This window comes from Amycolatopsis marina, from assembly GCF_900111885.1.
GTDB classification, from domain to species: Bacteria; Actinomycetota; Actinomycetes; order Mycobacteriales; family Pseudonocardiaceae; genus Amycolatopsis; species Amycolatopsis marina.
Genome location: NZ_FOKG01000015.1, coordinates 56,874 through 158,799, shown reverse-complemented (window position 1 = coordinate 158,799; position 101,926 = coordinate 56,874). Strand labels below are relative to the sequence as shown.

Sequence of the window (101,926 nt, the reverse complement as noted above, 5' to 3'; positions counted from 1 at the left end):
CAAAACCGGCACCCTCTACGACGAGACGACCGCCTGGTCGCATCACGCCGAGAACGTTGCGGCTTGACATTTCAGCTCCTGGGATGTCTTTCACGGATGGGCGTCACCGCGGCGGGGAACCCAGTATCGGTAACGGTGGTGTTCGGTGAACCCCAGCCTCGCGTACAGGGCGAGTGCCGCGTGGTTGCGTACCGAGACCTGCAGGACACATGCGGTGAGGTCGCGCTCGCGCGCCCAGTCGCCCCCGGCGCCGAGCAGCGCGCCGGCGAACCCGCGCCTGCGGTGCTCCGGGCGGACCTCGAGCCTGCCGACGTGCAGCAGGCCGCGCGCCGGTGCGAGCCGTACGGCGCCAACCGTGGTGCCGTCGGCCTCCGCGACACCGAAGCCGGTCCCCGGTGCGGCGAGCACATGCCGCTGCGCCCGAGTCGGCTCGGTGCTCCCCGCGACCAGCGACCACCAGGCATCGGTGGGCTCGTCCAGCACGGAAAGGGCCGGTGCCGCCGCCGGAGCCGGGGGGAGCGGCCCGAGTAGCACCGACACGTCATGACCTGCCGCGTAGTGCACGTGCGGTACCCACCCCTCGTCGGCGAGGGCGGTCTCCTGTGCGCTGCCGTGGACCGCCTGCACCATGGGTTCCACGGCGTGGGAGTGGGCGAACTCACAGACGACTTCCAGCGCTCTGGCGATGGGCAACCCGGGGTCACCCATGGCTAGCGCACTGTTAGCCCGGCCGGTGAAAGACTCGGCCGCACGCAGCCACCACTGGCCCAGCGGCTCGCGGACGAGGGGTGGCCAGGCCTCGGCACACGCGAATTCGAGCGTTGTCGTGTCCGGCACGACTAGATTGTGCGGTAACGACCGAGGCCGACCAGCAGGAGGACCGGATGAGCGTTGCGCGCAGGGACGACCGGCACAACGACGACCTGGTCAGGGAGATCTCTGACAGTTTCAACCGGGCGGTGGCGAAACGTCCTGATCCGACCGGGACAGCGGCGGTGTCCTCGGAGGCCTCCGAGGACACCGCCGCCGAATCAGCCACGCCCGCGCCGCGGTTCGTGGTGACGGGAGACAAGCGCGACGCGGCGCGGGGGAAACGTCGCGGAGGATAGTCCGCATACTCACGGTATGGTCTGGCGTCGCGGTGCAGTCATCGCCCACCCGACCAGGAGTGCGGCGCCCTGATAAGGGTTGCCTCACCATCGGCCGGGTGAGTGTCACCGCGTAATGTCCGGAAACGGGCCAGACCAAGACGAACCAGCAGGAGAGCCCAGTGACTTACGTGATCGCCGAGCCCTGCGTCGACGTGCTCGACAAGGCGTGCATCGACGAATGCCCGGTCGACTGCATCTACGAGGGTGACCGGATGCTCTACATCCACCCCGACGAGTGTGTCGACTGTGGGGCGTGCGAGCCGGTTTGTCCGGTCGAGGCCATCTACTACGAGGACGACACCCCGGACGAGTGGAACAAGGAGCCGACCAACTACACCAAGGCCAACGTCGACTTCTTCGACGAACTCGGTTCACCCGGCGGTGCGTCCAAGGTCGGCAAGACCAGTCACGACCCGCAGTGGATCAAGGACCTGCCCCCGCAGGGCGAATGAAGCGGGTAGCGCTACCCGACTTTCCCTGGGACTCGCTGACCGAGCACAAGCAACGGGCAGGGGCGCACCCGGACGGGATCGTCGACCTGTCCGTCGGTACGCCGGTCGACCCGGTTCCCGCGAGTATCCGTGCGGCGCTGGCCTCGGTGTCGGAGCTCTCCGGGTATCCCGCGACCCATGGCACTCCCGCATTGCGGGAGGCCGCGGTCGACGCACTCCGGCGCAGGCACGGGATCAGCGGGCTGAGTCCGGACGCCGTCCTGCCGACGATCGGGTCCAAGGAACTGGTCGCGTGGCTGCCGACACTGCTCGGAGTCGGCGCGGGTGACGTCGTCGCGATCCCGGAGCTGGCCTACCCGACGTACGAGGTGGGTGGGCTGCTCGCCGGCGCCGAGGTGCGCAGGGTCGAGGGGCTGACCGCCCTCGGTCCCGAACGGCCCGCCTTGATCTGGCTGAACTCCCCGTCCAACCCGACCGGCCGGGTGCTCGGCGTCGAGCACCTGCGCAAGGTGGTCGAGTGGGCAAGGGAGCGGGGCACGGTGGTCGTGTCCGACGAGTGCTATCTCGCGCTCGGCTGGGAACGCGAGCCGGTGTCGATCCTGCATCCCGATGTGCACGGCGGAAGCGTCGACGGTCTGCTTGCCGTGCACTCGTTGTCCAAGTCGGCGAACCTGGCCGGCTACCGCGCGGGCTTCGTCACCGGCGACCCGGAGCTGGTCTCCGGTCTGCTGGAGGTACGCAAGCACGCCGGGATGATCGTGCCGAGGCCGGTGCAGGAGGCGATGGTCGCCGCACTGACCGACGACGAGGCGCTCACCACGCAGCGCGAGCGCTACCGCGCCCGGCGGGCGGTGCTGCGTCCGGCGTTGGAGCGGGCCGGGTTCCGGATCGAGCACTCGGAGGCCGGGCTGTACCTCTGGGCCACCCGGGACGAGGACGCGTGGACGACCGTGGACCGGCTGGCCCGCCTGGGCATTCTGGCCGCCCCCGGCAGTTTCTACGGTCCCGCGGGTGCCGGGCACGTCCGTGTGGCGCTGACGGCCGCCGACGACCGCATCGCCACGGCCGCCGCCCGCCTCGGCGACGGGTGCTCAGACGGGCGCTGACACAAAGCCGGGGCCACCCGCGTTGCGTTGACGCGGAATGGCCCCGGCTGTGTTCCCCCGCAGCGCGCGCCTACTCGGCGAGCGCGAGCTCCGGCTCCGGCTCCGGCTCGGCGACCGGCTCTTCCGCGCGCCCACGTGTGCGGAGTCCGGACAGCGCGATGAGCAGCCCCAGCACCGCGATGATCGTGACCACGGTCAGCGCGGGGGTGAACCCGGCGAGCAGCGACCCGGCCGAGGTCTCGGCGCCGCCGTTCGCGGTGAGTACCGCGGACACGATCGCGAGGCCGATCGCGCCACCGACCTGCAGCGACGTGTTCAGCAGCCCGCCCGCGAGACCCTGCTCGTCGTCCGGGACACCCGCGGTGGCCTGGATGTTCAGCGAGGAGAAGGCCAGGGTGAAGCCGACGCCCAGCAGGATCATGCTGGGCAGCACGCCCGCGGCGTAGCTGGAGTCCTGGTCGACACCGAGGAACAGCAGGTAACCGACGACGTGTGCGATCACGCCTGCCGCGATCGTGCGGGACGTGCCGACGCGGTCGATCAGCCGTTCCATCCTCGGTGAGCCGAATGCCACGATCAGCGCGGCGGGCAGGAAGCCGAGCGCCGTCTCCAATGCCGACCATCCGAGCACGGACTGCAGGTAGAGCATCACCACGAACTGGAAGCCGATGTAGGCGCCGAAGAACGTCGCAGCGCCGAGGTTCGCCCTGGCGAGTGGCGCCGAGCGCAGGATGCCGAGCCGGACCAGTGGGTGCTTGGTGCGCTTCTCGATCATGATGAACGCGGTGATGAGGCCCGCCGCGACGGCGAACTGGATCAGGGTGCGCGGGTTTGCCCAGCCGATCTCGGGCGCGTCCACCACGGTGTAGACGAGCAGCAGCGTCGCGGCCGCTCCGGTGATCGCTCCCGGCAGGTCGTAGCCCGCACCGGTGCGCTCGGGCCTGCCCTCGTTCGGCAGCACCCTGATCGCCACGATCAGCACGGCGATGGCGACCGGCACCGGGAGCAGGAAGGTCCACCGCCAGCCGACCTCGGTCAGCAGGCCGGAGAAGACCAGGCCGGCCGAGTAGCCGCTCGCGCCGAACACGGCGAAGATGCCGAGTGCCTTGTTGCGGGCAGGGCCCTCGGCGAAGGTCGTGGTGACGATGGACAGCGCGGCCGGTGCGGTGAAGGCCGCGGCGATGCCCTTGATGAGCCGGGAGGCGATCAGCAGCGCGCCGTCGTCGACGAGCCCGCCCAGGAGCGACGCGACCGCGAACACCGCCACGGCGATGAGAAAGACACGACGCCGGCCGAGTAGGTCGGCGGTGCGACCGCCGAGCAGCAGCAGGCCGCCGTAGCCGAGCACGTAACCGCTGACGACCCATTGCAGCGCGCTGGTCGAGAGCCCGAGGTCGGCCTGGATGGAGGGAAGCGCGACGCCGACCATCGACACGTCGAGCGCGTCGAGGCCGATGACGACGGAGACGGTGAGGAGCACGGCCCACAAGCGCGCGTCCCACCGTGTCGAAGTGGTGGATAGATGAGCCGAAGAGGTCATACGGGAGAACTTACATGCATGCGCATCTAATGCCAATACATTTAATGTGTCTGCATAGTATTCGTCCGCATGTTATTCTCCGTTCGTGAGCAACGTCGGCGAGCGGGCACTGGTGCACGAGTGGCAGCACCTGTCAGCGCGCCATGCCACCGTGAGCGGCGCGCTGGAAGGCGAACTGCATCGCCTGCACGGCATCGGCGTCAACGAGTTCGAGGCACTGGAACGGCTCGCGTGCGAGGGCGAGGGCAAGTGCAGGGGCGCGGAACTCAGTGACGCCGTGCACCTCAGCCAGAGCGCCGTGTCCCGGCTGGTCGCCCGGCTCGAGCGCGAAGGACTCGTCATGCGCGCGATGTGCGAGGCAGACCGGCGCGGCATTTTCGTGAAGCTCACCGAGGAAGGCCGCGAGCTGTATCTCGCCGCCAAGCCCACGCACCGCAGGGTGCTTGCGGAAACCTTGGGGGACAACGAGTTCTGCGGGTGCGACTGAACGTCCCTAAGGGAGCAACTCGGCGAACGCCTCCCTGACCCGCCAGGCCGCCGGGGGCCAGGCCTCTCGCATCGCGGCCCGCTTCCCGGCCTGCTGCTCGATGATCCGGCCTGCGGCCAGCGTCATGCCGGTGTCCGCGCTCTCGGCCACGACGGCCCGGATCCGCTCCGCGGCGACCACCGCGTCCTGGTGCTCGCCGAGAATGTCCTGCAGTTGCCCGCAGGCTCGCCTCGCAGCGGTCACCCGCTTCTTGCGAACCGCGGGGCGCAGCAGTTCGGCGGCATAGCGCAAGCGCTTGCAGTGGATGCGCAGCGTGTGCAGCCGCTCGTCGTCCGGGTCCGCGGGCAACGTGTCCATCGCCTTGGCCAGTGCGCGATAGGGCTTGCGGAGCACCTGGCCCGGTTCCGGCGGTGTCGGCGATTCCGCGGCAGGCGGCTGCTGGTCCAGGTCGGCCCGGTCGGCGAACGCGGAGATCTGCTGCCGCAACGCGCGGAACCGCGGTGCGTCCAGCGCCGCGATCAGCTCCTGCCGGGCGTCCTGCCGCTGGGTGAGGAACACGTCGACGAGCCGAAGTCCCGCGGAGCGGTCGGGCTCCTGGAGCAGTGACACGGCGGGGCGCAGCTCTCCGATCAGGACGTCGAGATCCCGGACCCCGCCGAGCACGCCGCCCAGCCACTTCAGCTCCGACCTGAGCTGTCCGACGGCAGGATCGGGTGGCTCCACCGCGACCTTCAGGACGCTGCGCATGCGGCGTACGGCCACCCGCATCTGATGCACGGACTCTGGATCGTCACCCGCGCGTGCCCCCGGCTCGTGCCCGGTCAACTCGCGTAGCTGGGCGCGCAGCCGCTCACTGGCCTGGTTCGTCGCGACACTCACCCGACGAATCTAGCCGCTCCGTCCTTTGGTCCGGCAGGAGCGACCAGGTGATCGAGTCGGTGTTTCATGAGCGCGCGGTCGCGAGGCCGTCGGCCACAGGCGCGCCACACATCACCTCATACAGAGGCCTTCTGAAACAGCTCCTAGTCGTTCGCGTGCAGCGCGGCGTTCAGTTCGATGCCGGTGCCGCCGCGCGGCACGACCTCGACCACGCCGGTGGCCGAGTTGCGCCGGAACACTGCGCCGGAGATCCCGGACAGTTCGCGTGCCCTGACGGTCTTGCCGTCCACGACGACCTTGGTGCCTGCCGTGATGTAGAGCCCCGCCTCGATGACGGAGTCGTCGCCGAGGGAGATGCCCGCGCCGCCGTTCGCGCCGATGAGGCACCGCTCGCCGATGGAGATCACGTCGCGGCCGCCGCCGGACAGCGTGCCCATGATGGAGGCGCCACCACCGACATCGCTGCCGTCACCGACCACGACGCCGGCGGAAATCCGGCCCTCGACCATCGATGCGCCGAGCGTGCCCGCGTTGAAGTTGACGAAGCCCTCGTGCATCACCGTCGTGCCGCTGGCCAGATGCGCACCGAGCCGCGCCCGGTCGGCGTCGGCGATCCGCACGCCGCCAGGCGTCACGTAGTCCACCATCCGCGGGAACTTGTCGATGCCGTACACCGTCACGTTCCCCTTGGCGCGCAGTCGCAACCTGGTCGCCTCGAAGCCCTCCACAGGGCACGGGCCGTGGTTGGTCCACACGACGTTGGACAGCAGGCCGAAGACGCCATCCATGTTCTGCCCGTGCGGCCGGACCAGCCGGTGCGAGAGCAGGTGCAGTCGCAGGTAGACGTCGTGGGCGTCGGCGGGGGCGGTCGCCAGCGTGGCGATGGTGGTGCGCACCGCGACGACCTCGACACCCCTGGCGTCGTCCTGACCGAGCAGCGGCGCCACCGACTGGCCGAGCGCCTCCACCGCGGCCTGCTCGGTGAGCCGCTCGGTGCCGCCTTCACCCTGCACGTCGGTCAGCTTCGGGTGCGGATACCAGGTGTCCAGCACCGCGCCATCGGCGGTGACGGTGGCCAGCCCGACGCCGTACGCGCCGGTCGTATCGGGGTTCGGGTTCTGCTCACTCACGGGCGTCACCGTACCGTGGTCGCGCTCGCTCAGCCCCGGGTCGTCCCGGTCGTGGTTGTGTCGGCGGTGCCCGCGGCGTCGACCACGGCGGCGAGGGCGGTCTCGATCCCGCTCAGTGCCTCGGCGATGTCGACCAGCGCATCCGAGCAGGTCACGGCGCCGGTACCCGCTTCGGTGTTGCAGGAGTCGGCCCGGTAAGCGGTGATGGCGGCTTCCAGTTCGTCGCCGTGCCCCTTGAGTTCCGGGTGGGCGGTGCCCGCGAACTGGCGTGCCTTGCCGGGAACGCTGCCCAGCTGGGTGACGTACTTCTCACAACCCGGCGGGTTCTGCTCGGCGGGCTCGGTGAAGCACGCGTCGGCGGTCAGCGCCTCGAGCTTGACCTGCAGCGCTCCGGGACCAGGGTCCTGCGGGGCCCGCTTCGGCGTGGGACCTGCCTCACCCGAACAGGCGGTCAGCAGGAGGATGGCGGCGGCGCTGACAGCGCTGACGATGGCGGGAACAACTCGCATGCGCACGCCCTCACGGTACGCAGTCCCGGTAGCGTCGGGCTCGTGAGCACCCTGGACCTGCGCGCAGACCCCGTCGAGATCACCGCGGCGCTGGTGGACATCGCCAGCGTCTCCGGCGCCGAGGCGGAGATCGCCGCGGCCGTGGAGGCCGCACTGCGGGTCCACGCCCCGCATCTCGAGATCGTCCGCAATGGCGACGCCGTACTCGCCCGCACCCACTTCGGCCTGCCGGAACGGGTGGTGCTCGCCGGCCACCTGGACACCGTGCCGGTGAACGACAACCTGCCGCTGGAACGTACCGGCAGTGGCGCGGGCGAGGTGTTGCACGGGCTCGGCACCGTGGACATGAAGGGCGGCGACGCGGTGTTCCTCCACCTGGCCGCCACCGTGACCACTCCGCGCCGGGATCTCACCTTCGTCTTCTACGACTGCGAGGAGGTCGACGCCGCACGCAACGGCCTCGGCCGGATCGAACGGGAGCTGCCGGAGTGGCTGAACGGCGAACTCGCGATCGTGGGCGAGCCGTCGAACGCGGTGATCGAGGCGGGCTGCCAGGGCACGATGCGGGTGGAGCTGCGCTGTAGCGGCGCGAGGGCGCACACCGCCAGGGCGTGGATGGGCAGCAACGCGATCCACGCACTGGCCGAGCCACTCAACCGGCTCGCCGCGTACGAGGCGCGCGTGGTGGACATCGACGGGTTGACCTACCGCGAGGGGCTGCAGGCCGTCCGGGTCCAGGGCGGGGTGTCGGGCAACGTCGTGCCGGACGAGGCCGTGCTGGCCGTCAACCACCGGTTCGCGCCCGACCGCAGCCCGGAGGACGCGGAGAAGCACCTGCGCGAGGTGTTCGACGGCTACTCGCTGTCCGTTGTGGACTCCTCGCCCGCGGCGCTGCCCAGGCTCGGCGCACCCGCCGCGGCGGAGCTGGTGGCGGCGGCCGGTGGTCGCGCGGCGGCGAAGCTGGGCTGGACCGACGTGGCCCGCTTCGCCGGACTGGGTATGCCCGCGGTGAACTTCGGTCCAGGGGACCCGACCCTCGCGCACACCCGTCAGGAGCACGTCGCCGCCACGGAGATCAGGCGAGTGGCCGAGGTGCTGCGAGTCTTCCTAGGGTATGAGGGGTGAGCGATCAGGTGAGCAACGAGTTCCAGAACGATCCCGAGCACCCGCCGGAGCACTACCGGGGGCCGGTGGTGTTGCGCAGGGAGAAGCGGGTCGGCGACAGCACCACCGACCAGCGGCTGCTCGACTCCCGTGGGCCGAGCGACTGGGTACACACCGATCCATGGCGGGTGCTGCGGATCCAGTCCGAGTTCGTCGAGGGCTTCGGCGCGCTCGCCGAGGTGCCGAAGGCCGTCACGGTGTTCGGTTCGGCCCGCACCGGGCGGGACCACCCCGAGTACGAGCTCGGCCGCCGGATCGGGACCGCGCTGGCCGAGGCCGGTTTCGCCGCGATCACCGGCGGCGGGCCAGGATCGATGGAAGCCGTCAACCGTGGTGCGTCCGAGGCGGGCGGGCTGTCGATCGGGCTCGGCATCGAGCTGCCTTTCGAGCAGGGCCTGAACCCGTGGGTGGACCTCGGGGTGAACTTTCGCTACTTCTTCACCCGCAAGACCATGTTCGTCAAGTACGCGCAGGCCTTCATCTGCCTGCCCGGCGGGTTCGGCACGCTGGACGAGCTGTTCGAGGCGCTGACCCTCGTGCAGACCAAGAAGGTCACCAAGTTCCCCGTCGTCCTGTTCGGCAGCGACTACTGGGGCGGCCTGCACGACTGGGTGCGCAACACGGTGCTGCGCGAGGGCAAGATCGGCGAGAAGGACGCGGCGCTGCTGCACGTCACCGACGACATCGACGACGCGGTGCAGATCGTGCAGGACGCCTACAAGGCCTGGGAGGACACGCACTAGATGAAACGGATCTGCGTGTTCTGTGGCTCCTCGGACGGCAACGGCACCCGGTACGTCGAGAACGCCGCGGCTCTGGGCGGTCTGCTCGCCCGGCGCGGCATCGGCCTGGTGTACGGCGGTGCGAGTGTCGGCACGATGGGTGTCATCGCCGACGCGGCGATGGCCGAGGGCGGCGAGGTGTACGGGGTGATCCCCGAGCACCTGCAGCGCGCCGAGGTTTCCCACCACGGGCTCACCGAGTTGTACGTGGTGGCGGACATGCACCAGCGCAAGGCGAAGATGGCCGAACTCAGCGACGGTTTTCTGGCGCTGCCCGGCGGTGCGGGCACCCTGGAGGAGCTGTTCGAGGTGTGGACCTGGGCGCAACTGGGGCTGCACGACAAGCCGATCGGACTGGTGGACACCGACGGGTACTACCAGCAGCTGGTGTCGTTCATCGACCACATGACGAGCGAGGGCTTCCTCCAGCCGGCCACCCGCGACCTGCTCGCGATCGACCCCGACCCGGCCGTGCTGCTGGACAAGTTCACCGCCTGACCCGCACTTTCCCGGGAAAGTGCGGAACATGCGTGCGCAACCACCGCACTTTCCCGGGAAAGGGTCGTACTTGCACGCGCGGGGCATCGCACTTTCCCGGGAAAGTGCGGGCGGGTTTGGCCCTATGCCGCGTCCGGGCGGGCGTGGTAGGCGTCCACGTACTCCTGCTCCGACAGTTCCATGATCGCGTACATGATCTCGTCGGTCACCGCGCGGCGGATGGCCGGCGAGGCGCCGAGTCCCTCGTAGCGACTGAAGTCGAGCGGTGTGCCGAACCGGACGCGGACGCGGGCGATGCGCGGGACACGTTTGCCGACCGGCTGCACCTTCTCCGTTCCGCTGAGCGCGACCGGTACCACCACTGCTCCCGTGGCCAGCGCCAGCGCCGCGACACCCGTGTGCCCCCGGTGCAGCCTGCCGTCCAGCGAGCGGGTGCCCTCCGGGTAGATGCCGAACACCCCGTCCTCGTCGAGCACCGACCTGGCCGCCGCCAGCGCCGCCAGGCCTGCCTTGGCGTTGCCCCGCTGTACCGGGACATAGCCGAGCGCGGTCAGGAAACTCGCGAACAGCCGTCCCTTGGGTCCCTTGCCCGCGAAGTACTCGGCCTTGCCGAGAAACTTCACCGGCCGCGGCGAGACGATCCCGAGCACGGCGGTGTCCACCGCGGCGCGGTGGTTGGCGGCCAGCAGCACCGGTCCCCTGCCGGGGATGTTCTCCGCGCCGCGCACGACCGGCCGGTAGAGCAGGCGGGCCAATGGCGCGAGCAGCGAACGGATGAGCAGGTGCAGCACAGGTCCTCCAGCGACGACGGTGACCCAAGCATGGCACGATCGGCGGTATGACCCCCGAGACAAGCGAATGGTTCGCGCGGCGGACGTGGCAGTCGCCACAGTGGTCGCTCGACGAGCTCGTCCGGGCGAAGGCCGGGCGCACGGTGTCCGTCGTGCTGCCCGCGTTGAACGAGGAAGCGACCGTCGGCGACGTCGTGCGCTCGGTGCGCCCGCTGCTGGGGTCGCTTGTGGACGAACTCGTGGTGGTCGACTCCGGTTCGACCGACGACACGATCGCCGAGGCGGGCAGGGCGGGTGCCAGGGTCGTCCGGCGTGCCGACGTGCTCCCCGAGTGGGAACCGGTGCCGGGCAAGGGTGAGGTGCTCTGGCGTTCGCTCGCCGCGACGAGTGGGGACCTCGTCGTCTTCCTCGACTCGGACCTGGTGGATCCGGACCCGGCGTTCGTGCCGACCCTGCTCGGCCCACTGCTGGTGGAGCAGGGCGTGCACCTGGTGAAGGGCTTCTACCGCAGGCCCCTGCGGCTGGAGAGCGACGAACTGGGCACCGGCGGGGGCAGGGTCACCGAACTGGTGGCGCGACCCGCGCTGGCCGCCCTGCGTCCCGCGCTTGCCGGGCTGGTGCAGCCACTCGGCGGCGAGTACGCCGCGACCAGGGAGCTGCTGGAGTCCGTGCCGTTCGCGTCCGGCTACGGCGTCGAGATCGGCCTGCTGCTCGACACGGAGGCCACCGTGGGACTGGACGCGCTCGCACAGGTCAACCTCGGTGTGCGCAAGCACCGCAACCGTTCGCTGCTGCAGCTCGGGGTGATGGCCAGCCAGATTCTGGGCACGGCGCTCACCCGCTGCGGTGCGGAGTCCGCGGGCGCGGGCGAGCTGACCCAGTTCGTGCAGGTCGCGGGGGAGTGGTTGCCCGACACCACGCCGGTCACCGTCGCCGACCGGCCACCGATGCGCGACGTGCTCGCGGCCCGTGGCGACGGCGGGGGCCGGCTGCCGAGGTGAGCGGCGCGCGCGAGGACATCGGCAGGGCGGGTATGCCACGATCGTCGGGTGACCACCGCGCTGATCTACCTCATCGTGATGCTGCTCGTGGCGGCTGTGGTGTTCCTGATCGCCGCCGTCGTCTTCGGCCGCGGCGAGGAACTCGCCCCGCTCGCGCCGGGCAGCTCGCCGACCCGGCTGCCCGCCGAGGAAATCACCGGCGCGGACGTGCGCGAGGTCAAGTTCCAGCTCGTGCTGCGGGGTTACAAGATGGCCGAGGTCGACTGGGTGGTGGCCAGGCTGGGATCGGAGATCGACGGACTGCGTGCCCGGATCGCCGAACTGGAGAACGAGGCGGGCGAACGGCGCACGTGGCGGGAGACGGCGCGGTGACGACCGATGTGATGTTGTCGGTCGATGTCGCGGCGCCCGCGGGCACGACCTGGCTCGCGCTGACCGACTGGGAGCGGCAGGGCGAGTGGATGCTCGGCACCGAGGTCCGGGTGACCGAGGGCAACGGGCGCAGTGTGGGTTCGCGGATCGCCGCGGTCACCGGCATCGGTCCGGTCGGCCTCACCGACACCATGGAGATCACCGGCTGGGAACCGCCCTCGCGCTGCACCGTGCGTCACCTCGGCCGGCTGGTGCGGGGAACCGGCGCGTTCCACGTGCAGGACAGAGGGCCGGACCGGTCGGTGTTCATCTGGTCGGAGCGGCTGATCCTGCCGTTCGGCCCGCTGGGGACGCTGGGCTGGCCGCTGGCCAAGCCCGTGTTCACCGCGGGACTGCGCTACTCGCTGCAGCGTTTCGCCCGGTTCGCCGAGGCATACGTGGTGGGCCAGTGAGGCAGAGAACATGAGCGAGCTGCTTGGCTCCGACGGCATCTCGCGGTGCAGCTGGGGCAACACCGCCCCGGACTACTCCGAGTACCACGACACGGAGTGGGGTTACCCGCTGCGCGGTGAGGTCGCGTTGTTCGAGCGGCTGTCGCTGGAGGCGTTCCAGTCCGGGCTCTCCTGGATCGTGATCCTCCGCAAGCGGGAAGGCTTCCGGCGCGCCTTCGAGGGTTTCCTGCCGGATCGGGTGGCCACCTTCACCGAGGACGACGTCGCCCGCCTCCTCGGCGACGCCGGCATCGTGCGCAACCGCGCCAAGATCGCGGCGACGATCACCAATGCCCGCGCCATCGCCGAGCTGGACGGCCCGCTGGACGAGCTGCTCTGGTCCTTCGCGCCGGATCCGGAGGGGCGGAAACGTCCGAGCACGATGGGCGACGTTCCCGCGATCACCCCGGAGTCGAAGGCGATGGCACGCGAGCTGAAGAAGCGCGGCTTCACCTTCGTCGGCCCGACCACCTGCTACGCGATGATGCAGGCCACCGGCATGGTCGACGACCACGTCGAAGGGTGCTGGCGGGCCGCCTGAGCACGGCGGGCGGGGTTCCCCAATGTGGCATTGGGGAACCCCAACGTCCCCAATGCCACATTGGGGACATCCCGTCCCACTCCTCATGCGCCGGTGAAGTTCGGCTTGCGCTTGGCGACGAACGCCTCCACCGCCTCGGTGTGGTCGGCGGTCCTGCCGAGCGCGCCCTGTGCCTCCTCCTCGGCGGCGAGCGCCTCGTCCAGCGTGCTCTCCGCGGCCAGCGTCAGCACCCCCTTGATCTTCGAGTAGGCCATGGTCGGGCCCGCGGCGAGCCGCGCGGCCACCGCCTGGGCCCGCTCCGCCAGCTCCGCGTCGGCGACGACCTCGCCGACCAGCCCGATCCGCAGTGCCTCCTCGGCGTCGACCGTCCGGGCCAGCAGCATCAGCTCGGCCGCCCTGCCGTACCCGATCAGTCGCTGCAACGTCCAGGCCGCGCCCGAATCCGGACCGAGCCCCACGTTGGCGAAGGCCATCAGGAAGTTCGACGACTCGGCCGCGATCCGCAGGTCACTGGCGTACGCGAAGGCGGCGCCCGCCCCCGCTGCCGGGCCGTTGACCGCGGAGATCACCGGCTTTGGCATGTCCACGATCGTCTTCACGATCGGGTTGTAGTGATCGGCGACGGTGCGCAGCGGCGCCGGATCGCCCGCCTGCAGCAGGCCGACATGCTCCTTGAGGTCCTGGCCTGCGCAGAAGGCCTTGCCCGCGCCGGTCAGCACGACTGCTCGCACCGCGTCGTCGGCCGCGGCTTCCCGCAGGGCGGCCAGCAGACGCTCCTTCAGCTCGACGGTGAGCGAGTTGTAGGCCTTCGGCCGGTTGAGCGTCAGCGTGCGCACACCGTCTGCGTCGGCGGTCAGCAACACGTCGTCGGTGGTCACTAAAATCCTCCTGGAATCGGGGCTGTTGGGCGAGTCTCGCAGCCTCACGGGCCGCATACCAGCACCTATGCAACACCAAAAGATCGGTCCGCGTACGCGGCCACTTGTTGATGGGGGAGAATGGTCACAACCCGGTTGCTTTGGCGGGCGCGACCCGGGCGCGCCGGTTGAGACGGAGGGAGCACGCTATGGCGGCCATGAAGCCCCGGACCGGAGATGGTCCCCTCGAAGTAACTAAGGAGGGACGGGGCCTCGTGATGCGCGTACCGCTCGAGGGTGGTGGGCGACTCGTCGTCGAGCTTTCGGCTGAAGAGGCCAAGGATCTCGGTGCTGCCCTGCAGGAGGTCACCGGCTGAACCGCTACTGACCACCCCGCCAGTGTCGACATCGTCGGCCTGGCCTGTCCGGCGCGCCCGCAGACAGGGTGCGTCGTCGTGCTACCCGGAGGTCGCTGATGGCGCGCTCGCCGCTGCCCACCGTTCCCACCCCGTTGATCGACGTCGAGGTGACACACAGCTCACGGCGCGGTGTCCCGGTCGCCGCGGTGATCACCAGGCCGGTCGGTGACGGTGCGCGCGAGACGCGCGACTCGGCGGGGGCCTTCGGTGAGCTGGTCACGCACCTACACGCGACGGGCGAGGCAGGCGAGGTGCACACCGTCGCGGCCGGCACACCCGCTCGCTGGCTCGTCGGTGCGGGCTCGGGCGACGCCGCAGCGTACCGCTCGGCGGGGGCCGCCTTCGTCAGGGCCGCTGACGCCGACGCGTCCGCCGCGGCGAAGGCAGGGGCGCGTCCGGCGCGGACCGTGCAGGTGCGATTGCCTGACGGTGCGGGGCCTCGGGAGTACGCCGAGTTCGCGGTCGGTGCGCTGCTCGGGGGTTACCGGTTCAGGGTGACCGGCGAGGACCCGGAGCCACGAGTGCGCGCCGTGCGCCTGCTGACCGACGGACGGGCGGACGCGGCGTGCGCCGACGCCGTGGAGCGGGCCACCCGGTTGGCCGCCGCTTCGGCGCTGGCCCGCGACCTGGCCAACACGCCGTCGAACGTGAAGAACCCCGAGTGGCTCGCGGGCGTGGCCCGGCGCGCCGCGAAGGACGTGCCGAACCTCTCGGTCGAGGTGCGGGATGAGCAGTGGCTCGAGAACAAGGGGTTCGGCGGTGTTCTCGCGGTGGGCGGCGGCTCGGCGAGCCCGCCGCGACTGATCGAACTCAGCTACCGGCCGCGCGGCGCTCGGACACATCTGCTGCTGGTAGGCAAGGGCATCACCTTCGACACCGGCGGAATCTCGATCAAGCCGGCCGAGGGCATGCACCTGATGCGCACGGACATGGCGGGCGGCGGTGCGGTGATCGCAGCGATCCGGGCGATCGCGGCACTGGGGCTCAACGTGCGGGTGACCGCGCTGGTGCCCAGCGCGGAGAACCACGTCTCGGGATCGGCGTACCGGCCCGGCGACGTGGTGCGGCACTACGGCGGCAGGACCACCGAGGTCGGCAACACCGACGCCGAGGGGCGGATGGTGCTGGCCGACGCGTTGGCGTACGGGATCAAGCAGTACTCGCCGGACACGATTGTCGACATGGCGACACTGACCGGTGCGATGAAGCTGTCACTCGGGCTGCGCACCGGAGGCCTCTTCGCCACCGAGGACGAGCTGGCCGACCGGGTGCGGACCGCGGGTGAGAGCGCGGGCGAGGCGTGGTGGCGGATGCCGCTGCTGGAGGATCTCGCCGAGGCGGTGCGCGGTGGACTGGCCGACGTCAAGCAGACACCCCAGGGGCCCGGCGGTATCACCGCCGCCCTGTTCCTCCGCGAGTTCACCGAGGGCCTGCCCTGGGCGCACCTCGACATCGCGGGTCCCGCCCGCTCGGAGACGAACTACAACGAGGTCGTGCCGGGCGGCACCGGTTTCGGCGCGCGCACCCTGGTGGAACTCGCCGCATCCTACGAGTGACGGGCTGGCTCACGACCTCGCTGTGACGTAGTCCCGGAAAGCCCGTACCGCCGGTGTCAACGTGTGCCGCGTCGGCCAGGCGAGGCCGATCGAGCGGGTGACGCGCGGACTCAGCGGGAGTTCCACCACCCCGGCAGGTGGCGCGGAGCCGAATCGGGGGAGCAGCGCCACCCCGAGCCCGGCGGCGACCAGTCCGCGCACCGTGTCCGACTCCTGGCCCTCGAACGCGACCTTGGGCGAGAATCCGGCCTCGGCGCACAGTTCGTCGGTGATCTGACGCAGGCCGTACCCGGACTCCAGCAACACGAACTCGTCATCGGCGAACTCGGCGATTCCCACCCGGTCCCGGCCCGCGAGCTGGTGTTCCACCGGGACGGCGAGGAACAGTTCCTGCTCGGCGAGCACGAAACCGGTCAGGCCCGACTCGCTCTGCGGCAGCGGAGCGACGAGTGCGAGGTCGACAGCGCCACGGGTGAGCTGGTCCAGGATGTCCTTCCGAGACCCCTGGATCAGGCTGAACCGGACATGGGGATGGCGCTGCCGGAATCCGCGCAGCAGTTCGGGAACCAGCGCACGACCGAGCAGGTGCAGAAACCCCAGCTTGACGTGCCCGAGTTCGGGATCGATCTCCTCACGGACCTGGCGAAGGCCGTGTTCCAGCGTCCCCAGCGTGCGGGTGGCGGTCGTGGCGAACAACTCACCTGCGCGGGTGAGGCGGACTCCGCGACCCTCGGTCACGGTGAGCGGGGCGCCGACCGCCGTGCCGAGGGCTGCCAGCCTGCGGCTGACGGTGGGCTGTGGAACCCCGAGGAGTTCGGCAGCCTTGGTGACGTTCCCGGTCTGGGCGAGCGCATGCAGCACCGCCAGGTTCGGTGCCAGTCGCGCGGCGAGGCCGGTGTCCGCTGATTCATTCATCACAGAATCAATCATGACGTTTATCCGTATTGGACGTATTTGTTAGCGCGGCTTAACTTCTCAGTGGTGACGACACTGCAGGAGCAGCAGAGCGCGGCCGGAGACAGGCGGCAGGCGCGGCGAGTCACCCTCGCCGTGGCGGCGGCCGGGATCTGTTCGTTCGCCCTGCTGTACGCGCCCCAGCCGCTGTTGCCGCAGCTGGCCGCCGAGTTCGGCCTCGATCCTGGTCGCGCGTCCCTGTCGATCGGGTTCGCGACCGGGGCGCTGGCGCTCGCGGTGCTGCCGATCGCGGCGCTGTCCGAGGTGATCGGCAGGCGGCCGGTGATCGTGACGTCGGTGCTCGCGTCGGTCGCGTTGGGTGTGCTGCTCTCGTTCGCGCCGAACTATCCGGTGTTTCTCGTTCTCCGGGTGCTGCAGGGCGTCGCGATCGCGGGCTTCCCCGGCGTCGCGGCCGCTTACCTCACGGAACAACTCGGCCCGCCCGTCTCCCACCACCACCCAGACGGAGGCGCTACGCGCCGCCGATCTCACCCGCCCGTCTCCCACCGCCACCCAGACGGAGGCGCTACGCGCCGCCGATCTCATGCGATCGGAGTCGCGGCCGCTGTCGGCGCGATGATCGCGGGCAACACCGTCGGCGGGATGACCGGCAGGCTGGCGGCCGGGTTCACCACGGACCTGTTCGGCTGGCGCGGAGCGCTCGGCGCCGTCACCGGGGTCGCGCTGCTGTGCGCGCTGCTCACGGTGCTCCTGCTGCCGCGCTCGACCCGGCAGCGGGCGGACAACGGCGCGACGTCCGCGCGCGGCCTGGTCGCCGGGATGGGAGCCTCGTTGCGAGCGCCGGTGCTGCTGGTGCAGTACTCGGTCGCGCTGCTCGCGATGGGCTCGTTCGTCGCGCTGTACAACGCGGCCGGATTCCGGCTCACCGGTGCGCCGCTCGAACTCAGCCCGGCGATCGCGGCGCTGGTGTACCTCGCCTATGCCATGGGGGCCGTCTCCTCCGGCACCGCGGGCAGGCTGGTCGGCCGCTTCGGCCGGGTTCGCTCGCTGGTGGCCGCGCTGCTGATCACCGTGGCCGGGGCCGCGCTCACCCTGCCCGACTCGTTGCCCATGGTGGTGGCGGGTTTCGTCGTGCTCACCGGAGGTTTCTTCGCCGCGCACGCGGTGGCCAACGGCTGGGCCGCCGCGGAGGCACCGGCTCAGGCGAGGGGGCAGGTGTCCGGGATGTACACGCTGGCCTACTACCTGGGCAGCAGCATCGGCGGCACGGTCGGCACCGCTGTTTACGGTCACGCGGGGTGGGGACCGCTGGTCGCCGTGACCGCGTGCTGGCTCGGCCTCGCCGGGCTCGGAGTGCTGCTGTTCGCACGCCGGTGAGTCCCAGGTACGACAGGGACCAAACCCGCGTGTTTGCCTTCCATGTACACGTGTGTGCCCACTGTGCGCACGTGTGTGCCCTCGGCGCACGCGCGTTTACTTGGTCAGTGCCCGGCCGCCGCTGCCACCAGCAGGCCGCCCCCGACGGGCAGCAGCGCGGGGACCAGTCGTTCGTCCTCGCGGACGGCGCGGGCCACCTCGCGCAGCGCCATGGCCTCGGGGTCACGGCGGCTCTGGTCGCCGAGTCGCCCTTCGGCGAGCGCGTTGTGGAACACGATGACCCCGCCCGGCCGGAGCAACTGCACGCCCTTTTCGTAGTACAGCGGGTACTCGACGCGCGCGGCGTCCACGAACACCAGGTCGTACCCGCCCGTCGTCAGCCTGGGCAGCACGTCCAGCGCACGGCCCATGATCAGCCGCGTGCGTCCAGGAGCGAATCCGGCGCCCGAGAACGTCGTCCTGGCGGCCCGGTGGTACTCGGGCTCGATGTCGATGGAGGTGAGGATTCCGTCCGGTGTCATGCCCCTGAGCAGATGCAGGCCACTCACCCCGCCTCCGGTGCCGATTTCCACCACGGCCCTGGCCTGCAACGCCGCCGCGAGAAAGCACAGCGCCGCCCCGCTCGCCGCGTCCACCGAAGGACATCCGAGTTCCTGAGCACGCAGGCGCGCCGCAGTGAGCGGATCGTCCTCGGGCAGGAAACCCTCGATCAGGTCACCCAGTCCGGCCGAACCAGTGGTGTGGGTCTCGGAGGTCACGGGCAAGAGACTAGCGCGACCGGCACCGTTCGTTGGTGACCGTGCAATGAGCGCTGTGAGCCTGGCCGGCGTGTGAGGCCGTGGGTGCTGTGCGACCGGCACCGTTCGTTGGTGACCGGACTTGCCAGGAAGTGAGCACTCACTTACCTTGGGAGTGAGTATGTACCCACTAACTCGGATTGAAGGGCTTTCATGTCGACGCCAAGTTCCACCGTCGTATCCCGCGGCGGACTGCGCCGTGTCCTGCTCTGGACGCTCACGCCCGTACTGGCCGTCCTTGCGGTGCTGGCCCCGCTGGCCTATCTGACGTTCCTTCGCGACGCTGAGTTGACCCCGGCGGAGTTCCTCGATGCCGGCGGCAGCAGCGGCGGCGGGCCGGTCGTCGTGGTGGCCGGGGCCAGTTCCGTGCACGGGATCGGCTCTGCCGACTTTGTTTCCGTGCTGCGTCAGCGAATGGGCGGACATCAGTTCGTCAACGCGGGTGTCAATGGCCACACCAGTGCCGATCTGCTCGCCCGGACGGACGAGATCATCGCGGTCAAGCCGGATGCGGTGGCGATCCTGGTTGGCACCAACAACGTCCTTGACGCCGGGGACGTCGAATCCGACCTCATTGGTTACCGGGAAGACCTGGACGCCATGGCGCGGCGGCTGAACGACGAGACCGACGCCAAGGTGGCGTTCTATTCGCTGCAGCCGATCGGTGAGGATCTCGACGACGAGCCGAATCTGCGGCTCGCGCGGTTCAACGAGGTCATCGCGGAGGTCGCCGCCACGCATGGCGCCACCTATCTGCCGCTCAACGAGACACTGCGCACGACGATCCGCGCGGAGGGCGGCTCAACACCGTCCGAGTTCTCGCTCGCGTCGGCGGCCGTAGCCGGCGCCCGGCACTACTACCTGGGCCAGAGTTGGGATGAGATCGGCCGCGGCAACGGCTACACCGTGCTGGTCGACGGCGTGCACCTCAACGACAGGGGCGCGGCGATGGCGGCCGACCTCGCCGAGCACTGGCTACGCACCCCGTAGGTTAGTGTGCACCCGCTCGCCGCTTGGTCGATACGCTCGTGAAGGGAGAAGTCGTGTCCACGCGAGACAAAATCCTTGACGCGGCCGCCGAGTTGATCGGCGACCGGGGCCTGGCGCGGGCCACGACCAAAGAGATCGCCAAGGCCGCCGGATACTCCGAGGGCACGCTGTACAAACATTTCGACAGCAAGACGGACTTGTTCGTCGCGGTGCTGGCCGAGCGGGCGCAGGGGGATCTCGGCGCAGCACTGCGCAGGCTGCACGACCGCGGCGACCAGGACGATCTGGCCACCGCGCTGCGAGACGTCGCGGTGGCCGCCGTCCGCTTCTACCGGCAGGGTTTTCCGATGGCCGCGTCGCTGTTCGCCGAGCCCGACCTGCTCGCGGCTCATCGCGCCGACCTCGCCGCACGGGAAGTGGGGCCTCATCTGGTCGTGCGGGCGCTGTCCGGCTATCTGGCCGACTGTCGTGAGCGAGGCGAGGTGGCCGAGAAGACCGATGTCGACGCGGCCGCGGCCATGCTGCTCGGCGCGTGCTTCCAGCGGGCGTTCCTCGCGCATTTCACCGGCCCGGATGACGATCCCGACAGCGCCAAGGCCTTCGCCGCCTCGCTGGTGAACACGATGATCGAGGGAATCGGCCCGTCGCGATGATCCGCCGTGGCGGCGACCATGCGAGCCGCCTGGCCTGCGTGTGAAGTCGGCGTTTGCCGCCGCACACTCTCAGGCTCCTCTCAGCGCTGTCTCACTAGAACCATAAGGAGACGGACGAGACTGAGTCTCGTCAGTGGGAACACACGACCTCGGACCCGCGTTGGGTGGAGTAGTTGGGAGAAAGCCCGATGGAGGTGCCTTCACCGCAGATGCAGAAGACCCCGATGCCCGCGCAACCGCAGGCCGAGCCCGCCCTTGTCGGCGTAACGAGCACCATGAGCACCGCTGGTGACCATGGGGAGGTGGCGTGGACGCCACCGTCCTGGGACGAGGTCGTGCGTGAGCACGCGGACCGCGTCTACCGGCTCGCTTACCGCCTGTCCGGAAACACCCACGACGCCGAGGACCTCACGCAGGAGACCTTCATCCGGGTCTTCCGGTCACTGGCCTCCTACAAGCCGGGGACCTTCGAGGGCTGGCTGCACCGGATCACCACGAATCTCTTCCTCGACATGGCTCGCCGTCGTTCGCGGGTGCGGATGGAGGGGCTGCCGGAGGACACCGATCGCATCATCGGTGACGATCCGAGCCCGGAACAGGTCTACTCTGAGACGCATCTCGACCCGGACCTGCAGGCAGCGCTCGACGAGTTGCCGCCGGAGTTCCGTGCCGCCGTGGTCCTCTGCGATGTGGAGGGCCTGTCCTACGAGGAGATCGGCGCCACTCTCGGTGTCAAACTGGGCACCGTCCGGAGCAGGATCCACCGTGGTCGTCAGGCGTTGCGCGCCTCCCTGGAGCGCCGCAGGGCGCTCAAACAGGAGTCGGAGGTGCGGGTATGAGCGAACTCCGTGGCTGGGGTCTTCCCGAGTCGCATCTTCTGCCGGACGCCGTGGTCGCCTTCGTCGACCAGGAGCTGTCCATCGCGGCGCACGAGCGTGCCGCGTCCCACATCGCCCGCTGCCCGGGCTGCGCTGCCGACGTTGCCGCGCAACGGCAGGCGCGGTCCGCGGTCCAGACCGCCCATGCTCCGTCGATGTCGGCAGGCTTCCTCGCCAGCCTGCGGTCCATCCCGCAGGACACCGAACTCTCCACCTCGCCGGACAACCTGGCGATGACCGAGGACGGGCAGTTGGTGACGATCCAGCGCCCTGATCGGGTCGCCGGGCTTCGGGGTGCCGTTTCCCCTTCGATGCTGGGTGGCACGGCTCCGCTCGGCCAGGTGGCACCGTTGGGAAACTCACCGAACGTGCTCGGCGGCGGAAGCAGGCTCAACACCGGCGGGACGCGGCGCAGGGCCGCGCAGGGCGCAGGCGTGGTCGTGTCCGGTCTCGTGCTGAGCGCGCTCGCGCTCGTCGCGACTTCGGGCGCGAACAGCGCTGAGGTGCCCCGTGAGCCGAGTGGTCAGCTGCCCCCTGCCGGTGTGCGCGCACAGCTCGGTGGTGCTGCTTCGGTGCCCACGAGTGCCCCCGCCACCACGACGACCACACCGGCTCCTGCCGACGACCTGCTCGTCGGCAGACCCTGACCGCTGCGGTCGCGCACAACGCCTACTTCACCGGGGTGAGGGCAGACTCGGTTTTCGGACAGGGCGTCTGGGAACCGCGGCGTGGAGCCCGGCGTATCGTCATGCCGGGAAACCGATCGGACGCCGGGCGCTCGGCGTGAGAGGCACTACTCAGCTCGGGGAATGATGAACCAGCCGAACTCGGACCAGGAGCACCCCGGCGTGCGGGAAAACCGACTCGGCCCCCGGCCCGTGCAGCGCCCCGCGGTCGATCCCGCCCAGGCCGCCACCTTCGGCAGGCCACAGGGTGTGACGGGGGCGTTCGACAAGCTCTACGCCCCGGACTCCGGGCCGCGACGCGACGGTTCGACGGGCAACGGCGTGACCCTGGCGCCGCCACCACCCGAGTCTCTCGCCGAGGCCTTCCGTCGTCCTCCCGGCGCGGACGGGGTCGTGCTCCAGCGTCCGAACGACGGCAACGGCACCACTGCGGAGGACCCCGAGGATCCCCTCTGGGCGGAACCCGCGGATCCGTGGCGGGATCCTGGCGCCGGTGCCGTGCTCGGCCGCCCGGCTGTGCAGGCCGAGGAGGCGTCGGCCGGTGCGGAGAAGCGTCCGTCCGGCGCGCTGCTCAGCCTGCCCGAGGTGCTCTTCGGCAGGCGGGTCAAGCCGCGTGCGCTGGCCCTGCTCGGTGTCGTGGCGCTGCTGGTCGGCGCCGCAGGCGGTCTCGTCGGCTGGGGGCTGGCCAGTGCGGGGAACTCGCTGACCGGCGAACTCAACATCGCCGAGGCGCAGGCGGGCAAGGAGCGTCCTGCCGGTTCGATCGCCGAGATCACCCGCAGGGTCGCGCCCGCCGTCGTCTCGATCGAGGTGAAGGCCGGGCAGTCCGGTGGCGTCGGTTCCGGCGTCGTCATCGACCCCGAGGGCTATGTCCTCACCAACAACCACGTCGTCGCGCTGGCCGCGGAGGACGAGGAGGCGGAGATCACGGCGGTGTTCACCGACGGGACCAGGGGCAGCGCACAGATCGTCGGTCTCGATCCGAAGACGGATCTCGCGGTGATCAAGGTCGCCGTGTCGAACCCGATCGTCATCGAGATCGGCTCGTCGAGTGAGCTCGCCGCCGGGGACACCGTGATCGCCGTCGGTTCGCCGTTCGGGTTGGAGAACACGGTGACCGAGGGCATCGTCAGTGCGCTGAACCGGCCGGTCACCGCTCCTGGGGAGAACGGGGACCCGCCGGTGACCTACGACGCGATCCAGACCGACGCCGCGATCAACCCGGGCAACTCCGGCGGTGCGCTGGTGGACGCGACCGGTGCGCTGGTCGGGATCAACTCGCTGATCAGGACGGTCGGCGGCGCCGAGGGCGAGGGCGGCAGCATCGGGCTCGGCTTCGCCATCCCGGTGGACCAGGCGATCAAGATCGCCGAGTCGCTGATCCGCGACGGGCAGGTCAAGCACCCGGACATCGGTGTCAATGCCGCCTCGGTCGCGGCGAACACCTCCGAGGGCGCGCAGATCCAGAACGTGGCAGAGGGTGGTCCGGCGGACAGGGCCGGGATCGCCGAGGGCGACGTGGTGACCAAGGTCGGGGACCGGACGGTCCGCAACGCCGCCGAACTCACCGTCGCGATCCGCCAGCACGAGATCGGCGATGTGGTCCCGGTCCGGATCGTCCGCCAGGGACGGCCGCTCACCGTCGACGTGACCCTGGGCAGCGACTAGCCGCACCCCGGACTCGGAAGTTCCCAATGTGGCATTGGGGACATCACGGAGTGCGGGTACGCTTGCCATGCACGCGCCCGGTGATGCGGAGGTCCGCAAGGTGTTCGAGAGTGTTGGCTGGGGAGAGATCCTCGTCCTCATCGTCGCCGGCCTGTTCATCCTGGGCCCGGAACGGCTGCCGGAGGCCGCCGCGTGGCTCGGTAAGAGCATGCGGAAGGTACGCGACTTCGCGACCGGAGCCCGGCAGCAGTTGCGGGACGAGATGGGCCCGGAGTTCGACGACTTCCGCAAGCCGCTCGAGGATCTGCGCGGTCTGCGGGACTTCGACCCGCGCCGCGCGGTGACCAAGCACCTGTTCGACGGGGATCCTGATCCGCTCGGCGTGAACGAGTTCAACGGCAACGGTGGAACGAAGCCGAACGGCTATCCCGCCACCGCGGCCCCGCAGTCCGCGCCCGAGCCGCTGAAGCCGGGCGAGAAGCCCCCGGTCGACCCGGACGCAACGTAGCCGTCCGCCGGATCTGCCAACTAGGGCCTCGGAACTGCCAAGTCGGGCCCGGGGGCTAGCGGCCTGCGGGGGAGACGTTGAGCATCATGCCGGCCAGGCCGCGGGCGCGGACGGACAGCTTGCTCGCGGACTCGCGGAGCACCTTCGATGCCGGGGCGTCCGGCTCGGCCAGGACCAGCGGGGTGCCCGCGTCGCCCTGTTCGCGCAGGCGCGGGTCGAGCGGCACCTGACCGAGCAGCGGCACCTCGGCGCCGGTCGACTTGGTCAGCGAGTCCGCCACGATCTGCCCGCCGCCGGAACCGAAGATCTCCATCCGGCCGCCGTCTGGCGTCTCCAGCCAGGACATGTTCTCGATCACACCGGCGATCCGCTGCCGGGTCTGCAGCGCGATCGCGCCCGCCCGCTCGGCCACCTCGGCGGCGGCCTGCTGCGGGGTGGTCACCACGAGGATCTCGGCGTTCGGGATGAGCTGCGCCACCGAGATGGCGATGTCACCGGTGCCCGGCGGCAGGTCCAGCAGCAGGATGTCCAGGTCGCCCCAGAAGACGTCGGCGAGGAACTGCTGCAACGCTCGGTGCAACATCGGCCCGCGCCACACCACGGGCGTGTTGCCCGGGGTGAACATGCCGATGGAGATCACCTTCACGCCGTGCGCCTGCGGCGGCATGATCATCTTCTCGACCTTGGTCGGCTTCTCGTTGGTGCCCAGCATGCGGGGCACCGAGTGGCCGTAGATGTCGGCGTCGACCACGCCGACGGACAGGCCCTTCTCGGCCATCGCCACCGCGAGGTTGACCGTCACGCTGGACTTGCCGACGCCGCCCTTGCCGGACGCGACGCAGTACACCCTCGTCATCGAACCGGGCTGGGCGAACGGGATCACCGGCTCCTCGGAGTCACCGCGCAGCGACCTGCGCAGCTCCGTGCGCTGCTCGTCGCTCATCACGTCCAGCTCGACCCGCACCTTGGTGACGCCGTCGAGCTTCTCCACCGCCGCGGTCGTTTCCTTGGTGATGGTGTCCTTCAACGGACAGCCCGCGATCGTCAGATAGATGGCGACGTCCACGACACCGTCGGCGCCGACCGTGACGTCCTTGACCATGCCGAGATCGGTGATCGGCTTCTTGATCTCCGGGTCGTACACGTCCTTCAGCGCGGTACGAACGTCCTCGACGCTGGGAAGCTGCTGTGTGCTGGTCACTGCTGGAGCACCGACCTTCTCTGGGGAACCGAACGAGTGTGCTCCCACCATGCTACGGATCGGTAATACGCGACGAACCGTCCCGCCCCGACTTGGCCCTTCGGGGCCCCGCGTCGAGGTCCTCGCGCAGCTTGTCCAGCTCGCCGCGCAGATAGTCCCTGGTGGCCACTTCGCCCACCGCGAGCCGCAGCGCGGCCAGCTCCCTCGCGAGGTATTCGGTGTCCGCCTTGGTCTGCGCGGCCCTGGCCCTGTCCTCGTCGAGGGACACCCGGTCCCGGTCGTCCTGGCGGTTCTGCGCCAGCAGGATCAGCGGCGCCGCATAGGCCGCCTGGGTGGAGAAGGCCAGGTTGAGCAGGATGAACGGGTACGGGTCCCACCGCAGCGTCAGCGCGGTGAGGTTGAGCACGATCCAGATGATCACCAGCAGCGTCTGCCAGAACAGGTACTTTCCGGTGCCGAGGAAGCGCGCGAGCCGTTCGGACAACCTGCCGAACGTGTCCGGGTCGATGTTCAGCGCGAACCGGCTCGGCGTGCGCGGCTGGTCCAGCCGCCGCCGGTTGAGCAGCTCAGGCATGCTCGACCTCCTCGTCCACGTGAGCGTGCTGCTCGGGTTCGCCCGTGCGATCGTGCAACCCCGTTTCGCGCCAGTCCTCGGGCAGCAGGTGGTCCAGGACGTCGTCCACGGTCACCGCACCGAGCAGGTGCTCCTGGTCGTCGACCACGGGGCCGCAGGCCAGGTTGTACGCGGCGAAGTACCGGGTGACCTCGGACAGTGGCGCGTCGGGCCGCAGCGCCGGCAGGTCACTGTCGACGGCGGTGGCGACCAGCTCGGCCGGCGGTTCGCGCAGCAGCCGCTGGAAGTGCACACAACCCACGTACCGGCCGGTGGGAGTCTCGGTCGGCGGGCGGCAGACGAAGACCATGCTGGCGAGTGCGGCGGGCAGCTCGGCGTTGCGGATGTGTGCGAGCGCCTCGGCGACCGTCGCGTCCGGCGGCAGCACCACCGGTTCCGGGGTCATCAGCCCGCCCGCGGTGTCCGATGAGTACGCCAGCAGGCGTTTGACCGGCGCGGACTCCTCGGGGTGCATCAGCTCCAGCAACCGGTTCTGGTCGGCCGGGTTGAGCTCGCCGAGCAGGTCGGCGGCGTCGTCCGGGTTCATCGCCTCGAGGATGTCGGCCGCCCGTTCCTCGGGCAGGTAGGACAGCAGTTCCTTCTGGTCGTCCTCGGGCAGTTCCTCGATGACGTCGGCCAGGCGCTCGTCGTCCATCGCGTCGGCCACCTCGTGCCGCCGTTTCAGTGGCAGGTCGCGCAGGGTCGCGGCGACGTCGACCGCGCGCATGGTGTCGAACAGCATCAGCAGCCTGCCCGCGCCCTGCGGTTGCCCGGACAGGTCGGTGAGCCCGAGACCGGACACCTCCGACCACGGCAGAACCTGCAACGAGGAGCGGCGCCTGCCGAGGCCGACCCTGCGCTCCCGGATCGCGAGCCTGGCCAGGACCCAGTCGCGGGTACGGGTGGGTTCCATCGCGGCGTCCACCACGGTCACCCTGGTGTCGGTGCCCGCGAGGCGGGCGTGTGCGTCAGTGAGCTGACCGAGGACCAGCACCTCGTTCGGACGCTGGTGGAACCGGCGCATGTTGACCGACCCGGTGGCCAGGGTCACCGCGCTGGGTTCGATCACCGTGACGCGGAGCATCGGGACGAAGACCCGCCTGCGGTTGGAGAGCTCGACGACCAGCCCGAGTACGCGCGGCGGCTGCTGGTCCAGGCGCAGGCCCGCGACCAGGTCGCGCACCTTGCCGATCGACTCACCATCCGGCCCGAAGACCGGCAGGCCGGCCAGCTGTGCAGCGAAAACCCTGTTCACGGCGGCCATGGCCCAAAGATTAGGGCAACCGGCGTTGCCGCGCGGGGTGGTGGGCGCGCCGCACCGAGGTCTCGCACTTTCCCGGGAAAGTGCGAGGGGCAAAGCCTGTGAGCTGGGGCTGGAGTTCTCCGGACTCGCACTTTCCCGGGAAAGTGCGGTGTATGCGCGCGCAACTACCGCACTTTCCCGGGAAAGTGCGGCGGCCCGGGCCAGCCGTCCTCCTCGGCAACCTGCTCGGCGGACGACGGCGGAATCAGCATGTGACCAGCTTGCCTGGGGTGGCGGCGTAGCATCTGTTGTGAGGGGGCACACACCCTGGAGTCGCCATGCTGGTGGAAGTCCTGGCCGCACTGGCCATCGCCGTAACCCTCGGGATCAGCGCCAGTGCCCGGGTCGTCAAGCAGTACGAGCGCGGGCTGGTCTTCCGGCTGGGCCGGGTACATCGCCAGCCGCGCGAGCCCGGACTCACCATGATCATTCCGGGCATCGATCACCTGCGTAAGGTCAACATGCAGATCGTGACCCTGCCGGTGCCCGCACAGGACGGGATCACCAGGGACAACGTCACGGTCCGGGTGGACGCCGTTGTGTACTTCAAGGTGCTCGACCCCGTGCAGGCCATCGTCGGCGTGGAGGACTACCGCTTCGCGATGGGACAGGTCGCGCAGACCTCGCTGCGTTCCATCATCGGCAAGAGCGATCTCGACGACCTGCTCTCCAACCGGGAACGCCTGAACGAGGGCCTCGAGCTGATGATCGACAGCCCCGCGCTGAGCTGGGGCATCCACATCGACCGGGTCGAGATCAAGGACGTCGCGCTGCCCGAGGCGATGAAGCGGGCCATGTCCAGGCAGGCCGAGGCGGAACGGGAACGCCGGGGCCGGGTCATCGCGGCCGACGGTGAGCTGCAGGCCTCGGAGAAGTTGTCGCAGGCCGCGGCCAGGATGGCGGACACTCCTGCGGCGCTGCAGCTGCGGCTGCTGGAGACCGTGGTGGAGGTGGCGGCGGAGAAGAACTCGACGCTCGTGCTGCCCTTCCCGGTCGAACTGCTGCGTTTCCTGGACAACGCCACCAGGAACGGGGCGGTCGAGGTGCCAGAGCAGTCGCGGGAGACCGACCGTGGCGCTGCCCACCCTGTACCGGCGGACGAGGGTCTTTCAGGTCATACTCATCGGTAACCGCCGTACCGCAGCGCCGCGAGAAGACGACCAGGAGCACGCATGGCCCGCCTTGCCCAGACCGCCGGTTTGACCGAAGTGCAGACCGAGATCCTCGCCACGGTCCGTTCGTTCGTGGACAAGGAGGTCATCCCGCACGCCCAGGAACTCGAGCACGCCGACGAGTACCCGGCCGACATCGTCGCCGGCATGAAGGAGATGGGCCTGTTCGGGATCACCATTCCCGAGGAGTACGGCGGGCTGGGTGAGTCGCTGCTGACCTACGCGCTGGTGGTGGAGGAGATCGCCCGCGGCTGGATGAGCGTGTCCGGCGTGATCAACACCCACTTCATCGTGGCGCACATGATCTCCCGGCACGGCACGGAGGAGCAGAAGAAGCACTTCCTGCCCCGGATGGCCACCGGCGAGGTGCGCGGCTCGTTCTCCATGTCCGAGCCCGATCTGGGCTCCGACGTCGCGGCGATCAAGACCAAGGCGAAGCGGGACGGCGACGAATACGTCGTCGACGGCTCGAAGATGTGGCTGACCAACGGCGGCAGCTCGAACCTGATCGCCCTGCTGGTCCGGACGGACGAGGGTGCGCAAAAGGCGCACCAGAACCTCACCACGTTCCTGGTCGAGAAGCCGGAGGGCTTCGGCGAGGTGGTTCCCGGGCTCACCATCCCCGGCAAGATCGACAAGATGGGCTACAAGGGCGTCGACACCACCGAGGCCGTGTTCGACGGCTTTCGCGTCGGCGCGGACATGGTGCTCGGCGAGCAGCCGGGCAGGGGCTTCTCGTACATGATGGACGGTATCGAGGTCGGTCGCGTGAACGTCGCGGCGCGGGCCTGCGGGATCGCCATTCGCGCCTTCGAGCTGGCTGTGGAGTACGCGCAGCAGCGCCAGACGTTCGGCAAGCCGATCGCCGAGCACCAGGCGATCGCGTTCAAGCTCGCCGAGATGGCCACCAAGGTCGAGGCCGCGCACCTGATGATGGTCAACGCCGCCCGGTTGAAGGACACCGGCGCCCGCAACGACGTCGAGGCGGGAATGGCGAAGCTGATCGCCAGCGAGTACTGCGCCGAGGTCACCCAGGAGGCGTTCCGCATCCACGGCGGCTACGGCTACTCCAAGGAGTACGAGATCGAGCGCCTCATGCGCGAGGCGCCGTTCCTGCTCATCGGTGAGGGCACGAGCGAGATCCAGAAGACGATCATCAGCCGGGGTCTGCTGCGTGACTACAAGTCGCGGGGCTGAGCGAGAAGGTCCGAAAAGGACAACGGCGCGTTTTCACCCTGTGGCGCGAGATTATCGCTCCGTCGAGGGGTAACGCGCCGTGCGTGATCGACCCGTGGTGAGAGCGAAGCCGGTTCGGAGCCATGCTTTCAGGCAAGGTCTGCGGTAGGTCCGCGTCCTGCTGCTACCGCGGGTCTCGGCGCGCGCGTCGTCGTCCGACCGCCCGTGTTCTCCAAGTGTCGAAGCCGTCCGCGCGGGGTTACGGTCCGCGTGAGGGGAGTGCGACAGCGATGCAGGAGGAGGACCGATGGTGCGACGGACAGCAGTGCGGGGAATCATGATCGCCGCGTTCGTGCTCGCCGCGGCGACTGGCTGCGGCGACGACGGCGGGGGGCAGGTCCCCGGTGCGGAGAACGGCGCACCCATGACCGCTGCCAGTGCGATGACGGAGGACCCGGCGAGCAGCCCGGCGTCCGGCGAGACCGGCACCGAGGACGGCGGTGCGCAGGGCGGTCTGCAGGCGAAGCTGGACGAGATCCTGCAGGCCACGCCGATCACGTTCCAGCCGCAGAGCGCGGAGCTGACCGACGAGGCCAAGCAGGCGCTGGGGCAGGTGGCCGAGGCCGCGTCCGCCGAGCAGGACGCCAAGCTCCAGGTCGTGGGGACCGCGGGATACGAGGACGCCGACAAGGCCACGAAACTCGGTCAGGAGCGGGCCGACGCGGTCCGCGACGAGCTGGTCGCCGCCGGTGTCGCGGAGGACCGCGTCGAGGCGACCTCGAAGGGTAACGAGGGAGTGCTCGGCGACGCGCAGAAGGCCGTGACCGTGGACATCTCGGTCGTGGAGTAGGACGACTGCGCCTCAGGAGCTGGCCACGGACAGCGGTACGTCCCGCTTCAGTGCCACTCCCGCGCCGAACGCGCCGACTGTCGTGATGAGACAGATCGCGGCGAACAGGATCGCGATCACCGAGGCCGAGCCGTCCAGCGCGGTCGACATCGCGAGCGCGGCCGAGGGCACGAAGCCGCCGATCATGCCCGCGACGTTGTACGTCACAGCCACGGCGCTGTATCGGGTCTCGTCGGGGAACAGTTGGGCCAGCAGGGTGCCCATCGGACCGTAGGGGATCCCGAGCAGGCCGATGCCAACCGCGACACCGATGACGACGAGCACCGGGTCCCCGGTACCGACCAGCATGGCGAGCGGGAAGGCCGCGAGCACGCAGAGGGCTCCGCCGAACGCCATGATTCGCCACGGCGCGTACCTGTCGGCCATGCGACCGCTGACCACGATCAACACACCCTCGATTCCCGCGCCGATCAGCGTGGCGGTCAGCATCGTGTTCGCGGAGAGGCCGAGCGTGCTGGTGCCGAAGTTCACCGCGTACGTCGTCATCAGGAAGAAGGCGCCGGAGGCGAACATGGTCGCCGCCACGGCCAGGAGCATCCGTCCCCAATGGGTGCGCAGCACCGCGAAGAGCGGGATCCGGACCTCGCGGTGCTCCAGGCGGACCCGGGTGAACAGCGGTGACTCCTCGACCCTGAGCCGGAGATAGATCGCGATCGCGAGGAACGGGAAGGCCACCAGGAAGGGGACTCGCCAGCCCCAGGTCAGCAGTTGTTCCTCGGGTAGGAGGGTGACCAGCCCGACGGCGGCCGACGAGGCGAGCGTGCCGATCGGGGAGCCCAGTTGCGGCATCGCCCCGTAGAAGGCGCGTTTGTTCTCCGGCGCGTGTTCGACCGCCATGAGGATGGCGCCGCTCCACTCGCCACCGAGTGAAAGCCCTTGGACGAACCGCAGGATCGCCAGCAGGACCGGCGCCCAGATGCCGATCGCGTCGTAGGTCGGCAGGAGACCGATGGTCCCGGTCGCACCGCCGATGACCACGATTGTCGTGATCAAGGTCGTCCTGCGGCCGATCCGGTCCCCGAGGTGGCCGAACAGCACCGCGCCGATCGGTCGCGCGACGAAACCCACTGCGAACGTCAGAAACGCCGCGATGGTGCCGATGGCCGGGTCGAGGTCGGGGAAGAAGAGCCGGTTGAACACCAGGGCGGCGAAGATCCCGTAGAGGAAGTACTCGTACCACTCCATCGAGGTCCCGAGCAGCGAGGATACGGCGACCCGGCGGACCTCCTTCGTGGGATCGACAGCCGTGGTGTCCGCGTGCGCGCCCGAGACCATGTGCCAGAGACTTGCCCGAGATGGTTGGATTGTCAACAATCTTCCTGGGCGTGAACGGCTGCCACCGCTCTTCTGCTTACCGTGTGTGTCCCCAGCTGGCTCGCGTGGTTATATCGACGTTGGCAGGATGGAAACGTCCCTGAACGACAGCAAGGCATGGGTGATGACGGTGACTGGTCCCTTCTCGTCCGCTGGACGTTCCCAAGGCGGCCAGCCGCGGCTGCCGACTCCGCCGACCGGCTGGCCGATCGGCTCGTACGAGACGTACGAGGAAGCGCAGCGCGCGGTCGACTATCTCGCCGACAACGACTTCGCTGTGCAGGACGTGACGATCGTCGGCGTCGATCTGATGCTCGTCGAGCGGGTCATCGGGCGGCTCTCCTGGGGCAAGGTGCTCGGCACCGGTGCTGTGTCCGGCGCCTGGTTCGGTCTCTTCGTCGGTTTGCTGCTCGGCATGTTCGGCAGCGAAGGCGTCGGCTACGCGCCGATTCTGGTCGGCCTGCTCTCCGGTGTGCTGTTCGGACTCGTCTTCGCCGCGATCAGCTACGCCTCCACGCGCGGGCGCAGGGACTTCTCGTCCGCCAGCCAACTGGTGGCCGGACGGTACGACGTGCTCTGTCAGCCCCGAAACGCCGAACAGGGCCGGGACCTGCTCGCCAAACTCGCGATGCGGTCGCCAGGATCCGTCAGCTGACACATTCGGGATCGGTAAAATTACCGATGTTCCTTAAGTCCAACTGAATCGTTACTGCTCCAGCTTGCTTCGGTCCATCCGCAGGAATAAGTTGCACCGCACCGAACGGTCGGCGCAGTCGTGCCGTCCGGCTCGTCTGCACGACGGGGTGCGGCACGGTCCTTCCCTCTGTGCCGGGGCGTTTCCACCGGGCGCCCGCGCTGCCGCGTGCGCACTGGGAAGGAGACGCGATGGGGAAAACCGATATCGTTGCCTCGCTCGCCGGTCGACGGCGGCCGCGTGGCTGGGCTATCCGGGGAGGACGTTCGCCGGGGCGGACGACCGCCGCGATCGGCGCCATGGTCATGTCGGCCGGAATGCTCACCGCGTGCGGGTCCGAGGACGGCCTGAAGATCAACCTCTACTACGCGCCCGAAGACGGCTTCGAGCAAGTGGTGGACAAGTGCAACACTCAGGCAGCCGGCCGGTACGAAATCGTCTACAACAAGCTGCCTCGTGGCGCCGACGGTCAGCGGGAGCAGATGATGCGCCGGCTCGCCGCTGGCGACGAGACGCTGGACCTGCTCGGCCTCGACGTCACCTGGACGGCCGAGTTCGCCGAAGCGGGCTGGACCGAGGAGTGGACCGGCGCCGACAAGGCGGAAGCCGAGCGGGACGTGCTGGAGGGACCGCTGGAGACGGCGACCTGGGACGGCAAGCTCTACGCGGCGCCGAAGAACACCAACGTCCAGTTGCTCTGGTACGACGAGCGCATCACGCCCGAGCCGCCGGAGACGTGGGAAGAAATGATCGCGATGTCCCGCGATCTCAAGGCGCAGGGCAAGCCGCACCAGATCCTCTTCACCGGCGCGCAGTACGAAGGTCTGGTCGTGGTCTACAACTCGTTGGTCGAATCGGCTGGCGGGCACATGCTCTCCGAGAACGGCGATTCGGTCGTGATGGATGAGGGTGCGGTGCGCGGCCTGGAGATCCTCAGTGAGGTCAGTTCCTCCGGACTCACCGATCCTTCCTTGAGCAACATGAAGGAAGACGAGGTGCGCCTGGCGTTCCAGTCCGACAACGGGGCGTTCGAGCTCAACTGGCCGTACGTCTACGCCTCCTACGCCGAGGAGAAGCCGGACGACCTCCAGTACTTCAAGTGGACGCGCCTGCCGAAGGTCGGTGCCGGAGGCGAGAGCAGGTCCACCATCGGTGGCTACAACCTCGCGGTCAGCACCTACTCACAGCACAAGCCGGAGGCGTTCGAGGCGGCGCTGTGCCTGCGCAGTCCGGAGAACCAGAAGTTCTCCGCGCTGGTCAGTGGTGTGCCTCCGACGGTCGAGTCGGTCTACGACGACCCGGCGCCGCTGGACCCGTCGAAGCCCGCGGACCCGGCGGACAACCCCAGCATGGTCACCGAGTACCCGATGAAGGACGCCATCCGGGAGGCGCTGGCTGAGGCGGCGGTGCGGCCGAAGACCCCGGCATACCAGACCCTGTCCACGATCATCGCGCACGTGCTCTCCCCGCCCTCGGAGATCGATCCCGAGGCCACCGCCGAGCGGCTGCGGGAGGAGATGGGCGATGCGCTCGAGTCGAAGGGGATCATTCCGTGACCCAGGCGGCAAGCGAAATCCCCGCTAGCGCGGTGGGCGCCAAGAAGCGGCCCAAGCCCTCGCTCAGTGAGGGCAAGAAGGCGGAACGGCGTCTCGGGCTCCTGCTGTGTGCCCCGGCCGCCCTGGTGATGCTCGCGGTCACCGGCTGGCCGATCATCTACTCGATCTGGCTGTCCCTGCAACGCTACGACTTGCGGTTCCCCACGGAGCGGGCGTTCGTCGGGCTGGACAACTACATCGTGGTGCTCAGCAACTCCTACTGGTGGTCGGCGTTCGGCACCACGGTGTTCCTCACGGTGGTGTCGGTGGCGATCGAGCTGGTGCTCGGCATGGCGCTGGCACTGATCATGCACCGCACGATCGTGGCCCGTGGCATGGTGCGCACGGTGTCACTCATCCCGTACGGGATCGTCACGGTGGTGGCGGCGTTCTCCTGGTACTACGCCTGGACACCGGGCACGGGCTATCTGGCCAACCTCCTCGCCGAGGATGCCGCGCCACTCACCGAGCAGTGGCCGTCGCTGTTCATCATCATCCTGGCCGAGGTGTGGAAGACCACGCCGTTCATGGCCTTGTTGCTGATGGCCGGGCTCGCGCTGGTGCCGGAAGACCTGCTCAAGGCGGCGTCGATGGACGGCGCGAACGCATGGCAGCGGTTCACCAAGGTGATGGTGCCGGTGATGAAACCGGCGATCCTGGTCGCGTTGCTGTTCCGCACGCTGGACGCGTTCCGGATCTTCGACAACATCTTCGTGCTGACCGGCGGCTCCAACGACACGTCCTCGGTATCGATGATCACCTACAACAACCTGATCAAAGGCGCGAACCTCGGTATCGGCTCGACGATGTCCGTGCTGATCTTCATCGCGGTGGCGATCATCGCGGTCATCTTCATCAAGGGGTTCGGCACAGCCGCGCCGGGCAGTGACCAAGGGGGGAGGCGCTGATGGCCATTCCGGCTCTCGCAAGCAGGGGCGGCCGCACCGGTAGGTGGGCCCTGATCGACATCGTCGTCGTGGTGTACGCGCTGGTCCCGGTGCTGTGGATCGCGTCGCTGTCGTTCAAGACGAAGGACACGCTCGCGGACGGGAACTTCATTCCCAGCGAGTGGACGCTGCAGAACTACGCCGACATCTTCGCCACCGACGAGTTCATCCGGCCGCTGATCAACTCGATCGGTATCGCGATCATCGCGACGGTGATCGCGGTGGTGCTCGGCGCGATGGCGGCCTACGCCGTCGCCCGGCTGGACTTCCCGGGAAAGCGGGCGCTGGTCGGCGTTTCGCTGCTGATCGCGATGTTCCCGCAGATCTCGCTGGTGACGCCGCTGTTCAACATCGAGCGGCAACTGGGTCTTTTCGACACCTGGCCCGGCCTGATCCTGCCCTACATCACCTTCGCGCTGCCGCTGGCGATCTACACGCTGTCGGCCTTCTTCCGGGAGATCCCGTGGGAGCTGGAGAAGGCGGCGAAGATGGACGGGGCCACGCCCGGTCAGGCGTTCTGGAAGGTGATCACTCCGCTGGCCGCTCCCGGTGTGTTCACCACGGCGATCCTGGTGTTCATCTTCGCGTGGAACGACTTCCTGTTCGCCATCACGCTGACGTCGACGGAGGCGTCCCGGACGGTGCCGGTGGCACTGAGCTTCTTCACCGGTGACTCTCAGTTCGAGGACCCGACCGGCACCACCTCCGCCGCTGCGGTGGTCATCACCATTCCGATCATTCTGTTCGTGTTGTTCTTTCAGCGCCGCATTGTTGCGGGGCTGACGTCAGGCGCGGTGAAGGGGTAACTATGGCTGAGATCGTTCTGGACAATGTGAGCAAGCGGTACCCCGACGGCGCGGTTGCGGTATCGGACGTGAGCATCGACATCGCCGACGGCGAGTTCATCATCCTGGTCGGGCCTTCCGGGTGCGGGAAGTCCACCACGCTGAACATGGTGGCCGGGCTGGAGGACATCTCCGACGGCGAGCTGCGGATCGATGGGCAACGGATGAACGAGCGGGCGCCGAAGGATCGGGACATCGCGATGGTGTTCCAGTCCTACGCCCTCTACCCGCATATGAGCGTGCGGGAGAACATGGCGTTCCCGCTGCGGCTGGCCAAAGTGGACGATTCGACCGTCACGGCGAAGGTCGATGAGGCCGCGCGGGTGCTGGACCTGGTGCCGCACCTGGATCGCAAACCGGCGAACCTCTCCGGTGGGCAGCGGCAGCGAGTGGCGATGGGCCGGGCGATCGTCCGTAGCCCCAAGGCGTTCCTCATGGACGAGCCACTGTCCAACCTGGACGCGAAGCTGCGTGGCCAGATGCGGACGTCGGTGTCGAAGTTGCAGAAGCAGCTCGGCACGACGACCCTGTACGTCACCCACGACCAGACCGAGGCGATGACCCTCGGCGACCGCGTCGTGGTGCTGCGGGCGGGGCACGTGCAGCAGATCGGGTCGCCGCAGTTCCTCTACGAGCAACCCGCGAACCTGTTCGTGGCCGGGTTCATCGGCTCGCCGTCGATGAACTTCGTCCCGGCCACCTTGGAACAGGGACAGCTGAACAGCGCGTTCGGCCAGGTGGCGCTGCCGGACCGGGTCCGGCGACTCGCCGAGGCGGCGAACGCGCCGCGCGAGGTCATCGCCGGCGTCCGTCCCGAGCATTTCGAGGACGCCTCGCTGGTCGATGAGCACGTGCGCGGGCGGGGAGCGGTGTTCGCCGCTCAGGTCGACGTGCTGGAGTCGATGGGCTCGGAGAAGTACGCCCACTTCACCATCGAGGGCGAACTCGCCAGTTCCACGGAGCTGGCCGAACTCGCCGCCGACGCGGGCGCGGCGGACGTACCGTCCAGCGGTTCGCAGATCGTCACCCGCCTTTCGGCCGAGTCCGGTGCGCGGGAGGGCGAGAACCTGGACATCTGGTTCGACACAGAGAAGCTCCAGCTGTTCGACCCCTCCACGGGCAAGAACCTCACCTTCTCCGGCTGAGGCAGCTGACTGAGTCATGCATGCATGCGTGAGTGCCGGCATGCATGCATGACTCAGAAGGCGGGGCGGGCGCCCGAGGAGCTCGCGGACCGGGTGAAGCGACTGCCGCACAGCACGGGCGCAGCGCCCCCGCGAGCGACTGGCTCGTGTCGGGCCGCTTCGCCGCGTTCGACAGGGACCTGCGGCCGGTGGCCGCGGGGGAGAGGTTCGACGTCATTCCCTGAGGTCGGTGAGGAACGCGTGCCAGGTCGCCGGCGGGAGAACCAGGGCAGGGCCAGGATCCTTGGAGTCCCGGACCGAGGCGACCTCCTGGGCGATCGCGACCTCGACACAGTTCGTGTTCTCGCCGCCGCTGTAGCTGCTCTTGTGCCAGTTGGGCTGGTCCAGGTTCACGGTGCACCTCAACTGCTCAGCTCGTCGGCCAATCGGTTCACGAGCTCCCTCGATGCCTGCTCGTCCAGAGCGATCTTAGCGATGGCGTTGAACTGCCAGGAAAGCTCTGTGACCTGGTTCGGGCGCACTAGTTGGAGGTGACCAGCGGCGTGATCGACGTAGCCGAGGTCGGCAATGGTGTCTTCGGGAAAGGTCAACACGCTGAAGGCACCCCGGAGCCCTGGATACATTCCGGCTTGTTCCCTGACGACCTGAAAGGTGACGTTGGGGAGATTCGATATCTCAACGAGGTGGCGCAGCTGTGCGGCCAGAACTGTGCGGCTGGAGAGCGCCCGGGTCAGAACCGACTCATCCACGATGCCGTGAAACCTGAGTGGTCGGTCGCCGAACAACAGTCGGCCTCGGCTCATCCTGATTCGCAGGTTTCGGGCTCGGTCACGACTGGTGCCGACGGTGAACAGCGCGCGGGCGTAGTCCTCGGTCTGCAGTAGTCCCGGTACGAAGGCCAACTCGTAGTTGCGGACCGCCACCGCCTCGGCCTCCAGTGCCGGGTAGCTGTCGACGGAGATGCCCTCGATCAGATTGTGATTCCGCTTCACCGCCTCGCGGGCGATGTCGATCAGGCGTTCCCGCTCGTCATCGGGCACGTAGTACAGCTCGGCCATCGCGCGGGCGTGCAGTGGATGCAGCGAGCACTGCCCCTTCTCGATCCGCCCGAGCGCGCTCTTCGACATGTCCAGATCCCCTGCCGCCTGGCCGAGGGTCAGTCCGGCGCGGTGGCGCCAGTCCCGCAGCTCCCTGCCGAGCTGGAGCCGCCGGATGGCCGGAACGGTGTACTGCGCCACGCGAAGGCCTCCCCTTGTTCTCGCCCACGGCCGCGTGTCGAGTGTGCAGCGGTGCGCACGCTCCCGGGATCCCACCGGCATCACCGCGTCGGGTGAACACCACGCCTCGCACCGGCGTCGGCGCCCCGAGTGGGAGTTCCCCAATGTGGCGTTGGAGACATCACACCCCCGCGTCAACCCCCGTTATCAGTGGGTTCTCAGGGAACTACGGGGATGATCAAGGCGTTGGACTTCACAGGAGCCTCACAGCCAGGGGGACCGATGGGTGGCGATCGGACGCAGGCGCGCCGCGCGCGCTGGCTCGGTCTGTTCTCCCTCATGGCCTGCCTGCTGGCGCTCATGTCCCTGGTCGGTCTCGTCCGCTCGCTGGTGGCCATGACCTACCTCAACGTGCGGTTCGTGCACGAGGTGAACCCGGTGTCACGGGCAGTGAGCTACTACGTCTTCACCGAGCACGGCGCCGAGGTGTTCGCCGCGACGCTGGTGGTGCTGGCCGTGGCCACCCTGACGATCCTGATCGGGCTGGTGCAGCTTCGCGTGCGGATCGGTCCCGCCGCCACCACACTGTTCGGTGTGTGGTGCCTCGGACTCGTACTGTGTGCGGTCTTCCCGACCGACAACGCGCCACGGATCGAGAGCGTGCACGGCCTGATCCACCAGTTCGCGGGCGCCTCACTGTTCGCGAGTCTCCCGCTGGCCGGGCTGGCACTCGCCCGCAGCTTGCGTAGCCAGCCCGACTGGGCGGGCACCGGGAGGACCGTGCGCAGGCTCGCCCTGGGTGCCGCCGCGCTCGCCGTGGCCTATCTCGTGGCGCGGCTCCCTGACTTGCTGCCCTGGTTCACCTTCCCCGCCTTCGCGGACTTCCGTGCGTACTCCGGGCTGATCCAACGGCTGCTGTTCGTGCTCGAACTGGCGATGCTGCTGGTGCTGGCGACCCGCCTGCTCACAGTGTCCTGGACCCGGTTGCGCAACCGGCCCGACCGGGTAGCCGTACCAACAGACCTGTTGCGCGCTCAGGACGAGGTGATTCGCTCGTGATGTCGTTCGCGGTCGCCTGTGCGGTGCTCGCCGCGCTGTGCAGCGCCGTCGGCGCACAACTGCAGCACAGCGGGGTACGCGCCGAAACCCAGGATCGCGGCCTGCGCCTGCGGACCCTCGCCAAACTGGTCCGCAACCGGGACTGGATTCGTGGCTTCGCGGTGCTCTTCGCCTGTGCGGTACTGCAGATCCTCGCGCTGACCTTTGCCCCGGTGTCACTGGTGGCGCCGATCGTGGTGCTCGCACTGCCCATGGTCGCGTTGCTCAACGCGCACAGCGGGGCCGTCCCGATCGACAGGGCGGGCTGGATCGCCGTCGGTGCGACCTCACTCGCCGTCGGTGTCTTCGTCACGGTGTCGGCGGGAGCGGTGGCGGAGGTGCGGATCCCGCCGGGCGCGGTCCTGACCTCGGGAATCGTGATCGGCGCGGCCGTGCTGCTGCTCGGCATCGCGGCGCTGGTGAGCCGGGGCAACGCGCGCTGCGTCGCGTTGGCGATGGCGGCGGGGGCGGCCTACGGTCTGGTGTCGGTGTTGCTGCGCGACGTCACCTACAGCACGCGCATCGAGGGACTCAGCGGACTGCCCCCACTGTCGGCGCTGGGCGTGGTGGTCGCGTTTCTCGCCGGTTCGTGGCTGATCCAGCTCGGCTACGACAGCGGGCCCGCGGACGTGGTGGTGGGTTCGCAGACCGTGGTCAACCCGCTGGTCGCGACGGTGATCGGGATGACCCTTCTCGACGAGACCACCAGTCTGGACGGCGGCGCGTCGGCGGTCCTGGTCGCCTGCGGCGTCGTGGCGATGGCCGGCGTCCTCGTGCTCGCCAGGCATCATCCGGACGCCTCCGCGCGGGAGCAGCAGCGGGCCCCCGCGCTGGGCTGACCGGACCTACTGCATGCGCTGTGAACGCACGGCCTCGATGACGTCGTCGTCCCAGCGGTGCGTCCGGATGAGCCGGTAGCGCTCGCCCGCCACCCACATGTACGCCTCGGCCTCGGTGCGGTCGCCGACCAGATCGGCCTGGTGCAGCATCTGCACCACCGGCTGGTACTCGTCGGCGAACCACCTGGCCGCGACGGTGGCCCGGTCGTGGAACACGCCGTCGTCCTGCATCAGCCGGAAGCCCCATGCCTCCACATGTTCGCCGAGTTCGGCGTAGTCCCAGGGATCGGTGAGGATGACGGCGGCGCGCGCCTGCCCGGTCAGCGGTACCCGCTCCAGGAAGAGCCTGCGGTAGTCCTTGACGATCAGGTCGCCCCGATACCGGATACCACTGGGGTTCAGTTTCGTCCTGACCTCGGTCACGAATGCGTCTATTGTGGACAATCGCATGGAGTGGGCGACGGAGACCCTGTGGTGTCCGTCGATGATGAAGTGCAGGTCGCCGACGCGGTAGACCTCGATCGGCGGGATGCTCTCGCCGCGCCGGGCGGCGAGCGCCAGCCGTTCCCAGCGTTCGCGTACCCGCCCCGAGGTCGGCCGGAACCGCCGGTCGAAATCACGGCCGCGATCCACACTGCCGACGATGGAGTCCAGCCGGATCACCCGCAGGCCGATCCTTCGCTCGCCCTCCCAGCCCAGTGCGTCGACGACCTCGTGGAAGGGCAGCATGATGTTGACGTCGTCGGGCTCCCTGCGCAGCCAGTTCGCCAGCCGGGACAGCACCTGCCTCCGGCGGGCACGGAGGAAGTCGTGTTCGGCGTCCGCGCGGGGAAACCCGGTGTCTCTGCTGTTCATGTCTCCTGCCGGTCGCTCACGTCGCCTCCGCTGGTGTCTCCTGCCGCAGCTCCATCACGTGGTACCCCACGACGTTGCGCACGCGAGTGCCGCCGAGCCGGTGTTCGGGCAGGCTCTCCCCGTATGGGTGGATGTGCCCGTGCAGCAACCACGCCGGGCTGATCCGCTGCACTGTCCTGTGCAGACAGTCGAAGCCGTGGTGCGGTGGGTCCTCCCGGTCACCGACGCCCCGCGGCGGTGAGTGTGTCAACAGGACGTCCACATCCCGGCCGTCCCGCCGTCGCCGTCGTGCAGCCGCCCATTCCAGGCGCCGTGCCCTGCGGGACTGCTGCCCCTGGGTCCACTGGTTCGGCCCCTCGTTGTACCGGACCGAACCACCGAGGCCCGCGATCCGCACACCCGCGACGTCCACCACCCTGCCGTCGGCGTTGATCCCGCCTTCGGGACCGGGCCACCGCTCGGGAAAGCCGCTGCGCATCGAAAGGCCGCCGTAGCGGGTGAAGCCGGTGAGGTCCGGGTCGTGGTTGCCGGGGACGAACACCAGCGGCCGATCCAGCGCGGCCGCCAGGTACTCCAGGTAGTCGAACGGCAGGTCACCGGCGCCGAGGACGAGGTCGACGGAGAGGGACCGGACCGCGTCGGTCCACAACCGCTCCTCGACCTCGTCGGCAACCACTAGGGCCGTGGGCATGTCCCCAGGCTACTGCGAGCTCGTGAGGGTTATGCACAACTCGGTTGACGGGGCCGCCCGGAGGGTGGCTCGCGGCGACCGAGTGCAGGTGACATACGCACGGTAGCCGCACCTGCCTGTGTGCATAACACTCATTTGCATAAGACACCGTCACTGCGGGACGTGGGCGAACTCGGGGTTGATGGTGATGACCGCGGTCACGACCGCGATCCAGATGATGGCGACCGTCAGGGCCCAGAACTTCAGGTTGGTGAACATGCGTGGCATGGCGTACTCCGAACAGGTCAGAAGGAAGCAACGACGCGGGGAGGGCGATGTGCCCTAGAGCCATCGGTTCTTTCGGAATATTCGGTAGAGCAGCAGGCAGATGCCGAGGATCACGGCCACCGTCATCGGGTAGCCGTAGCGCAGGTTCAGTTCGGGCATGTAGTCGAAGTTCATCCCGTAGATCCCGGCCAGCGCGGTCGGAACCGCGATGATCGCGGCCCAGGCGGTGATCTTGCGCATGTCGCTGTTGAGCTGCAGCGTGATCTTGGCCAGGGTCGCGTCGACGAGCGTGGTGAGCAGCTCGTCGAAGCCGGCGACGCGCTCGGACACGTTGGTCAGGTGGTCGTGCACGTTGCGGAAGTACGACCGGACATCGTCGGGAACGAGGCGGGTGTAGCCCTCGGAGAGCCTGCGCAACGGCATGGCCAGCGGCATCACCGCCCTGCGCAGTTCCAGCACCTCGCGCTTCATCAGGTAGATCTGCTCGGAGGTCACTGGCGAGCGCGGTGCGAAGACCTGCGTCTCCATCTCGTCGATGTCGTCCTCGATGCTCTCTGTCACATCGAGGAAGTGGTCGACGACGTGGTCGGCGACCGCGTGCAGCACGGACGCGGGGCCGTGCGCCAACTGTTCCGGGTCGGACTCCAGTTCCTGGCGCAACCGGGCCAGGCCGGAGTGGTTCCCGTGCCGCACCGTGATGATGAAGTCGGTGCCGAGAAAGGCCATCAGCTCGCCCGACTCGACGATCTCGTTCGCGGTGGTCGGTGACGCGTGCTCCACGTACCGCACGGTGCGGAAGACCATGAACAGCGTGTCGTCGTAGCGCTCCAGCTTCGGGCGCTGGTGCGCGTGCACCGCGTCCTCCACCGCGAGCTCGTGCAGGCCGAAGGTGTCGGCGATGCCCTGGATCTGGCTCTCGTCCGGCTCGTGCAGCCCGATCCACACGAAGCCCTCACGCCGCCGCCGGACCTCCTCGATGGCGGCGGAGTGCGTCCAGTCGCCCGCCAGCCGCTCGCCGTCGACGTACACCGCGCAGTCGACGACGTAGGCAGCGGGCGGCACCGGGATCGGTGACCGCACCTTGTTGCCCCGGTTCGCCGCGCGTCCTCGCAAATTGCCGAGGGAGGGGATTGCTGGCATGGTGAGACTCCTGGCTGTGACGTCGTGCACGAAACGACGCGCCAAGCGGATCGGTCCGCTCGGCGTGGCCAGCGCTCCCAGCTGGTGACCTGCCCGGGCTACCCGTACGTGACGGTGCCGGCGGAAACAGCGGGAACGCTGGTGGTACTAGGAAGCGGACTATCGCCACTACTCATCTGCGTTCCTCACCTCCTCCGGCCGGGGTCATCTTCAGGCTCGTGCCCTCGTAGCGTGTCGCTGCTCGCGTTGACGTAGCCGACACCGGTAAACGAGGGTACTCCTCAGCGTCAGATGATGTCGGCGCAGGGCGATGTCGCGTTACTCGAGGAGGACGAAACGTGCAGTTCGGTCGGTACTTCGAAGAGTTCGAGGTCGGCGCGGTCTACAAGCACTGGCCGGGAAAGACGGTCACGGAGTACGACGACCACCTCTTCTGCCTGCTCACCATGAACCACCACCCGCTGCACATGGACGCGCATTACGCGGGGGAGACGACGGACTTCGGCAAGAACGTCGTGGTCGGCAACTACATCTACTCGTTGCTGCTGGGCATGTCGGTGCCGGACGTCTCGGGAAAGGCGATCGCGAATCTGGAGGTCGAGTCGCTGCGGCACGTGAAGCCCACGTTCCACGGCGACACCATCTACGGTGAGACCGAGGTGCTGGACAAGACGCCGTCGAAGTCCAAGGACGACCGTGGTGTGGTGTACGTCGAGACCCGCGGCTACAAGCAGGACGGCCTGATCGTCTGCACCTTCCGCCGCAAGGTGATGGTGCCGAAGCGTTCGTACGGCGAGTCGCGGGGCGGCGAGCAACCGGGACGGCCGGTGCCCCATGAGTAAGCCGTCGGTTGGGAGCCTTGCACGCGGAGCGAGGGACGAGGGACGCCGATGGACACAGCGAGCAACCGGGACGGCCGGTGCCCCATGAGTAAGCCGTCGGTTGGGAGCCTTGCCCCATGAGTGATCTGCTCGAGGAGATCAAGCACCGGCTGCGCCGGTTCGCCGAGACCGATGCGGCGGGCAACTCCCCGCTGTACGAGCACCTTGCCCTCAAGGCCGCCGAGGACGACGCGGTCGCCAGCCTGCTCGCGGCCGCGGCACCCGCCGATGCCCGTCCGACGCTGCTGCTGGCCGTGGCGCACCGGCTGATCCAGGCCGATCCGATCCATCCGCTCTCGCGGTACTACCCGTCGCTGGGCGGCTTCGACGGCGTGGACTCGGAGACCTGGCCGCTGTTCCGGTCGTTCCTGCTGGAGCGGGCGGAGCAGGTCCGCGAACTGGTGGCGCATCGTTTCACCCAGACCAATGAGGTCCGGCGTGCGGCGCTGCTCTACCCCGGTGTGTCGCTGGCCGCGAAACAGGCGGGCGGCAAGGTCGCCCTGCTGGAGATCGGTTGCAGTGCGGGCCTGCTGCTGGGCCTGGACAAGTTCGGTTACCGCTATCAGTGCGACGGTGGGGAGCAGCTGACCGCCGGGCCCGCGAAGGCCGCTGTCGGGCTGCACTGCGCCATGGAACTGGCGCCGGGGGCGACGCTGCCGAAGTTGCCCAAGAAACTCGCCGTCGGCGCCAAGCTCGGGCTGGACAGGGCGCCGGTGAACGCGGGTGACGAGGACGAGCTCGCCTGGCTGGAGGCCTGTGTGTGGGCGGACCAGCCGGACCGGATCCGCCTTCTGCGCACGGCTGCCGCGGCCCAGCGCAAGGACCCGCCCGAGCTGATGACCGGCGACGCCGTCGACGACCTCGCGGCCGCCGCGGCACGACTGCCCGCCGAGCTGCCGCTGCTGGTGATCACCAGTCACGTGCTGCCGTACCTGCCGCAGCGGCGGCAGCAGGAGTTCGTGGACGCACTGCGTGGGCTGGCCATACAGCGTCCACTGTGGTGGATCAGCGAGGAGGCCTACAAGGCAGGCCTCGGCTACGTACTGCCCGGCAGGGACGACCTCGCCGCTCCGGAGGAGTTCGTGCTCGGGCTGGCGACGTGGGTGGAGGGCACGGTCCGCGCCCAGCCGCTGGCGAAGACGCAGGGGCACGGGCAGCGGATGACCTGGCTGGCGGGGTAAGCCCGGCGGGTGTCTCCACCTAGAGATTGTCGGGTCCCATCCGGCGCTCCACTATTGAGCGATGGGAGCTACCGCTGACGAGGACGTCTCGTTCACCCCGTTGACCCCGCTGACGTTCCTGGAACGGTCGGGCGAGGTCTTCGCCGACCGGACGGCCATCGTCTACGGGGACCGGCGGATCACCTATCGCGAGTTCGCCGGGGAGACGACCAGGGTGGCACGGGCGCTGCGCGCCGGTGGAATCGAGCAGGGGGACCGGGTCGCGTACCTGTTGCCGAACATCCCGGAAATGCTGGTCGCGCACTTCGCCGTGCCGCTGGCCGGCGCGGTGCTGGTGGCGATCAACACCCGGCTCGCCCCTGCCGAAATCCAGCACATCGTGCGGCACTGCGGGGCGAAGCTGCTGGTCGTGGACTCGGCCCTGCATCCGTCGATCGCGCCCGTTGCCGATGACCTTGGTGTGCGCGAGATCGTCACCGTGACCGACCCAGCATCGGGAGCCGCCGCCGACCCGGCTGTCGGCGGCATCTCCTACGCCGACCTCGTCGCGAAGGGCGACGACGAGCCGCTGCCGTGGACGGTGGCGGACGAGCGCGCCACGATCTCGATCAACTACACCTCGGGAACCACCGGCAAGCCGAAGGGCGTGATGTACCACCACCGGGGTGCGTACCTGAACGCGCTCGCCGAGGTGATCCACTCCCGGCACACCCCCGAGTCCCGCTACCTGTGGACGCTGCCGATGTTCCACTGCAACGGGTGGTGCACCACCTGGGCCGTCACCGCGGTTGGCGGCACCCATGTCTGCCTGCGCGCGGTGGACGGCGGGGAGATCTGGCGGCTGCTCGACACGGAGGGCATCACCCACCTCAACGGCGCGCCCACCGTCCTGGTCACCATCGCCAACCACGAGGACGCGCATCCACTCGACCGCGAGGTCGTCGTCACCACAGCGGGGGCACCGCCGAGTCCCACGGTGATCTCCCGAATGGCCGAGCTGGGTACCCGTCTGGTGCACGTCTACGGGCTGACCGAGACCTACGGGCCGTACACGGTGTGCGAATACCAGGACGGATGGGCTGTGCTCGATGTCGAGGCCCGCAGCAGGCTGCTCGCCCGGCAGGGCGTCGGAATGGTGGTCACCGACGGGGTCAGGGTGGTCGACGGCGACCTGCGCGACGTGCCGAGGGACGGCGTCACCATGGGCGAGGTGGTGATGCGCGGGAACAACGTCATGTCGGGCTACTTCGCCGACCCCGACGCCACGGCGACCGCCTTCCACGGTGGCTGGTTTCACTCGGGGGATCTCGGGGTCTGGCACTCCGACGGCTACATCGAGCTGCGGGACAGGGCCAAGGACATCATCATCTCCGGTGGCGAGAACATCTCCACGATCGAGGTCGAGGCCGCCATCGATTCCCACCCGGCCGTGCTGGAGGTGGCCGTGGTCGGGGTGCCCGACGAGAAGTGGGGTGAGCGACCAAAGGCCTACGTCGTGCTGCGGGCGGGGCACGAGGCGGCCGCCCCGGAGCTGCGCGAGCACGTGCGGGCCCGGATCGCCGGGTACAAGGTGCCCGACAGGGTGGAGTTCGTCGCCGAGCTGCCGAAAACCTCGACCGGCAAGATCCAGAAGTTCGTGCTGCGTGAGGGCTGAGCTGCCTGGAAACGGCCTCAGCGCCGGGGCAGCGCGTCCCAGCCGCGGAGGGCCTCGGCGAGGCCGTCGGCGAGCGCCCCGGCGGCCTCGAACTCGGTGAACGCCGCCGCGTCGACCCAGCGGACGGCCTCGGCGTCGTCGCCCGCTCGCAACGTGCCGCCCGTCGCTCGGCAGACGTAGTCGTAGATCTCGTACGGTCCGCGCACCACCTGACCGGCCAGCGCGCCCGCCACGCCGTCCAGCCCGGTCTCCTCGCGCAGTTCCCTGACCACCGCTACGGCGTCGGACTCGCCCTGTTCGACTTTCCCGCCAGGCAGGGACCAGAGCCCGCGAGAGGGTTCGTTCCCGCGCCGGATCAGCAGCAGCCTGCCCTGCTGGTCGTGAACGATGGCACCGACGCAACGGACGGCGGTCATCGTTGATCACCGTTCGCATCCGGCCGTGAGTGACGGAAACCACACCTCCGTGGGCGACGAAACGGGACAAATCGCTGGTCCAGGGGAGGAATCTCCGTGCAGGTCGGCACGACACCGACCCCTCGGCGACGACTACTGCCGGTGGCACGCTGAGTAGAGTGCCTGACTGTTGTCCACATCACCGGAAAATGATCACTCTCCGTGGTAATCGGGTGACTTCTGGGGTCGTTACTGCCCCAAGCGCGGGACTTACCTCCCGTAACGCACCGCAGTGCGGTACAAACTTAGTGGTTACCTGACGATGCAGGTCTGACACAGAAACGGGATGGAGCGTCGTGGACGTCAAGAAGCTCCTCACATTCGCGGGGATCGCGCTGGTGCTCTACTTCGTGATCGCCCAGCCTGCTGGCGCGGCCGGGCTCGTATCGAACATCATCGGATTCCTCCGCGACGCGGCAGAGTCGGTGATCAGTTTTGTCAGCAGCGTGTTCGCCTAGTCGCCGTTAGTCTTCGGGTATGTTCGCGCCACGAGACCCCGATGAGTACCTGCTCGACACCGAGCGCAGGGTCATCCGGGTCCGCAGGCACTGGGCGTCTCTGGCCTGGGACGCGTTCGAGGCCATCGCGCTGATCGCTATCTTCGTGATGGTCTCCTACCTGCTGCCCCCTTCGATGTGGGTCGTGCAGAACGTGCTCTGGTACGCGGCCCTTCTCGTGGTGCTGCGATTCACCTACATCGTGATGGAGTGGTGGGTCGAACGGCTGGTCGTGACCGACAAACGATTCATCATGACCACCGGGGTCTGGACCACCAAGGTGCTGATGATGCCGATCAGCAAGGTCACCGACCTGACCTATCAGCGATCCTTCTGGGGCCGGATGCTCGGCTACGGCACGATGGTCGTGGAGTCCGCGGGGCAGATCCAGGCGCTGAACAACATCTCCTACCTGCCGAAGCCGGAGGAGTTCTACGACACGATCTCCGAACTCGTCTTCGGCGACAAGCAGAAGCAGGCCGAGCGGTTCTCGATGATCAAGGCCCAACGTGCGGCCAGGGGCAAGCGGATGGTCGGCTGAGGGGACCATCCCGGCAGTGCGCCGAAGGGGCTCACAACGCAGCCGGGTGACCCCTCGTTCAGAATGGGCGGGTGCGCATCGACCTGCATACCCATTCCACGGTGTCGGACGGAACCGACAGTCCCGCCGAACTGGTCGCTGCCGCGGCGAAAGCCGGCCTCGACGTCATCGCCCTGACCGACCACGACACCACGGCGGGCTGGGAGCCTGCCATCGAGGCGCTGCCGCCCGGGCTGCGGCTGATTCCCGGGGCCGAGTTGTCCTGCGTGTCCGTCGACACCGCCGGTAGGTACGTCAGCGTGCACCTACTGGCGTACCTGTTCGATCCGACCTCGCCCGCGATCGTTTCCGAGCAACTGCGGCTGCGTGGCGAGCGCAGGGCCCGGCTGCGGTCGATGGCCGTGCGGATGGCCGAGGACGGGCTGCCGATCGACCCGGACGAGGTCATGGGCCTGCTGCACCCCGACGCTCCCGCAGGCCGTCCGCACCTGGCCCAGGCGCTGATGCGCGCCGGTGTGGTCGCCAGCGTGGACGAGGCGTTCGCCGGTTATCTCGGCAACGGGCGGGGCTACTACCTGCCGCGACAGGACACGCCGGTCGAAGCGGCCATCGACATGATCGCCGACGCGGGTGGGGTGACCGTTCTGGCGCACCCGTTCGCCAGTTCCCGCGGTCCGACCGTGACCCCGAGGGTGATCGAGGACCTCGCGGCACGCGGACTCGCGGGGCTCGAGGTCGACCACCCCAACCACGACGAGGACACCCGAGCCGAGCTCCGGGAGCTCGCGGACGGTCTCGGCCTGCTGCAAACCGGCTCCAGTGACTATCACGGCACGAACAAGACGATCGCGCTCGGCCAGGAGACGACGGACCCGGCGATGCTCGAGGCGCTGATCGCGAGGTCCAGTGGCGCCACCGTCGCCGTCGGCGGAGCAGCCTGATGGCGCTGCAGGACTTCTTCGACGCCAAGCTCTTCATGGAGGCGTCGATCACCCTTGTCGTGATCATGGATCCGCCCGGGACCGTGCCGGTGTTCCTCAGCCTCACCGGGCGCAAGCCGGTCGCCGCCCGCGCCCGCGCGGCTCGGCAGGCCGTGCTGGTCTCGCTGCTGGTGATCACGTTGTTCGCGGTTGCCGGTCAGGCGATCCTGGCCTACCTCGGCATCGGCATTCCCGCGCTGCAGGGCGCCGGTGGGCTGTTGCTGCTGCTCATCGCGCTGGACCTGCTGACCGGGAAGAACAGCGCGCAGCCGGAAGCCACCGAGGACGTCAACGTCGCACTTGTCCCGCTGGGTACCCCGCTGCTGGCCGGGCCGGGCGCCATCGCGGCCACGATCGTGTTCGTCCGCCAGGCCGACGGCCAGCTCGGCGCCTACATCGCGCTGGCACTGGCGATCGTCACCGTGCACCTGGTGCTCTTCCTGTGCATGCGCTACTCGGGCGTGGTCATCCGGGTGATCAAGGAGAGCGGGATCACCCTGCTGGCCAAGATCGCCGGTCTGCTGCTCGCCGCGATCGCGGTGGAACTTGTGGCCGACGCGGTCCGTGGTTTCGTCGCGGGAGTCTGAGAGTTGTCCTACCCCCTGAGTAGGGTGGACGGCCGGGGGTGAGCGGATGTCCCAGCTCGGGTTCGACTTCGGCGTGCAACAGCGCAAGCTGTCCAGGGTCACGCCCGCGCGCCTGTCCACGTTCGTGGATTGCCCGCGCCGCTACCGCATGACGTACCTCGATCGGCCTGCGCCACGACGCACGGGCGCGTGGGCCAACAGCACGCTCGGCGCCGTGGTGCACAACGCCCTGCGCGCGCTGTTCCTCCTGCCGGCCGCGAAACGGACTCCGGCCAGAGCTGCGGCACTGGTGAGCGAGCACTGGAAGGACGCCGGGTTCCTCGACGCACAGCAGGCCGCGCACTACCGCGAGCGGGCGAAGGGCTGGGTCGCGGAGTACGTCGAGCACCAGGACGTTTCGATCGAACCGGTCGGTCTCGAGCGCTGGGTTTCGGCGCGGGCGGGTTCCGACGGTTCCGCGTCGGCCACGATGATCGTCGAGGGTCGTGTGGACCGCATCGACGAGCGCGGTGGCGAGCTGGTGATCGTCGACTACAAGACGGGTGGCGCGGAGCGTCTCGGTTTGGGTGGTGGTGGGAGACGGGTGGGCAAGACGGGTCGACGAATGCCGGACGAACGCGACGCGGGTGCCGCCCGCGCGCTCGCCCTGTACGCCGTCGCGGCCGAGCAGGAGCTGCGGGCGCCGTGTCGCCGAGTGGAGTTGCACCACCTGCCCAGCAACACCGTCGCCGGGTTCGAGCACACGCGCGCCAGTCTCGACCGGCACCTGGTGGAGGCCGAAGAGACCGCCGACGCCGTGCGGGTTGCGACGGATACCCTGACGGACGGCGGGAGCGCCGACGAGCTGTTTCCCGCGAGGACGGGCGGGCACTGCGCCGCGTGCGACTTCCGGCCGAGCTGTGCCCCAGGGCAGGCGGCCGCGCCCGCGGCCCGATCGTGGGATCTGCTGGCGCCCTGAGCGAGCGTCTGGGAACGGTGGCCCGGCGACTCGATTGCGGCCCGAGTTCTCGCCACAGGCACTGAGCGACAGCAACGACGGGGCAGGAAATTGGCAGAGAGGTCACGGAGCCGAATGCACGCACCCGAGGTGACGAGCGAGCTCGAACCGGTCGCCAGGGTGGATGCCGGGCAGTCGAGCAACCGCCGCACCAGGCGCGGCCGGTGGTGGCGTGGGCTGACCGGTTCCCTCGTGGCCGGGCTCGTGGTGCTGGCGGTGATCGTCCTCGGCGCGCAGATCGCCGGTTTGGTGAGCGCGTCCGAAGGGCCCGGCCCGTTCATGGTGGTCGGGCACGTCGTCGGGGCCGCGCTCGCCGTGGTGGCGCAGCGGATCGCCGACCGTGCCCACGGCGGACCGGCCGCGCTGGCCGCGGCCGCCGTCCTGCTCCTCGCCTTCACCACCCTCTGGCTCTTCTGGTGGGCCTGACCGGCGCCCCGCCCCAATCCAGCCCGCTCGCCTCCAGGGATGGTGCGTCTGCAAGTACGCCCAAGTAAGATCGAGATCGCAGTTTTCTACCGCCAAGTGGGAGCTGTGCCCGCTGGATAGGCGATAGAAAAAGCACAAGTTGATCTTGCATGGTGGTACTTGCAGACGCACCAAGGGTGACCGATGTCAGGACGTGGGGGAGAGCCAGGATCGCCACGTGGCGACGAGGATGTTCAGGAGCGCCGCGGGGTTCTCGGTGTTGGGGGAGTGCGCGGCGTTCTCGACCAAGGCGAACCCGGCGCCGAGTCGGCCAGCCATCTCTCGCTGCTCCGGGACGCTCCACGCGTCGTCGTGCTCGCCTGCCACCACCAGACCGGGAGTACCGGATCCGCGCAGCGCCCGGGCCAGCGCATCGACCAGGTCGGGTTCCGTGCGCAGCGCCTGGGCCATTCCGAGCAGACCCGAGGCGCTGGAGGCGACGAACCGCGTGCGCAGAAACTCCTTGAGCGCAGCCGGAGTCGCCTGCCACGCCGGGAACCGTGCGTTCACCCGCTCCCGCACGGCGTAGGCGGCCTCCGGCCCTTCGGTCCGCAACAGTGGTTCACCCGTGTCGAGGGCGTCGCGCCGCATGCCCTCGGCCAACCTGCCGGGTCCGCTGCCGAGCAGCGTCAGGCCCGCGATCCGCGCGCCGGCCAGCACCGCACCCCGGACCACGAGGCCGCCGAAGGAGTGACCGAGCAGCAGGACCGGACCGCCGTTCGCGCCGAGGTGTGCGACGAGATCGGCCACCACCTGGCCGAGGGCGGCGGGCTGGTAGGCGCTCTCGTCGTCCGGGCCCGGCGACTCGTACTGCCCTGGCAGGTCCACCGTCACCGCGAGAAACCCGGCCGCCGAACACCCGTCGAGCAGAGGGGCGAAGTCCTCCTTGGAACCGGTGTATCCGGGTACGAGCAACACGGTCCCCTTCGCCGTGCCCGCGGGCTCGGCGCCGCGCAGCGCGGCGATCGGCCCGTACGGTCCGGGCAGGTCGATCCGTGCGCCGTTGTGGGTGGTGAGCTGGGCCGCGGTGGAAACTCGTCCCGTCTCCGTCATCGCAGGGCCACCACGGTGTCCCCGCGTTGTTCGAGCAGGACCGGGCCGGTCGAGGACAGCGCCACCGGGCCGGAGTGCTCACGCCGGTCGACGCCGATGGTCCGCACGGTCCCGCCGTCAGCCTCGTCGATCACCACGAGGCCGCCTTCGATGGGCACGACGAACTGGCCGGCGAACAGCGTGCCCGCGCCCAGGGTGTTGTTGACCGTCCACCTCGGGGTCAGGTCGTCCTTGGCCAGGGCCATGGTGCGCGAACCGGTGAACCAGTAGATGTTCGCCTCGCCCTGTGCCGTTGGAACCACACCGCCGCTGGGGTCTTCCGACAGGTCGCCCGCGGGCAGGTCGAGCGGGTACGCGGCCCGCTCGCGGCCCTCCACGTCGTAGATGACCAGCCGGCTCTGCTCAGGCAGCGCGACAGCGGCGGCCTTCTCCGTCAGCGCCACCAGTTGTGCCGAGCCGCCGGCCAGCACCGTGCTGTACTCGACTTCGGGCTTGTCACTCTTGTCCGGAGCCGCCTTGAACACGGTCAGCCGGTCCGCCGGGTCCTCGGGGCAGCGTTCGACCACGCCGACCTTCCCGGAGGTCGCGGCGACGGAGGCGAACGCGCAGCCGGTGCGCGGCTGCTTCTCGGGGTTCACCAGCGCGGGGACCTGGCCGTACTCGTTGCTCTTGACCAGGTCATCGCGCCAGGTGTTGAGCAGTCGGCTGCCGGTGGTGGTGACGTGTCGCTCGCCGACCACCAGGCGGGTGCCCAGCTCGGCGTCGCCGTTGCGCTGAGCAGTCCGCCCACCGGTGCCGGGGTCGAGCTGGGTGACCTCACTGCACCCGGTGGCGCCCGCCGCGCCGGTCTTGCTGTACACGGCGAGCACCCGATTCCAGGCCGGGGCCACGGTGCAGAGTGGCAGGTCCCGCCCGTACCGCCAGCGGACCTGCCCGGTCAGTGCGTCCCGGCCCGCCACCTCGCCACCGTCGCCGGTGACCACGGTGGCCCCTTCGGCAACCGGCACGGGTGTGGCCGAACTGGGCGCCCGCCACATCTCGGTGAGTGTGCCCGGTACCGAAGCCGGTGCGGCGGGTAGCGGCGGCGGTGGCTCCGCGTTCTGCTGCACGGTCCCCCGCTGGTCGCTGAACGCCCAGACGGTCCCCGCGAGCAACACGCATCCGAGCACGACCAGCGCTACCGCCACCCGGTCCCGCCCTGTGCTCCAGGGGGAACGGCGGGCCGGCCTTCCGGCCGGTGGCCGGAAGGCCGGGAGCTCGTCGGTGTCCTGCGTGTCGTCCTGCGGATACCCCGGAGACGATTCCGGCGAGGCGGGCCTGCGGTGGCGGCCACCGGCGTTCCCGAAAGTGCTGTCGGTGCCTGTCGGAGAACTCGGATCCGCGATCGAGTCGCCATGGCTCTGACTTCCGGGGACTGTCCCGTGCTGCTGGTCGACGCCCTGACGCCTCGATGGCGGGAGTGCGTCGGCCGAGTTGCGCGGATCGCCATGATCAGGCGATCCGCTGTTCCCGGACGTGCTGTCACTCACGGTCACTCATGCCTTCTGCTCCCGATCGGACAGTGTCGGCCGAAGATCGCCTTCAGTCTGCCGAAGCGGGCGTGTTGGCGCCGTTTGGTGAGCCGGAACGGCGACGGCGGCGACGGCGGGCGGGACGCTCGCCGTTCTCCCCGGTTCCGGACTCGGCCTTGTCGCCAGCCGCGGTCTGCTCGGTGGCGGGCTTGCTGCCGCTGCCCGCACCGCGAGTCCTGCGGCGCGGCCTGCGGGCCTCACCGCGTGCCTCCCTGCCGGGCTCGTCCTGCTCGCCGGAACCGGCCGCGTCGGCAGCCTCGATGGCGGCAGCCGCGTCGGCTCCGCCCCTGGTGCGCCTGCGCGGCTTCGTGGTGCGGGCCGGGCGACTCGCCTCCCGCCCTGTCTTGCTCCTGCGCTTGCCGCCGAGGTCCTCCTCGCGCTCGGCCGAGAGGCCGGCGCGGGTCCGCTTGGCCAGTGGCAGCCTGCCGGTCGCGTCCGAGGGGATGCCAAGGTCGCTGAACAGGTGCGCCGAGGTGGAGTACGTCTCCACCGGCTCCGGCTTCTCCAGCTTCAGTGCGTCGGAGATGAGCTTCCAGCGCGGCATGTCGTCCCAGTCGACCAGGGTGATCGCGACGCCGGTCTTGCCCGCACGCCCTGTCCGGCCGATGCGGTGCACGTAGGTCTTCTCGTCGTCCGGGGACTGGTAGTTGATCACGTGCGTGACGTCCTCGACGTCGATACCGCGAGCGGCGACGTCGGTGGCGACCAGCACGTCCACCTTGCCGCTGCGGAACGCGCGCAGGGCCTGCTCACGGGCGCCCTGACCGAGGTCTCCGTGCACCGCCGCGGCCGCGAAGCCCCGCTCGGCGAGCTCGTCGGCCACCTTCTGCGCGGTCCGCTTGGTCCGCGTGAAGATCATCGAAAGGCCGCGGCCCTCGGCCTGCAGGGCGCGGGCGATCAGCTCGGGCTTGTCCATCGAGTGGGCCCGGTAGACGAACTGGGTGGTCCGCTCGTGGATGGCACCGGCGTCGTTCTCCTCGGCCCTGATGTGGGTGGGCTGGGTCAGGAACGTGCGCGCCAGCGTGATGATCGGGCCGGGCATGGTGGCCGAGAACAGCATGGTCTGCCGCTGCTCCGGAACCATGCGCAGGATGCGTTCGATGTCCGGCAGGAAGCCGAGGTCGAGCATCTCGTCGGCCTCGTCGAGCACGAGGCCCTTGACCTTCCCGAGCACCAGGTGCTGCTGCTCAGCGAGGTCGAGCAGCCTGCCAGGGGTGCCGATGACCAGGTCGACACCCTTGCGCAGGGCCTCGATCTGCGGTTCGTACGGGCGGCCGCCGTAGATGGCGAGCGTGCGCACACCGAGGTGCTTGCCCGCGTCGGTCAGGTCGTGGCTGACCTGAAGGCAGAGCTCCCGGGTCGGCACGACGACCAGGGCCTGCGGTGTGCCGTCGCCGGGCACGGTGATCCGCTGCAGGAGCGGGATGCCGAAGCCGAGTGTCTTGCCCATGCCGGTACGGGCCTGGCCGATCAGGTCGTCCCCGGCCAGCGCGAGCGGCAGGGTGAGCGCCTGGATGGCGAAGGTGCGTTCGATACCGGCCTCGTTGAGGGCACGGACGATCTCCGGCCGGACGTTGAACTCGGCGAAGGTTGGGGACTCCGGCTCCACATCGGGGCGGGCCTGGAGGGGGTGTGACGGGTCGGCTTCACCGGCGCCGCTCTCGCTGTGCTCCAGCGCGACCGGGTCAGTGCCGGTGGTAGTGGTGTCGTCGTTCTCGGACGGATTCGCGGTCAGAGTGATCGCCTCTCTCATACCAGCGCGCACAGCCAGGTATTTCGCGACACTCGACCGCTGGGGTTGGACTCCGGCTCCGTATTCCCGGGCCGAACCGCACCGGCGGGAATGCCGTTCGAGGCGTGCACGCACATTGTTGTCGCTGAATCGCAGCGGAAAGTCCGAGCCGATCGTAGCCAGGGCCTGGGTTTCGGCTGGTGGACGCTGGTTGCGTCTGGACCGGCCCTGCCTCCGTCGTCTCGGGCCGCCGCAAGCGGCGGTTCCCGCGTGATTCAGTTGTTGTCGCTGAATCGCAGCGGAACGTCCGCATGCGAGATCCAGATTTTCTGTTCGCGACCTGCGGCGATGTGCCCGCTTCAGGTCGCTCCCGCCGCGCTCCGGCGATGGCCTGCACCACTCCAGTGGGAGCCGTCTCCCAGACGGACGCCCGGCAGGAGCGCGGAAGATTATGTCGTTATCACCCCACAGTGTAGCCGGGCCACCCGGCCCAGCGTGAGGATGGTCGCATCCGCCCGCGTGTCCTTCGTCATCGTTGCCCTATGTATGAGCGTTATGCACACACGCAGGTTCGGCTACCGTGCGGATTCACCGTTGCTCTACGGTGGCAGTCGTGACTGAGGCTGCGAACGAGCGTGGCGCCGAGGCGGAAACGACGATCAGTGACGGAGTCGTGGACCTGATCGGCGTGCTCGCTTACGGCGAACTGTCCGCTTTCGACCGGATGTCCGAGGATTCCCGTACCGCCCCGACCCTCTCCGGGCGGGCCGCGCTGGCCTCGATGGCCGCCGCCGAGATCGGTCATTACGCCCGGCTGGAGCGTTTTCTCGCCGAGCACGGCATCGCCGTCGAGGACGCGATGAAGCCGTTCGTCGCGCACTTCGACGCGTTCCACGCGTCCACGGCTCCCCGTTCCTGGCTGGAATCACTGGTCAAGGCGTATGTCGGCGACGGTCTCGCCGCCGATCTCTACCGCGAGATGGCCAACTGGCTCGACCAGGAGACCCGCGAACTCGTACTCGAGGTACTGGCCGATACCGGCCACTCCGCCTTCGCCGAACGCGAGGTGGCGGCGGGAATCGCGGCGGACGCCAGGCAGCGCGACCGCCTGGCCCTGTGGGGGCGCAGGCTGCTGGGCGAGGCCCTCACCCAGGCGCAGTATGTGGTCGCCGAGCGGGACGGCCTTTCGGAATTGATTGTCACCGGCTCCGGCGACCTGTCGGGAATAGCCGGTCTCTTCCGGCGGTTGCAGCAGGGTCACACCAAACGGATGCAGGTGCTCGGGCTCGGATAGCCTGGTTTGCAAGAGCACGGCACGACATCAGGCGGAGGTTTGCACGTGGAGGTCAAGATCGGAATCAAGGACACGCCGCGGGAGCTGGTGGTGTCCAGTGGCCAGACGACCGACGAGGTCGAGAAGCTGGTTTCCGAGGCCTTGAACGCCGACGACGGCTTGTTCCGCATCTCCGACGAGAAGGGCCGCAGGTTCATCGTCCCGGCAGACCGGATCGCCTATGTCGAGATCGCGGCCTCGGATGTTCGCAAGGTCGGCTTCGCGGTCGGTAGCTGATCGTTCGACAAAGCGGGCACCGCAGCTTCTGCGGTGCCCGCTTTCGTTGTGCCGTCAGGACGCGGTGGCTTCGACCTCGTCGAGCGAAACGGGCACGGTGAACGGGGGCGTGCTCGTGCCCATGATCCGGTACCGGTCCCACGGATCCGGATCGGACAACTCGCCCGTGGCCGATCCCTGCGGCGTGCGGATCTCGGCCTTCTTCTTCCGGCCCGCGGCGAGTGCCGAAAGTTGCTCGTTGGCCTTCACTCGGCCGTACCACCGGTAGTAACCGTCGATCGGCTGGAAGTGGCCGCGCAACTCCACCTCGATCGCGATCTCGGTGTCGGAGACCAGCAGGGTCGCCGGGCCGCTGTAGCCGTCCTCGTCGTGGTCGTGCTCGCTCACGAAATTCTCCCTTGAACTTCAGCTGATCTGGGACTGCTGGTCGGACTCGTTCTGCCTGGCCAGGCGGATGACCTTGTTCTCTTCCAGCGGCTTGTTCGGGTCGATCACGATGCCCTGCTGCCGCGCCAGGCCGTCGATGGCGGCCCAGATGATCTGGGTGAGGTACTCGACCAAGCTGTCCCGGCTCATCGAGCGGCGCTCCAGCCACCACTCACCGGTGTTCTGCACCATGCCGACGATTCCGTATGCCCAGGGCTCGGCCGCTCCCGAGTCCATGTTGAACATCCGCATGTAGTCCCCGAGCAGGGCGGTCAGGGCGGTCGCGATGATCTCTTTGTCCTCGGCCACCACGTCCGCGTCGACGGGCTTCTCCGCGAAGGATCCCCTGGCGAGCAGCCGGTAGAGGTTCGGATGCTCCTCGATGACGGTGAAGAACGCGTCGAGGGCCATCCGGATCCGCGGCACCGGGGCGAGTTCGGCGTTGATCGCCGGAATCAACCGCTGCAGCAGGATCTCGGTCCCGCGCTGGCCGAGGGCGAGGAACAGGTCGGCCTTGTCGTCGAAATGCCGGTACAGCACCGGTTTGGTGACACCCGCCGCCGCCGCGACGTCGTCCATGCCCAGGTCGGGTCCGTGCTCGTGCAGGGCCGTCAGTGCCGCCTCGACGAACTCCGCTCGCCGGGCCACCCGGTGTTTACGCCAGCGGTCCCTGCGGGCGTCGCCGGTGGGTGCGGCGTCGTCACGCGAGTGCTTGCTGGATCGCTTGCTGTTGCGCTTGACACGGTCGACCATGGCCAGCATGCTACCAGAGGTAACTGTTACCAGTGGTTACACACATATGCGAGGAAGGCGGTGTCGGCAGTGACGCGGACGCTCAAGGATCCGACCAGGGAGAAGACCGCGGACCGGTTGCTGAAGTCCTCGGCGAACAAGTTCTACGACCCGGACGTCGACATCGACTGGGGCGCGCCGCTGGTCGAGGGCAAGCGATTCATCCCCGAGCACCGCTCCTCCCTGTACGGCACGCCCCTCTGGGACCGGCTGTCCGACGAGCAGCGCATCGAACTCGGCAAGCACGAGGTCGCCAGCATCGCGACCACCGGTCTGTGGTTCGAGATCCTGCTGATGCAGATGCTGCTCAAGGAGGTCTACGAGCAGGACCCCACGAGCAACCACGCGCAGTACGCCCTCACCGAGATCGCGGACGAGTGCAGGCACTCGACGATGTTCGCCAGGATGGCCGACCGCATCGGTTGCCCCGCCTACGGCCCGGTGCCGTGGCTCCGGCAGTTGGCCAAGCTCATGCCGACGATCAGTTACGGTCCCGCCCGCTACGGCGCCATCCTGGTCGCCGAGGAGGTGCTGGACCGGCTGCAGCGCGAGCAGATGAACGATCCCGAGATCCAGCCGCTGGTGCGGATGGTGAACCGGATCCACGTGCTGGAGGAGGCGCGGCACGTCACCTTCGCCCGCGAGGAGGTCACCCGCGGGATGGCGAAGCTCTCCAAGGCCGAACTGCCGTATCAGCGGTTCATCATCGCGCTGGTCTCGTACTTCGTCACCAGGGCCTTCATCAACCCCGGCATCTACAAGGCCGTCGGCATCTCCCCGAGGGAGGGCGTGCGCGCGGCGCTGAACAATCCGCACTGGCAGGAGACAGTCCGGTTCGGCGGCGAGAAGATCATGCCGTTCCTGCAGGAGAACGGCCTCGTCGGCGCCCCGGGCATGCACCTGTGGCGCAAGTCGTTCCTGCTGCCGGCCAGGTGAGTGCGGTGCGGTTGCCGATGGCTCTGACCTCTCCGCTGGCCAGGATCGCCCCGCTGCGGTCCCGTCCCGAGCCTTTCGGGCAGGACCGGGTCGGGAGCAGGCCGGATTCCACGCACTGCTTCGTCACCGGCGACGGCACGGCGCTGCACGTGGAGACCGCCGGCCCCGACGGCGGCGGAGACACGCCGCTGACCCTCGTCCTCGTGCACGGGTGGACGCAGGACCGCCGCACCTGGGACGCAGTACTTGACTCCGTGCCCGACACCGTCCGGGTGTTGCGTTACGACCTGCGGGGTCACGGCGAGTCGGACCCGGCTCTGCCGGGCACGGCGACGATCGAGCAACTCGCCGACGACCTCGCGGACCTGCTGGCCGACCGGGTGCCGAGCGGGCCGGTGGTGCTCGCGGGGCACTCGATGGGCGGGATGACGATCATGCGGCTCGCCGAGCGGCACCCGGAACTCGTCACACGGCGGGTGGCCGGAGTGGCCTTCGTGGCCACCTCCTGCGGTCAGATGGACCGAATCACCCTCGGCCTGCCCGGCGTCGCGGGCAACGGTGCCGCGAGGTTCGAGCGCAGACTCGCCGCGCTGCTGACCCGCCTCCGCCGGGAACGGTTGCCGCTGCGGCCCTCGGTGGTGCGCCCGGGAGCCCGCTGGCTGGTGTTCGGCAGGCGTCCACGCCGCGTCGACGTCGCCTCGGTCGCCGAACAGCTGCTCACCGCCCACCCGGCCAGTCTCGGCGGGTTCCAGGACGCGATCTCCCGGCACGACTGCAAGGCCGCGCTGGCCACGTTGCGTGACCTCCCAGCGGTGGTGCTGGCAGGCGACCGGGACCGCCTCTGCCCGCTGGAGCACGCCAGGACGATCGCCGAGGAACTGCCCTCGGCCGAGTTCGTGCGCTACCCCGGGGCCGGGCACATGCTCCCGCAGGAACGCGCGGACGAAGTGGGCGCGCGGATCGCGGGTCTTGTCCGGACGGTGGCCGCAGGGGTGCCGGCTCATGCGTAGGCCCCTGCTGACGCTCGCCGCCTGCGCGCTCGCGCTCACCGCGTGCGGCGGGTCCCCTGGAGAGGTCACGGATGCCGGGCCGAGCGCGCCTGAGCGTCCGGCGTCCGTGACCGAGTCGGCCGACGCGGGGGAGACCTCGCAGGCAGCGGCTCCACCGGTCGCCTTCGCGGTGACCGACGGGGCGCGGACCGAGGGACCGGACACGGTCGAGGTCTCCGCTGGGGACACCGTGTCGTTCGAGGTGACCTCGGACGTGGCCGACGAACTGCACATCCACGGCTATGACAAGACGCTGGACCTCGCGCCGGGCGAGCCAGGACGGCTGGAGTTCACCGCCGACATTCCCGGTTCCTTCGAGGTCGAGTTGCACGAGCAGGGGTTGCTGCTGACCCAGCTCAGGGTGGGCGGATGATCCTGGCCCACGGGCTGGGCGGACGGTCGGACCTGCCGGTGCCGCTGTGGCTGGCGCTCTACGGCGGTGCGATCGCCGTTCTCGTGTCGTTCTTCGCGCTCACCGTGTTCTGGAAGACGCCGAAGCTGGGCGGCGACCGTTCGGGTCGTGCGCTGCCAGGACCGCTCCGGCGGGTGATCGACAGTGCGGGACTTCGCGCCCTGCTGCGTGCCTGCGGCGTGCTCGCGTTCGCGGCCTTGCTGGTCACCGCCTGGGCCGGGACCGGCAGTTCGGCGACGAACCCGGCCTCGACCTGGTTCTACGTCTGGTTCTGGGTCGGACTGGTGCCGCTGTCGCTCCTGTTCGGGCCGGTCTGGCGGCTGATCAACCCGCTGCGCACGCTTGCCGGTCTGCTCGGCGGGCGATGGTCTCGAAGGCCCCGCAGCGCCCTGCCCGACCGGGGCTATTGGCCCGCCGTCGTCGGTCTGGCCGCGTTCCTGTGGCTCGAACTCGTGTACGACCGATCGGACGCTCCGCGCGCGATCGCCGTCTTCGTGACCGGGTACGCCGTCCTGCAGATCGCCGCCGGTGTCCGGTACGGGCCACGGTGGTTCGACCGGGGTGACGGTTTCGAGGTGTACGCCGGGTTGATCGCCAGGCTCGCCCCCTTCGGCCGCCGCGCCGACGGCGTACTCGTGCTGCGCAATCCGCTGAACGGGCTCGCTGCCGGTTCGGGTGCCGGTGTCACGCCGGTGGTGCTGCTGTTGCTCGGCTCGACCGCCTTCGACGGCCTCACTCGCCTGCCGGTCTGGACCGACCTGACCAGGGAGACCGGACGAGTGCCCGGGATGCTCCTCGGGACGGCAGGCCTGGCGGCGTCGGTCGCGGCGATCGCGCTGACCTACGTCGGTGGAATCTGGCTGACCCGGCCCTACCTGCGCAGGAGGGCCGGTGGAGAGCCGGTCGAGCCGTACGGCGCCTTCGCACACTCACTGATCCCGATCATGGTCGGCTACACCGTCGCGCACTACTTCTCGTTCGCCGTGTTCCAGGGGCAGGCCGGGTACCTGCTCGCCACCGATCCGCTCGGGCTCGGGTACGACTGGCTCGGAGTTGCGGGCAGCCGGATCGACTATACGGTCGTTTCCGTGACCGCAATCGCGTTCGTGCAGATCATCGCCATCGTGGGCGGGCACGTCGCGGGGGTGACCTCGGCGCATGACAGGGCCATCTCGGTGCTGCGCAAGGACCACGTGACGGTCGGCCAGTTCCCGATGCTCGCGGTGATGGTCGGCTACACGGCGGCGGGCATCGCACTGGTGTCGGGGGCCTGACGCGCCGTGCTGCTGGCGAATCGGGTGGTGCTGATGCACCAGGGCGGCTGGGACGAGATCGCGATCGTCGGCGGCCCGCTGTTGATCATCGGCGTCCTCATCGCGGTCGCCCGCAAGCAACGCCCCCTCGACCAGGACCAGGACGAAGACCAGGACGAAGACCAGGACGAAGACGAGCCCCCCGAGCCCCCCGAGCCCGACCACCCCGGCTCCGCCCCCGGGGATCGCTGACCCCGCCTGCCCTCGCGCACCCAGCAAGGTGTGCCTGCAAGTACCACCAAGCAAGATCGTTTTCGCGCTAACCGCTGCCAAGCTGGTGCCCGCTTGGTAGCGGTTAGTGGAGGTGTTGATCTTGCTTGGTGGTACTTGCAGGCGCCTCAACCCCCGTGCGGAGGTGAGGTGCGGCGGTCAGGGGTGTTGTTGCAGGGGGAAGCCTGCGCCGATGCCGCGCCAGGCGAGGGTCGAGGTCAGGGCGACCGCTTCTTCCCTGCTCATGGAGCTGTGGTGGGCGAGCCAGAAGCGGGCGCTGACCTGACTGAGCCCCACGAGGCCGACGGCGAGCAGCCGCGCGCGGTCCTCGTCGAGCCCGGCGTCCGCGGTGATCGTCTCGGTGATGGCGTCGACGCTGGCCGAGGTGGCCCTGTCCACGGCCTGCTGCACCGACGGCTCGCCGCGCAGGTCCGACTCGAACACCATCCGGAACGCACCCGCGTCGCCGTTGACGAACTCGAAGAACGCGCCGACCGCGTTGTGTACCCGCTGCTTGTTGTCCGTGGTGGAGGACAACGCCTCCTGCACGCGACCCACCAGATTGTCGACGTGACTCTCCAGCAGCGCGATGTAGAGGTCCAGCTTGCCGGGGAAGTGCTGGTAGAGCACGGGTTTGCTGACCCCGGCCTGCTCGGCGATATCGTCCATCGCGGCGGCGTGATAGCCGTTCGCGGCGAAGACCTGCTGCGCCGCGGCCAGCAGTTGCGCCCGCCGCTCGGTCCTCGGCAGCCGCACACCACGGCCGAGTTGTCCCGGACCTGAGCTGTCGCCGTTGCCGTACGCGTGCACTCGCGCCGTCTCCGTCATTCCGCCTGCCTCTCCGTCGACCCGCACCCGGATACTGTTCGTGACTCCAAGTGCTGCCTCGCGGGCGGGGTCACCACAGCACGAGGCGCCCTTGAGATTACTCGTCGGTACAGCACAAAAGCCAAGGGTCGCGCAATTCGGTGTGAGCACGCATCCTGGAACGGTGTCCGAGTCCGTGATCGATTCCGCCCAAACGCCCCAGGGGACTGCTCGCACCCGTCCCGCGCTGACGCACGTGCCGATGTCCACGGCACCACTGCCAGCACTGGATCACCAAACCGAGCCGTGGACCGGCGGCTACGAGCAGGTGGGCCAGGCGTCGCTGCACGTGCGGCGCACCCCGGGCGAGGGCAGCGAGACGGCGGTCTACGTGCACGGGCTCGGCGGCTCCTCGACGAACTGGACCGACCTCGCCGCTCAACTCGCGCCCACGGCCGCGGGTGTCGCGGTGGACCTGCCCGGCTTCGGGTTCTCCGAGCCCGCCAAGGGCTTCGACTTCAGCCTCGCCGCACACGCCGAGACGCTCGGTGACTTCGTGCAGGGTCTCGACGCGGGACCGGTGCACCTGGTCGGCAACTCGATGGGCGGTGCGGTCGCCCTGCTGCTGGCCGCGCGCAGGCCGGAACTGGTCCGGACGATGACGCTGATCTCACCCGCGATGCCGGATCTCCGGCCCGACCCGCGCAGGCTCTCCGACCCGCGGATGGCACTGGCGTACCTGCCCCTGCTCGGCAAGCGGGTGCGCAGGCAGTTGGCCCGGCTGACCCCGAGGGAACGCGCCGAGCAGGTGATCAAACTCTGCTTCGCCGACCCGTCGGCGTTCCCCCAGCGGCGGCTCGACGAGCTGGCCGAGGAGCACAGCGCACGAGCCGAGCTCGCCTGGGCGACGCCCGCACTGGCCCACAGCACCCTGGGCATCTTCCGGGCGTGGTTCGCGCGCGGGAAGGCCTCGCTGTGGTCGGTCGCGCCGACGGTCGACGTCCCCGCGCTGGTGGTCTGGGGCACCGAGGACAAGGTGATCTCGGTCCGCCGCGCGGTGCGGACCGCGAGGTCGTTGCCAAGAGGCAGACTGCTGGTGCTGCCGAGGACCGGGCACGTGGCCCAGATGGAACGGCCGGTGTCCGTGGCGCGGGCCGTGCTCGGCATGTGGGAGAGCGTCGACGCGAACCGATGGTGAGAGTGCGGTGCGGGAACAATGCTCCGATCGGGTGACACGCGATCTGTTATCGAGCCGCCAGTCGCGCTGAGCGCCACCGAGGCGTATGGCACTCTGGAGCCGTGGACCGGGTGACTCACGGAGTGCGAGGCGACGGCCAGCGGGCACAGCACGCGCCGTTGCCCCGCCGTACTCCCCGTGCCAAGTCAGCCGAGCGGGAGCGGTCCGAGTCGAGCGGGACGAACCTCTTCGAGGACCGCTACCAGCCGGGCGCGCGCCGCACCACAGCCGAACCACTGCGAGCCTCCTGGCGGCCCGCCCCGGTCGGCCAGCAGCCACCGGCAGGCAAGGGCGGCGGTGGCGCCGGTCAGGACAAGAGCCCGGATCCGCCGAAGAAGAAGCGTTCGAAGCTGTCGGCCTATGGCTGGCGTGCGTACGCGCTGCCGGTGTTGCTGGTGTTGACCGCACTCGTGGTGTTCGACACGGCGAACGATCCGCCCCAGGCCGCCGACGGCGCGGAGACCACGGCGAGTGTGGGCGCCACGGACTCCGACACCGGTGCGTCGAGGGAACCACTGGCCACGGAGAACCCGCCGAAGCCCGTCGACCTGAAGATCCCGACGGCCGAGTTGCCCGAGGGCGGGAAGTACACCCAGTCCGGCAAAGGCACCTGGCACGTGGTCCCGGGCAAGGGCGAGAAGGTCGGCAAGGGGGGCGAACTGCTCACCTACACCGTCGAGGTGGAGGACGGACTCGACCCGGCGACCTTCGCCGGTGAGGACGCGTTCGCGAACTCCGTGGAGCAGATCCTGTCCAACCCGCGCGGCTGGACCGGCAGTGGCGACGTCTTCCTGCGGCGCGTCGACTCCAGCGCTCCGGAACCCGATTTCAGGGTGAGCCTGACCTCCCCCGACACCACGCACCGGCCGGACATGTGTGGCTTCTCGATCCAGTACGAGTCCTCGTGCAACCTCTCGGCGAAGAAGCGCGTCGTGATCAACCTGGCGCGGTGGGTGCGGGGCGCCAAGGCGTTCGAGGGCGACATGGTCGGGTACCGCCAGTACGCCATCAACCACGAGGTCGGGCACGCTCTCGGCAACGGTCACGAGGGCTGCGCCAAGACCGGCGAGCTGGCACCGGTGATGATGCAGCAGACCTTCGGCGTCTCGAACGACTACGTGGCCAAGCTCAACGACTACGACCCGAACCAGGGCGTTCCCGCCGACGGCAAGGTCTGCAAGCCCAATCCGTGGCCCAACCCGTAACGCGCCCCGGGTGTCCACATCGTGGACCGGGGGAAGACGGGATCGGCCGGGTGCGTTAGGGATACTGAACGCGATAACGCAGTCCGCGCCCGCGCGCGAGATGGAGGACCCGATGTCAGGCACCCTGCCGCCGCTGGTCGAGCCGGCCGCCGAGCTCACCAAGGACGAGGTGGCCCGCTACAGCCGTCACCTCATCATTCCGGATGTCGGGATGGATGGGCAGAAGCGGCTGAAAAACGCGAAGGTGCTGGTGATCGGCGCCGGTGGCCTCGGCAGCCCGGCGCTGCTGTACCTGGCCGCGGCCGGGGTCGGCACGCTCGGCATCGTCGACTTCGACTCCGTCGACGAGTCCAACCTGCAGCGCCAGGTCATCCACGGTCAGTCCGACATCGGCAAGTTGAAGGCGGCTTCCGCGCAGGAGTCGATCGCCGAGATCAACCCGCTGGTCAACGTGCATCTGCACACCGAACAGCTCAGCAGCGACAACGCGCTGGACATCCTCGACGGCTACGACCTGATCCTCGACGGCACGGACAACTTCGCCACGCGCTACCTGGTGAACGACGCCGCCGTGCTGCTGGGCAAGCCCTACGTCTGGGGCTCGATCTTCCGCTTCGAGGGCCAGGTCAGCGTGTTCTGGGAAGACGCTCCCGACGGCCGCGGCCTGAACTACCGCGACCTCTACCCCGAGCCGCCGCCTCCCGGCATGGTCCCCTCCTGCGCCGAGGGTGGCGTGCTGGGCGTGCTGTGCGCGTCCATCGGCTCGATCATGGTGAACGAGGCGATCAAGCTGCTGACCGGGATCGGCGAGCCACTGCTGGGCAGGCTGATCAGCTACGACGCGCTGGAGATGCGCTACCGCGAGGTCAAGATCCGCAAGGACCCGGAGACCCCGAAGATCACCGAGCTCATCGACTACGACGCCTTCTGCGGCGTCGTGTCGGAGGACGCGGCGGCAGCGGCCTCCCAGCACACCATCACCCCGGCCGAGCTGAAGGCCAAGTTCGACAGTGGCGAGAACTTCGAGCTGATCGACGTCCGTGAGCCGCACGAGTTCGAGATCGTCAACATCAAGGGCGCGAAGCTGATCCCGAAGGACCGCATCCTGTCCGGGGAGGCGCTGGCCGAAATGCCGCAGGACAAGCCGATCGTCCTGCACTGCAAGTCGGGTGCGCGCTCGGCGGAGGCGCTTGCCGCGCTGCACGCGGCTGGGTTCAAGGACGCGTCTCACCTCGGTGGCGGCGTGCTGGCCTGGGCCAAGCAGGTGGACACGAGCCTGCCGACGTACTGAGTTCAGCTGTCGAGCGGTGGGGCACGGTAACGTCGGTCACCGTGTCCCCTCCGCGACAGCCCCCGCCCGCGCACGTCTGCGCGGCGTTCGGGGCAGACGTCACCGAGGCCGAGCCGCTGCCGGGCAGTGACTCGTGGCGCTGCGGCCCGGTTGTGCTCAAGCCGGTCACCGATCGCGCGCACGCCGTATGGCTGGCGCGCACACTGGAGCACCTTGAGGTGCCGGACCTGCGCATCGCGCGCCCGATCCGGTCCACCGACGGCCGCCATCTACTCGCGGGCTGGCGGGCCTACCGCTATCTCAGCGGGACGGCGGAGCACCGGTACGACGATGTCGTGCTGACCGCGGTCAAGCTGCACCAGGCGACCGCCGAGCTGCCCCGGCCGCCGTTTCTGTCCGCGCGGGACGATGTGGCGGCCGTCGCGGACCGGGTCGCCTGGGAGGAACAGCACCTCGAACTCGACGAGACCAAGGGCGGCCGCTGGTTCGAGGTCCTGTCGGGTGCCCGGCGGCCGGTAGGTGGGAAAGACCAGGTCGTGCACGGTGAGCTGTTCGGCACCGTGCTGTTCGACGGCGACGCCGCCCCGGGCATCGTCGACTTCGTCCCCTACTTCCGGCCCGCCGAATGGGGTGCCGCCGTGGCCGTCGTGGACGCTCTCGCGTGGGGCGGCGCCGAGGCGGACCTGCTGCAGCGCTGGGCGCATCTGCCCGACTGGCCCCAACTGTTGTTGCGCGCGACGCTGTTCCGGCTGGCGCTGCACGCGTTGCATCCGCGTTCGACCAGGGCCGCGCTCGACGGCCTGCTGGACGCGGCGCACGAGGTGAGCGAGACGCTGTGACCGCTCGGCGAGGTGTGGTGCGGATCCAGACCGAACTCGCCGTACCGGTCGAACCACTGTGGGCACACGTCACGAGCTTTACGGGAATCAACGACGAACTGCGCCCGCTGTTGCGGATGACGAAGCCATCCCGGCTCGATACCGGTGGTTTGCTCGATCTGACTCCGCCCGCGGAACTCGGGAAGAGCGTTCTCCTGGCGTTCGGCGTCCTCCCCGTCGACTACGACGACATCGGAATCGTGGAGTTCGAGCCATCGCACAGGTTCCTGGAGCGGTCCCGCATGCTCAGCGCCGTGCACTGGGAGCACGAACGCGTCCTGACTCCGACCGAGCGGGGTTGCCTGCTGGCCGACCGGGTGGAGTTCGAGCCACGGTTCGCCGTCACCGGGGCGGTACTGCGAACGGTGGTGCCGCGGCTGTTCCGGCACCGGCATGCGCGCCTCGCCCGCCGCTTCGGCCGTTGTAGCCCGCCGCAGAAGCCGCTGTGAGGGTTGTGCACAACTCGGTTGACGGGGGCCGCCCCGGAGAGGGCCCCGCTGAGGCTGCTGTTTCTGCCGCAACAGGGGCGGCTCGCGGCGGCCGAGTGCAGGTGACCTACGAGCCGTAGTCGCACCTGCGCGTGTGCTTAACACTCATTCGCAGAAGCCGCTGTGAGGGAACCACTGGTGCGCCGGATCTCACTGGAAGGGCCGGTCGGCGGCAGCGCAATGTCGCATGCCTGAAACATTGGAACGTCTCCGGGTAACACGTCCTGCCTAGCGTCGGTACCGCCGCCGACGAGCAGGAGGTATCCGTGACGCTGACGGCAGAGGGCACACGGGCGAACGACGCGACGAGCCCGGCCCCGACCGACACTCATTGCCCGTACTGCGCGCTGCAGTGCGGGATGACCGTCACCGCCAAGGCCGAGGTGGCGCCGAGGAACTTTCCGACGAACGCGGGCGGTCTCTGTCAGAAGGGCTGGACCTCCGGGGCGCTGCTCGGGTCGCCGCGGCGGCTGACCACGCCGCTGATCCGGCGGGACGGTGAGCTGCGGCCCGCGAGCTGGGACGCGGCGCTGGACCTCGTCGCGGGCCGGCTCTGCTCGATTCGTGCCGCACGCGGTGCGGACGCGGTCGCCGTGTTCGGTGGTGGTGGGCTGACGAACGAGAAGTCGTACCTGCTGGGCAAGTTCGCCCGCATCGCGCTGGGCACCTCACAGATCGACTACAACGGCCGGTTCTGTATGTCCTCGGCGGCGGCCGCGGGGCTCAGGGCGTTCGGGGTCGATCGCGGGATGCCGTTTCCGGTCACCGATCTCGCCGGGGCCGACGCGGTCCTGCTCGCGGGCAGCAACCCGGCGGAGACGATGCCGCCGTTCACCCAGCACCTGCACAAGGCGCGGGCTGCTGGCGGCCTCGTCGTCGTGGACCCGCGCCGCACCCCGACCGCCGAGCAGGCGAGCCTGCACCTCGCTCCCGCGCCGGGCACGGATCTGGCTCTGGCACTGGGAATTCTGCATGCCGTCGTGGCGGACGGTCACCTGAACCAGGCCTATGTGGACAGCAGGACCACCGGTTTCGCCGAAATCTGGCGCTCGGTGGCCGCGTGGTGGCCGGAACGGGCTGAACGCGTCACCGGGGTCGCTGCAGCCGATCAGCGCAAGGCGGCCCGGATCCTCGCGACCGCCGCGAACACCTATGTGCTCACGGGCCGGGGCAGCGAGCAGCACGCCAACGGCGCGAACATGGTGAGCGCCTGGATCAACCTGGCCCTCGCACTCGGTCTCCCCGGCACACCGGGCTCCGGTTACGGCTGCCTTACCGGGCAGGGCAACGGCCAGGGAGGCAGGGAGCACGGGCAGAAGGCCGACCAGTTGCCCGGTTACCGCCGGATCGACGACCCGGCCGCCCGCGAGCATGTCGCGGGTGTCTGGGGTGTAGACCCCGCGGCTCTCCCCGGGCCGGGCCGGTCGGCCTACGAACTGCTCGACGCGTTGGGGACCGAATCCGGTCCGAGTGCGCTGCTCGTGTTCGGCAGCAACGTCGTCGTCTCCGCGCCCTCCGCTGGTCACGTCACCGACCGCCTCGCGGACCTCGATCTACTCGTGGTCGCCGATCTCGTCCTCTCCGAAACCGCTGCCATGGCCGATGTCGTGTTCCCGGTCACCCAGTGGGCCGAGGAGGACGGGACGATGACCAACCTCGAGGGCAGGGTGCTGCTGCGCAGGCGCGCGTTCGCTCCGCCCACGGGAGTACGGACAGATCTGGAGCTGCTTTCCGGGCTGGCAAGCAGGCTCGGCCTGCCCCCGCACGCCTTCCCCGCGGCCGCCGAGACCGTCTTCACCGAGCTGCGCGCCGCGTCGAAGGGCGGGCCCGCCGACTACTCCGGCATCAGCTACGAGCGCCTGCGGGCAGGGGAGGCAGTGCACTGGCCGGTGCCCGCCGACGACCACCCGGGTACTCCCAGGATGTTCCTCGACACTTTCGCGCACCCCGACGGCCGCGCGCGCTTCTTCCCGGTCGAGCACACCGGCCCCGCGGAGCCACAGGACGCCGGGTTTCCCTTGCAGGCCACCACCGGACGGGTACTGCAGCACTACCAGTCCGGCGCGCAGACCCGGCTCGTCGACGAGCTGAACGATCTGGTGCCGAGGTCCTTTGTGGAGCTGCATCCGGACACGGCGGCGCGGTACGGCCTGTCCGAGGGGGAGCTGGCACGCGTCACCTCCCGCCGGGGTGAGACGACGGCCACCGTCCGGTGCCTGCCGTCGATGCGGCTGGACCTGGTGTTCCTGCCCTTCCACTTCGCGGGTGACGAGCGGGCGAACCTGCTCACGAACCCCGTACTGGACCCGACCAGCAGGATGCCGGAGTTCAAGGTCTGCGCGGTACGCCTGTCCAAAGTGAACACCGCGTCCGAGGAGGGCTGATGACGTCGCGGAAGGTTGTCGTTCTCGGATACGGCATGGCGGGGTCGCGGCTCGCCGAGGAGATCCGCAGGCGAGACCCCGGGGCGCGCACGGTGGAGCTGACCGTGATCGGAGCGGAACGGGAGGCCGCGTACAACCGGGTGCTGCTGTCCTCGGTACTGGCGGGCACGATGAAGCCGGAGTCGGTGCGGCTGCACGACGAGGACTGGGCGGGCAGGCACGAGGTCGACCTTCGGACCGGAGTCACTGCGGTGCGGATCGACCGGTCACGCCGCGTCGTGCAGCTCTCCGACGGGGCCACCGTGGAGTACGACGCGCTGGTGCTCGCGGCCGGGGCCGACCCGTGGATTCCGCCGACGGAGGGGTTGCGCTTCGACGACGGGAGTCTTGCCCCGGGTGTCGTCACATTCCGCACGCTCGAGGACTGCGACCGCATTCTGTCCGCCGCACGGGTCGGGGCACCGGTCGCCGTGCTGGGCGGTGGACTGCTCGGGCTCGAGGCTGCCCGGGGTCTCGCGGGACGCGGCAACCTGGTGACCGTGGTGCATCCGCCCGACCACCTGATGGAGCGGCAACTCGACGCCGAGGGCGGCAGGGTGCTGGCGCGGACGCTGGGCGAGCTGGGGATCGACTTCCGGCTCGGCACCACCGCGGCGCGGTATCTGCCCGGCGACGGGCTGAAGCTCGCCGACGACTCCCATGTGCAGGCCGACCTCGTTGTCGTCTCCGCCGGCGTGCGGGCCAGCACCGCGCTGGCGGTCCACGCCGGACTCGCCGTGGATCGCGGCGTGCTCGTGGATGACGCACTGCGCACGAGCGACGGGCGGGTGCACGCGATCGGGGACTGCGCCCAGCACCCGGGCACGGTGTCCGGCCTGGTGCAGCCCGCGTGGGAACAGGCCGAGGTGCTCGCCGACCTGCTGACCGGAACGGACACGTCCGTCCGTTACCGCGGCACGACGGTGCTGACCAGGCTGAAGGCGCGAGGCGTGGACCTCGCCGCATTCGGCGACGCGCAGGCGTGCCAGGACGAGGCGGGCACAGAGGTCGTCAGCGTGAGCGATGCGGGCAGGGGCCGCTACGGCCGGATCGTGGTGCGGGAGAACAAGATCGCGGGCGCCATCCTGCTCGGCGCACCTGAGGTCGCCGCCACGGTGACCCAGCTTTACGACAGGTCGACCCCGCTGCCCGACGACCGGCTCGGCCTGCTCATGGGCAGGGGCGCACCGGGAGGTTCGGCGCCGGTCGCGGCGAGCCCGGCCGACCTGCCCGCGAGCGCCGTCGTGTGCCGGTGCAACACCGTGAGCAAGGGAAAGCTAGTCGAGGCGTGGCGGTCCGGGGCGACGACCGTGCCCGGACTGGCGCGGGCGACGCGGGCGACCACCGGGTGCGGGTCCTGCACCGACGCCGTCTGCGGCATCGCCGACTGGCTCACCACCACCGCCTGACGCCGACGTCCCGATCCCGCGCGCGGCGCGCGCAGACGTCATCACGAAGCACGAGGAGCAGACCAGATGAGAGTGATCACTGACGAGCCGGCAGTGCGAAAAGGACGCTGGATCGAGAAGTGGGAACCTGAGGACCCCGATTTCTGGGCGCGCACCGGAAAGCGGACGGCCTGGCGGAACCTGGGTTTTTCCATCCTCGCCGAGCATCTCGGGTTCAACGTGTGGATCCTGATGAGCATCGTCGTGGTGAGCCTCGGCGACGTCGGCTTCGCGATCGGTGTGGGGCAGACGTTCTGGTTGCTCATCCTGCCGAACCTGATCGGCGCCGCGCTGCGCGTGCCGTACACCTTCGCGGTGCCGAAGTTCGGTGGCAGGGCGTGGACGACCATCAGCGCCGGACTGCTCACGATCCCGTGCACGATGCTGCTTATCGCCGTGACCACGGACGCCCCGTACTGGTTCTTCCTGCTCACCGCGGGTGCGATGGGCTTCGGCGGCGGGAACTTCTCGTCGTCGATGGCGAACATCTCGTTCTTCTTCCCTGAGGGCAAGAAGGGCCTCGCGCTCGGGCTGAACGCCGCGGGCGGCAACCTCGGGGTGGCCGTGACCCAGTTGTTCGTGCCGATCGTGATCAGCCTCGGCACGGGGATCCAGCTGGCGTACGCCGCGCTGATGTGGATGCCGGTGATCCTGATCGCGGCGTTGTGTTCCTGGTTCTTCATGGACAGCCTCACCCAGGCCCGCCCGGACGGCACCTCCTACAAGCGCGCCATGTCCAGCAAGCACACCTGGATCATGTCGCTGCTCTACATCGGCACGTTCGGTTCGTTCATCGGGTTCTCCTTCGCCTTCCCGTCGCTGATCAAAATCAGTTTCGTCGAGTTCAAGGGCTTCGTGGCACTGGCCTTCCTCGGCGCACTCATCGGTTCGATCACCCGGCCGTTCGGCGGCTGGCTGGCCGACCGCATCGGAGGTGCGCGGATCACCCTGCTCAACTTCGTCGGGATGGCGATCGGCACCGTCGGAGTCATGATCAGCGTGGGCCAGCAGAATTTCGCGCTGTTCTTCGGCTCGTTCATCCTGCTGTTCGTACTCACCGGAATCGGGAACGGCTCGACCTACCGGATGATCCCGACGATCTTCTCGGCGAACGCCCGGTCCAGGGCTTCGGAGACCGGCGAGGACATCGGTGAGCTGATGACCTCGGCCAAGCGCCAGGCGGCCGCGGTGGTCGGGGTGGCAGGCGCGATCGGCGCCTTCGGCGGCGTGCTGGTGAACCTGGTGTTCAAGTTCTCCCTCGAAGGTGAGAACAAGAGCCTGACCCCGGCCCTGATCGCGATCCTGGCCTTCTACGGCGTCTGTGTGGCGACCACCTGGTGGTTCTACCTACGCAAGAGTTTCGCCGTCGCGCGCGTACCCAGCCTCGCCTACGCGGGCGTCTGATCGGCGCACCCTTCGCTGACCTGCGAGGGGAGTTTCTCTTAACACCGGTGCAACGTCGAGGCAGCAGGTCCGACATGCGCCGCGATGACCATAACCACGAGAGGTGGAGGTGGACGATGGTGCCAAGCCCTGGCGTGCCGAAGACGTTGGTGGTCGTCGGCAACGGAATGGTGGGTCACCGTCTGGTGGAGGCCGTTCGCGCGGAGGACACCGGCGGCTCGTGGCGGGTGGTCGTGCTCGCGGAGGAACCACGGCCCACCTACGACCGAGTCGCTCTCTCTTCCTATGCGGACAGCTGGGACGCGAGTGGGCTGGAGCTCGACCGCGCCGACTACGCGGGTGACGATCTGGTCGAGCTGCGGCTCGGTGATGCCGTCACCGTGGTCGACACCGAGCGCAGGACGGTCACCACCGGCAGCGGGCACGAGCAGGCCTACGACGCGTTGGTCTTCGCGACCGGTTCGCGGCCGTTCGTCCCGCCCGTCACGGGACACGACCTGCCCGGCTGCTTCGTCTACCGGACGATCGAGGACCTCGATGCCATCCGTGCGGCGGCCGAGCACTCCGCCTCGGTCCGGGGCAGGCGGGCTGGAATGGTCGTCGGCGGTGGCCTGCTGGGATTGGAGGCGGCCAAGGCGTTGCGGGACATGGGACTGTCCCCGCACGTCGTGGAGATGGCGCCGCGGCTGATGCCGCTGCAGATTGACGACGGGGGCGGCGCGCTGCTGCGCAGACTCGTCGCGGACCTCGACGTCACCGTCCACACCGGAACCTCGACGGAGCGGATCGAGCGCGATGGCGACCGGATGTTCGCCAAGCTCGGAAACGGCACCGAACTCGACGTCGACCTCGTCGTGTTCTCGGCGGGCGTGCGCCCGCGCGACGACCTCGCGCGAGCGCACGGACTGGCGGTGGCCGAGCGGGGCGGAATCCTGGTGGACTCCTCGTGCCGGACGGCCGTGCCGGACGTGTACGCGATCGGCGAGTGTGCCGCGGTGGAAGGACGCTGCTACGGCCTCGTCGCTCCCGGCTACTCGATGGCCGAGATCGTCGCGGCGCAGCTCCTCGGCAGGGACGGGACGTTCCCCGGCGCTGATCTCTCCACCAAACTCAAGTTGCTCGGTGTCGACGTCGCCAGCTTCGGGGACGTGCACGCGAGCACCGAGGGCGCGCTCGAGGTGGTGGTGAACGACGCGGTCTCGGGCACCTACAAGAAGCTCGTCGTCTCCGACGACGCGAAGACCCTGCTCGGGGGCGTGCTGGTCGGCGACGCGAGTGACTACAACCTGCTGCGCCCGCTGGTCGGGCGGGCACTGCCTGCCGAGCCCGCCTCGATCCTCGCCCCGTCCGGTGGCGCGGAGGGTGGCGTCGGTGTGGACGCCCTTCCGGACGAGGCGCAGATCTGTTCCTGTAACGCGGTGAGCAAGGGCGCGATCAACGAGGCCATCCTGGCCAAGGGCTGCGACACCGTCGCCTCGATCAAGGGCCGCACGAACGCGGGAACGGGCTGCGGCTCCTGTGTGCCGATGCTGAGCAAACTGCTCGACTCCTGCGGTGTCGAACAGTCGACCGCGGTCTGTGAACACTTCAGCCAGTCGCGGGCGGAGCTGTTCGAGATCGTCCACGCGACGAGGATCACCACGTTCAGCGAGCTGATCTCCCGGCACGGCACCGGAAAGGGCTGTGCGATCTGCAAGCCTGCCGTCGCCTCGATTCTGGCGACCCTGGCCCCGCTGATCGGCACGCCCAACCACATCCTCAGCGGTGAACAGGCGACGCTGCAGGACACCAACGACAGGTACCTGGCGAATTTGCAGCGGGGCGGCACCTACTCGGTCGTGCCACGCATCCCGGGCGGGGAGATCACCCCGGAGAAGCTGATGGTGATCGCGGAGGTGGCCAGGGACTTCGGGCTCTACACCAAGATCACCGGTGGGCAGCGGATCGATCTCTTCGGGGCGACCGTGGACCAGCTGCCGCTGATCTGGCGGCGGCTGGTGGACGCGGGGATGGAGTCCGGCCACGCATACGGAAAGGCGTTGCGCACGGTCAAGTCCTGCGTCGGTTCCACCTGGTGCCGTTACGGCGTGCAGGACTCGGTCGGGATGGCGATCGAACTGGAGCTGCGTTACCGCGGTCTGCGCTCGCCGCACAAGATCAAAGCCGGGGTGTCCGGCTGCGCCAGGGAATGCGCCGAGGCGCGCGGGAAGGACTTCGGCGTCATCGCCACCGAGAACGGCTGGAACCTCCACGTCGGCGGCAACGGCGGCGCGATGCCGAGGCACGCGCAGCTGCTCGCGTCCGATCTGGACTCGGAGACGCTGATCCGGACCATCGACCGGTTCCTGATGTTCTACGTGCGGACCGCCGATCGACTGCAGCGCACCGCACCGTGGATCGAGGAGATGGAGGGCGGCCTCGGTCATCTGCGTGCGGTGATCATGGAAGACAGCCTCGGTATCTGTGACGACCTCGACGCTGCGATGGCCAAGCACGTGGGCGACTACGCCGACGAGTGGCGCGGGGTGCTGGAGGACCCGGAGAAGCTGTCCCGTTTCTCGTCCTTCGTCAACGCCCCGGGTGCACCCGATCCGACGATCTCGTTCCGGACGGAACGGGAGCAGAAGGTGCCTGTGCTGCTGGGAGTTCCGGAGGTGGTGAGCCGATGACCGCGGTGACCGACGTGAGCGAGCCGCAAGGGATGACGTGGACAGCGGTGTGCGCCGAGCAGGCGGTGGTGCCTGGCGGCGGTGTCGCCGCGCTGTTGCCGGACGATCAGCAGGTGGCGGTGTTCCGCACCGTGGACGACGAGTTCTTCGCACTGTCCAACATAGATCCGTTTTGCGGGGCCGCGGTCCTGTCGAGGGGGATACTCGGGGACAGCGAAGGCGTGCCGTTCGTGGCCTCCCCGATGCTCAAGCAGCGATTCGATCTCCGCACCGGTAGCTGCCTCGACGACGACTCCGTCGCGGTGGCCGGCTACCCAGTCCGCCTGCGGGACGGAATCGTGCACGTGGGCTCGCCATGACCGTGGCGTCCGACCTTCTGCCGCTGACGGGTTTCGCGGTGGGTATCACGGCCGCCCGCCGCGCCGACGAACTCGGTGCGCTGCTGGTGCGCAAAGGAGCCACGGTCCGGTACGGCCCGGCGATCCGGATCGTGCCGCTGTCGGACGACACCGAACTGCACGCCGCCACCCGCATGCTGCTGGAGCAGCCGGTGGATGCCGTGGTGGCCACGACGGGAATCGGGTTCCGCGGGTGGATCGAGGCGGCCGAGGGCTGGGGCGTCGGCGAGCAACTGCTGGCCCGGCTGCGGCAAACGACGGTGTTGACCAGAGGTCCGAAGGCCAAGGGAGCGGTGCGGGCCGCGGGACTTTCCGAGGAGTACTCCCCGGTCTCGGAGAGCAATGCCGAGGTGCTGCAGCACCTGCTGGACTCGGGGGTGCACGGGCAGCGGATCGCGGTCCAGCTGCACGGCGAGCCGCTGCCCTACTTCGTGGAGACCCTGCGCTCCGCCGGAGCCGAGGTGATCGAGATCCCGGTGTACCGCTGGGTGGGCCCAGCAGATCCCGGCCCGCTCGACCGGCTCATCGACGCCGTGCTGGACGGCACCGTCGACGCCATGCCGTTCACGAGCGCCCCCGCCGCGGCGAGCATGCTGGCGATGGCCCGGCGAACCGGCAGGCAGGCCGCCTTGGTGGAGGCGCTGTCCGGCAGGGTCGTCGTGGCCTGTGTCGGGCCGATCACCGCGGGCCCCCTCGCGGCGCTGGGGATCCCGCTGGTGCAGCCGGAACGCGCCCGGATCGGCGCGTTGGCAAGGACTCTCGCGCACACGCTGATCGACCGCTCGCCAAGATTGTGCGCCGCGGACCGACGGCTCGAGTTGCGCGGTCAGGCCGTGGTGGTGGACGGCGAGTTGTGTGCGGTGGCGCCCGCTCCGATGTCGGTGCTGCGCGCACTGGCCAGCCACCCCGGCAGGGTGGTCTCCCGCAGGGAGCTGACCTCGGCGCTGCCAGGTGGCGGCGAAGAGCACGCGGTGGAGACCGCGATCGGCAGGCTCCGGACCGCGCTGGGGGAAGGCAGGTTGGTGCAGACGGTGGTCAAGCGCGGCTACCGGCTTGCCGTTCAGCAGAAGGAAGAGGCAGAGCGGCCGTGATCGTGCTGACAGCTCACGGAACCAGGGACCCGGCAGGCCCGTTGGTGATCGAGCGGCTCGCCGAACTGGTGCGGCGGTCGGGTGTGCCGGTGCGGGTCGCCTACGCCGACGTCCGCGAACCGGATGTCACCTCGGTGCTGCGCGACGCCGGCGACTACCGTGGACCAGTCGTGGTGGTGCCTGCCTTCCTGGCCTCGGGCTACCACGTCCGGACCGATATTCCCGCCCAGATCGCGGCAGCGCGGGATCTCCGGCGGCGGGACGTGCTGCTGGCGAAGGCATTCGGTCCCGCGCCGGAGCTGGTCGAGGTGCTGCGACGGCGGCTGCTGGCGGCGGGACATCGCGACGGCGACGCGGTGGTCCTGGCCGCGGCCGGATCGAGCGACCCACGGGCACTGTCCGAAGTGGAATCGGTGGCGCCCGCGCTGGCGAACTGCCTGCGGACGCCGGTCCGGATCGGCTACGCCGCCACGGCGGAACCGGGTATCGCCGACGCGGTCAGGGCCGCGCGCAGGCCGGGCGGGCGTGTCGCGGTCGCATCGTGGTTGCTGGCCCCAGGGCTGTTCCAGCGCAGGGTCGACGCGGCGGGGGCCGACGTGGTGGCCGGTCCGTTGTGCGCCTTCGCAGCGGCCGGTGGCCCGGAGGTGCACCCAGGTGTCGCAGCCCTGGTGCTGCGACGCTATTCGGCGGCGCTGGCCGGTTCCGAGCCTGCCGTATGGGTTTCGTAATAGCGGACCATCTGCTCCCAGTAGGCCATGACCAGTCCCATCTGGACGCATGTGGCGACGACCGCGGGAACGAGTTTTCGCTTGCGGGCTGCGAGTGCGGCCGCGCCCATCATCACCGTGCCCGCAGTGTTGACGGCCAGTGCGGCGTCTCTCGGCCGCTCGGCGATCCATTGTTCCTCGCCGAGAATTGCCCTGGTGGCCCACGCGCTGTCGTCCGGCGGCTTGGGGAACACCACGGGGTTGAGCGCCATCCAGGCACCGACAACGGCGCCGTGACTCCATTTCCGCGTCCACACCGGCACCAGCGTGAGCGGCGTGCTGAGCCAGCGGGTCCACGCGCTCCACGGGTTGGAGTGCCTGGCGAAGATCGCGTGCCGGAGCGCGCTCGCCTTCCCATTCATGTTCACATCTGCTCTCGCTCGGCTTGCCAGCGGTCGATCACCGCGGGCAGTTCCTTCATCAGGTAGGCGTAGAAATCCCGCATGTCCGTCAACCGGCGTCCCGCTCTGGTCTCCGGCCCCACAGAGGCGGCCCCCCGCTCCGCCGCCTCCTGCATGAGCCGGACGACTTCGTTCTGCGCGGACATGAGTGTCGGCCAGCCGTCGTCCGGGAACCGGAAGTGTTCGCGCCTGCTGCCGGGTACGGGGACCTTCTCGATGAGCCCGGTGGGGGTCAGCATCTTGATCGCTCCCGACACCGAGCCGGGACTGGCCTTCAACCGCTCGGCGATCTCGCCTGCCGTGATGGTGTCTTGCTGCGTGAAGAGCAGGATCCCGAGTACCCGCGCGGTCATCCGCTGCATCCCGTTCCTGGTCAGGATCAGAGCGAGTTCCTCGGCAGCCTCTGTCGTGTGCTCGGTCATGAGCCTCCCATCCACCTCTCGTCAATTCTAGCATTTCGAACTCTTCAAAAAGTTCTGAATATTGCCCGAGAGGTGGCAGGCGCTCACCGTACGGCTTGTGCGAAGTACGCCGTGGCACAGAGCGCGAGCAGCAGGTACAGCGACGGAAAGCCGATGTTGTGGAGCACTCGCGCCCGGACGTGCGCACCGACGGCGCCGATGAAGAACACGACGAGGCCGATCCCTGCGGCGAGTCCCAGCCAGGGAAGGCCCACGAAGCCGACGGCCAGACCTGCCGCGCCCGCCGTCTTGAGCGTGGCGAGATATGGAATCGTCGAGGGCGGAAGGCCCACCTCGGCCGAGTTCGCCAGCACGAACTCGGCACGGCGGAAGTCGGCGACCGAGATGGCCAGGTTCGCGACGATGCACAAGACCGTCGTCACGGCGAGTGCCGTGACGACACCGCCGCCAGTGCCGGATACCGCGAGTATGCTCATGCCGTTGCCTCCTGAGTGCGTCACGTCGTGGTGGTTGCGCGACCGTCCTGACGTCTCGCACACGAGAAAGGTGACATCATCGGTGGAATCGATCGAGGAGTTCGAGGCAGCGCGCCCCCGGCTGCTGTCCCTTGCGCACCGGATGCTCGGGTCGGTGCACGACGCCGAGGACGCCGTGCAGACGGCGTGGCTGCGCACGCGGACCGCAGGCGAGCGGATTGACAACCCCGTCGGCTGGTTCACCACGGTCACGACGCGGGTGTGCCTCGACCAGTTGCGCGCCCGGCACCGGCGCGGCGAGGTGCCGCTGCTCGCTGACGCGATCCCCGCCGCCCAGATCGCTGCCGACGAAGACTTCATCCGCAGTGAAGACGTGTCGCGCGCACTGCTGGTGTTGCTCGAGCAACTGCCACCGCGGCAGCGCGTCTCCTACGTGCTGCACGACCTGTTCGCCGTCCCGTTCGCCCAGGTCGCGGCCATTCTCGACACCACACCGGCCAACGCGAAGAAGCTGGCCAGTAGAGGCAGGGCGCGGACGCACCAGGTCGCGGACCAACTCGACGCGGGTGGCGACGAGTCACAGCATCGTGAGGTCGTGACCGCCTTTCTCGACGCGGCGCGCGGCGGAGATCTGCGACGGATGATCACGCTGATGGCACCGGGCTGTGTGCGTACCGTCGACGTCGAACTCCTGCCGCCCGGAGTCGCGCCGACGGTGGTCGGCGCGGTCGCGGTCGCGGAAGAAACCCGGCTGTTCGCGGACCGCATCCACGCCAGCACGACGCTGCGGCTCAACGGGCGGACGGTCGACGTCATCGCGCCCGGCGGCCATCCCCTCGCAGCCGTCGTCGTGGCGACGGCCGGCCCCCGTGTCGCCGCGATCACCATCACCCGCATCCGCGGCACCGACCTGCTCACCGCGGCGTGACGTCGCCGCCCCCAGCCGCACTTTCCCGGGAAAGTGCGGCCAAGGAGTGGCTACGGGGCAGGTCACAGCCTTGCCCAGTCGCACTTTCCCGGGAAAGTGCGATGCGTGCATGCGCAAGTACCGCACTTTCCCGGGAAAGTGCCGTTTCGGTTGGGCCCGGTTTCCTGACGCGTCTAGGCCCAGTCCACCGCGGCCTCGCTGTATCCCCGGACGGCCGCCACGCGTTCGGCCTCGTTCTCGGTGCGCTCGCGGACCGGTCGGGGAAGGTTCCAGAACGGCGACACGGTGATACGCAAACGTTTGCCTGACGTCTTTGCCCGCCATGTGCCCGCCAGTTCACCGTCGGCGAGCACCGCGCCGGGGTTGCCGAGAATCTTCCAGATCTCCTTGTGCTGCGCCTTGTCCGGCACGAGCGTCAGCCGGTCGCGGCCCTGCAGCAGCGGATCCGACGGCGGCAGTAGCCGGACCACAGCAGGCTCGGGCGGGTTCTCCAGCAGCGACAGCCGGTCGGCGGGCAGAAACGCGTTCCGGCTGTCGAAGCTGACCTCCGCGAGCCCGTCGGGCCAGACCGGGGCAAGGCACTTTCTGGTGGTTCCGACGAAACCAGCCGCCTCACCCGCTGTCGCGGGCCCGTGCAGGGACAGGTACGCGACGACGATCGTGGTGGCGGCATCCATGTCCGGATCACCGGTGACCGGCTGCCTGTCCTCGAGCGGGGCGAGCGTCGCCGGTGCCGCGCCGGCGACCAGCCGGACGCCGCCGATCGGCGCCGCGAGGCGCATGAGCTGCTCCAGCACGTGGGTGCTGCCACAGGGGCGGCACCACACGGACAGTCCGGCAGGCACGAGGCCGGTGACGATCGTGCTGGCCGCGCCCTTGGTCATCGGCCGGTCGACGGCCTCGCGGATCGCTTTCGCCGTGGTGAGCAGCGCCTCCTTCGGCGGCATCCCGGCAGCGGCGACCGTGCGCCGCTGCCAGCCCATCCGGGCCTGCGCGTCCGCGTCGTCCAGCGGCACCAGGGCGCTGGCAAGGCCCGCGAGATCCGCCTTCCGGTGCCAATGCGGTGCACCCCGGTGTGACCAGGCGAGGCCGAACCGGGGATCGTCGGCCAGGGCTACGGCACTGACGGCACTGACGGCATTGACGGCACCACTGACCCTCGCCGCCATCGCGAGTGCGCCCGAGTCTCGCTGGTTGTCCTGTATCCCGAGATCCAGCACGGCGAGTCCGGCCGGATCAGCGGCCTCGCGATGCAGTCCCTGCGCGGCGATCCGGTAGGCCAGTACCTGCTTGCGGTCCACGCTGAGCACGCCGTGTCTCCTGTCCACTTCCGTTTCGCGCCCAGTCTGCACCTGAAACCTGTCACCCGCTGTCAGTTTTCCGAGCTAGTCTGACGCCATGCGTGCGAGCAGGCTGCTCTCGGAGCTGCTGTTGCTGCAGAACCGGGGCCGGATGACGGCGACCGAACTGGCGGCGGAGCTCGAGGTGTCGGTTCGCACCGTGTATCGCGACATCGAGGCGCTCTCCGCATCCGGCGTGCCGGTGTACGCCGACCGGGGCAGGGCAGGCGGGTACCAGCTCGTCGACGGCTACCGCACGCGGCTGACCGGGCTGACCGAGGAGGAGGCGCAGTCGCTGTCGCTGGCCGGACTGCCGATCGCGGCCGCCGAACTGGGTCTCGGCACCGTGCTCGCCGCCGCGCAACTGAAGTTGTACGCCGCGCTGCCGGCCGAGTTGCGTGACCGGGCTGGCACCGTCGCGCAGCGCTTCCACCTGGATGTCCCCGGCTGGCATCGGGGGATCGAGAGCCCGCCCCGGCTCGGTGAGCTGGCCGAGTCCGTGTGGCACTCCCAGCGGATCAGGGTGCGCTATCGGCGGTGGGGCGACCAGGAGGCGCGGCGCACGCTCGAACCGCTCGGCCTTGTCCTGAAGGCGGGCAACTGGTACCTCGCCGCGCGTGCCGCGGGGGGCGGCGAGCCGGGCGTGCGCACCTACCGGGTGTCGCGGATCGTCGATCTCACGGTGCTCGACGAGCGGTTCGAGCGGCCGGCCGACTTCGATCTCACCGAGTACTGGCGGGAGTGGTCCGCCGAGTTCGAGCAACGGCTCTACCCGCGGATCGCGGTGGTCCGGATGTCCGCCATGGCCCGCGACCTCGTACCGTTCTACTGCGGGGCAGTCGGCGTGGGGGCAGTGCACGCGGCCGGGAGAGCGCCGGACGAGAACGGGTGGTTACGCGTGGAGTTGCCGGTGGAGTCCACGGTCGCCGCGGTGGGCCAGTTGCTGAGGTTCGGCGCGGAGATCGAGGTGCTGGAGCCCGAGGACCTGCGGGCACAGGTCGCGGACGCTATCCGGCGATCGGCGGCGCTGTATGGGTGAGCTCGCAGCACTGGCCGGCGTCACCATCGGGATCACCGCGGAACGCAGGGCCGAGGAGTTCATCGGGGCACTACGCAGGCACGGCGCCACCGTGCTGCACGCCCCGACCATCCGGATCGTGCCACTCGCCGACGACGAGCAGCTGCGCGGCGCCACCGAGCACGTGCTGGCTGGACCGGTGGATCTCGTGGCCGTCACCACCGGCGCGGGATTCCGCGGTTGGATCGACGCGGCGCGCGGCTGGGACATGGCCGATCGGCTGCTGGAAGCGCTCGGGCAGGCTCGCATCCTGGTCCGCGGGCCGAAAGCCATGGGAGCGGTGCGCGGGGCCGGATTGACCGAGCACTGGTCGGCGCCGGGGGAGAGCAACCGGGAACTGTTCGACCAGGTGCTCGCCGAGGGAGTCGCCGGGCGCAGGGTGGTCGCGCAGCTGCACGGCACCGCGCTGCCCGAGTTCACCGGCGAACTGCGCGAAGCGGGTGCCGAGCTGCTGCAGGTGCAGCCCTACCGCTGGCAGTGGCCGCAGGACCTGGCTCCCGCACACGAGCTGATCGACGGTGTGCTGTCGGGCGAGGTGCGGGCGCTGGCCTTCACCAGCGCGCCGGCCACCGCCAACCTGCTGACCCTGGCGCGCGACGGCGGCCGATTCACCGACTTCCGTGCTGCGCTCGGTGATCCGGCCCGAGTCCTGTGCGCCTGTGTCGGACCGGTGACCGCCGCGCCGTTGACCGAACTCGGTGTGCCCACGGTGCAGCCCGAACGTCAGCGCCTCGGCGCGCTGGTCAAACTGCTGGTCGCCGAACTCAGCCGGTAGCGGGGGAGTTCGGTCAGAATTCCTCCTCGGCGACCTCGCCCGCGTCGATCTTGCGCATGCTCTCCCTGCCCTGGTCGTCCTCGGAGACGCCACGGCGCCAGTAGCCGGTGAACGTGACCGCCCGCCTGTCCACGCCGCGCTCGCGCACCAGATGCCGCCTGACGTGCTTCACCAGGCTCGCCTCCCCGGCGACCCAGGCGTACGCGGGTCCCTGCGGGAAAGCCGCCGCGCGTACCGCCTCCAGTACCGCGGCCCCGTGCTCCGCCGTTCCGCGATGCACCCAGGTGATGTCGATGTCGGCGTGGCTGCGCAGCCGGAGCTCGGCCGTCGGGCCGGTGACCTCGGCGAACACCCGGGCGCGTTCCCCCTGTGGCAGGGCGTCGAGGATCGCGCCGATCGCGGGCAGCGCCGACTCGTCACCGACGAGCAGCTGCCAGCGCGTGTCCCGCGGGACCGAGTACAAGCCGTGCGGCCCGAGGAAGGCCACCTCGTCGCCGGGGGCCGCGGACCGCGCCCAGTTCGACGCGGGGCCCGCGTCCGGGTGCAGGACGAAGTCGATGTCGAGTTCGCCGAGTTCCTGCCGGAGTGCGCGGATCGTGTAGGTGCGCATCGGCGGGCGCACCTCGTCGGGCATCGCGAGGTATCTGCGGTACCAGGAGACCACCTCGTCCTCGGCGGCGAGAGGCGGCGGCAACTGGGGGCGCGCCTGGCCTTCCAGCGGCAGGAACAGCTTGATGTACTGGTCGGGAGCGGCCCCGCGAACGTCGTGGAGGTCCGCCCCGCTGAAGCGGATCCGGAGCATGTGCGGTGTCAGCCGTTCCACGCCTGCCACCTGCATCACGCGGTACGCCAGTGTTGTGTCCTGTGCTGTCGCCGTCATGGAACCCCTCAGCTTCGACCCTATTAGGGCAGCCTAACTTGCCTTCGGGTCCCAGCGGTAGGTGCGCAGGTTCACCTTTTCCCCGTCGGCGAGCACGCCCTCGGCGCGCAGCAACTCAAGCTGCTCGCGGGCGAGGTGCGGGGCGGGAGTCCCGTTGGCGCGCAGGATCCGGTGCCATGGCACGTCCTGTCCGTCCTCGGAGAGGATGCGCCCCACCAACCTGGGGGAGGGGGCACCCGCCAGCGCGGCGATGTCGCCATAGGTGGCCACCGTGCCCGCGGGCACGGACGCGATCAGCTCGCGCACCCGCTCGTGCAACTGCTCGTCCATGTGCCCATGTTGCCCGGGAAGTTCCCCAATGCGGCATTGGGGACGCTCAACGTCCCGAATGCCACATTGAGGAACTCCAACGTCCCCAAAGCGGCATTGGGGGCATGGCGGTCGTCGGCTGTGTCGGTGCGACGTGATTCCATCGCATATGTGAGCAACCGCGGCAGGAGTGCGCAGGTGGGTGCGCGCCTGGTTCGCCCGGCCGCCGCGCCGGACGAGCCGCGCGTCTGGGACGACGACGCCCGCCGCCTGATCGACGAGCCCGCCGGGTTCGTGCGGCTGCTCGGTGGGCCCGGCACGGGCAAGACCACGCTGCTCGCCGAGATCGCCGCAGGACGGGTGCGGTCGGGGGACGCCGATCCGGAACGGGTGCTCGTCCTCACCGCCTCGCGCAGGGCGGCCGAATCCCTGCGTTCCGACATCACCCGCAAGCTCACCGCCGCGGGTGGGCCCGAGCCGCGCACCGTGCGCGAGCCGCTGGTCCGCACCGTGCACTCCTATGCCTTCGCCGTCCTGCGGCTGCAGGCCGCCGCCGATGGCCTGCCGCCGCCCCGGCTGTTGTCCGGGCCGGAGCAGGACGTCGTCGTGCGCGAGCTGCTCGCGGGCGATCTCGCCGCGGGCGCTGCCGATTGGCCCGAGCGGCTGCGTCCCGCACTTGCCGTCCCCGGATTCGCCGAGGAACTGCGCGACCTGCTCCTGCGCGCCGCCGAGCGCGGGCTCGGCCCCGAGGACCTGGTCAAGCTCGGGCACAACCGGGGGCACGAGGAGTGGATCGCCGCGGGAATCTTCTGGCGGCAGTACGAGGAGGTCACCCTTCTGCAGGGTGCCGGAGGCAACGCGCTGGGCCAGCCGGGTGCGCCCGCGCTGGACGCCGCGGAACTGGTGTCGTCCGCGCTGGTCGCACTGGAGTCCGATCCCGATCTGCTCGCCAGGGAGCAGGGCAGGATCCGCCACCTGCTCGTCGACGACGCCCAGCACCTGGATCCACTGCAGTTTCGCCTGGTACGCAGGCTTGGCGGGGGTGCGGCGGATCTCGTGCTCGCCGGTGACCCCGACCAGTCCGTGTTCTCCTTCAGGGGCGCCGACCCCACCCTGTTCGCCGACGCCGACCCGAACGGCGAGCGCACACTCACGCTGCGGCGGGCGCACCGGATGGCCCCCGCCGTGCACGACACGATCGCCGGCATCGCGGGCCAGCTCACCGGCGGGGGCAGGCATCGATCGATGCTGCCCGGAGCCCAGGCGGGGTCCGGTTCCGTGCGGACGAGGTTGCTGCCCACGCCCGCGGCCGAGGCCAGCTGGGTGGCCGATCAACTGCGCCGTGCGCACCTGATCGACGAGGTGCCGTGGTCGGAGATGGCGGTGCTGGTGCGCTCACCGACCCGTTCGTTCCCGGTCCTGCAACGGGCGCTGCGAGCTTCTGGAGTGCCGATCGCGACCGCCGCGGACGAGCTGCCGCTGGCCAGGCAGCCAGGGGTGCGCCCGCTGCTGACCGTGCTGCGCCTCGGCGCGGATCCCGACCTGCTCGACGCCGACATCGCCGAGCAACTGCTGTCCTCGCCGCTTGGCGGGGCTGATCCGCTCGCGCTGCGCAGGCTGCGCCGCGGTCTGCGCAGGCTCGAACTCGCGGCGGGCGGTGAGCGTTCGAGCGACGAACTGCTGATCGAGGCACTGCGGGGGAACGACGTGCTGGCCGGCCTCGCCGAGTCGGAGGCGGCACCGATACGGCGTGTGGGTGGCCTGCTGGCCATGGCCCGCGCCGGGGTGCGCCGCGGCGACGGGGTGGAACAGGTGCTCTGGGAGGTGTGGCAGGCCAGTGGGCTGGAACGGCGGCTGCTGCGTCTCGCGGGCAGGGGCGGGTCCCTCGGGATGCAGGCCGACCGGGACCTCGACGCGGTCGTGGCGCTGTTCCATGCCGCCGGTCACTATGTCGACAGGTTGCCGAAGGCGAGTGTCGCCGGGTTCGCCGAGTACCTCAGTTCACAGCAGATCGCGGGGGACAGCCTCGCGCCTGTCGCCGCGCGGGGCGAGGGCGTCTCGCTGCTGACAGCACACGGTTCCGTCGGACGCGAGTGGGGTCTCGTCGCGGTCGTCGGAGTGCAGGAGGGCAGCTGGCCCGACCTCCGGCTGCGCGGATCGCTGCTGGGCGTCGAGCGGCTGGTCGACCTGTTGTCCGGAGTGGACTCCGAGTCCGTCTCGGCGACCGCGCCGCTGCTCGCCGAGGAACGGCGGCTGTTCTACCTCGCCGCGAGCCGTGCCAGGCACACCCTGATCGTCAGCGCCGTGCAGGGCGAGGACGAGCAGCCCTCGCGCTTCGTCGACGAGCACGACGACTCCGACGACGAGCAGCGGGCCGACGTGCGTGGCCGGGGCACCGAGCGCTCGCTGGTGCTGGCCGAGCTGGTGGGGGAACTGCGGGGGGTGGTCTGCGACAGCGAGGTCGAGCCGGGCAGGCGTGCGCTAGCCGCCCGGCAGCTGGCGAGGCTGGCCTCGGCCGGGGTCCCCGGGGCGCATCCCGATTCCTGGTACGGCCTCGGCGGCATCTCCTCGGAGACGCCGCTGTTCGGTCCCGGCGACGTGATCGGCGTTTCCCCGTCCACTGTGGATGTTCTGGCGAGATGTCCGTTGCGCTGGCTGCTCGAACGGCACGGCGGCAGCGATCCCGCCCAGCTGGCCGCGGTCACCGGAACCCTGGTGCACGCCCTGGCGCAGGCCGCGGCGAGCGGGGCCGACGACGAGCAGTTGCGCGCCGCGCTGGACGACGCGTGGAGCAGGGTGGATGCCGGAGCACCATGGTTCTCCCGCCGCGAGCGCCGGCGGGTGGAGAAGATGGTGCAGAACTTCCTCGCCTGGCTGAAGGGCAGCCGCGCGGAGCTGACACAGCTCGCCGTCGAGCAGGACATCGAGATCGCGCTCCCACCGTCCGGGACGGACTCCGAGGAGCCGAAGATCGTGCTGCGCGGCCGGGTCGACCGGCTGGAGTCCGACCGGCAGGGCAGGCCGGTGATCGTCGACATCAAGACCGGCAAGACGCCGGTGACGGCGGCCGACGCCGAGCAGAACCCGCAGCTGGCCACCTACCAGCTCGCCGCGCTGCTGGGCGCCTTCGCCGACTCCGCCGGGTCCGCCTCAGGTGGGGCGCGGCTCGTCTACGTCGCGAAGTCGAACGCCAAGACCGGTGCGACGCAGCGCGACCAGCCGCCGCTGGACTCCGAGGCGGGACGGCAGTGGCTGGAGCAGATCCGCGCCGCGGCCACCTCCACCACCGGGCCGGGTTACACGGCGCGGGAGAACTCCGACTGTGAGCGCTGCCCCGGCCGGACCGCCTGTCCGATACGCCCAGAGGGAAGGCAGGTGACCGGGCCGTGACGAAGTCGCTCGTGTCACTCGTTTCGCCCGCGGAGATCGCGCTCGCGCTGGGGCTGCACCCGCCGACGGAGGAGCAGGCCGCGGTGATCGCGGCGCCGGCCGAACCCGCTCTCGTGGTCGCGGGCGCCGGTGCGGGCAAGACCGAGACCATGGCGGCCAGGGTGGTGTGGCTCGTCGCGAACGGGCTGGTGACCCCGGAACGGGTGCTGGGCCTGACCTTCACCCGCAAGGCGGCCCGGCAGCTCGCCGAACGGGTGCGCGCCCGGTTGCGCAGGCTGGCCGGTTCCGGGCTGCTGGAACGGATCGACCCCGGTGGGCAGCGGCGTGCCGCCGTGCTCGCCGGCGAACCCACGGTGCTGACCTACCACGCGTACGCGGGCAGGTTGCTCGGCGAACACGGTCTGCGCCTGCCGGTGCAGCCGGGTGTGCGGCTGCTGTCGGAGACCGCGTCCTGGCAGCTCGCCCATCGCGTGGTGTCCACATGGGACAATGACCTGGAGACCGACAAGGTGCCGGCCACGGTCACGGCCCAACTGCTGGCGCTGGCCGGCGAACTGGGCGAGCACCTGGTCGAGCCGGAGGCGCTGCGGACCTACACCGAGCGCTTCTGCGCCCTCGTCGAGAACGCTCCACGGGCGAAGGGGCAGCGGGCCGATCCGCCGGTGGTGCTGACCGAGATCCTTGCGGCCCAACGGTTCCGGCTCGACCTGCTGCCACTGGTGGACAACTACCAGCGCCGCAAACGCGCGGAGGGCGCGCTGGACTTCGCCGACCAGATGTCGCTGGCCGCCCGGCTGGCCGCGGAGCACCCCGAGGTGCCTGCAGGGGAGCGGGACCGCTACGGCGCGGTGCTGCTGGACGAGTACCAGGACACCGGGCACGCGCAGCGGATACTGCTGCGCGCGCTGTTCGGCGGCAGCGAGGACGGCCCGCTGCCGATCACCGCCGTCGGCGACCCGGCACAGGCCATCTACGGCTGGCGCGGGGCGAGCGCGGCGAACCTGCCCCGGTTCACCACCGACTTTCCCCGCCGCGAGGACGGCGGGCTGGTGCCCGCGCACCGGTACGGGCTGCTCACCAGCTTCCGCAACCCACCCGAGGTCCTCACGCTCGCCAACGGCATCGCCGAACCGCTCAGGGCGGGCGGACTAGGCGTCGAACGGCTGCGGGCCCGCGAGGGAGCAGGTCCGGCCGACATCCGCTGTGCGCTGCTCACCGACGTGCGGGCGGAGCGCGACTGGCTGGCTGACGCGCTGGCGCAGGTCTGGTTCGCCGAGCGGGAGCGCAGCGGCGTCCCGCCGACCGCCGCCGTGCTGGTGCGCAGGCGTGCGGACATGGCACCCATCGCCGCCGCGCTGCGCGAGCGTGGCCTTCCGGTGGAGGTGGTCGGCCTCGGCGGGCTGCTCGACGAACCCGAGGTGGCCGATCTGGTCAGCACACTGCGGGTGCTGGCCGATCCCCTGGCCGGCACCGCGGCAGCGCGGTTGCTGACCGGTGCGCGGTGGCGGATCGGCGCGGCCGACCTCGCCGCCCTGTGGCGGCGGGCGAAGCAGTTGGCCGGCCCCCAGCCTGCGGCGGAGACCAGCAGGCCACTGGAGGATCCCGCGCTCTACGCGGAGCGGGCCGAGCAGACCGGCCTGGTGGACGCGATCGACGACCCGGGTGACGCCGAGCGGTATTCCGCGGATGGTTACCAGCGCATCCGCAGGCTCAGCGGCGAACTCTCCGCGCTGCGGCGGCGCCTGGACCAGTCGCTGCCCGAACTGGTCGCCGACGTCGAGCGGACGATGCTGCTCGACGTCGAGTCCCTGGCCCGGCCGGGCGGTGCGGGCAGGGCACATCTCGACGCGTTCGCCGACGTCGTGAGCGAATACGCCGAAACGGCTCCGACCGGGACATTGTTGTCCTTTTTGGACTACCTGGCCACCGCGTCGCACGCGGAGGACGGCCTCACGCCCGGCGAGGTCGAGGTGGTGCCCGACCGGGTGCAGGTGCTCACCGTGCACTCGGCCAAGGGACTGGAGTGGCGGGTGGTGGCGGTGCCCCACCTGGTAAAGGATGTCTTCCCCGGCAAACGCCGGTCCTCGTCGTGGCTCAAGACGGTCCCGTCCCTGCCCGCCCCCCTGCGCGGGGATTCGCAGGACCTGCCCGAGGTGGGGCTGTACGGCGGGGAGAACCGCAAGGAGGTCGTCGAGACGCTGGCGGAGCACGAGGCCGCGTTCGCCGAGCGGCAGGCCGAGGAGGAGCGCAGGCTCTGCTACGTCGCGCTGACCCGCTCCGAGAACTGCCTGCTCGCGTCGGGGCACTGGTGGAACGAGACCAGCGCGAAGCCGAAGGGGCCGTCGGACTTCCTCACGGAGATCGCCGCGATCACGGGCGCTGAGACGGCCGGGCACGATGCTGTGGGCACGGTGGGCGAGTGGGCGCCGGAGCCGGGGCCGGACGAGGAGAATCCGCTGATCTCCCAGTACCGCACGGCACAGTGGCCCGTGGACCCGCTGGGACCACGCAGGGCCGCCGTGCTGGAGGGCGTCGAGCTGGTCAAGGCGGAGATGGCCGCACTCGCCGAGGCCGAGACCCACACCGACAATGCCGACAGCGCCGCCCCCGCCGCCGACACCGTGGAGATCGAGGACCCCGACGGCTGGATCACCGACACCGACGTGCTGCTCGCCGAGCGGGCGCGGGCGGCGGGCGCGGTCGAGCAGGTGACCCTGCCCGACCGGCTGTCGGTGAGCCAGCTGGTCGAACTCGCAGGGGATCCCGAGGCGCTGGCGCGCAGGCTGCGGCGGCCGCTGCCGATGCCGCCGAACTCCTTCGCCCGGCGGGGTACGGCGTTCCACGGCTGGCTGGAGCGTCGGTTCGGCGCCGACCGGCTGCTGGAGATCGACGATCTGCCCGGCGCCGCCGACACCGGGGCGGCTGGTGACGCCGAACTCGCGGCGTTGCAGCACGCCTTCGAGCGCAGCGAGTGGGCCGTCCGCACCCCGTACGAGGTGGAGGTGCCGTTCTCGACCGATGTGGACGGAGTCACCCTGCGCGGGCGGATGGACGCCGTGTTCGCCGATCCGGACGGCGGGTGGACCGTGGTGGACTGGAAGACCGGCTCGGTGCCCGACGCGGACCGGCTGCCCGCACTGTCGGTGCAGCTCGCGGCGTACCGCCTCGCGTGGGCGGCACTGGCCGGTGTCCCGCTGGAGCGGGTGCGTGCGGCGTTTCACTACGTCCGGTCGGACCGCACGGTGCGCCCGGTGGACCTGCTCGACGCCGACGGCCTGCGGGAGTTGCTGCGCAGCGTCCCGCAGGGGTGAGCGATGTCCCCGGACTGCGGTGCGGGGAAGGTCGACTACGATCCGCCAGCGTGGGTGAAGCCGAGCACAGGCGGCGCGGACAGCGCACTGTGTCAGACGCGTCCAGACGCCAAGTCAGGGGATCAACCAAATGATCAAGGGGCTGAAGCCGTTCCGGATCACTGACCGTCTGACCGATCGGCCGGACCACACTCTGGTCGGCGTCATCAAGATGCCGGTGAACACGGTCAGCCCGATCAAGGCGATCGGCCGCCGGATCATCGGCGCCAGCCTCGCGCTGACCCTGACCGTTCTGATCGTCTACATCGACAGGGACGGCTACCGGGACGCCAACGGTGACGGGCTCACTCTGCTCGACTGCCTGTACTACGCCACGGTGTCGCTCTCGACCACCGGTTACGGGGACATCTCCCCGGTGACCGAGCAGGCGAGGCTCGTGAACGTCCTCATCATCACCCCGTTGCGGGTGCTGTTCCTGATCGTGCTGGTCGGGACGACACTGGAAGTGCTCACGGAGCGCTCCCGGCAGGCGTTCCGGATCCAGAAATGGAGGTCCAAAGTGCGTGACCACGTCGTGGTCGTCGGATTCGGCACGAAAGGCCGGGCTGCGGTGAAGACACTGCTCGGCGACGAGGTGATGGAGCCCAATCGGATCGTGGTCGTCGACCCCGACCAGCTCGCACTGGACGCGGCCGGCGCGCTCGGGCTCGTCACCGTGCACGGCTCGGCCACCCGGTCGGACGTGCTCAGAGTGGCCGGGGTGCAACGCGCACGGGCCGTGGTGGTCGCGGCCAACCGCGACGACTCCGCGGTGCTGGTCACCCTCACCGCCCGCGAACTCGCGCCGAACGCGCACATCGTGGTGTCGGTGCGGGAGGCCGAGAACGTGCACCTGCTCAAGCAGTCCGGTGCGAACCAGGTGGTGATCTCCAGCGAGACGGCGGGCAGGCTGCTCGGCATCGCCACCTCCACGCCACGGGTGGTGGACATGGTGGAGGACCTGCTCACCCCGGAGTCGGGACTGGCCATCGCCGAACGCGCCGTGGAGGCATCCGAGGCGGGTGGTTCGCCCCGTCATCTGCCCGACACGGTGCTCGGCCTGGTGCGCGGCGGAAACCTGTATCGGGTGGATTCGCCCGAGGCCGACGCCATCGAGCCGGGTGACCGGTTGCTGTACGTCCGCAAAGTCACCCCGACCGAGGACCTCAACCGCTGAAGTTCGTCCGATCGAGGCGTCCCCGGTGGGCCGTTCGGCGAGGGTTGTGCACAACTCGGTTGACGGGGGCCGCCCGGAGCTTGCGAAGGAGGGCCCCCGCTGCGGCATGCTTCTCTCCGCAGTAGGGGCGGCTCGCGGCTGCCGAGTGCAGGTGACACTTGTGCGATAGCCACACTTGCGTCTGTGCACGAGACTCATTTGCATAGGACACGGTGTATCTGTGCTTCATACCGGTGATCTGGAACGATTGACCTGTGCGGCGGCGATCAGTGCGGGGTGGTGAACCCGCTCCGGTGGAGTGGAGGGTGCTCGCCGTTGCCGCGTTCGCCGGGATTCTGGTGCTCGCCGTCGCGTGGTGGATCGGTCCCGACCTGTTCGGCCGTCCGCCTGCCCCGGAACACCGCATCACGCAGGCGACGGTGACGCAGCCCGTGTCCTGCACCGAGGCGGGCGACGGTGAGACGGTGCAGTTCGAGTTCAACGGCGAGACCCGCAGCGGCATCCTGAACGCCTGCGGGCACAGTCAGGACGAACTGTTGGACGTCGCGGTGCCGGTCGACGCCGGCGAGGGCCTGATCGACGTCCGGCTCGCCGCGACGGCACCCGGCCACAGCGACCTGCGGCGGCCGGTCGGCCTCGTGCTGCTGGCGTTGTCCTGCGCGGGCGGCGGGATCTACAGCTACCTCGTTCGTCGTGGACCCCGCCGCAGGGCAGTCCTCATCTGACGTGGGGCGCAGCCGCCCCCCGGTCCTTCACCGACCGCACCGTCAGCCGGCCGAGTGCGAACGCGGCCAGTGTGGTGATCAGAGCGCCGAGCCCGTAGAAGGCGACGAGCTGCTCCAGCGTGCGCATGCCCGCACCGCCGAGCGGCTGCCCGATCGGCGCACCGGCGCCACCGGCGCCCCACAGTTGGCTCACTACGGGTCCGATCACGAACCAGACACCACCCGCCAGGGCCAGCCACGCGCCGAGCCCCCCGGTGAGGCGGTTGGCGCTGGGCGCGAGCAGCAGCCCGCCCAGCATCACCACGACGCCGGGCAGAATGCTCAGCCAGAAGCGGTCGCCGCTGAACACCCACGCCTGGTCGCTGCCGAAGGCCACGTTGAAGTACGGGCCGATGAACGGGATCAGGGCACCCCAGATGCCGAGGGGCACCAGCAGGGTGCCGCTCACCGCACCCCGGCTGCGTTGCATCGACAGGACCGAACGGTGCCGGTGGGCGCCCTCGACATCCCGCTCGGTGTGGTCGACGACCCCGGCAGGCGCGCCCGCGGTGGCGGCGGGGGCCGGGCTCTCGTGGGTGTAGTGCCGCTCGAGGGCGGATTCGGTCTCGGGGGTGAGCTCGTCACCGGTCCCGCCGCTGTCCGGGGGAGCGTTGCGCACCTCGTCCGCGCCGGCCGCGACGTGCAGGCCGTCCGCTTCGGGCTGCGCGCCGTCCAGGGGCACCAGGTGCCGCTTGTGGAAGCGAGAGGTCACCAGGCCCCAGGTCGGCGCTCCGGAACGGCGACCGCGGTAGATGTGGTCGAGTCTGCCGAGCCGCTTGCCGTCCCTGCTGGTCACCGTCTGCCCGGTCAGCGTCCCGACGTCGGAGCCCTCGTCGGGGGCAGGAGTCTGTCCCGTCGTCACAACGATCACCTACTCAGCTCATGGACATGGGCCGTCCATGCCCGTCCTTTTTGCCTGGATACCCGGACGGGTGCGGCCGAAACGGCCACCGGCTTCGGTACCGGTCAGGAGACGTCGGCGCCGCTGGCCGCGAAGGTGTTGCAGTCGACGATGCGGTTGTCCTTCGCGCCCGCGCGCCACCAGGCCGCGTAGTGCGCGTTACTGCCGTGGTCGCGGGTGCCGGAGGTGTCGTCGCCCCGGGTTTCCTGGTCGTCCCACGCCTTGTCGTACATGTCCCTGGAGATCGTGCCGCCCTGGTCGACGTGGGCGCCGAGGAACATGCCCGAGAAGCACTGTGCCTGCAGTTCCTTGCGCCTGGACATCTCGAGGCCCTGCTGGCTGTTCGGGCCCGCCTCGTAGATCTGCTCCCATGCGGCGTCCATCAGGCCGCTGACCTCCTGGACGTGGTGGCCGTACTCGTGGGCGAACAGGGCGAGGTAGACCCCGGGGTTGTCGCCGTACTGGTCGGTCTGCAACCCGGCGAAGGGCACGTACAGGTTGTTCTCGCAGTAGTAGGCGGCCGTGGCGATACCGACCTGGATCGTCCCGCACTCGGTCTGAAAGCTCGGACCGGAGGGGAAGTGCAGGTTGGGCGAGGTGAAGGGCAGGTTGTAGTGCTCGAGGAACGGTCCCCACGCCGCGTCGAGACACTGCCCCGCCGCGGTGAAAAAAACCTGTGCCGACGCGGGGTCGCTGCGCCAGCGGGGGAGGTTGCACGCGCGGTTCTTCAGCCCGGCGTCGGGGTTCTGCAGTATCGGGTGGTCGGCCAGGGTGAAGATCTTCCGCGGACCGGTCTCGCTCGTCGGTGTCGTCCTGGACCGGTGGGTCAGCGGCCCACTGGAACTCGGTGAAGGCTCCGCGCTCGTGGTGGCGCCGCTGCTCGTCTCGGCGGGCGGTTGAGCCGTGGCCTTCGGGTAGTCGCCGTACCCGGTGCCCGCGGCCTGGTCGTCGTCGCCCCCGAGGAGCGACACCACGACGACGGTGCAGAGCACGAGGGTCGCGGCGACGCCGAGGCAGATCGCGATGATCGGACCCCGGGAGCGGGCAGGGCCCGCCGCGGTGTGGACGGGTTGCTGCTGCCACTGACCCTGCTGGCCTTGTGGCCCCGGCTGGGTGCCTGCGTGCTGCCAGTGCCCCTGCGGAGGCGGTTGGCCAGGGCCTCCGCCCTGCCGGGAGCGATCGTCCTGCGGCAACGGCCGGGGTACCGGTGGCGGCAGCGGTCCCTGCGGGCCGCTGGGTCGCCGGTGGTCGGGGCCCGGATACCACGGGCCCTGCGGCGGTTGCGTCATCTCTGCGTTTCCCCGGGTCGTCGGTCTGGCCCGCCGCTGTCGTGCGTCTGAGCGAAGTTGCCGCGCTGAACGGTTCTGCCCGAAGCATAGCCAGCGAGCGGGCCGTTGTGGGCCACACACGGTGATCGGCCCCATGGTCGTGCTGGTCACGGCTTGGTCGAGACAGGGCGTTTCGCGTTGGCCGCTCAGTGGTAGCTCTGCCAGGCTGTCAGCACTTTCCGACGAGCGAGGGCACAGGTTTTTCCGATGAGCAATTCAGGTGGATGGTCGTCGCCGGATCCCCAGCACGGTCCAGGCCGGCAGGGCGGTGGGCAGGTCCCACCCGACCAGGGACTGCCGCCTGCTCCTCCGCCGCCGCCCGATCACGGCAGCCACGGTGGATACGGAGGGCCGATGTCCCCGATGGGGCACGGCAAGCCGGGAGTGATCCCGCTGCGCCCACTGCGAGTCGGAGAGATCCTCGACGGGGCCATCTCGACGATGCGCAAGCACCCGGCACTGATGATCGGTGCGGCCGCGGCGGTGATGGCTGTCGTGCAGTTGCTGAACGCGCTGGTGCTGATGACGCTGCAGGACCAGTTCCAGGCCGTGGAGGCCGGTGCCACGCTGACCGAGGACGAAGCGCTGGACATGCTCGGCGACTTCGCCGGGGCGAGCGGCATCACGGTCGTCGTGACCGTGCTGGCGACCACGTTCCTTTCCGGGTACCTGACCGTGGTCATCGGCAAGGCCGTACTCGGCAGGCCGGTGCGCGCCGGTGAGGTGTGGACCGAGATCCGGCCGTTGCTGCTGCCGCTGCTGGGGCTCACCGTCATTTACACGCTGATCGTCGTGGTCGGGCTCATCCTGCTGATCGTCCCGGGCATCTGGCTGTACGTCCTGTTCGCGCTCGCCACGCCCGCGCTGGTGCTCGAACGCGGCCGCATCTTCACGTCGCTGGGCCGCTCGCGACTGCTCGTGCGCGGCTCGTGGTGGCGCACGTTCGGCATCCTGCTGCTCGCGGCGATCATCGCCGGGGTCATCTCGATGATCATTTCTCTGCCGTTCGAGCTGCTCGGCGACGGCGCCAGCGCGTTCGGCAACAGCACGACCCTCTCCACCACCGGGATCTGGCTCTCGGCCCTCGGCGGGGTCGTCGCGGGCGCGATCACCTACCCGTTCAGCGCGGGGGTCACCGCACTGCTCTACATCGACCAGCGCATGCGCAAGGAAGGCATGGACATCGAGCTGGCGCGCGCGGCGGGCACGGCCTGACCGGTGCTGCTGGCCGAGGTGCCGGTCGATATCGGCCGGGACGCCGCGCGCGAGGCCGCGCGCGCGGAACTGGCCGACCCGGTGTACGCGGAGGCCCGGCCGAGCTGGTTCGACCGGCTGGTCAAATGGGTGCTCGACCGGGTCGGTGAACTGATCGACGGGATGGTCGGCCTGGTCCCCGGCGGTCCGGTGGGACTGGTCGTGCTGGCGCTCGTACTGGTCGCGGTCGCCGTGGCGATCCGGTTGCGGGTCGGCAAACTGGGCAGGGCCAGGCGGAGTGGGGGTGCGCCCATGTTCGAAGGGGACGTCCGCTCCGCGGCCGACCACCGGGCGGGTGCAGAGCGGGCAATGGCGGCGGGTGACATCGGCGAGGCCGTCCGCGAGCGGTTCCGTGCCCTCGTGCGGGGGCTGGAGGAGCGCGGGGTGCTGGACGAGCGGTCCGGCCGGACGGCGGACGAGGCCGCGGTGGACGCGGGACACGCGCTGCCAGCTGCGGCCGACCGGCTGCGCGGGGCGGCAATGCTCTTCGACGACGTGCACTACGGGGGCAGGACCGTGGACTCGGCGGCCTACCAGTGGCTGGCCGACCTCGAGCTGAACATGGCGACAGCCCGGCCCATGGTGGCGGCGCGGTGACGACAACCTCCACGAGCCCGGACGCGGCGGGGATCTGGCGTGCGGTTCGCGCGCCGGTCGTCATCGTCGTGGTGCTGCTGCTCACCGCGTTGATCACCGTGCTGATCGGCGCGGGCGCGGGCGGGGCCCTCGATCCTCGTTCGGCGGAGGAGCCGGGCAGCAGGGCGGTGGCCCGGCTGCTGGAGGCCGAGGGGGTCGGGGTGGAACTCGTGGGAACCGCCGAGCAGGCCCGTGCTCGGCTCGACGGCGACGCGACGTTGCTGATCACCCACCCGAACCGGATCCGCGTCGACGAGCTGCGCGGACTGCGGGAGACGGCGGCGGGACTGGTGCTGCTCGCCCCGGCTGCCGACACGCTGGCGGGCGTGACGGATGCGTTGGCGGTTTCCGGTACCGCCGGGGCCGAGGCCCGCGCTCCCGGCTGTGCGTTCCCCGCGGCCACGGCCGCGGGGCCGCTGACGCTGGGCGGAACTGTCTACCGGGCCATGGGAGGCGGCGGCGAGGCCGACGTCTGCTATCGGCGGGACGAGGCCGGTTCGCTGGCGAGGGTGGCGGACCGGGACGGCGAACTCACCGTGCTGGGCGACACCGCGCCGCTGACCAACGCGCGGCTCGCCGAGGAGGGCAACGCGGCACTGGCCCTCAACCTGCTCGGGCAGCGGCCGACGGTCGTCTGGTACCTGCCCTCGGCGGGCGACACCGCCCTGCGCGCGGGGGAGACCTCGATCTACGACCTGATTCCCGACGCCTGGACATTCGGGGCGGTGCAGGTGGGTGTCGCGGTGCTGCTGCTGGCGCTGTGGCGGGCACGCAGGCTGGGGCCGGTGGTCACCGAACCGCTGCCGGTGGTGGTGCGCGCGGCCGAGACGGTGGAGGGCAGGTCGCGGCTTTACCGGAGGGCCGGTGCTGCCGAGCACGCCGCACAGGCCTTGCGGAAGGCCACCAGGGACAGGGTGTTGCCCACGATCGGGCTCTCGGTAGCCGAAGCGGCGGACCCGGGTGCGGTGACCGAGGCGGTCGCCGCACGCACGGGGCGGGCAACGGGCGAAGTCCGGGCGCTGCTGTACTCGTCCGCGGTGACCGGCGACGCCGAACTGGTGCGCCTCGCGAGCGAGTTGGACGCGCTGGAGCGGGACTGTGCCACGTGAACCGTGATGTACGTCGAAAGATGAGAGAGGTCTGGCAGTGAGCGATCCGGCGATCGATTCCACCGCGGCTCGGCAGGCGCTGATCGCGCTGCGGGCGGAGGTCGGCAAGGCGGTGGTCGGCAACGACGCCGCGGTGACCGGGCTGATCCTCGCGTTGCTGTGCCGGGGGCACGTGCTGGTCGAGGGTGTGCCGGGGGTGGCGAAGACGCTGCTCGTACGGGCGCTGGCCACCGCACTGGACCTGAGGACCACACGGGTGCAGTTCACTCCCGACCTGATGCCGGGGGACGTGACCGGGTCGATCGTCTACGACCCGGGCGCCGCCGAGTTCTCGTTCCGCGAGGGGCCGGTGTTCACCAACCTCCTGCTGGCCGACGAGATCAACCGGACGCCGCCGAAGACCCAGTCGGCGCTGCTGGAGGCCATGGAGGAGCGGCAGGTGACGGTGGATGGCACCGGACGTCCGCTGCCCGATCCGTTCATCGTGATCGCGACACAGAACCCGGTGGAGTACGAGGGCACGTATCCGCTGCCCGAGGCGCAGCTGGACCGGTTCCTGCTCAAACTGACGATGCCCGCGCCGTCCAGGGAGGACGAGATCGGGATTCTGAGCAGGCACGCCGAGGGCTTCGACCCGCGTGATCTCGGTGCGGCCGGTGTCCGGCCGGTCGCGGGGGTCGAACAGCTGGCGGCGGGCAGGGCGGCGGTCGCCGAGGTGGCCATCGGCCCGGAGGTGATCGGCTACGCCGTCGATCTCTGCCGCGCGACCAGGGCGGCGCCGTCGGTGCGGCTCGGGGTGTCGCCGCGTGGTGCGACCGCCCTGCTCGGGGCGGCACGGGCGTGGGCGTGGTTGTCCGGGCGGGGTTACGTCACGCCGGACGATGTGAAGGCACTGGCGCGACCCGCGCTGCGGCACCGGATCGAACTGCGTCCCGAGGCGGAACTCGAGGGCGCGACCGCGGACGGTCTGCTCGAGCGGGTGCTCGCGACCGTGGCCGTGCCGAGGTAACGGGCGGTGCGGGAATGGCACTGACCGGACGCGCCGGGCTGCTCGCCCTGCTGGGGGCGGTGGTGGTCGGGCTGGCTGTGCCGTCCGCGGCCGGAGTGCTGGCCGTGTCCGGCGTCGTGTTGCTTGCCGTGCTGGTGGACCTGCTACTGGCCGGGAGCGTGCGCGGGCTCCGGTTGAGTCGTTCCGGTGACACGACGGTGCGACTCGGGGAGTCTGCCGAGGTGCGGTTGGCGGTGCACAACCCCGGTGGCAGGCCGGTGCGCGGTCTGCTGCGCGACGCGTGGCCGCCGAGCGCGGGCGTGCGGGGGGACCGGCACCCGCTGGCGGTGCCGCCGGGGCAGCGGCAGACGGTCGTGGTGGCGCTGCTGCCGACGCGGCGGGGCGACCGGCGCGCGCATCGGGTCACGGTGCGCTCCGTCGGCCCGCTGGGGCTCGCGGCGCGCCAGGGCTCGCATTCGGTGCCGTGGGCGGTGCGCGTGCTGCCGCCGTTCCACGCCCGCAGGCATCTGCCGGGCAGGCTGGAGCGGCTCAGGGAACTCGACGGCAGGCGCGCGACGCTGATCAGGGGGCAGGGCACCGAGTTCGACTCGCTGCGCGAGTACGTGATCGGTGACGACGTGCGCTCGATCGACTGGCGGGCGACGGCCCGCTCGCCACAGACCATGGTCCGGACCTGGCGCCCGGAACGGGATCGGCATGTGGTGCTGGTGCTCGACACCGGCCGGACCGCCGCGGGCAGGATCGGCGACGGCACCCGGCTCGACACGGCGATGGACGCGGCGCTGCTGCTGGCCGCGGTGGCGTCGCGAGCCGGCGACCAGGTGGACCTGCTCGCCTACGACCGGGCTGTGCGGGCGAGTGTGCAGGGGGTGTCAGCCGCGGAGCTGCTGCCCGCGCTGGTGAACGCGATGGCGCCACTGGAACCGGAGCTGGTCGAGTCCGACGCGCGGGGCATGGTGGGTGAGATTCTGCGGCGGACCCGCAGACGATCACTGGTGGTCCTGCTGACCGGCCTGGATCCCGCGCCGCTCGAGCAGGGACTGCTGCCGGTCCTCGCGCCGCTGACCTCCCGGCACAGGTTGCTGGTGGCCGGGGTGTCCGACCCGAAGGTGACCCGGATGGCGCGCGGCCGGGGAGACGTGGAGGCGGTGTACGCGGCGGCGGCGGCCGAGCGCACGCTCGCCGAGCGGCGGCACGCGATCGCGTTGTTGTCCCGGCAGGGCGGCGGCGCGGTCGAGGTGGTCGATGCCACGCCGGGCGAACTGCCACCCGCGCTGACCGACCGGTATCTCGACCTCAAGGCCGCGGGCCGGTTGTAGCCGTCCGCGCGAGTTCCCGTCCGTGAGTCCCGTCCGTGAGTCCCGGGACTCAGCCCCGCACTTTCCCGGGAAAGTGCGGCTGTTGCGCGCACACGTATCGCACTTTCCCGGGAAAGTGCGGTGGGGTAAGCCCGTGACCAGGGGCGGGACTTTTCACCCTCGCACTTTCCCGGGAAAGTGCGAGTTGGGTATCGGGACTCAGCCGGATGTGGGTGCGAGGTCTCCTGCTTGTTCTGCGGTGAGGTCGCCCGTTTCGCCCGCATGGGCGGCGCGCCGGCCGAGGACGAAGACGTACGTGAGGAACGCCGCCTCGGCAAGCACACCGATGCCGATCCTGCCCCAGGTCGGTAGTCCCGACGGGGTCACGAACGCCTCGATCACCCCGGACACCAGCAGCACGCCGGCCAGGCCCAGCGCGATCGCCACCACCGCGCGGCCCTCACGCGCCAGCG

At 69.7% G+C, this 101,926-nt stretch carries 105 protein-coding genes (1 of these 105 running past the window's edge); 71 read left to right on the top strand and 34 right to left on the bottom strand.

Annotated features, from left to right (window positions below; translation table 11 throughout):
- Positions 1 to 90: 90 nt before the first annotated feature.
- On the bottom strand, positions 91 to 837 hold the full coding sequence (locus tag BM199_RS23530) for a GNAT family N-acetyltransferase (RefSeq protein WP_091675477.1): 747 nt from the start codon (positions 835 to 837) through the stop codon (positions 91 to 93).
- 47 nt (positions 838 to 884) lie between these two features.
- Here BM199_RS23530 and BM199_RS23525 point away from each other — a divergent pair, with 47 nt between their 5' ends.
- The 3 genes from BM199_RS23525 (at position 885) to dapC (ending at position 2,709) form a co-directional block, all read left to right on the top strand.
- On the top strand, positions 885 to 1,109 hold the full coding sequence (locus tag BM199_RS23525) for a hypothetical protein (protein WP_091675476.1): 225 nt from the start codon (positions 885 to 887) through the stop codon (positions 1,107 to 1,109).
- A 161-nt stretch (positions 1,110 to 1,270) separates the two neighbouring features.
- On the top strand, positions 1,271 to 1,603 hold the full coding sequence (fdxA, locus tag BM199_RS23520) for a ferredoxin (RefSeq protein ID WP_091675475.1): 333 nt from the start codon (positions 1,271 to 1,273) through the stop codon (positions 1,601 to 1,603).
- Positions 1,600 to 2,709, top strand: coding sequence for a succinyldiaminopimelate transaminase (dapC, locus tag BM199_RS23515; protein ID WP_091675474.1), 1,110 nt, complete (start codon positions 1,600 to 1,602; stop codon positions 2,707 to 2,709). Before fdxA ends, dapC begins: the two co-directional genes overlap by 4 nt.
- A gap of 70 nt (positions 2,710 to 2,779) precedes the next feature.
- Here dapC and BM199_RS23510 read toward each other — a convergent pair whose 3' ends face one another.
- The gene (locus BM199_RS23510; protein ID WP_091675473.1) at positions 2,780 to 4,249 is read right to left on the bottom strand and encodes an MFS transporter; all 1,470 of its coding nucleotides are present in this window, start codon (positions 4,247 to 4,249) and stop codon (positions 2,780 to 2,782) included.
- Between the two features lie 85 nt (positions 4,250 to 4,334).
- Here BM199_RS23510 and BM199_RS23505 point away from each other — a divergent pair, with 85 nt between their 5' ends.
- A complete protein-coding gene (locus tag BM199_RS23505) occupies positions 4,335 to 4,736 on the top strand; it encodes a MarR family winged helix-turn-helix transcriptional regulator (protein WP_091675472.1) in 402 nt (133 codons plus the stop codon).
- Between the two features lie 6 nt (positions 4,737 to 4,742).
- On the opposite strand, the gene BM199_RS23500 is transcribed toward BM199_RS23505, so the two are convergent.
- The 3 genes from BM199_RS23500 to BM199_RS23490 all read right to left on the bottom strand — a co-directional run bounded on the left by BM199_RS23500 (position 4,743) and on the right by BM199_RS23490 (position 7,254).
- Positions 4,743 to 5,615 (bottom strand): CHAD domain-containing protein, encoded by an 873-nt coding sequence (locus tag BM199_RS23500; RefSeq protein ID WP_177242754.1) that lies wholly within the window; start codon positions 5,613 to 5,615, stop codon positions 4,743 to 4,745.
- A gap of 143 nt (positions 5,616 to 5,758) precedes the next feature.
- Positions 5,759 to 6,745, bottom strand: a complete 987-nt coding sequence (gene dapD / locus BM199_RS23495; protein ID WP_091675470.1) for a 2,3,4,5-tetrahydropyridine-2,6-dicarboxylate N-succinyltransferase — start codon at positions 6,743 to 6,745, stop codon at positions 5,759 to 5,761.
- Between the two features lie 29 nt (positions 6,746 to 6,774).
- A complete protein-coding gene (locus tag BM199_RS23490; RefSeq protein ID WP_091675503.1) occupies positions 6,775 to 7,254 on the bottom strand; it encodes a hypothetical protein in 480 nt (159 codons plus the stop codon).
- A gap of 42 nt (positions 7,255 to 7,296) precedes the next feature.
- Between BM199_RS23490 and dapE the strand changes: the two genes are divergently transcribed.
- The 3 genes from dapE to BM199_RS23475 are packed head-to-tail and all read left to right on the top strand — an operon-like array spanning position 7,297 to position 9,698.
- Positions 7,297 to 8,379 (top strand): succinyl-diaminopimelate desuccinylase, encoded by a 1,083-nt coding sequence (dapE, locus tag BM199_RS23485; protein WP_091675469.1) that lies wholly within the window; start codon positions 7,297 to 7,299, stop codon positions 8,377 to 8,379.
- On the top strand, positions 8,376 to 9,161 hold the full coding sequence (locus tag BM199_RS23480) for an LOG family protein (RefSeq protein WP_091675468.1): 786 nt from the start codon (positions 8,376 to 8,378) through the stop codon (positions 9,159 to 9,161). The genes dapE and BM199_RS23480 overlap by 4 nt, the downstream gene beginning before the upstream one ends.
- Positions 9,162 to 9,698 (top strand): LOG family protein, encoded by a 537-nt coding sequence (locus tag BM199_RS23475; protein ID WP_091675467.1) that lies wholly within the window; start codon positions 9,162 to 9,164, stop codon positions 9,696 to 9,698.
- 122 nt (positions 9,699 to 9,820) lie between these two features.
- Here the strand turns inward: BM199_RS23475 and BM199_RS23470 are convergent, their stop codons facing one another.
- Positions 9,821 to 10,489 (bottom strand): lysophospholipid acyltransferase family protein, encoded by a 669-nt coding sequence (locus tag BM199_RS23470; protein WP_091675466.1) that lies wholly within the window; start codon positions 10,487 to 10,489, stop codon positions 9,821 to 9,823.
- A gap of 47 nt (positions 10,490 to 10,536) precedes the next feature.
- On the opposite strand from BM199_RS23470, the gene BM199_RS23465 reads away from it, so the two are divergent.
- From BM199_RS23465 to BM199_RS23450, 4 genes are read left to right on the top strand one after another with little or no spacing between them, the layout of a single operon-like run.
- Positions 10,537 to 11,490, top strand: a complete 954-nt coding sequence (locus tag BM199_RS23465) for a glucosyl-3-phosphoglycerate synthase (RefSeq protein ID WP_091675465.1) — start codon at positions 10,537 to 10,539, stop codon at positions 11,488 to 11,490.
- Between the two features lie 48 nt (positions 11,491 to 11,538).
- Positions 11,539 to 11,862 (top strand): DivIVA domain-containing protein, encoded by a 324-nt coding sequence (locus tag BM199_RS23460; protein ID WP_091675464.1) that lies wholly within the window; start codon positions 11,539 to 11,541, stop codon positions 11,860 to 11,862.
- Between the two features lie 11 nt (positions 11,863 to 11,873).
- Entirely contained in the window at positions 11,874 to 12,314 is a 441-nt protein-coding gene (locus BM199_RS23455) for an SRPBCC family protein (RefSeq protein ID WP_091675502.1), read from the top strand.
- A gap of 10 nt (positions 12,315 to 12,324) precedes the next feature.
- Positions 12,325 to 12,894 carry a DNA-3-methyladenine glycosylase I gene (locus BM199_RS23450; RefSeq protein WP_091675463.1) on the top strand — a complete coding sequence of 190 codons (570 nt, stop codon included), beginning with the start codon at positions 12,325 to 12,327 and terminating at the stop codon, positions 12,892 to 12,894.
- Positions 12,895 to 12,977: 83 nt separating this feature from the next.
- On the opposite strand, the gene BM199_RS23445 is transcribed toward BM199_RS23450, so the two are convergent.
- A complete protein-coding gene (locus BM199_RS23445; RefSeq protein WP_091675462.1) occupies positions 12,978 to 13,772 on the bottom strand; it encodes an enoyl-CoA hydratase-related protein in 795 nt (264 codons plus the stop codon).
- Between the two features lie 188 nt (positions 13,773 to 13,960).
- On the opposite strand from BM199_RS23445, the gene BM199_RS23440 reads away from it, so the two are divergent.
- Positions 13,961 to 14,128 carry a DUF3117 domain-containing protein gene (locus BM199_RS23440; RefSeq protein ID WP_005155393.1) on the top strand — a complete coding sequence of 56 codons (168 nt, stop codon included), beginning with the start codon at positions 13,961 to 13,963 and terminating at the stop codon, positions 14,126 to 14,128.
- A gap of 98 nt (positions 14,129 to 14,226) precedes the next feature.
- Complete coding sequence (locus BM199_RS23435; protein ID WP_091675461.1) at positions 14,227 to 15,726, top strand: leucyl aminopeptidase; 1,500 nt, start codon at positions 14,227 to 14,229, stop codon at positions 15,724 to 15,726.
- Between the two features lie 9 nt (positions 15,727 to 15,735).
- Here BM199_RS23435 and BM199_RS23430 read toward each other — a convergent pair whose 3' ends face one another.
- Positions 15,736 to 16,641 carry a LysR family transcriptional regulator gene (locus tag BM199_RS23430; protein WP_245788583.1) on the bottom strand — a complete coding sequence of 302 codons (906 nt, stop codon included), beginning with the start codon at positions 16,639 to 16,641 and terminating at the stop codon, positions 15,736 to 15,738.
- A gap of 75 nt (positions 16,642 to 16,716) precedes the next feature.
- On the opposite strand from BM199_RS23430, the gene BM199_RS23425 reads away from it, so the two are divergent.
- Positions 16,717 to 18,018, top strand: coding sequence for an MFS transporter (locus BM199_RS23425; RefSeq protein ID WP_245788597.1), 1,302 nt, complete (start codon positions 16,717 to 16,719; stop codon positions 18,016 to 18,018).
- A 104-nt stretch (positions 18,019 to 18,122) separates the two neighbouring features.
- Here the strand turns inward: BM199_RS23425 and BM199_RS34640 are convergent, their stop codons facing one another.
- Positions 18,123 to 18,776, bottom strand: coding sequence for an O-methyltransferase (locus BM199_RS34640; RefSeq protein ID WP_091675459.1), 654 nt, complete (start codon positions 18,774 to 18,776; stop codon positions 18,123 to 18,125).
- A 192-nt stretch (positions 18,777 to 18,968) separates the two neighbouring features.
- Here BM199_RS34640 and BM199_RS23415 point away from each other — a divergent pair, with 192 nt between their 5' ends.
- The 6 genes from BM199_RS23415 to tatB all read left to right on the top strand — a co-directional run bounded on the left by BM199_RS23415 (position 18,969) and on the right by tatB (position 24,198).
- Entirely contained in the window at positions 18,969 to 19,805 is an 837-nt protein-coding gene (locus tag BM199_RS23415; protein WP_091675458.1) for an SGNH/GDSL hydrolase family protein, read from the top strand.
- Between the two features lie 53 nt (positions 19,806 to 19,858).
- Entirely contained in the window at positions 19,859 to 20,458 is a 600-nt protein-coding gene (locus BM199_RS23410; protein WP_245788581.1) for a TetR/AcrR family transcriptional regulator, read from the top strand.
- Positions 20,459 to 20,646: 188 nt separating this feature from the next.
- On the top strand, positions 20,647 to 21,297 hold the full coding sequence (gene sigE / locus BM199_RS23405; RefSeq protein WP_281245741.1) for an RNA polymerase sigma factor SigE: 651 nt from the start codon (positions 20,647 to 20,649) through the stop codon (positions 21,295 to 21,297).
- Positions 21,294 to 21,983, top strand: coding sequence for an anti-sigma factor family protein (locus tag BM199_RS23400; protein ID WP_091675456.1), 690 nt, complete (start codon positions 21,294 to 21,296; stop codon positions 21,981 to 21,983). The genes sigE and BM199_RS23400 overlap by 4 nt, the downstream gene beginning before the upstream one ends.
- 165 nt (positions 21,984 to 22,148) lie before the next feature.
- Positions 22,149 to 23,690: a S1C family serine protease gene (locus BM199_RS23395; RefSeq protein ID WP_091675455.1), complete on the top strand. Its 1,542-nt coding sequence runs from the start codon at positions 22,149 to 22,151 to the stop codon at positions 23,688 to 23,690.
- 100 nt (positions 23,691 to 23,790) lie between these two features.
- A complete protein-coding gene (tatB, locus tag BM199_RS23390; RefSeq protein ID WP_091675499.1) occupies positions 23,791 to 24,198 on the top strand; it encodes a Sec-independent protein translocase protein TatB in 408 nt (135 codons plus the stop codon).
- Between the two features lie 55 nt (positions 24,199 to 24,253).
- Here tatB and BM199_RS23385 read toward each other — a convergent pair whose 3' ends face one another.
- From BM199_RS23385 to BM199_RS23375, 3 genes are read right to left on the bottom strand one after another with little or no spacing between them, the layout of a single operon-like run.
- On the bottom strand, positions 24,254 to 25,399 hold the full coding sequence (locus BM199_RS23385) for an Mrp/NBP35 family ATP-binding protein (protein ID WP_091675498.1): 1,146 nt from the start codon (positions 25,397 to 25,399) through the stop codon (positions 24,254 to 24,256).
- A 52-nt stretch (positions 25,400 to 25,451) separates the two neighbouring features.
- Complete coding sequence (locus BM199_RS23380; protein WP_091675454.1) at positions 25,452 to 25,973, bottom strand: DUF1003 domain-containing protein; 522 nt, start codon at positions 25,971 to 25,973, stop codon at positions 25,452 to 25,454.
- Positions 25,966 to 27,276, bottom strand: a complete 1,311-nt coding sequence (locus tag BM199_RS23375) for a magnesium transporter MgtE N-terminal domain-containing protein (protein WP_091675453.1) — start codon at positions 27,274 to 27,276, stop codon at positions 25,966 to 25,968. Before BM199_RS23375 ends, BM199_RS23380 begins: the two co-directional genes overlap by 8 nt.
- Positions 27,277 to 27,593: 317 nt before the next feature.
- Between BM199_RS23375 and BM199_RS23370 the strand changes: the two genes are divergently transcribed.
- From BM199_RS23370 to BM199_RS23360, 3 genes are all read left to right on the top strand, one after another.
- The gene (locus BM199_RS23370) at positions 27,594 to 28,445 is read left to right on the top strand and encodes a slipin family protein (protein ID WP_091675452.1); all 852 of its coding nucleotides are present in this window, start codon (positions 27,594 to 27,596) and stop codon (positions 28,443 to 28,445) included.
- A gap of 42 nt (positions 28,446 to 28,487) precedes the next feature.
- Positions 28,488 to 29,684 (top strand): acyl-CoA dehydrogenase family protein, encoded by a 1,197-nt coding sequence (locus BM199_RS23365; protein ID WP_091675451.1) that lies wholly within the window; start codon positions 28,488 to 28,490, stop codon positions 29,682 to 29,684.
- 286 nt (positions 29,685 to 29,970) lie between these two features.
- Positions 29,971 to 30,513, top strand: a complete 543-nt coding sequence (locus BM199_RS23360) for an OmpA family protein (RefSeq protein ID WP_091675450.1) — start codon at positions 29,971 to 29,973, stop codon at positions 30,511 to 30,513.
- 12 nt (positions 30,514 to 30,525) lie between these two features.
- On the opposite strand, the gene BM199_RS23355 is transcribed toward BM199_RS23360, so the two are convergent.
- Entirely contained in the window at positions 30,526 to 31,848 is a 1,323-nt protein-coding gene (locus tag BM199_RS23355) for an MFS transporter (protein ID WP_091675449.1), read from the bottom strand.
- 163 nt (positions 31,849 to 32,011) lie between these two features.
- Here BM199_RS23355 and BM199_RS23350 point away from each other — a divergent pair, with 163 nt between their 5' ends.
- From BM199_RS23350 to BM199_RS33405, 6 genes are all read left to right on the top strand, one after another.
- Positions 32,012 to 32,542 carry a general stress protein gene (locus BM199_RS23350; RefSeq protein ID WP_091675497.1) on the top strand — a complete coding sequence of 177 codons (531 nt, stop codon included), beginning with the start codon at positions 32,012 to 32,014 and terminating at the stop codon, positions 32,540 to 32,542.
- 230 nt (positions 32,543 to 32,772) lie between these two features.
- Positions 32,773 to 34,137 (top strand): ABC transporter substrate-binding protein, encoded by a 1,365-nt coding sequence (locus BM199_RS23345; RefSeq protein ID WP_091675448.1) that lies wholly within the window; start codon positions 32,773 to 32,775, stop codon positions 34,135 to 34,137.
- Positions 34,134 to 35,084, top strand: coding sequence for a carbohydrate ABC transporter permease (locus BM199_RS23340; protein ID WP_091675447.1), 951 nt, complete (start codon positions 34,134 to 34,136; stop codon positions 35,082 to 35,084). The genes BM199_RS23345 and BM199_RS23340 overlap by 4 nt, the downstream gene beginning before the upstream one ends.
- Positions 35,084 to 35,929 (top strand): carbohydrate ABC transporter permease, encoded by an 846-nt coding sequence (locus BM199_RS23335; RefSeq protein ID WP_091675446.1) that lies wholly within the window; start codon positions 35,084 to 35,086, stop codon positions 35,927 to 35,929. Before BM199_RS23340 ends, BM199_RS23335 begins: the two co-directional genes overlap by 1 nt.
- Positions 35,930 to 35,931: 2 nt before the next feature.
- Positions 35,932 to 37,113 (top strand): ABC transporter ATP-binding protein, encoded by a 1,182-nt coding sequence (locus BM199_RS23330; RefSeq protein ID WP_091675445.1) that lies wholly within the window; start codon positions 35,932 to 35,934, stop codon positions 37,111 to 37,113.
- A gap of 44 nt (positions 37,114 to 37,157) precedes the next feature.
- Positions 37,158 to 37,337: a hypothetical protein gene (locus tag BM199_RS33405; RefSeq protein ID WP_143101896.1), complete on the top strand. Its 180-nt coding sequence runs from the start codon at positions 37,158 to 37,160 to the stop codon at positions 37,335 to 37,337.
- On the opposite strand, the gene BM199_RS23325 is transcribed toward BM199_RS33405, so the two are convergent.
- Positions 37,327 to 37,506 (bottom strand): DUF397 domain-containing protein, encoded by a 180-nt coding sequence (locus BM199_RS23325; RefSeq protein WP_091675444.1) that lies wholly within the window; start codon positions 37,504 to 37,506, stop codon positions 37,327 to 37,329. The two genes, BM199_RS33405 and BM199_RS23325, sit on opposite strands and share 11 nt — an antisense overlap.
- A gap of 8 nt (positions 37,507 to 37,514) precedes the next feature.
- The gene (locus BM199_RS23320) at positions 37,515 to 38,351 is read right to left on the bottom strand and encodes a helix-turn-helix domain-containing protein (RefSeq protein WP_177242751.1); all 837 of its coding nucleotides are present in this window, start codon (positions 38,349 to 38,351) and stop codon (positions 37,515 to 37,517) included.
- Between the two features lie 213 nt (positions 38,352 to 38,564).
- On the opposite strand from BM199_RS23320, the gene BM199_RS23315 reads away from it, so the two are divergent.
- Positions 38,565 to 39,389, top strand: a complete 825-nt coding sequence (locus tag BM199_RS23315) for a DUF998 domain-containing protein (protein ID WP_245788579.1) — start codon at positions 38,565 to 38,567, stop codon at positions 39,387 to 39,389.
- Positions 39,389 to 40,267 (top strand): DMT family transporter, encoded by an 879-nt coding sequence (locus BM199_RS23310; protein WP_091675441.1) that lies wholly within the window; start codon positions 39,389 to 39,391, stop codon positions 40,265 to 40,267. Before BM199_RS23315 ends, BM199_RS23310 begins: the two co-directional genes overlap by 1 nt.
- Before the next feature lie 6 nt (positions 40,268 to 40,273).
- Here the strand turns inward: BM199_RS23310 and BM199_RS23305 are convergent, their stop codons facing one another.
- From BM199_RS23305 to BM199_RS23295, 3 genes are all read right to left on the bottom strand, one after another.
- The gene (locus tag BM199_RS23305; RefSeq protein WP_091675440.1) at positions 40,274 to 41,122 is read right to left on the bottom strand and encodes a ParB N-terminal domain-containing protein; all 849 of its coding nucleotides are present in this window, start codon (positions 41,120 to 41,122) and stop codon (positions 40,274 to 40,276) included.
- Positions 41,123 to 41,138: 16 nt separating this feature from the next.
- The gene (locus tag BM199_RS23300; protein ID WP_091675439.1) at positions 41,139 to 41,813 is read right to left on the bottom strand and encodes a metallophosphoesterase family protein; all 675 of its coding nucleotides are present in this window, start codon (positions 41,811 to 41,813) and stop codon (positions 41,139 to 41,141) included.
- A gap of 321 nt (positions 41,814 to 42,134) precedes the next feature.
- Positions 42,135 to 43,220, bottom strand: coding sequence for a magnesium and cobalt transport protein CorA (locus BM199_RS23295; RefSeq protein ID WP_091675438.1), 1,086 nt, complete (start codon positions 43,218 to 43,220; stop codon positions 42,135 to 42,137).
- 338 nt (positions 43,221 to 43,558) lie between these two features.
- Between BM199_RS23295 and BM199_RS23290 the strand changes: the two genes are divergently transcribed.
- From BM199_RS23290 to BM199_RS23280, 3 genes are all read left to right on the top strand, one after another.
- Positions 43,559 to 44,062 carry a MaoC family dehydratase gene (locus BM199_RS23290; RefSeq protein WP_091675437.1) on the top strand — a complete coding sequence of 168 codons (504 nt, stop codon included), beginning with the start codon at positions 43,559 to 43,561 and terminating at the stop codon, positions 44,060 to 44,062.
- Positions 44,063 to 44,178: 116 nt separating this feature from the next.
- Positions 44,179 to 45,282 carry a DUF2332 domain-containing protein gene (locus BM199_RS23285; protein ID WP_091675436.1) on the top strand — a complete coding sequence of 368 codons (1,104 nt, stop codon included), beginning with the start codon at positions 44,179 to 44,181 and terminating at the stop codon, positions 45,280 to 45,282.
- Between the two features lie 61 nt (positions 45,283 to 45,343).
- Positions 45,344 to 46,936: an acyl--CoA ligase family protein gene (locus BM199_RS23280; protein ID WP_091675435.1), complete on the top strand. Its 1,593-nt coding sequence runs from the start codon at positions 45,344 to 45,346 to the stop codon at positions 46,934 to 46,936.
- Between the two features lie 17 nt (positions 46,937 to 46,953).
- On the opposite strand, the gene BM199_RS23275 is transcribed toward BM199_RS23280, so the two are convergent.
- A complete protein-coding gene (locus BM199_RS23275; protein WP_091675434.1) occupies positions 46,954 to 47,352 on the bottom strand; it encodes an NUDIX hydrolase in 399 nt (132 codons plus the stop codon).
- 335 nt (positions 47,353 to 47,687) lie between these two features.
- Between BM199_RS23275 and BM199_RS23270 the strand changes: the two genes are divergently transcribed.
- The 6 genes from BM199_RS23270 to BM199_RS23245 all read left to right on the top strand — a co-directional run bounded on the left by BM199_RS23270 (position 47,688) and on the right by BM199_RS23245 (position 51,419).
- Positions 47,688 to 47,849 (top strand): hypothetical protein, encoded by a 162-nt coding sequence (locus BM199_RS23270; protein ID WP_091675433.1) that lies wholly within the window; start codon positions 47,688 to 47,690, stop codon positions 47,847 to 47,849.
- A 19-nt stretch (positions 47,850 to 47,868) separates the two neighbouring features.
- A complete protein-coding gene (locus tag BM199_RS23265; RefSeq protein ID WP_091675432.1) occupies positions 47,869 to 48,429 on the top strand; it encodes a PH domain-containing protein in 561 nt (186 codons plus the stop codon).
- A gap of 71 nt (positions 48,430 to 48,500) precedes the next feature.
- Positions 48,501 to 49,370 carry a PHP domain-containing protein gene (locus BM199_RS23260; RefSeq protein ID WP_091675431.1) on the top strand — a complete coding sequence of 290 codons (870 nt, stop codon included), beginning with the start codon at positions 48,501 to 48,503 and terminating at the stop codon, positions 49,368 to 49,370.
- Positions 49,370 to 49,996 carry a MarC family protein gene (locus BM199_RS23255; RefSeq protein ID WP_091675430.1) on the top strand — a complete coding sequence of 209 codons (627 nt, stop codon included), beginning with the start codon at positions 49,370 to 49,372 and terminating at the stop codon, positions 49,994 to 49,996. The genes BM199_RS23260 and BM199_RS23255 overlap by 1 nt, the downstream gene beginning before the upstream one ends.
- Before the next feature lie 46 nt (positions 49,997 to 50,042).
- Positions 50,043 to 50,954, top strand: coding sequence for a RecB family exonuclease (locus tag BM199_RS23250; protein ID WP_091675429.1), 912 nt, complete (start codon positions 50,043 to 50,045; stop codon positions 50,952 to 50,954).
- A 114-nt stretch (positions 50,955 to 51,068) separates the two neighbouring features.
- The gene (locus tag BM199_RS23245) at positions 51,069 to 51,419 is read left to right on the top strand and encodes a hypothetical protein (protein WP_245788577.1); all 351 of its coding nucleotides are present in this window, start codon (positions 51,069 to 51,071) and stop codon (positions 51,417 to 51,419) included.
- 186 nt (positions 51,420 to 51,605) lie between these two features.
- On the opposite strand, the gene BM199_RS23240 is transcribed toward BM199_RS23245, so the two are convergent.
- The 3 genes from BM199_RS23240 to BM199_RS23230 all read right to left on the bottom strand — a co-directional run bounded on the left by BM199_RS23240 (position 51,606) and on the right by BM199_RS23230 (position 55,691).
- Positions 51,606 to 52,511, bottom strand: coding sequence for an alpha/beta fold hydrolase (locus BM199_RS23240; protein WP_091675428.1), 906 nt, complete (start codon positions 52,509 to 52,511; stop codon positions 51,606 to 51,608).
- Entirely contained in the window at positions 52,508 to 53,896 is a 1,389-nt protein-coding gene (locus tag BM199_RS23235) for an Rv3212 family protein (RefSeq protein WP_425425578.1), read from the bottom strand. The genes BM199_RS23240 and BM199_RS23235 overlap by 4 nt, the downstream gene beginning before the upstream one ends.
- Before the next feature lie 196 nt (positions 53,897 to 54,092).
- Positions 54,093 to 55,691 carry a DEAD/DEAH box helicase gene (locus BM199_RS23230; protein WP_425425577.1) on the bottom strand — a complete coding sequence of 533 codons (1,599 nt, stop codon included), beginning with the start codon at positions 55,689 to 55,691 and terminating at the stop codon, positions 54,093 to 54,095.
- Positions 55,692 to 56,427: 736 nt separating this feature from the next.
- Between BM199_RS23230 and BM199_RS23225 the strand changes: the two genes are divergently transcribed.
- Both BM199_RS23225 and BM199_RS23220 read left to right on the top strand, forming a co-directional pair.
- Complete coding sequence (locus BM199_RS23225; RefSeq protein WP_245788573.1) at positions 56,428 to 57,108, top strand: ferritin-like fold-containing protein; 681 nt, start codon at positions 56,428 to 56,430, stop codon at positions 57,106 to 57,108.
- Positions 57,109 to 57,153: 45 nt separating this feature from the next.
- Complete coding sequence (locus BM199_RS23220) at positions 57,154 to 57,384, top strand: DUF3107 domain-containing protein (protein WP_091675425.1); 231 nt, start codon at positions 57,154 to 57,156, stop codon at positions 57,382 to 57,384.
- Between the two features lie 54 nt (positions 57,385 to 57,438).
- On the opposite strand, the gene BM199_RS23215 is transcribed toward BM199_RS23220, so the two are convergent.
- Positions 57,439 to 57,771 carry a DUF4873 domain-containing protein gene (locus tag BM199_RS23215; protein WP_091675424.1) on the bottom strand — a complete coding sequence of 111 codons (333 nt, stop codon included), beginning with the start codon at positions 57,769 to 57,771 and terminating at the stop codon, positions 57,439 to 57,441.
- A gap of 18 nt (positions 57,772 to 57,789) precedes the next feature.
- Positions 57,790 to 58,563, bottom strand: coding sequence for a TetR/AcrR family transcriptional regulator (locus BM199_RS23210; RefSeq protein ID WP_425425575.1), 774 nt, complete (start codon positions 58,561 to 58,563; stop codon positions 57,790 to 57,792).
- A gap of 69 nt (positions 58,564 to 58,632) precedes the next feature.
- On the opposite strand from BM199_RS23210, the gene BM199_RS23205 reads away from it, so the two are divergent.
- Genes BM199_RS23205 through BM199_RS23185 form a run of 5 tightly spaced genes read left to right on the top strand, consistent with a single transcriptional unit; the run spans position 58,633 to position 62,504 of the window.
- Positions 58,633 to 59,538 carry an AurF N-oxygenase family protein gene (locus BM199_RS23205; RefSeq protein WP_177242757.1) on the top strand — a complete coding sequence of 302 codons (906 nt, stop codon included), beginning with the start codon at positions 58,633 to 58,635 and terminating at the stop codon, positions 59,536 to 59,538.
- A gap of 17 nt (positions 59,539 to 59,555) precedes the next feature.
- Positions 59,556 to 60,548, top strand: a complete 993-nt coding sequence (locus BM199_RS23200) for an alpha/beta fold hydrolase (protein ID WP_091675494.1) — start codon at positions 59,556 to 59,558, stop codon at positions 60,546 to 60,548.
- On the top strand, positions 60,541 to 60,960 hold the full coding sequence (locus tag BM199_RS23195) for a cupredoxin domain-containing protein (RefSeq protein WP_143101895.1): 420 nt from the start codon (positions 60,541 to 60,543) through the stop codon (positions 60,958 to 60,960). The genes BM199_RS23200 and BM199_RS23195 overlap by 8 nt, the downstream gene beginning before the upstream one ends.
- Positions 60,957 to 62,273 (top strand): hypothetical protein, encoded by a 1,317-nt coding sequence (locus BM199_RS23190; RefSeq protein ID WP_091675420.1) that lies wholly within the window; start codon positions 60,957 to 60,959, stop codon positions 62,271 to 62,273. Before BM199_RS23195 ends, BM199_RS23190 begins: the two co-directional genes overlap by 4 nt.
- Positions 62,274 to 62,279: 6 nt before the next feature.
- The gene (locus tag BM199_RS23185) at positions 62,280 to 62,504 is read left to right on the top strand and encodes a hypothetical protein (RefSeq protein WP_218160417.1); all 225 of its coding nucleotides are present in this window, start codon (positions 62,280 to 62,282) and stop codon (positions 62,502 to 62,504) included.
- Positions 62,505 to 62,681: 177 nt separating this feature from the next.
- On the opposite strand, the gene BM199_RS23180 is transcribed toward BM199_RS23185, so the two are convergent.
- Positions 62,682 to 63,350 carry a TetR/AcrR family transcriptional regulator gene (locus BM199_RS23180; protein ID WP_245788591.1) on the bottom strand — a complete coding sequence of 223 codons (669 nt, stop codon included), beginning with the start codon at positions 63,348 to 63,350 and terminating at the stop codon, positions 62,682 to 62,684.
- Between the two features lie 163 nt (positions 63,351 to 63,513).
- Between BM199_RS23180 and BM199_RS23175 the strand changes: the two genes are divergently transcribed.
- The 12 genes from BM199_RS23175 to BM199_RS23120 all read left to right on the top strand — a co-directional run bounded on the left by BM199_RS23175 (position 63,514) and on the right by BM199_RS23120 (position 78,589).
- On the top strand, positions 63,514 to 64,527 hold the full coding sequence (locus BM199_RS23175) for an alpha/beta fold hydrolase (RefSeq protein WP_425425574.1): 1,014 nt from the start codon (positions 63,514 to 63,516) through the stop codon (positions 64,525 to 64,527).
- A gap of 101 nt (positions 64,528 to 64,628) precedes the next feature.
- Positions 64,629 to 65,771 carry a DUF3152 domain-containing protein gene (locus BM199_RS23170; protein ID WP_091675418.1) on the top strand — a complete coding sequence of 381 codons (1,143 nt, stop codon included), beginning with the start codon at positions 64,629 to 64,631 and terminating at the stop codon, positions 65,769 to 65,771.
- 112 nt (positions 65,772 to 65,883) lie between these two features.
- The gene (gene moeZ, locus BM199_RS23165) at positions 65,884 to 67,062 is read left to right on the top strand and encodes an adenylyltransferase/sulfurtransferase MoeZ (protein ID WP_091675491.1); all 1,179 of its coding nucleotides are present in this window, start codon (positions 65,884 to 65,886) and stop codon (positions 67,060 to 67,062) included.
- Between the two features lie 41 nt (positions 67,063 to 67,103).
- Complete coding sequence (locus tag BM199_RS23160; RefSeq protein ID WP_091675417.1) at positions 67,104 to 67,901, top strand: TIGR02569 family protein; 798 nt, start codon at positions 67,104 to 67,106, stop codon at positions 67,899 to 67,901.
- Entirely contained in the window at positions 67,898 to 68,389 is a 492-nt protein-coding gene (locus BM199_RS23155; RefSeq protein WP_091675416.1) for a hypothetical protein, read from the top strand. Before BM199_RS23160 ends, BM199_RS23155 begins: the two co-directional genes overlap by 4 nt.
- A 305-nt stretch (positions 68,390 to 68,694) precedes the next feature.
- Positions 68,695 to 70,812 (top strand): molybdopterin oxidoreductase family protein, encoded by a 2,118-nt coding sequence (locus tag BM199_RS23150; RefSeq protein ID WP_091675415.1) that lies wholly within the window; start codon positions 68,695 to 68,697, stop codon positions 70,810 to 70,812.
- Positions 70,812 to 72,260 carry an FAD-dependent oxidoreductase gene (locus tag BM199_RS23145; protein ID WP_091675414.1) on the top strand — a complete coding sequence of 483 codons (1,449 nt, stop codon included), beginning with the start codon at positions 70,812 to 70,814 and terminating at the stop codon, positions 72,258 to 72,260. Before BM199_RS23150 ends, BM199_RS23145 begins: the two co-directional genes overlap by 1 nt.
- 66 nt (positions 72,261 to 72,326) lie before the next feature.
- Positions 72,327 to 73,703 carry an MFS transporter gene (locus BM199_RS23140; RefSeq protein WP_091675413.1) on the top strand — a complete coding sequence of 459 codons (1,377 nt, stop codon included), beginning with the start codon at positions 72,327 to 72,329 and terminating at the stop codon, positions 73,701 to 73,703.
- Between the two features lie 116 nt (positions 73,704 to 73,819).
- Entirely contained in the window at positions 73,820 to 76,372 is a 2,553-nt protein-coding gene (gene nirB / locus BM199_RS23135; RefSeq protein WP_091675412.1) for a nitrite reductase large subunit NirB, read from the top strand.
- Entirely contained in the window at positions 76,369 to 76,731 is a 363-nt protein-coding gene (gene nirD / locus BM199_RS23130; RefSeq protein ID WP_425425573.1) for a nitrite reductase small subunit NirD, read from the top strand. The genes nirB and nirD overlap by 4 nt, the downstream gene beginning before the upstream one ends.
- The gene (locus BM199_RS23125; RefSeq protein ID WP_091675411.1) at positions 76,728 to 77,861 is read left to right on the top strand and encodes a uroporphyrinogen-III synthase; all 1,134 of its coding nucleotides are present in this window, start codon (positions 76,728 to 76,730) and stop codon (positions 77,859 to 77,861) included. Before nirD ends, BM199_RS23125 begins: the two co-directional genes overlap by 4 nt.
- Positions 77,858 to 78,589, top strand: coding sequence for a sirohydrochlorin chelatase (locus BM199_RS23120; RefSeq protein WP_091675410.1), 732 nt, complete (start codon positions 77,858 to 77,860; stop codon positions 78,587 to 78,589). Before BM199_RS23125 ends, BM199_RS23120 begins: the two co-directional genes overlap by 4 nt.
- Here BM199_RS23120 and BM199_RS23115 read toward each other — a convergent pair.
- From BM199_RS23115 to BM199_RS23105, 3 genes are all read right to left on the bottom strand, one after another.
- Positions 78,541 to 78,990, bottom strand: a complete 450-nt coding sequence (locus BM199_RS23115; protein ID WP_091675409.1) for a DUF6653 family protein — start codon at positions 78,988 to 78,990, stop codon at positions 78,541 to 78,543. The genes BM199_RS23120 and BM199_RS23115 overlap by 49 nt on opposite strands.
- Before the next feature lie 2 nt (positions 78,991 to 78,992).
- Entirely contained in the window at positions 78,993 to 79,451 is a 459-nt protein-coding gene (locus tag BM199_RS23110) for a GbsR/MarR family transcriptional regulator (protein ID WP_091675408.1), read from the bottom strand.
- Between the two features lie 83 nt (positions 79,452 to 79,534).
- Complete coding sequence (locus BM199_RS23105; RefSeq protein WP_091675407.1) at positions 79,535 to 79,927, bottom strand: DoxX family protein; 393 nt, start codon at positions 79,925 to 79,927, stop codon at positions 79,535 to 79,537.
- Positions 79,928 to 80,009: 82 nt separating this feature from the next.
- Here BM199_RS23105 and BM199_RS23100 point away from each other — a divergent pair, with 82 nt between their 5' ends.
- Positions 80,010 to 80,855 carry a sigma-70 family RNA polymerase sigma factor gene (locus tag BM199_RS23100; RefSeq protein ID WP_091675406.1) on the top strand — a complete coding sequence of 282 codons (846 nt, stop codon included), beginning with the start codon at positions 80,010 to 80,012 and terminating at the stop codon, positions 80,853 to 80,855.
- A 173-nt stretch (positions 80,856 to 81,028) separates the two neighbouring features.
- Here BM199_RS23100 and BM199_RS23095 read toward each other — a convergent pair whose 3' ends face one another.
- A complete protein-coding gene (locus BM199_RS23095) occupies positions 81,029 to 82,165 on the bottom strand; it encodes a DNA glycosylase AlkZ-like family protein (protein WP_091675405.1) in 1,137 nt (378 codons plus the stop codon).
- An 88-nt stretch (positions 82,166 to 82,253) separates the two neighbouring features.
- Between BM199_RS23095 and BM199_RS23090 the strand changes: the two genes are divergently transcribed.
- Complete coding sequence (locus BM199_RS23090) at positions 82,254 to 83,234, top strand: helix-turn-helix transcriptional regulator (protein ID WP_091675404.1); 981 nt, start codon at positions 82,254 to 82,256, stop codon at positions 83,232 to 83,234.
- A complete protein-coding gene (locus BM199_RS23085) occupies positions 83,227 to 84,048 on the top strand; it encodes a uroporphyrinogen-III synthase (RefSeq protein ID WP_091675403.1) in 822 nt (273 codons plus the stop codon). Before BM199_RS23090 ends, BM199_RS23085 begins: the two co-directional genes overlap by 8 nt.
- Before the next feature lie 13 nt (positions 84,049 to 84,061).
- Here the strand turns inward: BM199_RS23085 and BM199_RS23080 are convergent, their stop codons facing one another.
- A complete protein-coding gene (locus BM199_RS23080) occupies positions 84,062 to 84,928 on the bottom strand; it encodes a siderophore-interacting protein (RefSeq protein WP_091675402.1) in 867 nt (288 codons plus the stop codon).
- 33 nt (positions 84,929 to 84,961) lie between these two features.
- A complete protein-coding gene (locus BM199_RS23075; RefSeq protein WP_091675401.1) occupies positions 84,962 to 85,258 on the bottom strand; it encodes an MGMT family protein in 297 nt (98 codons plus the stop codon).
- Between the two features lie 177 nt (positions 85,259 to 85,435).
- On the opposite strand from BM199_RS23075, the gene BM199_RS23070 reads away from it, so the two are divergent.
- The 4 genes from BM199_RS23070 to BM199_RS23055 all read left to right on the top strand — a co-directional run bounded on the left by BM199_RS23070 (position 85,436) and on the right by BM199_RS23055 (position 93,879).
- The gene (locus BM199_RS23070; protein WP_245788571.1) at positions 85,436 to 88,627 is read left to right on the top strand and encodes an ATP-dependent helicase; all 3,192 of its coding nucleotides are present in this window, start codon (positions 85,436 to 85,438) and stop codon (positions 88,625 to 88,627) included.
- On the top strand, positions 88,624 to 91,938 hold the full coding sequence (locus BM199_RS23065) for an ATP-dependent helicase (protein WP_091675399.1): 3,315 nt from the start codon (positions 88,624 to 88,626) through the stop codon (positions 91,936 to 91,938). Before BM199_RS23070 ends, BM199_RS23065 begins: the two co-directional genes overlap by 4 nt.
- 130 nt (positions 91,939 to 92,068) lie before the next feature.
- Positions 92,069 to 93,154 (top strand): potassium channel family protein, encoded by a 1,086-nt coding sequence (locus tag BM199_RS23060; RefSeq protein WP_091675398.1) that lies wholly within the window; start codon positions 92,069 to 92,071, stop codon positions 93,152 to 93,154.
- Positions 93,155 to 93,408: 254 nt separating this feature from the next.
- On the top strand, positions 93,409 to 93,879 hold the full coding sequence (locus tag BM199_RS23055) for a hypothetical protein (protein ID WP_245788569.1): 471 nt from the start codon (positions 93,409 to 93,411) through the stop codon (positions 93,877 to 93,879).
- Here the strand turns inward: BM199_RS23055 and BM199_RS23050 are convergent.
- The gene (locus tag BM199_RS23050) at positions 93,872 to 94,780 is read right to left on the bottom strand and encodes a PRC-barrel domain containing protein (protein WP_143101894.1); all 909 of its coding nucleotides are present in this window, start codon (positions 94,778 to 94,780) and stop codon (positions 93,872 to 93,874) included. The genes BM199_RS23055 and BM199_RS23050 overlap by 8 nt on opposite strands.
- Before the next feature lie 104 nt (positions 94,781 to 94,884).
- On the bottom strand, positions 94,885 to 96,036 hold the full coding sequence (locus tag BM199_RS23045) for a neutral zinc metallopeptidase (RefSeq protein WP_425425576.1): 1,152 nt from the start codon (positions 96,034 to 96,036) through the stop codon (positions 94,885 to 94,887).
- 318 nt (positions 96,037 to 96,354) lie between these two features.
- On the opposite strand from BM199_RS23045, the gene BM199_RS23040 reads away from it, so the two are divergent.
- From BM199_RS23040 to BM199_RS23020, 5 genes are read left to right on the top strand one after another with little or no spacing between them, the layout of a single operon-like run.
- Complete coding sequence (locus tag BM199_RS23040; protein WP_091675394.1) at positions 96,355 to 97,362, top strand: YciC family protein; 1,008 nt, start codon at positions 96,355 to 96,357, stop codon at positions 97,360 to 97,362.
- Between the two features lie 3 nt (positions 97,363 to 97,365).
- Positions 97,366 to 97,998 carry a DUF4129 domain-containing protein gene (locus BM199_RS23035; RefSeq protein WP_091675393.1) on the top strand — a complete coding sequence of 211 codons (633 nt, stop codon included), beginning with the start codon at positions 97,366 to 97,368 and terminating at the stop codon, positions 97,996 to 97,998.
- Positions 97,995 to 99,146 (top strand): DUF4350 domain-containing protein, encoded by a 1,152-nt coding sequence (locus BM199_RS23030; protein ID WP_091675392.1) that lies wholly within the window; start codon positions 97,995 to 97,997, stop codon positions 99,144 to 99,146. Before BM199_RS23035 ends, BM199_RS23030 begins: the two co-directional genes overlap by 4 nt.
- 52 nt (positions 99,147 to 99,198) lie before the next feature.
- Complete coding sequence (locus BM199_RS23025) at positions 99,199 to 100,155, top strand: AAA family ATPase (protein WP_091675489.1); 957 nt, start codon at positions 99,199 to 99,201, stop codon at positions 100,153 to 100,155.
- A gap of 14 nt (positions 100,156 to 100,169) precedes the next feature.
- The gene (locus tag BM199_RS23020) at positions 100,170 to 101,474 is read left to right on the top strand and encodes a DUF58 domain-containing protein (protein WP_091675391.1); all 1,305 of its coding nucleotides are present in this window, start codon (positions 100,170 to 100,172) and stop codon (positions 101,472 to 101,474) included.
- A gap of 198 nt (positions 101,475 to 101,672) precedes the next feature.
- Here BM199_RS23020 and BM199_RS23015 read toward each other — a convergent pair whose 3' ends face one another.
- On the bottom strand, positions 101,673 to 101,926 hold the 3' end of the coding sequence (locus tag BM199_RS23015) for a stage II sporulation protein M (RefSeq protein ID WP_091675390.1). The gene runs 754 nt beyond the window's last position; only the last 254 of its 1,008 coding nucleotides appear in the window; its start codon lies off the right edge, out of view; it ends in the stop codon at positions 101,673 to 101,675.

What these genes read in the sequence shown, in the direction of transcription:
- BM199_RS23525 (WP_091675476.1), top strand. Translation starts at nt 885, where the DNA reads ATGAGCGTTGCGCGCAGGGACGACCGGCACAACGACGACCTGGTCAGG.
- dapC (WP_091675474.1), top strand. Translation starts at nt 1,600, where the DNA reads ATGAAGCGGGTAGCGCTACCCGACTTTCCCTGGGACTCGCTGACCGAG.
- BM199_RS23510 (WP_091675473.1), bottom strand. Translation starts at nt 4,249, where the DNA reads ATGACCTCTTCGGCTCATCTATCCACCACTTCGACACGGTGGGACGCG.
- BM199_RS23490 (WP_091675503.1), bottom strand. Translation starts at nt 7,254, where the DNA reads ATGCGAGTTGTTCCCGCCATCGTCAGCGCTGTCAGCGCCGCCGCCATC.
- BM199_RS23475 (WP_091675467.1), top strand. Translation starts at nt 9,162, where the DNA reads ATGAAACGGATCTGCGTGTTCTGTGGCTCCTCGGACGGCAACGGCACC.
- BM199_RS23465 (WP_091675465.1), top strand. Translation starts at nt 10,537, where the DNA reads ATGACCCCCGAGACAAGCGAATGGTTCGCGCGGCGGACGTGGCAGTCG.
- BM199_RS23455 (WP_091675502.1), top strand. Translation starts at nt 11,874, where the DNA reads ATGTTGTCGGTCGATGTCGCGGCGCCCGCGGGCACGACCTGGCTCGCG.
- BM199_RS23450 (WP_091675463.1), top strand. Translation starts at nt 12,325, where the DNA reads ATGAGCGAGCTGCTTGGCTCCGACGGCATCTCGCGGTGCAGCTGGGGC.
- BM199_RS23440 (WP_005155393.1), top strand. Translation starts at nt 13,961, where the DNA reads ATGGCGGCCATGAAGCCCCGGACCGGAGATGGTCCCCTCGAAGTAACT.
- BM199_RS23435 (WP_091675461.1), top strand. Translation starts at nt 14,227, where the DNA reads ATGGCGCGCTCGCCGCTGCCCACCGTTCCCACCCCGTTGATCGACGTC.
- BM199_RS23430 (WP_245788583.1), bottom strand. Translation starts at nt 16,641, where the DNA reads ATGAATGAATCAGCGGACACCGGCCTCGCCGCGCGACTGGCACCGAAC.
- BM199_RS23415 (WP_091675458.1), top strand. Translation starts at nt 18,969, where the DNA reads ATGTCGACGCCAAGTTCCACCGTCGTATCCCGCGGCGGACTGCGCCGT.
- sigE (WP_281245741.1), top strand. Translation starts at nt 20,647, where the DNA reads ATGGAGGTGCCTTCACCGCAGATGCAGAAGACCCCGATGCCCGCGCAA.
- BM199_RS23400 (WP_091675456.1), top strand. Translation starts at nt 21,294, where the DNA reads ATGAGCGAACTCCGTGGCTGGGGTCTTCCCGAGTCGCATCTTCTGCCG.
- BM199_RS23395 (WP_091675455.1), top strand. Translation starts at nt 22,149, where the DNA reads ATGAACCAGCCGAACTCGGACCAGGAGCACCCCGGCGTGCGGGAAAAC.
- BM199_RS23380 (WP_091675454.1), bottom strand. Translation starts at nt 25,973, where the DNA reads ATGCCTGAGCTGCTCAACCGGCGGCGGCTGGACCAGCCGCGCACGCCG.
- BM199_RS23375 (WP_091675453.1), bottom strand. Translation starts at nt 27,276, where the DNA reads ATGGCCGCCGTGAACAGGGTTTTCGCTGCACAGCTGGCCGGCCTGCCG.
- BM199_RS23370 (WP_091675452.1), top strand. Translation starts at nt 27,594, where the DNA reads ATGCTGGTGGAAGTCCTGGCCGCACTGGCCATCGCCGTAACCCTCGGG.
- BM199_RS23365 (WP_091675451.1), top strand. Translation starts at nt 28,488, where the DNA reads ATGGCCCGCCTTGCCCAGACCGCCGGTTTGACCGAAGTGCAGACCGAG.
- BM199_RS23360 (WP_091675450.1), top strand. Translation starts at nt 29,971, where the DNA reads ATGGTGCGACGGACAGCAGTGCGGGGAATCATGATCGCCGCGTTCGTG.
- BM199_RS23355 (WP_091675449.1), bottom strand. Translation starts at nt 31,848, where the DNA reads ATGGTCTCGGGCGCGCACGCGGACACCACGGCTGTCGATCCCACGAAG.
- BM199_RS23350 (WP_091675497.1), top strand. Translation starts at nt 32,012, where the DNA reads ATGACGGTGACTGGTCCCTTCTCGTCCGCTGGACGTTCCCAAGGCGGC.
- BM199_RS23345 (WP_091675448.1), top strand. Translation starts at nt 32,773, where the DNA reads ATGGGGAAAACCGATATCGTTGCCTCGCTCGCCGGTCGACGGCGGCCG.
- BM199_RS23335 (WP_091675446.1), top strand. Translation starts at nt 35,084, where the DNA reads ATGGCCATTCCGGCTCTCGCAAGCAGGGGCGGCCGCACCGGTAGGTGG.
- BM199_RS23330 (WP_091675445.1), top strand. Translation starts at nt 35,932, where the DNA reads ATGGCTGAGATCGTTCTGGACAATGTGAGCAAGCGGTACCCCGACGGC.
- BM199_RS33405 (WP_143101896.1), top strand. Translation starts at nt 37,158, where the DNA reads ATGCATGACTCAGAAGGCGGGGCGGGCGCCCGAGGAGCTCGCGGACCG.
- BM199_RS23315 (WP_245788579.1), top strand. Translation starts at nt 38,565, where the DNA reads ATGATCAAGGCGTTGGACTTCACAGGAGCCTCACAGCCAGGGGGACCG.
- BM199_RS23310 (WP_091675441.1), top strand. Translation starts at nt 39,389, where the DNA reads ATGTCGTTCGCGGTCGCCTGTGCGGTGCTCGCCGCGCTGTGCAGCGCC.
- BM199_RS23305 (WP_091675440.1), bottom strand. Translation starts at nt 41,122, where the DNA reads ATGAACAGCAGAGACACCGGGTTTCCCCGCGCGGACGCCGAACACGAC.
- BM199_RS23300 (WP_091675439.1), bottom strand. Translation starts at nt 41,813, where the DNA reads ATGCCCACGGCCCTAGTGGTTGCCGACGAGGTCGAGGAGCGGTTGTGG.
- BM199_RS23295 (WP_091675438.1), bottom strand. Translation starts at nt 43,220, where the DNA reads ATGCCAGCAATCCCCTCCCTCGGCAATTTGCGAGGACGCGCGGCGAAC.
- BM199_RS23285 (WP_091675436.1), top strand. Translation starts at nt 44,179, where the DNA reads ATGAGTGATCTGCTCGAGGAGATCAAGCACCGGCTGCGCCGGTTCGCC.
- BM199_RS23280 (WP_091675435.1), top strand. Translation starts at nt 45,344, where the DNA reads ATGGGAGCTACCGCTGACGAGGACGTCTCGTTCACCCCGTTGACCCCG.
- BM199_RS23275 (WP_091675434.1), bottom strand. Translation starts at nt 47,352, where the DNA reads ATGACCGCCGTCCGTTGCGTCGGTGCCATCGTTCACGACCAGCAGGGC.
- BM199_RS23265 (WP_091675432.1), top strand. Translation starts at nt 47,869, where the DNA reads ATGTTCGCGCCACGAGACCCCGATGAGTACCTGCTCGACACCGAGCGC.
- BM199_RS23255 (WP_091675430.1), top strand. Translation starts at nt 49,370, where the DNA reads ATGGCGCTGCAGGACTTCTTCGACGCCAAGCTCTTCATGGAGGCGTCG.
- BM199_RS23250 (WP_091675429.1), top strand. Translation starts at nt 50,043, where the DNA reads ATGTCCCAGCTCGGGTTCGACTTCGGCGTGCAACAGCGCAAGCTGTCC.
- BM199_RS23245 (WP_245788577.1), top strand. Translation starts at nt 51,069, where the DNA reads ATGCACGCACCCGAGGTGACGAGCGAGCTCGAACCGGTCGCCAGGGTG.
- BM199_RS23240 (WP_091675428.1), bottom strand. Translation starts at nt 52,511, where the DNA reads ATGACGGAGACGGGACGAGTTTCCACCGCGGCCCAGCTCACCACCCAC.
- BM199_RS23210 (WP_425425575.1), bottom strand. Translation starts at nt 58,563, where the DNA reads ATGGTCGACCGTGTCAAGCGCAACAGCAAGCGATCCAGCAAGCACTCG.
- BM199_RS23200 (WP_091675494.1), top strand. Translation starts at nt 59,556, where the DNA reads ATGGCTCTGACCTCTCCGCTGGCCAGGATCGCCCCGCTGCGGTCCCGT.
- BM199_RS23195 (WP_143101895.1), top strand. Translation starts at nt 60,541, where the DNA reads ATGCGTAGGCCCCTGCTGACGCTCGCCGCCTGCGCGCTCGCGCTCACC.
- BM199_RS23190 (WP_091675420.1), top strand. Translation starts at nt 60,957, where the DNA reads ATGATCCTGGCCCACGGGCTGGGCGGACGGTCGGACCTGCCGGTGCCG.
- BM199_RS23180 (WP_245788591.1), bottom strand. Translation starts at nt 63,350, where the DNA reads ATGACGGAGACGGCGCGAGTGCACGCGTACGGCAACGGCGACAGCTCA.
- moeZ (WP_091675491.1), top strand. Translation starts at nt 65,884, where the DNA reads ATGTCAGGCACCCTGCCGCCGCTGGTCGAGCCGGCCGCCGAGCTCACC.
- BM199_RS23145 (WP_091675414.1), top strand. Translation starts at nt 70,812, where the DNA reads ATGACGTCGCGGAAGGTTGTCGTTCTCGGATACGGCATGGCGGGGTCG.
- BM199_RS23140 (WP_091675413.1), top strand. Translation starts at nt 72,327, where the DNA reads ATGAGAGTGATCACTGACGAGCCGGCAGTGCGAAAAGGACGCTGGATC.
- nirB (WP_091675412.1), top strand. Translation starts at nt 73,820, where the DNA reads ATGGTGCCAAGCCCTGGCGTGCCGAAGACGTTGGTGGTCGTCGGCAAC.
- nirD (WP_425425573.1), top strand. Translation starts at nt 76,369, where the DNA reads ATGACCGCGGTGACCGACGTGAGCGAGCCGCAAGGGATGACGTGGACA.
- BM199_RS23125 (WP_091675411.1), top strand. Translation starts at nt 76,728, where the DNA reads ATGACCGTGGCGTCCGACCTTCTGCCGCTGACGGGTTTCGCGGTGGGT.
- BM199_RS23115 (WP_091675409.1), bottom strand. Translation starts at nt 78,990, where the DNA reads ATGAATGGGAAGGCGAGCGCGCTCCGGCACGCGATCTTCGCCAGGCAC.
- BM199_RS23110 (WP_091675408.1), bottom strand. Translation starts at nt 79,451, where the DNA reads ATGACCGAGCACACGACAGAGGCTGCCGAGGAACTCGCTCTGATCCTG.
- BM199_RS23105 (WP_091675407.1), bottom strand. Translation starts at nt 79,927, where the DNA reads ATGAGCATACTCGCGGTATCCGGCACTGGCGGCGGTGTCGTCACGGCA.
- BM199_RS23090 (WP_091675404.1), top strand. Translation starts at nt 82,254, where the DNA reads ATGCGTGCGAGCAGGCTGCTCTCGGAGCTGCTGTTGCTGCAGAACCGG.
- BM199_RS23085 (WP_091675403.1), top strand. Translation starts at nt 83,227, where the DNA reads ATGGGTGAGCTCGCAGCACTGGCCGGCGTCACCATCGGGATCACCGCG.
- BM199_RS23080 (WP_091675402.1), bottom strand. Translation starts at nt 84,928, where the DNA reads ATGACGGCGACAGCACAGGACACAACACTGGCGTACCGCGTGATGCAG.
- BM199_RS23075 (WP_091675401.1), bottom strand. Translation starts at nt 85,258, where the DNA reads ATGGACGAGCAGTTGCACGAGCGGGTGCGCGAGCTGATCGCGTCCGTG.
- BM199_RS23060 (WP_091675398.1), top strand. Translation starts at nt 92,069, where the DNA reads ATGATCAAGGGGCTGAAGCCGTTCCGGATCACTGACCGTCTGACCGAT.
- BM199_RS23040 (WP_091675394.1), top strand. Translation starts at nt 96,355, where the DNA reads ATGAGCAATTCAGGTGGATGGTCGTCGCCGGATCCCCAGCACGGTCCA.
- BM199_RS23020 (WP_091675391.1), top strand. Translation starts at nt 100,170, where the DNA reads ATGGCACTGACCGGACGCGCCGGGCTGCTCGCCCTGCTGGGGGCGGTG.